The sequence below is a fragment of the Mycolicibacterium holsaticum DSM 44478 = JCM 12374 genome, from assembly GCF_019645835.1.
GTDB classification, from domain to species: Bacteria; Actinomycetota; Actinomycetes; order Mycobacteriales; family Mycobacteriaceae; genus Mycobacterium; species Mycobacterium holsaticum.
In genome coordinates this window covers 5,421,829-5,537,171 of sequence record NZ_CP080998.1, presented here as the reverse complement: position 1 = coordinate 5,537,171, position 115,343 = coordinate 5,421,829, and the positions used below count along the sequence as shown (strand labels likewise).

Here is a 115,343-nt window from a genome sequence, read left to right as displayed (position 1 = left end):
GTGACGCTGGCCTGCGGTTCGTGTGCGTCCGTGCGCGAAGGACAGTCCGCCCAGTACTGCGCCATCATGCCCGACAGCATCGGCCTGTATGTCAACAACCCGGTCAGCCAGATGGGCTACGAGATCGGCAGGGTATCTGCGATCACCTCGTCGCCAACCTCGGTCCGCGTCGACTTCACGGTCGATGCACAGCGGTCCCTACCGGAAGACGTTCAAGCGGTCATCAGATCGACCTCAATCCTGGCTGACAGGTCATTGGAACTCGTCGGCAACTATGAGGCAGGACCGAAATTGGCTGTCGGCGAGTGTATTCCGCTCGGCCGCTCGATGACGCCAAAAAGCCTCTCGGAGGTGATTGGCGCATCGACCGACTTTGTCAACTCGATCAGCCCGGCGGATTCGACGAACGTCGCCGGTGTCCTGCAGGGCTTCGACGAGGCGCTGCGCGGCCAAGGACCCAACGCCAACATGCTGCTGACCACCACGGCATCGGTGCTGGATTCGCCCGACCAGGCAATCGGTGATCTGGGTTCCATCACCACGAATCTCGGTGTATTGACGTCCAGCCTGGTCGATCTGGAACCGACATTGAAGGGTGTGTTCTCCGATGCCGATTTCATCGCACCGGAACTCGTGACCGTCAGCTGGCACACCACGGAGGCGTACGAGGGCATCATTCCCGTCCTCACGATGGCCGCAGACCTCGAGTCCCAGCTCGGCCCGCAGATCCAGCAGACACTCGACGCGGTGTCGGTCCAGATCAGGAAGATGACGCCACGCGCCCCCTTCTACGCGAGCGTTCTGAATATCGCGCCCCGCCTGCTCAACGGCGTGGTGAACCAGGTCAACAGCCACCAGCCCGAGATCCTTCGGTATCGCCCGCCGCTGTACCGTGTCCGCACTCCGGACGGTGTGCTGCAGTGCAACATCATGAATGCGTCGGTGCCGGGCAGTTGCGCCAACGTGCAGGGCACCCCGTATGCGGTGGATGTCGCATTGCTTCAGTACGTTCTGACGGAGGCGAACCGATGAGGCGGCAATTCGCGCGGGTCGCGTTCGTAACCGCTTGCACTGTGGCGATTTCGTCATGTGCATCCGTCAATTTCAACGCAATCCCCAGCCCGGGTGCGTCTTTCGCTGACGGTTACGACATCGGCATGGAGTTCGAGAGCGTCCTGAACCTACCCGAAGGCACCAAAGTAATGCTTGACGGTGTGACCGTCGGCGTTGTCTCCGATATGACATTGGATCCGGACTTCGTGAAGGTCACCGCGCGGTTGGGCCGCGACGTCGCCGTCCCATCGAACATCCAGGCGGTGCTCGAGCAGACGACGGTCCTCGGCGACATCTATGTCGCGCTGGAACGTCCCCCGGTCGGAACTCCATCCGCGCCCAAACTGTCGCCGGGCGCGTCGATCCCCCTCGCCCAGACGACGTCTCCGCCACAGTTGGAGGACACGATCGCCAGCCTCGCGAACTTCATGTCGAGTGGGTCCATCCAACGGGCACAGAACACCGTCGTCAGGCTCAATCGCGTGACTCCGTCGAGTGAAGAGGTACGTCGTCTGACGGGGCAGGTGGACGAAAGCCTCGAGGCGCTCTCAGCGAACATCGATCAGGTGGACGAACTGCTCGACGGGGCGTCGCGAACCGCCGCCACCCTGAACGCGCACATACCGGAGTTCGACTTCTTGCTCGCACCCGCTGGTCAGCTCAACATGGAGCGCTTCATCACCCTCAGCAACTTCGTTGCTACCCTGCTACCCGGTGTCGGCAGCATTGGCTCCGGTGGCTACTGGCTGGTGCCGTTCCTGAACTCGATGGCCGACACCATGGATGCGGTTCAGCACTCGAAGGTGGCGGTCGAAGACGAGATACCCAAGTGGCGCAGGCTTTTCACCGATTCATTCCTCCCGCAGGACAAATATCCGGCGATCAACATCACGTCGATCGTGGGGCCGGACGGCCGGGAGTTGTCGGGCAACGTGCAAGACGTGCTGCGGATGCTGGGAGCGATGCCATGAGAAACGCCGTGAGGCTGCGCGACGTGATCTCCTTCCTGGCGTTCGGTGCGATCGTCGTGTTCGTTCTCGCCTACTTTGCCGCACTCGGACTGCGTGTCGCTCCGCCCGACGATCGAACCACCTTGTCCATGGAGGTTCCGGACATCAACGGGCTGGTGGTCGGGTCTAATGTGCTGCTGCGCGGTGTGCCCGTCGGCAAGGTGACCAGCACCGCGACGTCGCTTCAGGCCGCGACCGTGGATTTCTACGTCACCGGCAACCAGCAGATCCCAGTCGACACCGAGTTGCGATTGGAGAATCTGTCGGCGTTGGGCGAGTCCTACATCCTGCTGATGCCGCGCAGTGCGGGTGGACCGATGTTGCAGAGCGGTCAGCGGTTCTCCACCGAGGAAATTGTGCAGCCGCCGTCGGTCTCGGAGTTGGCGACGAGCGTGACGCGCGTGCTCAGTCAGATGGAACCCGGCGCCCTCAAACGCGTGATCGGTGAAGCCGACGCCGCCCTGCCGGACCCGAATACAGCCTTACCGAATATCTCGCGCGCGAGTGTTCTGCTCAACAACACCGTCGAGGAGATGGACGGTCGCGGGCGGCTGCTGCTCGGCAATTTCGAGACGCTGCTCAAGAATGCCGAATGGGTCAGTCCGATTCTGATCAGCCTCACACCACGCCTTCGGGAGTTCAGCAGGGGATATCAGGACTTCATGAAGCACGTGCCGATCCTCGATCACCGCGGTGAACCCCACAACGTTTCCAACCTGAACAAACTCATGGCGCGTATACAGGGGCTCCTCGACGATCGGGGCGGTGATCTCAAGGTGCTGGGTGAGGCATTGCAGCCGAAGTTGAACATGATTGCCGCCACATTGATGAATTTCGACACCGGACAGCTCCTGGACAACATACTCAAGACAGTTCCGCCCGACGGGACCATCACGCTGCGTGTCACACCGTGACGCAGGCACTGATGATCACGCGTGCCGCGGAGACGGTTCAACGAAAGGTGTAACCATGGACACCGGGACAGACGCAACGGAAACCGCTGCAGGAGTGCAGAACTCACAGGCTACCGAGGCGGTGTCGGCCGATTCCGCGCCCGAGCCCGCAGTTACCCCCGGGGCAGAGGAAGAACCTTCCCACCCGAAGTCGGCGCGCCAGCCGCATTCGGTTTCGGTCAGTATACGCAGCCTGATCGTCGGTGTGGCAATGGCGGTGCTGATCGCGGCGGTTGCGGTCGTCGGCTGGCTGTACATGGACGCGCGCAGCCAGCTTGACGCACAGGCCGCTTCGTCGGCAAACAACTCGCGCGCGGAGAAGATGGCGCTCGATTACGCGGTGAACGCGGCGACGATGGACTACAAAGACCTCCAAGCGTGGAAGGCCAAGCTGGTTGCGGGCACGACCCCGGAGTTGACTAAGAAATTGACCGAGGCGGCCGCCTCGATGGAACAGGTCCTCGTGCCCTTGGAATGGAGTTCGAGCGCGCGACCGCTGGTCGCCAAGGTCAGGTCCAGCAACGACGGCGTCTACGTCGTAGACAGCTTCGTCAGTGTGCAAACGAAGACGATTCAGTCGCCGGAGGCGCTGCAGTCCACGGCGACCTACAGCACCACGATCGACAGCAACAACAGTTGGCAGATCGCAGATGTCGGAGGAATCGGCTCGGCGCTGGAGCCGAACTGACACCCGGAATGTGGAAGAACTGAGGTCGTCGTGATGACGCTGAATGGTCGTTTTTCAACGCGCCCGGGCGCGCGTCGGCGGCGCGCCGTCCTGGGCGTGGTGGCCTTGGCGATGACGGCCCTCGTCACCGGAGCGACCGCCGGTGCCAGCCCCGGTGAACCGCCGCCCCCACCGTCGGACAGTGATCTGATCCGCCCGCTGCCGGTCGTCACGCCAGTCGCGTCGGGGTGGCAGCCGAAGTTCCCCTTTCCGTACGACCAGACGAGGAACAGGGTCACCGATGCCGACATCACGGCGATGGGTGAGATGTGTCAGTGGTTCAATCTCCAGTACGCCACCCTGCGTGCGCAGATCGACCGTCTCCAGTTCAACCGGATCGCCCCCGACGGCAATGATTACGACTACACCCGTGGCAACATCGGGCAGCAGGTGGACATCGTCACCGGCAACATCGCCAAGGCGGTCGACTTCCTGACCCCTCGCGCCCGGGCGCTCACCCAGGCCCAGAATCCATTCGGCGACAACTACTTCCCGATCTATCAAGGAGAGGCCTTCTTCAAGTTGTGGGAACAGTTGTCCAACGTCAACAACGGAATCCTGGCCCATCAGCCGAACTGGTTCACCGGTCCGTCGGTGCACAAGGCGAAGCGGTGGGGCAGCGACATCCACCGCTCACACGTGTGTGAATAGGAGCAAGTGATGACGCGAAGACTAATTCGCCACCCAGGGTTGGCGGTGACGATGCTGGCCGTCGCGATCGCCGGAACGGCGCTGGCGCCGCCGGCGCAGGCCGACCCGGTAGACAGGCTGAAGGCGGCGGTTGATGCAGCTCGCGCAGCATCTTGCGGATCGTTACAGGTTGACCCGATCGTTGAGCAGGCCGCCAAGGAGATCAACGAGTCCAACGACGTTTGGCTCGACCAGGGGTCGCGCGCCGTGCCGGTCCCCGATGCGATGCCACTGCTGAAGGATCTGGGTTATCCAGGCAGTAAATCGACAATTTTGTACGGAGCGGGAAAGACCGAAGCCAATTCGATCAAAGCCCTGTTGCTGCAGGGCTACCGCGACATTCCGGACTGCTCCTACAGCGATATGGGGTTGAGCGTGCTGCAGGGGAATTCAGCCGGCTGGATCATGAGCACCGTGGTGCTGGCTGGGTAAACCTGCGGCCGCGAGAAGCGGCCGCGCATTCACCCAATTGCGTTTGGAAAGGAGCCGCATGAAGCGGATCGCAGTGATGGCGTTCTCGGTATTCGGGGGTCTTGCGAGCGTGATGCAAGCGCCGGCCGCGCATGCGCAGGACATGGTTACGTACGAGATCTTCTCGGATTCAGTCGGCGGGTTGGCCAGCCTCGAGTATCGCGACGTCGCGGGTAAGCATATGCTCCAGCATGTTCCGTTGCCGTGGCGGCTGACGGTCCCCGTCGTGAATGCGACGAGCCCGACGGCCGACGGCGCCGAGTTACGTGCGGATTGGCGGCCGAACTTCCGTACGGCAGCGACCGTTGGGCGGGTCCTGCTCGGGAAGTTCGTGACGGTGCGCATCTATCGAGGCGGAGAGCTGCTCTGCGAAAGCATCCTCGATGTCGGGAACGTGACGTGCTACGGCAGTGTGCCACACCGATCGGTGAACCAATCGTCGCCGGGAAACCTGCCGTGACACGCAGACGGGAGCGATTCAGGCTGATCCGGCACCTATTCGTTGCGGGGGTCCTCACGGCGAACCTGTCGGTGATGGTGTCGCCCGCGGCACATTCGGAACCGACCGCCGATCCGTATCCGGACAGCGATCTGATTCTGAGGTCCTACCACCTGGTGAAATACGACGATTACTTCACCGCGAGTGCGGGCGGCGTGTGGTTCTCAACGCCGCTAGGACTCAACTGCGGGATCTGGGACCGCGGGAGCTTCGGCTGCGCGGGTGACATCCGAGGCGCACCACCCGGTACCCACAACGTCGGCTGGGTCAACGGAAACATCGTCACCCGGTACGACTGGTTGCTCGGAATACAGTTCCCCCCGGGGCGCGCCGAGCGTGAGTTACCGGCTCGCAGCTACATCGAGTACAACGGCACGCGGTGCGCGACGATGGCCGACTCCAGCACCTACTGTTCGCGCGGTCCGTTCAAGTTCTTCGTCACGCCGACCGGGACGTGGCTCAGCCCGCCGTGACGATTTCAGAGTCCGAGCACGCGTTGGAGGTGCTGAAGTGGTGGTAGCCGCTAGGGAAATTCGCGCGCGGCGTGCACAATTGGCCGGGCTAGGATTGGTTGGTGCTGGGGTCGCGCACTTCATCGCCCCGCAATTGTTCGATTCGATGGTTGCGTCGGTTTTCGGGAGGGACACCCGAAAGCACGTCTTCATCAACGGCTGTATCGAAACCGCGCTGGGCGCAGGCATCGCAGTCGGCCGCACGCGACCGATTGCGATCGTCGCAATGGTCGGTTATGTGTGCTACCTAGCGGGAAGCTTCCTGCGCAACCGGTGATGCCCCTATGAGAGCCGCCGACGCGCGGCGTGGCCTCGGCGCCACTTCATGCAAACTCTACTAACCGGGTCAGACAACGGATTTGGCGCGGGACAGCCCATGCTGGTCGCGGAGTTCTAAAGGGACTCACCCCGCCATGGTCGATTGCCCCAGCGGTCGATGTGCGTAACCTCACCCACCGGAAGGCGGGTGTTTGGTCCATACTTTCCGCGCGGCCAGCCGAGTGGAATCACGCCCACCGGTGTGACGCTGCGAGGCAACCCGAGAATGCGGCGCAGCTTTCCGAGCCGCCAGAGAGGCAGTGAGATGAAGCCTGCGCCGAGGCCTACGGCGCGCGCCGCGAGCAACAGATTCTGCGTTGCCGGATAAACCGAGGCGTAAGGCGCGGAGTTCAGCAGGATCGGCCGACGCGGAATACGACCTGACCAACACACGACGATTACCACGGGTATTTCGTGGAAATGGTCGCGTTGCCACTCGATTGCCTTCCACGTGCGAGCCCACGCTGTGTCGGTGCGCACTCGCCGACGGTAGTACAACGACATGAAAGGAAAGCCGCCGCGGTTCAATCGCGCTAGCTCCGCTCGTACAGCCGGGTCTTTGACGATGACGAAGGCGGACTTCTGCTCGTTACCCCCGTTGGGCGCTTTTATCGCGAGTTCGATAACACGCTGGAGTACAGCATCTTCCACCGCGTCGGGATACAAGCGCCGGATCGCCCGCTGCGTCTCGATCACCTCCTGGAGGGGCATCGTCAGCCCGCGCAGCGCAGCATCGACCGTCGGGATGACTCCGGGAGGCACTGGGTTTTCTGTCACCACGAGCACCCTTTCAGTAACTCGACGCGGACCATTCAGGCCAGTCCGGCGTCGACTCGAGCGCGTCCACCCCGTGACGGCACCGATGCCATGGGCCGCTTCCAGTACCGCTGAATCGGCTTCGGTGCAACGGAGTTCGGGATGAGCGGCTGAAGTTTCATAATCGCACTTCTTCTACTCTCCACGAAGCCGGCGGCCGAAGGCCTATATATTAACCTGGTTATATAATACTGTACGCTGCACTCGTCGCGACGGCCGCAGCTCACCTCGGGCCGACGCCGGCCACCTCGAAGAGGCCTCAAGCCCGGTATCGGCCAGCTGTGAAACGCAAGGTGACTACGCGGATATGCGTTCGGCCGCCGTGCTGAGCCTGGATAGCGTCGCGGCCATACCGTGTGCCAGCTTGCGGGGCCGCCGCAGTACACGGTCCGCGATCAGTACCGCCCTCGGCGTACCCACGGTCTGGAATCGTTCAGTGAGCAGCGTTCCGGTTCCATCAGGGCTCAGCTCGTAGCTCCACCGCGTCAGCGCGCCAGTAGAGTGGCTTGCGCCGTATACGAACTGATGTGGCCGATCGGCTATTTCGATCTCACAGGTCGTTGCCCAGGTCAGCGGACCCCACCGATTCGACCCGCGAAACCGTGCGCCCACGACTGCGCGATCGGCTCCGTCGAGCCATTGTCCGCCGGTGCACTCCGGGCTCCATTCGCCCATCCGGGTGATGTCGGTGAGCAGCTCCCAGATGACTTCGGGTGGCGCTGCGCTTCGCCGACTGGCGCTACCGGAAATCGGCTTCATGACGCGGCCTGTGATGCGGACGTGGCGTTCGGCGGCTCTTCCGTGAGCAGCAAAGCACCTGGCGGCGCCAACTCGACGATCGGGTCCATGGTTTTCCGTTTCCGTTCCGTCGACGGTACACAATGCTATAACCTAGTTGGTATATTCGCACAAGAGACCAATCCGCACCAGTAGTCCGACAGGAAGGGTGGGGCTGACCGTTTCCACAGACTTGCTGGTCGAGGACCTCGTTGCGAGACAGGCCCGTCACCGTCCGGACCACATCGCCATCCAACATGGCGACGGTGCCCTCACCTACCGGGACTCGGACCGTCTAGCGGATCGGTTGGCGGCCGGATTCGCGCATTTCGCTCAGTTGCGTCTTTGGCGATGACGAAGACGGACTTCTGTTCGTTGCCGCACCCTCCAGCGATTCGAAGTGGGCCGTTCGCGGCCGCTACCTCCGCCAATCAAACGTATCAAACACTAACCTGGTTATAGGATAATAACGTCGGCTCAGTCGTCAGGAGCGCTGCACTCGCGCGAGGAGGGAAGTCGCATGACTGCCCAGGAGAAGATCACGTTCTGCCGGCTGTGTGAGCAGATGTGTGGTCTGCGGGTCACCGTCGACAACGGGGTCGTGACCCGCATCAGGGCGGACCGCGAGCATCCCCTGACGCGTGGGTTTGCCTGCCCGAAGGGGCTGGCGGCCAACGAAATTCAGTACGATCCCGCGCGGGTCACCACGCCGCTGCGGCGCACCGCTTCAGGTGGATTCGAACCGGTCACCTGGAGCGCCGCGCTGCACGAGATCGGAACCCGCCTCCGCGGCGTCATCGATCGATACGGCCCGGAATCGATCGGCATGTATCAGGGCAACCCCGCGGCATACAGCATCGGCCACTATTTTTTTGCCAAGGGCATGATGGACGCGCTGGGTAGTCCGCACTTCTACAGTCCCGCATCCCAAGACACCAGCAGCCGTTTCGCGGCCTCGTACTTCCTGTACGGGTCACCGGTCAGCGTTCCCATCCCGGACTTGCCGCGGACCGACTTCCTGCTGATGGTCGGCGCCAACCCGTTTGTCTCACATGGCTCCCTGATGCAGGGGGGTCTGGTTCGAGTCGACATGCAGGAGATCGTGGAGCGTGGCGGCCGGGTGGTCATCGTCGATCCACGCCGCACCGAGACAGCCGAACGCTTCGAGCATGTCGCCGTCCTGCCCGACGGTGACGCGTGGCTGTTGCTGGCGCTGCTGAACGTCATCTTCGCCGACGGGCTCCAGCACCCGAGGGCCGCGGCGATCGCGACGGGTCTGCCGCAGCTGCGGCAGGCCGTGCAGTCCTTCACACCCGCGGCGACCGAGAAGCATTCGGGTGTGCCCGCGGCCGTTGCCCGGGACCTGGCCCGCAGTCTCGCGGCGGCCCCGCGCGCGGCGGTGTACGGCCGGGTCGGCGCCTGCGTGGGCAGCTACGGAACGCTGGTGAACTTTCTGCTCGACGCGCTGAACGTGGTAACCGGAAATCTGGACCGCCCCGGCGGCGCCGTGTTCACCACACCGCCGATCGACTTCTGGGGGATCGCTCGAAACGGCGGGTTCGACACCTACGGGGCCAGGCATACCCGGATCGGTGGCTACCCGGACGTGGTCGGCATGATGCCCGCCGGGATCCTGGCCGATGAGATCACCACACCGGGCCCGGGCCAGATCCGCGCCATGTTCGTCAGCGCGGGGAACCCGGTGCTGTCGGTCCCCAACGGCCCGGCCCTCAAAGCTGCGCTCGAGACCGTCGACCTCATGGTGAGTATCGACTTGTACATCAACGAAACCAACAGCACCGCCGACTACATCCTGCCGAGCACGACCTTCCTCGAACGAGAGGACGTCAATGGTCTGGTGCTGCCCTACCAATACCGCACTTTCGTGCAGTGGACCCCGGCAGTGGTGCCGCCACTGGGTCAGGCTCGCGAGGAGTGGACGATCATCCGGGACATCAGCGCCCAGCTCGGCCTCGTTGCGTCCAGTTCGCCACTGATCAGACGGCTGGGCCGGTTCGCCCGTCGGTTGACGCCCGCGCTGATGCTGGACATGATGCTGCGCTTCGGTTCCGCCGGCGACCGTCTCGGTCTTCGCCGCGGCGGGCTGAGTCGGCGTCGCCTGCTGTCTCGTCCGCGGGGCGTGTTGGTGGCTGAGGAGGTGAAAACCGGTGTGCTGGAACGGGTGATCACCCGGCCCGACGGCCGGGTGAACCTTGCGCCGCCGGAGATCATCACCGTGGCGCAGGGTTTGTTCGACGAGGTGCGCGACGCCGCCGTGGGGCCGTATCCGCTGCGGCTCTTCGGCCGCCGTGAACTGCGCTCGCTCAATTCGTTCACGCACAACTCTCGTCGACTCAACCCGCGGGCGGTCGCGCCTGCGCTGCTCATGCACCCCGACGATGTGCAGCGATTCGGATTGCAGGACGGCGCCACGGTCCTCATCGAATCCGCCACCGGTGCGGTGCGGGCACAACTGTCGAGCACCGACACGGTCATCGTCGGAGCCGTCTGCCTCCCGCACGGCTGGGGGCACAACGGCGACGGCAACTGGCAGCACGCCAATGCCACCGGGGGTGCCAACTTCAACGCCCTGACCGCCAGCGGGGCGGGCGCCCTGGAACCGCTGGCGGCGATGTCGATTCTCAACGGCGTGCGCGTGAAGGTCAGCGCACTGGACTGACCCGAGGCGGACGGGATGGAAGGACCGAGTTGGCGAAGACGGGCAACACCATTTGCCAGATCTGTCTGACGAACTGCGGCATCGAGATCACGGTGGACGAAGCGAGCAACGCCTACTCATGGGTGACTTCTGTCGGAAGGGCAAGACGGCCAACGGGGTCGTCCAGCATCCGCCGGCCGTCCCCGGTCAAGCTGGCCGCGGTCGATGGCCTGCTGGCCGCCGCGCAAGTGTGAGGCATTGGCGGACAAGCGAAACCCAAGCCGCCTGCATCGTCACCTCCGTGCAATCTCGCATCTTCCGCGGATCGGATAAATCATATAACCTGGTTGTCGTAATCCAAATGAACCGATCTGCGCTGATCGTTCGACCGGAAGGGTGGGCCGACGATTTCCACAGAATTGCTGGTCGCCGACCTCGTTGCCAGACAAGCCCGTCGCTGTCCCGACCACATCGCCATCCAACATGCCGACGGTGCCGTCACCTACCGGGAGTTGAACCGTCTGGCGGACGGGTTGGCGGCGGGGTTCGCGGCTTCCGGCGTTGCGTCGGGTGATCGGATTACGCTCCTTGCGTCCAACTCTGCGCAGTATCTGCAAGTCCTGCTCGCATGTTCGAGCATTGGAGCGACGTTGGTGCCGATCAACGTCCGCTTGATCGCCGAGGAGGTCCGCTTCCAAGCTGAAGACGCCAACTCGCGATTCGCGGTGATCGACCCGGCATTGGTTTCGGTGGCCACGGACGCTGGGTTGTTCGAACGCACCGTCTGGCAGACCGGCCCTGAATTGAGCGAACTGGCCGATCGCCATGTGGGCGGGGCCGGGTTGCCTCGGCCCGACGCCGGTTCCACGCTCACCCAGCTCTATACCTCGGGCACCACTGGTCGCCCCAAGGGGTGCCTGCTATCTCAATCAGCTTGGCTTGCGGCTGTTTCGAACCAGATAATGGGGTTCGGCTTCCGCGGCAGCGACGTGACCACGATTGCCAGCCCGCTGTTTCACGTCTCGGGCTTAGGCCAGGCCTTGACCACTTTCGCCGTGGGCGGCACCGTCGTCCTGCCGACGTCACCATCGGCAGAGGATATCTGGGCGAGCTGCCGTGAATATAAGGTGACGGTGGCCGCGTTTCCCGCCGGCTTGGCAACCGCTCTGCAGCACCCAGCAGCCGCCGAGTCCGGCACGGGCCTGCGCCTGGTTCTCGGTGGGGCGGGTATGGAAAAGCTCGACACGCTCAACCTCTTGGCCGAGAAACTACCTTCGGTCGAATTCGCGGGTATCTACGGCAGCACGGAAGCGGGCGGCTACACGACCCGCAGCACCCTTGACGACGAGATCAGTCACCCCGGCACCATTGGCCGTCTCCTGCCGCTGACCGACGCAATCCTGTTGGACGACACTGGTACACAGGTCGAAGTCGGCGTAGTGGGGGAGTTGGCATTACGGGGTGCCAGCATGATGACCGGCTATTGGAACCTGCCCGCCGAGACCGCCGAGGCGACGGTCGATAACTGGCTTCGCACAGGCGATCTCATGCGGGCCGACGAACAGGGCTACCTCTACTTCGTCGGTCGGTCGAAGGAGATGGTCAAGCCCGGTGGTGAGAACGTCTACACGATCGAAGTCGAGCAGGCGTTGCTGAAACATCCTCGAGTGAGCGAGGTGGCCGTCATCGGCGTCCCCGACGAACGTTGGGGCGAGGCGGTGAAGGCAGTCGTCGTGGCGAACGGCCCGGTCGAACCCCGAGAACTCGACGCTTGGTGTCTCGGACGGCTGGCCCCGTACAAGCGACCACGATGGTACGAGTTCCGCCAGAGCACGCTGCCCCGCACGGCGATGGGGAAGGTACCGAAAGCCGAGCTTCGGGCCGGTCATGATCCGAAGACGTCGATCCGCCTGGATGAGCGAGACCGCGCAGCCACGGAAATGAGGGACTGATGCAGGCAGATTCAGTGAAGATCGGCATCGATATCGGCGGAACCTTCACCGACGGCATCGCGCTTACCCCGGACGGCCGAGTCGCACAGGCAAAGACCCTGTCCACGCACGACACCAACCCGGCAGACGGAGTGATGCGAGCCGTGGCATTGCTGGCCGCGAGTCTCGGACACGACGTCGAGACGCTGCTGCAGACAACAGACCGGTTCAGCCATGGCACGACGATCGGCACCAACCTGGTCGTCGAGCGCAAGGGCACCCGCGTCGGCCTGATCACGACCCGCGGTCACGGCGACAACCTTCGAATCATGCGGGGCGCAGGCAGAGTGGCTGGCCTGCCGATCGATCGCGTTTTCGACGTGCAAAAGACCAAGAAGCCCGCGGCGCTCGTAGCACCCGCCTGCGTTCTCGAGGTCGATGAACGCGTCGACCGCCACGGGGAGGTGCTGGTCGCTCCTGATCTGCCACGTATCCGCGCGCAGCTCGAAGAGTTCCTGAAATCACAGCCGATCGACGCATTGGCGATCAGCCTGCTGTGGTCGTTCAAGAATCCCGTCCACGAGGAACAGATCGCGGCGCTGGCCCGCGACATCCGGCCGGATCTGTTCCTGAGCCTGTCCTCGCAGGTTTCGCCGCGCCTCGGCGAGTTCGAGCGCACCGTGGCAACCGTGCTGAACGGTTACATCGGTCCAGCCAGCCGCAAATACATGACCGAGACGGCACACCGGCTGCGCAGTCGGGGACTGAGCAACGAACTCCTGATCATGCAATCCCATGGCGGCGTGGTTCCGGTGACCACCGCCGTCGATGTTCCGCTGGCCACACTTGATTCCGGTCCGACCGGTGGATTGGCCGCCGCAGCCGGCCTCGCGACAACGCTGGAGCAGCTCAACGTCGTAGCAACCGACATGGGAGGCACCAGCTTTGATGTCGGGCTGGTGGTGGGTGGTGAGCCGGTGCTCGCAGAAGCGCGGGTGATCGACCAGTACACCTACCGCGCACCGGCGCTCGATGTGCGCTCGATCGCGTGTGGCGGGGGCTCTGTGGCGTGGATCGACCCCTACTCAGGATCGCTGCGAGTCGGCCCGTCCTCAGCGGGCAGCAACCCCGGCCCGGTCTGCTATGCACGGGGTGGCACTGAGCCGACAGTGACCGATGCCGATCTCGTGCTTGGCCTGCTGGATCCGGGCGGATTTCTGGGCGGCACCATGTCGTTGGACATCGACGCCGCTCGGGCTGCGTTGGCCGAATTGGGCGCGGGGTTGGGACTTTCGGCCGAGGAGACGGCGGCTGGAATACTGCGAATCAACAACAACAACGCCGCGACGTTGATCCGGCAACGCACGGTTGAACAGGGCCTGGATCCCCGTGAGTTCATGATCTACGCCTTCGGCGGCGCCGGCCCAGTGCATGCGTGGGGTTTTGCTGCCGACCTTGGGGCTGCCGGCGTGCTGATCCCATTGGGTAACGGCGCATCGGCATTGTCCGCGTACGGAATTGCTTCCACTGACGTGTTCCGGTATTTCGACACCGAGTGTCTGCTGCCCGCGCCGTTCGACCACGAAGAGTTCGATCGTCTGTTGTACCAACTGGAAACGACGGCGTCCAAGGCGCTGACGGAGGTCGGCTTCGACCCCGACCAGATATTGCTCGACCGCTTCGCCCTACTGCGTTACGCCGAGCAGTACGCGTACAGCATCCGGCTCCCCCTGGCCGACGGCGACGCCGAGAAATGGACGGCGGACCTGTCGGCCCGTTTCACTGACGCCTACTCGCGGCTCTATGGGTCCGGAGCGGTGTCGTTGTTCCACGGAATCGAGGCCTTTGCACTTCGGGTTCGTGCGCGGATCGCTTCCGGGGCACGTCCCCAGCCGCAATCAGACGGATCGACCCGTTGTCACCACGCAACGAAGGACGTGTTCTGGCCCGACGCGATGCGCTGGGTGACCACTTTGATCTGGGACGGCAGCGATCTCGCTGCCGACAGCCCCGTTGCCGGCCCCGCGATCGTGCAACTGCCGCACACCTCGGTTTCAGTGCCGGCCGGACACCGGTTGACCCGTGACCTGTGGGGCAATCTCCTGCTACAGCCCGTGGAGGCGACGTGACGTCGGACGGCCAGACAATTCAAGCGGCCCCACAAGCCCGCTACTGGGACGGGGTGCAACGCCCCTACATACCCGGGGCCCGGTTGGACATTGCGCCGAATCTATCGCTTCATACCGACGTGGCCGAAGATCTTGATCCGGTCACCTACGAAGTCATCCGGTATTCGCTGCTTCAACTGAACTTCGAGCATGCATCGCTGCTATGCCGCCTGGCGATTTCACCCGCGGTGATGATCGCCCGCGACATGCAAACGACCTTGCTGACCGAAGACGGCGATGTGCCGTTCATGGGTCCCGGACTGCAGTATTTCGCCACCGCGAGTTCGCTGATCGCCAAATGGGCGCTCGAGCACCGCGCCGCCAATCCTGGCATCCGCGCGGGCGATATGTTCATTTCCAACGACCCGTACGTCGGCTCACCTCATCAGCCCGACACGTGTATCGCCGCGCCGGTATTCGTCGACGGCGGCCTGTTCGGCTGGGTCACCAACACGATGCACCACCTCGACATCGGTGGTATCAAGTTGGGCAGCACCGACGAGGCGGCCGAAGACATCTTCCAGGAGGGCATTTGTCTTCCGCCGACCACGGTCATGTCCGGCGGCCAGATCCGCAACGACGTCGTCGACCTGTTCGCCCGGTCGAGCCGGTTATCCCCCATGGTGGGAATGGATTTGCGCGCCAGCATCGCGGCCTGCGGCCGGGCGCGCGACCAGCTCAGCGCGCTGGTCGCCAAGTACGGTGCCGGAGCGGTCAAAGCGGTGATGCGAGGCACCATGGTCGCGGCCCGGCAGATCTTCGAGGAGCGGTTGGCTCAGATTCCCGACGGGCGCTGGGTGCATCGGGTGTACGCCGAAACCTGTCGCCCCGGCGACGATGGGGTATACCGAATTCAGGTCGGCGTCACCAAAGAGGGCGGGCGCCTGGTGATCGACAATCGAGGTACCGATCCGCAAGCCGGTTCGCTGAACTGCGGATTCGGAGCGTTCTCGGGTGCGGTGCTGGCGGCCGTTACCGCGAATCTGGTCTCCGATCTGTCGGGTTGCTACGGGGGCGTGTACGCCAATGTCGATTTCGAGCTCGAACCCGGACTACTCAATTGCGCCGAGTTTCCCGCCGCCGTGGGACCGGTCGGCTCGCGCAATGCGATGTTGAACATCAACGCCGCGGCGGTTGCGGTCGCAAAGATGATGTCGTGCGGCACGCCTGCCGTCCGCGCCCGGGCGCTCGGGCCCAACACGACCAACTTCTACGGGGCGATCTGCGCGGGGTCAACGCCGACGAACGGCCCATTCCAGATGTTCGACGCCGACGGCATGATCGGAGCGCTGAGCGCACGTGCCGACGAAGACGGCGTAGACGCCGGCGGGCACTTCTGGATCCCCGAAGGCATCGGCGCCAACGTCGAACACAACGAGCAAAGCAATCCGGTCATCGCGCTGTATCGCCGTCTCGTGTCCGGTGGCGCCGCCGGCGCCGGCCGGTTCCGCGGCGGTCGCGGTGTCGAGGTGGGCTACATGATGCACGGAGCCGACGCTGCCATCCTCTCGCTCTACAAGAATGAAACGATTCCGAAGACACAGGGCCTGTGGGGCGCGAACGCGGGATCGCTTGGCGGGATGCGGGTCAAGACCGAGGCGCACGCGGACACTGTCCTCGCGCAAGGCGCTATACCGCAGGATTTTTCAGAGCTCGATGGTATAGAGACGCCGCTGCCCTTCAGTGGGGGCAGCCACCCTCCGATGACGGAAGGCGACGTGTGGTCGATGACCAATCCCGTCGCACCCGGGCATGGCGACCCGCTGTTACGCGACCCGGACCGGGTAGCCGAAGACCTCGCCGAGGGGGCGTGCTCGGTGGAAACCGCGGCGTCGACCTACGGTGTCGTCTTCGATTCAGCAGGGACTCTGGACGCGGCCGCGACGGCGAAGCAGCGGGCGATCATCCGGCAGCGCCGTCTCGGGTATGCGCCCCGACTCGACTTTCCAGTCGAGAACGCCACGGACGCCGACCGAGTGGGTGATGCGTTGCGCCACACCGACGGGTCATGGTCCTGCCTGTGCGGTGCGGACCTCGGACGCGCGGCCTCTTACAAGGAACTACTTGTCCGGCGAGAGACCCCAGGCGACAAGCTGGGCGCTAGCTATGTCTCGCCGGACCCGCAGATGGCGGCTCGAATGAGCCTGCGCGAGTTCTTTTGTCCGGAGTGCGGTGTGCGGGTCGAGGCGGAGTTGGCCCGAGCCGATGACAGCGACTTGTGCGACATCGAGTTCGCCACGTGACGGTTCCTCCGTCCGCGCCGCACCAGAAACGACAACGACTCTCCAAACACACGAGGAGTAGACACACATGGCAGCCAAGCTCATCCTGTTTGTTCGTCGGCGCGCCGATCTGACGCCCGAGCAGTTCAAGGATCGTTACGAAACGGGGCATGTGCCGCTCGCGCATAGTGTTTCGCCGCTATTACGCAAGTACGTCCGCAACTACCTGAGCCAGTTTCCTGGCGGTCCAGAACCTGAATACGACGCGGTCTCGGAGTTCTGGTTCGACAACATGGCCGACCTCGAGGCGACGGTGGGTTGGGCAGCGAGCGAAGAGGGCCAGGTGCTCGCGCGGGATGAAGCCGAATTCATCGACCGCGACTCGATGCGTCTCTTCATAGCCGATGAGTGCAATCTTGCGGATGACTCGCACGGCTGATCCACCTGTTGCGTGCGCGGAGGTGTTCTTCGTGGGGCTAAAGGTATGCCTTGAGGTTCTGCAGGGCTGCGTCTGCAAAAGGTCCGTGCGCACGTAAGGCCGAATCCGCTAGGGGCATCCGCCGGACCCCGACGCGAGCGAATTCAGCCGCCGTCCCATCGATCCGGTCGGGTGCGTCCGGCCGGCCGAAACGCCACACGGCTCCCTTGGGCGAAGTGACCTCTACGACGAGATCGTCGATCGTTTCTGGCCGCGAGACGCCGCATTCCATCAGCGCATGGGGTATCGCGCGATAGGTGATGTGACAGACGTGGCGGAGCCTGTCGGTATCGACGGGTTCGACACCCAGAGCTGTAAAGCAGTCAAGCCCGTGTGCCCAGGTCTCCATCAGGCGAGCAGTGCATAAGCTGACCGCGGACATCAGGTTGGGCCCCCACGGCACCCGGGCCGCGTCGTCTATTCGCCGGAATGCCGCTAACTGATCATGCCGAGCCTGTCGCCATGACGCCAGCGCTTCGTGACCTGGAGTATTTCCTGCCGGGCTGTCGATGAACGCCGTGTCACCGGAGGCCACCGCGGCGATGATCTTGGCGAAGCGCGCCTCGCCGCCGCCGGTCAGCGACGTTGTCGCCACCTCATCAAACATGGCCAGATGTGCGATCTGATCGCGAACACGCCAGCCCGCGGCAGGTGTGGGAGTGGCCCACTGTGCTTCGTCGAGGCCGGCCACCAGGTCGTCGAGAACCTGCTGTTCGGCAATCAGGTCGTCGAGTACCGATGAATCCATCGAGGCAATGTCCTTCAACCGCACCGTTCGGAAGTTATTCTATTAACTAGGTTATATCTTTAGGAGAACGCTGGGGCGCGTTCTGCCCCACACGTGCGATGTCGCGGTAGTCGGGGCATTACCGGAGATCCTCCCGGCAACGTGAGACGCACCGGTAGAGGCCGGTACCCCGCGGCCTCTGGTGGGCAGTGGCGACTCGAGTCGAGTCGAGCAATTAGGCGCACATTCGCGGCAAAAGACATATCCTGGTTATATATATTGGGGTCCGCACGGCCTGAGGACGGCCTGAGCTTGGTGGGCAAAAGCACGGATAGGAGGTCGGTGATTCTGAGGACGGGCACGCGCCTAGCCGGGCCGGTGTGCGGGGCGCAGATGATCGGCGGGACAGCCGAGGATCTCGACGGCGTCGGGGCGGGCGGAGACACCGTGTTGCTGTGGGGGCGCGAACGCGTGGGGACAGCTTTCAACCCGCGACATCGGCGCGGCCCTTGCGAGCGTTCGGACCGTGTCCTTGTCCCCTCATAACGAATGGGTGTCGTTGCAGATACCCGCATCAGCACGCCTCGGGCATCTCCCGGGCATGGGTTCCCAAGGCTTCGTCTAGGAAGGGCTTGAAGACTGTGCAAACCGGTATCGATGGGCAGACGCCGATCATCGTCGGAGTCGGCCAGATCGCCGACCGTGTCGATGACCCCGGATATCGGGCGTTGTCGCCCATCGACCTCGCTGTGGAGGCGGCCCGTGCGGCAGTGGCCGACACCGGCGCGGATGCTGACGCGCTCATCGCTGCGATTGACGTGGTCGCCGCTACCCGGCAATTCGAGGACTCGACACCGGGAGCGCCTGCACCGCTGGGCAAGTCGTCAGCGTTCACGCTGTCCGTGGCGAATCGCCTCGGCGCAAAGCCCCGACGCGCCGTTCTCGACATCGCCGGCGGGCAGTCACCGCAGCACCTTGTCATCGAGTTCAGCCGCGAGATCGCCGGTGGTAGAGCCGAGGTGGTCGTGGTGACCGGAGCCGAGGCCATATCGACCATCGGGCATCTCGCGAAGTCGGATGACAAACCGGACTTCTCCGACGATCCCGACGACCCAGACGGCATCTTCGAAGATCGCGGCTTCGGACTGAAGGGTCTTGTCACCTTGGAGCAGATCGGGCACGGTCTGATCAACGCACCGGTGCAGTATGGGCTGCTCGAGAATGCGCGACGCTCGGCCCAGGGAAAGTCACGTGTCGAATATGCCGAGGCGATGGGTGAACTGTTTGCTCCGTTCACCGAGATCGCAGCGGCCAACAACCTGGCGGCGGCACGGGATGTGCGAACGGCACGAGAACTCGTCACGGTGACTGAACGCAACCGCGTCATCGCCGAGCCCTACACCCGCTTCCTCGTCGCTCGCGATCTGGTCAATCTGGCCGCCGCGGTGGTGTTGATGTCCGTGGCCACCGCACGCCGGCTCGGTATCGCCGAGGACAACTGGGTGTATCTGCACGGCCAGGCCGAATTGCGAGAGCGGAACCTGCTCGAGCGCAAGGCCCTTGGCGAAGCGCCCTCAGCGGCGACGGCGGTGCGCCACGCCCTCGAGGTGGCAGAGATCGGTATCGACGACATCGACTTCTTCGACTTCTACTCGTGTTTTCCGATCGCCGTCGCCAACATCACCGAAGCCCTCGGCCTTTCCCCGCACGATCCGCGGGGATTGACCCTCACCGGCGGCCTGCCCTACTTCGGAGGTCCGGGCAACAACTACTCGATGCACGCCATCGCTGAGGCGGTCGAGCGCGTACGGGCCAGGCCTGGCAGCCGTGCGATGGTGTCCGCCAACGGTGGTGTGCTGTCGAAGACGTCGGTCGGCATCTACAGCACGACACCGAGCCCGCTGCGCGAAGATGCCAGCGCGTCATTGCAGCGAGAGATCGATGCGCTCGACGCCCCCCGCCACGAACGCCGTCCCAACGGGTGGGCCACCATCGAGACCTTCACCGTCGAACACACGCGAAAAGGCAAGAACGGCGTCGTCATCGGTCGGCTCACCGCGACCGGCGACAGGTTCCTCGCGCTCGTCGCACCGGATGACGACGAGTTGATGGACGTGTTGCAGAGCTCCGATGACCCGATCGGTCAGCCCGTGTATGTCACGGCACTGGGCCCCGGCAACCGCGTCACGGTATCGGAGGCCAAGGCCGCCGAACTCTTCCCGAAACGGGCGCCCGGGCTGCGCGATGCCTACGAGTTCATCACCGTGCGCCGGGACGGCCGGATCTTGGAGATCACGATTGACCGCCCCGACGTGCGCAACTGCCTGCACCCACCCGCACATGAGGAACTCGACGACGCGTTCGACGCGTACTTCGCCGACGACGACTTGTGGGTAGCCATCATCACCGGGGCAGGCGACAAGGCCTTCTGCGCCGGTAACGACCTGATCTACAGTGCGAGCGGCAAGCCGATGTACGTTCCGCTCAACGGATTCGCCGGGCTGACCAGCCGCCGCATGCACAAGCCGGTGATCGCGGCGGTGAACGGGTACGCCATGGGCGGCGGTTTCGAGATCGCGATGGCGTGCCATCTGGTCGTGGCGTCTGATTCGGCCACGTTCGCGCTCAGCGAGGTCAGAGTCGGCCTTATCGCCGGGGCCGGTGGCCTGGTCCGATTGCCCCGCACGGTGCCACCCAAGGTGGCCAACGAACTGATCCTGACCGGTGCCCGCATCGACGCGGCGCGGGCGCACGAACTCGGTGTGGTCAACCGGATCGCACCGGGGGGTCAGGTCATCGAGGCCGCCCGCGAACTGGCTGCCGAGATCATCGCGGGATCGCCTACATCCGTGCGGCTCTCGCTTGAACTGATGGCACAGACCGAAGCCATCGCCGACACCGTGGAGGCGGTGCGCGCTCCTTCTGACGTTGTCGACGAGTTGATGACCAGTGCTGACGCCATCGAAGGGATGACCGCGTTCGCCCTCAAGCGAGCGCCGAATTGGAAGAACCATTGAGCGGCGTGCGCCGCATGACAGCTAGGCGAAAGGTAGGCAACGATGCCTGACAGCACGCTCCCGCTCACCGGGGTCCGCGTGATCGACCTGACCGACGGAATCGCTGGCGCAACAGGGCGATTCCTCGCCGACCTCGGCGCCGACGTCGTACTCGTCGAACCGCCCCAGGGGGTGTCGACGCGACGTAGCGCGCCGCTCCATGAGGGACACGGCCTGCGGTTCGCCACCGCGCACGCCAACAAGCGCGGAATCGTGCTCGACCTGGCCGACGAGTCGGGGCGTGAGGCCCTGAAGGTACTCTGCGACTCCGCGGACGTGGTGCTGGAATCCTATGCGCCCGGACATCTCGCCGGGTTGGGGCTCGGCCATCGGGAGTTGCGAGCACGCAACCCGCGCCTCGTCGTCGCTTCGATCACCAACTTCGGCCAGGACGGACCCTGGCGCGATTGGCAGGCCTCAGAAGCTGTACTGACGGCGATGTCGGCCGCGCTCACCCGATCAGGAGCGCCCGGACGTGAACCGCTGCTTCCACCTGGTGAACTCGGCGGTGAAACGGCCGCCATCGAAGCCGCGTTCGCGGTTCTGCTGGCCTACTACCAGGCGACGGTGAGCGGTATCGGCGAGTATGTCGACTGCGCGCTGCTCGACCTGGTGGTCCGGGGCCTGGACCCCGGGTTCGGGGTCGGCGGGTCAGCGACGATGGGTCAACCACAGATCAACGCGCCGCTCGAGCGCCCCGACCGGCGGATGCTCTATCCCATCCTCCCGTGTCGCGACGGCCACGTCCGGATGTTCATCGCTTCGGCGAAGCAATGGCGCGCGTTGTTCGACTGGCTGGGACGGCCGGAACATCTCGCCGACCCGGGACTGGAACAGATGTTCACCCGGCTCATGCACTGGGACGCGATACGCGCCGCGTTGATCGACCTGTTCGCCGACCAGGCACGTAACGAGATCGTCTCCCGCGGCCGCGAACTCGGCATCGCCGTCGCCGCGTTGCACACCGCCCAGGAGGTGCTGCGCTCCGAACACATCCGGGTGCGTAAGTCGTTTGTCCGCGCAGAGATCGCCCCCGGGTTGACTGCCGACATCGCCAACGGGTTCCTCGAGGTCGACGGACACCGGGCGGGTTTCCGGCACCGGGCGCCCAGCCTCGGTGAACACAATGTCGAGGTGCTGGGCCGAACGGGCGAAACCCATGAACCGGCCGGTGCGCCCCCAGCGCCAAACTCCGTGCGACCGCTCGAGGGCCTGCGCGTACTCGATCTCGGCGTGATCGTCGTCGGCGCGGAGACGAGTCGGCTTCTCGCCGATCAGGGCGCCGACGTCATCAAGGTGGAGAACCGCGAGTTCATCGACGGGCTGCGCCAGTTCGACCAACCCGAGACGTGCAGCTACACCGCCGCGTTGGGTAGCCGCGGAAAGCGCAGCATCGGATTGAACCTGCGCAGTACGGCAGGTAAGGAGATTTTCAACAAGCTCGTCGCGGACTCTGACGTGGTGCTGAGCAACTTCAAGCCCGGCACGATGGAGTCGCTCGGCCTGGATTACGAAAGCCTCCGGGCCATCAACCCGCGCGTCGTCTACCTGGAGAGCAGTGCGCTCGGCAATAGCGGTCCGTGGAGTAAGCAGATGGGGTATGGACCGTTGGTCCGGGCTACCGTCGGGCTCACCGAGGTGTGGCGACATCCCGACTCGGCGGAGGCGTTTGGTGATGACCTCACGGTCTACCCGGATCACTCCGCGTCGCGGGTCGGAGTGGCGGCGGTCATGGCGGGGCTGATCGCCAGGCAGCGCACCGGTGCGGGATGCCGAATCAGCGTGGCGCAGATGGAGACGGTGTTCGGCCAGCTGGCCACCGAATACCTGCGTGAAGCACTGCAGCCGGGGTCCATGATCGCCCGCGGCAATGTCGGCGAGTTCGACGCTCCCTCAGGGGTTTACGCGTGCACAGGCGAAGATGCCTATTGCGCCGTCGACGTGAACGGAAACGCGCAGTGGATCGCGCTGGCGCACGCGATCGGCAGGCCCGACCTGGCCGCAAACCCGGACTACGCCACCGCGGAAGCGCGGGTTGCCCGGCGGGCCGACCTGGACGCCGCGGTCACGGCCTGGATTTCGGCAAAGACGCCGACCGAGGCGCAGGACTGTCTACAGGCGGCCGGTGTGCCCGCCGGTGCCGCCGCGCACGTCGGCGACCTGCTGGCCAATCCCCAGTTGGCGGTGCGCAGGCAACTGGGGGTCCTCAAGCAGCCGGGTTTCGCCGAGCCGATCGACGTCGACATGGCGCCAGCGCTGTTCGAGCACATCGCCGAACCGCAACTGCGGCCGGCGCCGCTGATGGGTGCCGACACCCACGACATCTGCACCAGCGTACTGAAGATGCCGCAGGACGAGATCGACGGGCTCATCGCCGAGGGTGTCCTCGAAACACCGACCGTCTGAACCACAGGAGTAGTAGAGAACCCATGGCCATCCGGACACCGTTCACCGAACTCGTTGGGATTCAGCATCCTCTGGTCGGATTCAACCGTTCACCCGCGGTGGTAGCCGAAGTCACCAAAGCGGGCGGACTCGGTGTGCTTGCCGCTACGGCGTACACACCGGAAGAACTGGACGCACAACTGACGTGGATCGAAAACCAGGTGGGCGGCCTGCCCTACGGTGTCGATCTGCTGGTGCCTGAGAAACTGGCGATCGGGGACCCGAACGACTTGATGGCCAGTCTGCGGGCACAGATCCCCGACGAGCACAGGCAGTTCATCGCCGACCTGCTCATCAAGTATGAAATCCCCGAGTTGCCTCCCGACGCCGACCCGTTGATCAACGACGAGATCGCCGCGGCGATCAACCCCGACGGTGTCGAAGCGCTGCTCGACGTCGTGTTCGAGCATCCGATTGCCTTGGTAGCCAACGCTCTCGGGACGCCTCCGGCTAACCTGGTGCAGCGCGCCAAGGCCAACAACGTCGTCGTCGCCGCGTTGGTGGGCCAGGCCAAACACGCCCGTCGTCAGGTGGCCGCAGGGGTCGATGTGCTGATCGCCCAGGGCACTGAGGCCGGCGGACACACCGGCACCATCGCCACGACGGTGCTGACTCCGGAGGTGGTGTCGGTTGCCGAGGGCCGCCCGGTACTGGCCGCAGGCGGAATCGCGACCGGTGCGCAGATGGCAGCGGGCCTGTCGTTGGGAGCCGCGGGTGTGTGGTGTGGATCGGTGTGGCTCAACAGTTTCGAGGACATCACCCCGCTGGCTATCAAGCAGAAGTTTCTCGCCGCGGGTAGCAATGACACCATTCGTTCGCCGCTGCGCACCGGCAAGCCCGCCCGCCAACTCCGCAGTACCTATCACAGCGAATGGGAGAAGCCCGGTAGCCCGCAGCCGCTGCCCCTGCCGTTGCAACCCATGTTGGTCAACGAAGCGTTCAGCCGGATCGACGCGGCCGCCGGGGACGGACACGCCGGTGCCCTCGAGTTGGAGACGTTCTTCATCGGGCAGGTGGTCGGATCGTTCACGGAGCTACGCCCGGCGAAAGAGATCGCGCTGGGCATAGTCGCGGACTGTGAGCAGCGGTTGCGCACGCTGGCCGCCGAGATCGTCTAGGCCCGGCCGGAACGGAGCAGACAATTGGACGAGCTGGCCGCCTTCGTTGACTCCGCTCCCGCGCTACTCGAAAGAACCTGGGGCGACGCCACCGCCGCGGAGACCGGCGACATCGGAAAGCTGTGGGGCACGGCGGCCGAGCACGGCTGGTTCGAACTCGCCGACGCCGGTGCGCTGGATTTCGCGATCGCCGCCCAACGGGTGCTCGGGCGTGTCGCGTGTCCGCTGCCCGTCCTGGACATGTACGCCGCCGCAGAACTCCTCGACGACGAAGGTTTGCGCAGCGGAACACTGCGCGCGGTGCTCACATCCGACCCGACCGCACCAGTCGACGCCGGCGGCGCCGCCACCCATGTGTTCGTCGTCCCGGCCGCAGGGGGACGCGGGCAACTTCGGCCGATCCTCGAACAGGTGCCACTGGCGGGGTTGGCCATCCCCGCATGGACGCGGGTGCGGTTGGGCGCGCCGGTGACCGAAGTCGGCGTCGACAGGCATCGTGCCGAACGGGCGTTGATCCTGGTGCGGCTCGGCAAGGCCGCGCGTGCGCTGGCGGCAGCCGAGTACGCGCACGAGATGGCGATCGAACACGCGAAGACGCGGGTCCAGTTCGGCAAGGTGATCGGCAGCTTCGGCGCAGTCCAGCAGCGCACCGCACAGTGTCAGATAGACATCAGGTCCGCCAATCTGCTGGTGGCCGATGCGATCTCGGCACTGCAACATGATCGCGCCGACGCGGTGCTGATGGCAGAGCTTGCCACCGCGCACATCGCCACCGTCGCACCCAGGGTGCAGTTCGGTGCGCATCACACGTTGGCGGCCACCGGCTACTTCACCGAACACCAAGCGCCGTGGCTGTTCCGGCGAGTCCACGCCGATGTCACCATGCTGTCCACGATCGAAACCGGCACGGGCACCGTCGCGGACATACTCGTCGAGACCGTTGCCAAACTGCCTGCGGCCGACCTCGGGGATGTGGGTGAGGCGTTCCGCGCCGACTACGTCCGCTTTCTCACCGAGAACGGCGCGCGAGACAGGGCCCCGACGCCGATCGACATGAACCCGCAGTTCATCAGCGCGATGGCCGAACAGGGCTGGTTGGGCTTCGGCTGGCCCACCGAATACGGCGGCCGGAACGCGTCGTTGTCCGAGCAGGTGGCGCTCAACGAGGAGACGACCTACCACCGGGTCGGCGCCACCAAGGCGCTGGGATCGGTCACCCTGATCGGATCGTCCATCCTGCGCCATGGCACCGAGGAGCAGAAGGCGAAGTTCCTGCCGATCATTCGGTCGGGTGAGTTGAATTTCTGCCTCGGCTACTCCGAACCCGAGGCGGGATCGGACCTGGCGTCGCTGCGAACCCGCGCTGTCCGCGACGGTGAGAACTGGGTGATCAACGGCCAAAAGCTCTGGACGACAAATGCGCACGCCTCGGAGTGGGTCTGGCTGGCCGCGCGTACGGATCCCGACGCCAAACCACGACATGCCGGCATCACGGTGTTCCTTTTCCCGTTGGACACCCCGGGAATCACCATCCAACAGCACACCGCCCTGTCCGGTGAGGTGTCGTGCACGGTCTTCTACGACGATGTCCGCGTACCGGATTCGGCCCGGGTCGGCGAGGTCGGCGGCGGCTGGGCGGTGATCGTCGACGCCCTTTCAGAGGAACGGATCCTGATGGGCAACATCGCGGCGGCGCTGCACCGTCAGCTCGACGATCTGCTGGACTTCGTCGCCGATGACCCCGTGCGCCTGGTGGGCGAGCGCGGTTCGGCCAAGCGGGCCACCATCACCGACCTCGCGGTCCGTGTGCAAGCCACCAGAGCGTTGGTCACCGCGGCGGTCCGGGCCAGCGCAACCGATATCGGCGCGATGTTCGACGCGGCGATGGCCGGCGTGATGGGCGGAGAGCTCGCCGAGGACTTCGGCCAGGCGACGTTACAGATCTTCGGACCCGCTGCCGCACTGAGCGGCGACGGGACGGACACCTCGATTCCCGGCGGCGGTGCGTTCGAATACGGGCTGCGTCAGTCGATCATGTACGTGGTCGGGGGAGGCACCAACGACGTGCAGCGCGGACTCATCGCCCGCGGGCTGGGACTACCCCGGTAGCACACCGGCCGCGGGTGTCACGCAGGATCGGGGTCGCGGCGGCGCCGTGACGTCCGGCGCGCGGCGGTGCGGCGTTCCCAACCGATGTAGGCCCGCAGCACACGCGGAAGCAGGGGGCCGTAGGGCGGGGTGATCAGCTCGGCGAAACTCACCGGTAGCTTGCTCCGTGTCACCGTGCGGTGATGGGTGAAGGTGTCGAACCCCGTCCTGCCGTGATAGGCGCCCGACCCGCTGCGACCGACCCCGCCGAACGGTGCCTCCATGACAGCGCAGTGCAGCGCGAAGTCGTTGACCGCGACGCCCCCGCTTTGCGTTCGGGCACAGAACGTCTCGAAGTCGGAATCGGTCTTGCCGTACCAGTAGGCAGCCAGCGGCGCGGGGCGTGCTGCCACGTATGCGCAGACCTCGTCGAGGTGGTCATACGGCAGGACCGACAACACCGGGCCGAACACCTCCTCCCGGCTGATGTGCATCTCATCGGTGACCCCCAGCACCACGGTGGGCGGGATCCGCCGGCTGGTGCGGTCAAGTGGGGTGCCGGCGTCGCGCACCGTGGCTCCGCGCGCCCTGGCGTCCTCGATCAACGACGTGACCCGGTCGAAGTTCTTCGCGTCGACGATGCTGACCAGCCCCGCATCCCCGTCTTCCGAGGCGGCCAGGCGCCCGCGTGCGAGCGCCGCGGTGACAAAGGAATCCACCTTGGCGCGCGGTACGAAAACGTAGTCGGGACACAGACAGATCTGCCCGCCGTTGGCCACCCGGGCAGCCATCACACGGTGCGCCATCGCCGGCACATCGGCGCCGGGCGCGATGACGGCGGGGTTCTTTCCGCCGAGTTCGAGCGTGACGGGCACCAGGTTCTGTGCAGCGGCGGCGGCGACCTTGGCCCCCACACCCGGTGAGCCGGTGAAGAACAGGTGGTCGAACGGCAGCGCGCTGAACGCCGCGCCGACGTCGGCGCCCCCGGTGATCACCGTCATCTCGACCGGATCGAAGTACTCGGGCACCTTCGCGGCGAAGAGTTCGGCGGTGCGCGCGGTGACTTCCGAGAACTTGACCATCACCCGGTTGCCCGCGGCGAAGGCGGACGCCGCCGGTTGAACCACCAGGCTGATGGGGAAGTTCCACGGACCGATGACACCGACGACGCCGAGCGGCTTTTTCTCCACCACGGTGGGCATGCCCATCAGCAGCCCGGATGTGATCCGCTTCGGGCGCATCCACGCTTCGAGGTGGCGCCTGGTGGCCTTCATATCGGGCAGGATGCCCACCACGTCGGACAACAGGTTCACCGCGTGCGGACGGTTACCGAAATCGGCGTGCAGCGCCGCGGAGAACTCGTCGGTGTGCTCGGTGAGCAGCAGGATCAGCCGGTCGATCCGGTCGCGTCGCAGCGCCGCCGACGGAGGGCCTGCGCTCAGGAAATCTGAGCGCTGGGCGTCCAGCAGATCCCGCAGGGCCGCCGAGGATCCGTCGGCGTCGGTACACACCAGATGTTCGATGTCACGCGACATTGCGCTCCGTTCGGGAGTCTCGGTCCGGTTGGTTTGACTGCAGGCGGCGGGCCAGCGGGAGGGTCACCGCCGCGCAGGTGAGGAGCATGACGAGGCCGCCCAGACGCTGATCGGTGACACCCGACAGCCCGAACACGGTGTCGTGGGCCATGATCGAAGCGGGCAGGATGACGGCCGCCAAGCCTAAAATAGCCGCGACCTCTTGGCCGATGATGAGCGCGCGGACTCGCGCGGTGATGGCGACGCGACCGCCAGTGCGTAGGATGGCCGCCCAGTACACGATCCCGACGCCCACGGTCAGCATAACGAGCCACAGCGGGACACCCTGCAAACCAGTGGCATTGGTGTGCACACCGGGAAGATGTAGTCCGATCAACAGCGCCGCATATCCCGCGACCGCCGCGACGACCAACAGCGTCCATGACGATGAACGGGCGGCAACGGTGGCCGGGCTACCCCGCCGCGCCGAGATCAGCAGCAGCGGTGCGGCCACCAGCAGAATTTCCAGCACGACCATGCCGACGAGGTGCGAGCGCAGTGCGATCACGCGGACCGGCTCGGAAGCTGCCAGGCAGATCAGTCCGACCGCGCTCAGCGCGGCGGAAATCCGGTTGCGGCTCAGCAGCCACCAGAGAAACACGACGGCCGTCGCCGCGGCAGCGGCCGTGATCGCCGGGCTCCAATGTGCCGGGGTGACGTGCGTGTGCATGCCGGAATGGGGATCACCCGACGAGGTGGTCTTGGTGGACCCGAACAGGACGACGCCCACCACCACCGCGACACCGATCTCGACGCCGGCCGCCAGCCACAACCGCGGCCAGGACCGTTGCGCGTCGGACGGCGCGCTGACCTCGACTGCCGGCGCGGCCATCACGGGTTCTTGATCAGTGCCGGCAAGCGCTTCTGCGATACCAGGCGTGCGGCGAGGGCGGCGAACGTCGACCCTTTCCCGACGCGCGCCTGTACCCTTCCCGCGGCCAACGCGTCGTATCCGCTGCGGGCCACCTCGACCGGGGAGCCGGCCTTGTTCTTTTCGAACATGTTGTGCAGCAACGATTTTCCTGCGAAACTGTCGATGCCTCCAGCCTGGGCGAACTTCGTCTGCGTGGCGCCCGGGGTCAGACAGGTGACCGTGACGCCGTAGGGCTTCAGCTCGGCGGCGAGGGCAAACGTGAACGTGTTGACGTAGGACTTGCTGGCGCCGTACGCGGCCATCCGCGTCGACGGCACCATACCCGCGGTGGAGCCGACGTTGAGAATCTTGCCGTGGCCGCGTTGCTTCATGGCGCGTCCGAACAGCATCGACGTCATCGTCAACGTGACCACGTTGAGCTCGAGCATGTCCGCCACCCGCTCCGTCGACAGGTCGACGGCCTCACCGAAGCAGGCGAACCCCGCATTGTTGATCAGCACGTCGGGAAGCCAGTCGTTGACGTTGCACCACTGCAGCAACGCGCCGGCCGCGTCCGGTTTGGCGAGGTCCATCTGAAGGGTCTGCAACCTCGAGGCGCCGAACCGGAAATCCTGCGGGAGCTGATCGAGCTCATCTTGAAGCAGGCTGACCGCGAGGACCTCTGAGCCGTCCCGCAGGAACAACTGGGTGAACTCCTTGCCGATCCCCGACCCGGCGCCGGTGATGAGGACTCTCTGCATGGGTGAAACGCCCTTCTTGTAGCGCGCGCCTAGGGCGCGGGAGCCAGCGTGACTTCGGTGCGTCCGGTCAGATCGACCGAAACCGTTGCGCGACCGCGGCTGTCGGCGACCACCAGGTCGTCCACCGCACCCTGGACGCGGTACTGCGTGCCAGGAACCAGCCGTTGGATCTCGAGATGCGTGCGTGCGGGTTCGGCGCCCGGCCGCAACACCAACCGCAGGTCGGTGCCGTCGGTGCGTGCCGCCGCGACCAACACGTCGGGGTATGCCGCCTCGGCCAGAACCGGTCCGTTCAGCGTGGCCGCGCCGGGGCCGTCGGTGATCAGCGCGCGGAACCCGCCGGGGGCGCTGAACCGCGCCACCGCCAGCATCGCGTTCATGTTGGTCGACAACCCGTCGTACCAACGGGTGCCGTTGACCGCGGTGGGCGGGGTTTGCCGGTCCAGCGACGCCGCGAGGAGGTCGTAGAGTTCGGTGTCCCCCATCTCGGCGGCGCCCCACATCACCGGGATGAACGAAGCCACCGAACTCTTCTTGTAGTTGCCGGTGTCGATGGCGTCCCATCCCCGCAGCGCGATCGTGGGTTCGACGCCGGAGGTGTCGACGAACTCGCGTCGGACGATGGTCCAGCACCGTTGCGCCAGTTCGGAGTCGAAGGCGTGCAGCATGGTGGCCAGCCCGCTGTCGGCGATCGTCGACGTCAGCATGGGGATGGTGACCCCGAGACGGGCGGACCGGATGGCGGTCACCCGGCCGTCGGGCGTGATGAACTCCTCGTGCAGTGCACGCCGGAACTTCTCACCGATGGAGTCGACGAAGTGGGTGTCGTGCAGTCGGTCCGAGAGCATCAACGTGTTGATGCCGGTCATGTTGCACGCGCTGTAGACCCAGTTCGGCTCGCACGGGAACAGCGTCATTTGCGAGCGCGCCATGTTGTCATGCACTGCGGCGCTGACCATGTCGTGGGTGTAGGGCCACGTGCGCTTGCCCAGCCGGAAGGGCAGCGCACCGCGGCGGCGGTACCGGTCGTCGCCGGTGTTGGACTCGTAGGCGCCCAACATCATGCCCAGATAGCCGGAGAGCATGACGTTGTCGCGCTTCATCGGGTCCCAGTCGAGGCTGAGGTTGCCCCAGGTCTGCTCGTAGGCCCAGTAACGCCACACCGGCGGCAGCGTCAACTTGTCGATCAGGTTGCGCTGCGCTGCCGAGAGATAGCCGTGAAACGAAGGGGTGAAATGTAATTGGGACATCGCCAGCGCATACTGCAGAAAGTTGAGCTGGTAGCGCGTGGCTGCGGGCTGGAACTGGTCGACCTTGGTGAACCCGTCGAACCTGTCCAACGGCTGCAGGGCCCGATCGAACAGTGAACGCATCGTGGCCAGGTCATCGACGGAAAGCTCGGCGCGGACGGCGTCTTTGGGGCGCGGATCGATGCGCGGCACGGTGGCGAGGTAGCTCGCGCGCGCGCGTCCACGTTCCTGGGCGGCGCGAAAGGCGCGCCGGCGGGCCACGGTTCCGGCCGCTGCGGCGGTCACCAGTGCGGCGGGAACGGCCAGGCGGGCGCCGTCCCATGTGCGGTGTCCGCGGTCGGCCTGCCTGCGCGCGTCGTGCGCGGCGGCGAGCCACACCAACAATGGCGCCAGGATATTGCCGCTGCCGAACCACGCCACCAACGACGCGGCGAATCCGGAAAGGGTGGCCAGGAATCGGAACGGGCTGCAGGTGTAGAGATAACCTCCGCCGGGAACCAGCGTGCCGAGTGCCGCTGCGCGGTGTCCGGGGCGCCTGCTGAACCTGGCGATCACGCTGGCAGCGGTGCCGATGAGCGCCGCGCCGATCATGCTGCGCCGCAGCAGCCGTCGGACCGCGGGACCGTTTGGTTGGCTGGGGACGATCAAGGGGTACCCGACATCGGTGGTGTCGTGTTCGGGTTCGACCGCGGACAGTGTCATCGTGACGTGCTCCTCGATGTCGTCGTGGAGTTGAGGGGTTCGGGCGACCACCGGGCGACGGGCACGGCGTTACCGCGGCCTCCGTTGCGGCGGAACCGGCGAGCGACCGCACCGAACAGCGCGGCGGCCAACGCGCAGCACGCCATCAGTCGCGCCAACCGGAGAAGAGCAACATGGGGTCCCTTCCGCGCCCGCTGGGCGGGCATGATTTCCGCCGAAGTCTAATACCGACGCGACCCGTCGGCAATAGGGTGGGGGGTGCGGTGTCTAGACTCCGAGCGACGAAAGGACACGGAACGCGATGAGTGCGGGCCAGGCCGACGCGGCCGGTGGGCGTGCGGAACAACCCCGCACGCGACCACGCAAGCCGGGGGCGGGTCGCAGGCGCGACCCGACGATCGACGACCGCGTGCGGCAGGCGGCCCGCACGCTGTATGCGCGTGAAGGCTGGGCGGGCTTTCACTTCGAAGGCGTGGCACGGGCAGCCGGGGTCAGCAAGGATGCGGTGTACCGCCGATATTCGGACGCCGAGGCGCTGCTTCTGGACGCGCTTTCGGCGCAGCCCCTTCCGCTGCTCGCCGACGATCGTCCGGTCGAGGAGGCGCTGGTGGCCTTCGGCCGCGACGTGTTCGCCTATTTCGCGAGCGGCAACGGCTACGCCAACCTGCGTGTGCACATCGACGGCCCCCGCTACCCCAATGTGCTTGAGCAGTACCGCGATCGAGTGGTGGAGCCGCAGATAGCGCAAGCAGTCTCGGTGCTCGAAAAGGCCAAGGATGCCGGCGCCATCGACCCCGACACATCGACCGGCGCGGTGGTGGAGGCGCTGGGCGGCGCGGTGATCGTCCTGGCGCTGGCGGTGGGTGCGCGGCTGGACGACGACGGCAGGCCCGACGCGACCGTCGTACGGCAACTGACCGAGGTGGTCCAGCAGATCCTCCATGGCCGGCTCACCGATGCGCCCAGCTCGACCACGAAGCGAAGAAGCTGACGTCATTGCTGATACCGCTGCGGGGCGACGACTGGCGGCGTTCCTGGCGCCTTGGCCGAGTTCACGCTCGCGCGGAGGAACTCGAGAACGCATCCCGCGGCCACGCGCCATTGCGGATCGAGCATCATGTCGTGACAGGGGCCGTCGAGCAGCACCGGGGACACCCCGTAGGCCCGGGCGGTGGTGCGCTGGCTCTTCTCGCCGAACAGGGCGTCGTCGCGGCTTCCGATCACCAGCATCGGTGGAAGCTCGGATGGGACGTGCTCGAAGCGCTGCAGAAGGTTCCGGATGGCGCGCCGCGATTCCGGGCCCAGATGGGGCCGATAGGCTTCTGCTTCCTGAAGGCTCAGCCTGTTGCTGAAGAACGGGGTGTCGTTCACGCTGGAGCGGCCCGGCCGCCCTACCGCAATCCGAATGGCGTTGACCAACGTCCGTGGCCGGTTACCCCGCAACGTGTCGGCGAACTTGCTGCGGCCCAAGCCTCCCGCGGTCGCCGAGGCGAACAGCACGGCGGCGGACACCGTGTCGGAATACCGCGCCAGATACCGCTGCAGAACCGCCCCACCCATGGAGTGGCCGATCAGCACCGGCTCGCCGCCCAGCCTTTCGACCACGTGCACCACATCGTCCACGTAGTCGTCGAGCCGCAACTCGTGCAAATGTGTCCGGCCCGAACTTGCGCCGTGCCCGCGCAGGCTGACCGCCACCGTCTCGAAGCCACGGTCGGCGAAGAATCGAACGAAATGGTGCCAGCACCAGGCGCCGTGGCAGACCCCGTGGATGAGCACCACCGGCGGGGCTGACGTCCTCGGTCCGGCCCGCAGGACTTCGAGGTGACGGTCCGGGAACGTCCACATCTCGTTGCTCAACGGCGGTTCTTCGGTATCCATGCGGCGGCTTTCGGGTCGTCACTCAAGGAGGCTGGCGGCGATCCGACGGCGGTGCAGGCTGGGCGAACCGTAGGTGTGTTGAAGCGCCTTGGTACGTCGCAGGTACAGGTGCAGGTCGCACTCCCAGGTCACCCCGATCCCGCCGTGCAACTGCACGGCGTCGCCGACCACCGAGACCGCATGATCGGTCGCCACGGCTTGTGCTAAGGCCACCGCCCGATCGGCATCGGCGTTCTCGGCCAGCGCCCAGGCCGCGCCGTAGACCGCCGAACGGGAATTCTCCACACCGACCAGCATGTCGGCGAGCCGATGCTTGACCGCCTGGAACGTGCCGATCGGAAGGCCGAACTGGTGTCGTTCGACGGTATAGCGCGAGGTCATGTCCAACGCTTCGGCCGCGGCGCCGGCCGCTTCGGCAGCCGCCAACGCCAGCAGCAACTGGCCCGGACGCGGATTCGGGCCGTCGGCCGAAAGCAATTCGGCGTCGGCGCCGTTCAGCTCGGCGGCGGCCGCGGGCCGGGTGCGGTCCACGGTCGGCAACGCCACGACATCGGCGGCGTCGGTGACGAACCAGCGCATCTGATCGTCGACCAGGGCGGGCAGCACCAACAAGGTCACGGCAGAACCGTTGGGAATCAGCGGTATTCGACCGTCGAGCCGCCACCGCGCACCGTCTCGGCGGGGGTGAACGGCCGCCAGGTGGTGATCGGCGCCGACGACGATGCCCGCGACCGTCTCGCCACGGGCCAACGGGCCGAGGATCCGCTCGCGTTGCTCAGCGGAGCCGAGAAGCGCGATCGTCTCGGCCGCCGCGGTGTGCTCGCTGAACGGGACCGCGCCCACCGCGCGCCCCAATTCCTCGGCGACGAGGACTTGTTCGACCGGCCCCGCGCCGCCGCCCCCGTCGGCTTCGGCCAGCCCGACGCCCAGCAGACCGGCGGCCGACAGCGCACTCCACAACCCTTGGTCGAGACGCGAATCGGTGTCGTAGAGCGCTCGCGGCCGGCCCCGGTCGCGACACAGCTCGGCGACCAGGGTGCGCAGCGCGTCATGTTCGGCGGTGAATTCGAACTTCATGCATCAGCCCAGGGGTCTCGAGGTTGTCCGAGGACGCGTTCGGCAAGCACGTTGCGTTGGATCTCGGAGGTGCCCCCGCCGATGGTCGACGCGCGGGTGCGCAGCCAACCCAACGCCCATTTGCCCTTGTTGGGGGCGTCCTCGGCGCCCCGGTCGAGGACGCCGAACTCACCGCCGAGGTCCAGGGCGAGTTCGTGCAGGTTCTGTTCGACGTGTTGGCCGAACAGCTTCGACATCGACCCTTCCGGGCCCGGCTCCTGTCCGGCCAGCACCTTGGCCAGATTGCGCATCCCGTTGAGCCGCACCAGTTCCACGTCGATCCAGGCCCGTGCGATGCGGTCGCGCCAGTGCGGATCATCAGAAGCGCGGATGCCGTGCGGATCGGGGGTGTTGGCCAAGGCGATGGCCTTGCGCAGCGTGGTGGTCAGGGCCATCTGCTGACCCATGAACAGGATCGCCCGTTCGTTGGCCAGCGTCGTGCGGGTGACGTTCCAACCGTCGTTGAGCGTGCCGATCACGTTGGTCAGCGGTACCCGGACCTCGTCGATGAACACCTCGTTGAAATCCGCGTCGCCCGAGATCTGGCGGATCGGCCGGACGTCGATACCCGGCGCGCTCATCGGCACCAGGACGAAACTGATGCCCTCGCGCTTGGGCGCCGCCGGGTCGGTGCGCACCAGCGCGAACATCCAGTCCGCGACGTGCGCGCCGGAGGTCCAGATCTTTTGTCCGGTGATCACCAACTCGTCACCGTCGACCACGCCGCGTGTGCGCAGAGCGGCGAGATCTGAACCGGCGCCGGGTTCTGAAAAGCCTTGACACCACACCTCCCGACCGTCGAGCATCGGGGGTAGGAAGCGTTGTCGCTGTTCGGGAGTGCCGTGTGCGATCAGGGTCGGTCCGCACAGGTTGATGCCGATCCGTCCGGCCAGCGGCGGAACCCGGCGCTCGGCGGAGATCAGGTAATAGAGCAGTTGTTGGCGCGCGGTGGCCGCTCGTCCGCCGAACTCCGCAGGCCAACTGATCGCCGCCCAACCCCCGGCCGCCACCTGCGACTGCCACCTGCGACCCGCGCGGTGTTTGTCCGCAGGGGATTTCGCCGCGAGCAGCTCGTCGTGGATCGCCGGAAGGTGTCCGTCGAGCCAGGCCGACCACTGCGACCCGAAGGCAGCGTCCGCGTCGGACAGATCGATGTCGAGGTCGTCGAGACCGCGCGGCGACGGCGTCGACGTGTCATCCTGCACGATGAATACTATAACCTGGTTGTAGGTTTAAAGGTCTAGGGGTCGGAGTGGTCGTTGTTCGATGAGCGTTGGCCGGAGGAAGCCGAAGAGTTGGCCGCCGCCCTCGAGGCCGTCCTGGTCAGGCACTGCCCACCCGAGTTCCTGAGCACCATCGAGCACGATGCGGCGACGGGTCCGGGCGACCGATCGGCACAGTTGGACTCCGCGGTGGCCGAGTTCGGGCTCTGGGAGCTGCCGAACCAGCCCACCCTGCTCACCCGCGCGGCGGTCACCCTCGGCGCGCACCTCGCGCCGGTACCGTTCGTATCGGCCATGCCCGCCCAGGTCGTGCTCGGCCAGGCCGGGGTGGCCAACGGCGTCGATCGTGCCGTCGTCCCGGCGGGGCTGGCCCGGATCGTCGTCACGGCCGGAAACGACGGCCTGGAAATCGTTGCCGCACCCGATGGTCGCAGGCGCAGCGCCGGCGGCGAACCAGTCGTCGTGCTCGACGGCGCGCGGGGGCAGTCCACTGCGGTCGACGGTGCCGCCGACGCGGTCCGGGCCTGGGGCTTTGTTCTCGAGGCCGCGCGCCTGGTCGGTGCCGCCCAGGCATTGATCCGGTACGGCGTCTCCTACGTGTGCGATCGGCGTCAGTTCGGCGTGCCGGTCGGGAGCTTCCAGGGGGTGTCACACCCGCTGGCCGATGCGGCCACCTCCGTACAATCCGGCGATCTGCTGATCCGCCACGCCGCCTACCTCGGCGACCGCGACGGCGCCGTCCCGCTGTTTGCCGCGGTGATGGCCGCTGCGAAGGCGCGTACCGCATCACGACAGGCCGCCGCCGTCGTGCACCAGGCGCTGGGCGGTTACGGCGTCACCGTCGAAGCCGACTGCCAGTTGTACTCGCGGCGGATCCGGGCGTGGACCGCGGCGATGCCCGATCCGGGCCCCTGGCTGGCCGAGATGGCTCGGACCCTGGCGGATCCGGCGACCCGCGACCAGGTGACCGACTTGTGGCAGTTCGACCGCGGGTTCACGCTGCCACGCTGGGCGCGCGAGAGTGGTTGACACGCAACCGCTGAGCACGTGGAAGAATCCGGCGCGTGGGTGCTGGGCGAGCTGCGGGTTCCGGGGCAGGCCGCGGCCGCCCACGGGATCCGGACATGGATGCCCGGGTGCTCGATGCGGCGCTTCGGGTGTACGCCGAACACGGTAAGGCGGGTTTCACGGTCGACCTGGTGGCACGGACGGCACGCTGCAGTCGGCCGGCGGTGTACGCGCGCTGGCCCACCCGCGAGGAACTGTTGCTCGCGGCCGTCCGGTCGTTTGACGCCAGCCTCGACGTGGCCGATGACGGCAGCGCACGAGATCAGCTGGTGTCGGTGGCGCAGCAGCTGCTTGAAGGCTTCGCCAGCGTGCACGGGATGGCGACGTTTCGCATCGTGCTCGACAGCCGCGACGACGAGGCGCTGCGTGCGGAGTGGGAGAAGATCAACACCGTGCGCTTACAGAGCGCGATGGAGGTTCTCGAACGTGGTGTGGCGCGGGGGGAATGGCGCGAGGACGTCGCGACGACCGAGTTCCTCCGAAGCTTGACCGGCGCGGCGATGATCGAGGGCATCTACACCCAGATGGCCTTTCCGGAGCGATTGTCCAGTGCCAGCGCCGAAGCACAGCGCCTTGTCGACTTCCTGTTGGACGGGCGGGCCTGAGGCTTGTCACGGCGTCCGAGGCCGGGTAGCGTGCGGTAGGCAAATTAACTGCACATAATGCAGTTAATTGTGGAAAGGACGCGGACATGCTGGAAAACCTGCCCCGCAGAGGCGATTTCGGTCATCAGCCGCTGGTCGGGTTCTTCCGTCCGGAGCCCGATCAACATCTGCTGCACAAGGCTTACTTCGGTCTGGTTCTGGAAGGCACATACTTCTACGGCATCATGGCGGCCGATGACGGCGAGTCGTATGCGTTCATCCGTAAGGCCGTCACCTACACCACCCGAGACATCTCGATCATGGCCGCCGACGAAACCGGGCTGCGGGTGCATCCCGCCAGCGCGCAGGGCGCCAAGGGGTGCAAGGTCGAGCGGGGGTACCGCGACGGTCACGAGACGTTCACCGGTGGATCCCCACGCGGCGCGAATTTCGCTGTCCGGCTGGGCGATCGCGGCTTCAGCTGGCAAGAGCAGGGCACCGACGGGTCGCTGCTCGACATCAGCGGAACCCTCGCCGCCCCCGGGTTTCAGGTCTTCGTGCCATGGCGCACCGAGGAGGGCGAAGGCGGCGAACCCGGTGAGCCGGGCGCCTGCTTCTACACGTCCACACCCTATTTCGCCGAAGGCACCATGCTGGGCAAACCGGTCAGCGGCTTCTTCGCGGTCGATCACAGCTATCTGCCCAACGGCGTCGGCTGGAACAATAGCGCGATCTGGATGCGCCTGCAGGGCGGGTGGAACGTCTTTGCCAACGAGTACGACGACGGCTCCGTCGAATGGGGCCACATGAGCATCGGCGCGGACCGGTTCCGGTTCGCCGCCGTGGCATCGGCAGACGCCGTGCTGGTCAACTCGCTGTCGGTGGACGCCAAGATCGACTGGCGCGACGCCGAATTCGTCGACCGGATCACCTTCGATGTCGGGGACGCGCAGCCGTGGGAGTTCGTCACCGACCCCAACGGCAAGATGGTCGACTTCTCGGCAGCCCGACCGGGCTGGTCCGGTCACACCGGCGTCATCCGGCGCGTCGGTGAGACGCGCACGTTGAAGCGGCACTGGGCCTGGCAGGAAGTCTTCCCGGCCCGCGTGTAGCGTCCGGGAATCCTGTCATGCGTGTACTGGTCACCGGAGCCAGCGGAGTCTTCGGCCGGGTCATCTGCCGCGATCTGGTGCGCCGGGGTGCCGACGTGGTGGCGCTGGCCCGCCGGACGGTCGACATCCCGGGCGTGACGTCGGTCAGCGCAGACATCCGGGACGGCGCGGCGGTCCAACGGGCGATGGCAGGATGCGACCGGGTCGTGCATCTGGCGTTCCTGCTCGCACCGTTGCGTTCGTCGACCGGGGTCACCGAGATCAATATCGGCGGCACCCGAAACATCCTGCGGGCCATGGAGTCGACCGGGGCGAACCATCTGGTGTTCACGTCTTCGACGCTGGCCTACGGTCCGTGGCCGGACAACCCGGACGTCATCGGGGAGGAGCAACCGCTGCGGCCCCATCCGGATGTGCTCTACGCGCGCCACAAGGCGGTGTGCGAGGAGTTGATCGCCGAATCGGGGGTGCCCGCGGTGATCACCCGGACGTGTGTCGTCGCCGGGCGCGACATGGACAACTACGAGTTCCGTTTCCTGGCCCATCCGATGTTGGTGGCGCCCCGCGGACAGATGCGGCCATGGCAGTTCCTGCACACCGACGACGTCGGCCGCTTCCACGCGCAGGCCGCGCTGGGTGACCGCACCGGAACCGTCAACGTCGGCCCACTGGACACCGGTCTGACCATCGACGAGATCGCCGAGGTACTGGGAAAGCCGCTCGTGCGACTGCCTTTCGCGCTACTGAGGTCGGGCGCGCGTGTGGCGTGGCGCGCGGATCTGCTGGAGCTCAGCCCGGCCGACCTGGACGGGTTTCGCTACATGCCCACTCTCGACACGACCCGGCTCGTCACCGAGTGGGGCTACACGCCGGTGTACGGCTCGCGGGCGGCGCTGGCCGACGCGCGGGCCGGCGTGAAGGCGGTGACGTATCTGGGCACGGCGAAAGTGCCGACCCCGTGGCGCACCCCGGCGCCGGACCACCGATGGGCGCGAAATCACCTGCCGCCAAGCGATCATCGCGTCGATCCGGCGCCGCCGGGGCTCAGGGGCGAGTTCGACGACTATGTCGACGCCCGCTATCCGACCCTGACCACCGCCAACGTCGGGGAGGCGTTCGGCGGAACGCTGACCCCGATGTCCTTGATGGTGGGCCGGGACGCGCTGCGCCTGGCCGGCGCCATTCAGGTCGAAGTGCTCGGGATGCGCGACGAGGACGTCATCGCCGCCCAACGGACCTGCAGCATCGCGTCGGTCGGGCACCGCCTGTACACGAACCTGTCGGTGGTGCACGCCATGGCCGCCGCGATGCCGGGCACCAACGCCCGTGAGGTCGATGAACACATCCTCGGAATTCCGCACGTCGGCGACGATTTCACGGACCGCCAGCCGATGTCGACCGCGATCCGGTCGGCGTTGGGGGTGCCGGGCGCTGCGCTGCGGATGGCCGGGGCCGGCCGTCGGATCGCCGACCTCGATGAGCGGGTGCGGAGAATGTCGCTGCCTGCCGGTGCCCTGCGCGAACTCGACGGCAACGCGTTGCTGACGGTTATCGACACGTCTCGCGAACTCGTCCTGGACGCGTGGGCCTACAGCACCACCACCAACCTGGTCGCGTCGGCGGCACAGGCGCTGGTTCGACGGCTCGCTCCGGAACTGGACCTGGCGGCGATGCGCGGCGGTACCGCCGGATTAACCAGCGCCACACTGCTTTCCGGTGTGCGGCGGCTGGTCGAGTTGACCCGAGCCCGACCCGGCGTCGAAAAACTGCTTCGCGAGGAGCGGGGCGAGGACCTGCTGGACCGGATCGACGCCGTGGACCCGGGTTTCGCGAGAGCGTTTCGGCACCTGATCGCCGATGCCGGGCACCGTGGACCCGGGGAAACCGAATTGGCGAACCCGATGTACAGCGATCGACCGGAGCAACTCCTCGACGCCGTCCGCAAGGCGCTCGACGTTGCGCCGCGGCCGACGGCCGAAGCCCCGGACACCTCGGGTGTGGCGCGCCGGGCGATCGGGGTGTTGAACGCCGCGGTGCGCCGCCGCGAACGCTCCAAGGACGTCGCCGTTCGCAGTACCCACGCGCTGCGGTTGGCGTTGCGTGAGGTCGGTCGCCGGCAGGTGGACGCCGACGTCTTCGCTGACGCCGGTGACGTCTTCTACCTGGTGCCTGAGGAGGTCGCTGCGCCCGCCCGGTTCGTCGAGAAGATCCCCGCCCGCCGGACGGAGCGCGCCCGGCTGGCGGCGCTGCAGTTGCCGTCGATGTTCACGCTGCGATGGGAACCGTTGAGCTCCAACGCAAGTACCGCTGGGCCAGTCGACGTGTTGCGCGGGATCGGGGTATCCCCGGGCATCGTTCGGGGGCCGGTGCGGGTCGTGCATTCCTGCGACGAGGTCGACGACATCGAGCCCGGTGCGGTTCTGGTGGTCCGCGTCACCGACGTCGGGTGGACACCGCTGTTCGGGTGCGTCGCCGCGGTGGTCACCGATGTGGGCGGGTTACATTCGCATGCCGCCATCGTCGCGCGTGAGTTCGGTATCCCCTGCGTCGTGGGAACCCAACACGCCACGCTGTCCCTCGCCGACGGTGTTGTGGTCGAGGTCGACGGTACGAACGGAACTGTGATACCGGTGTAGCTGCTGTGCGGCCGACAGCGCCTGGGCCCAGACAGATTTGATGCTGCGGCCCGTTGCCTCGGCCACCGCGGCACAGTCCCGGTGCTCCGGTTTGACGTTCACGATCTCGTGGTCGAGCATCCCGAACTTCACCCCGATCCGATGACCGTCGACGCGAACGGACCCGAAGTCGCGCGCCAGGGACCACCGGTGCTCGACCCGCCGGACCCGCACGCCAAGGGTGGTGGTCCGCCGAAGGATGATGTGTGGGTCGAGAACTCGGATCAACCGGCAACGTCGAACACCGCCCAAATTAGCTAACCAGGTTGTACTGTTGTGCACAGGGCCGTTAGCCGATGAAAGGGGCGATGTTGGTCGACGTGCACACCACGTGCCGGATCTGTCAGCAGAAGTGCGGGATCACCGTCACCGTGGAACAGGATCGCGTCCAACGCATCGGACCTGACAAACAACACCCGTTGAGTTGGCGTGACTTCTGCGCGAAGGGCCGAACAGCGGGCGAACTGGTCCATCATCCGAGACGGATCACGACGCCCATGCGCCGGGTGGGCGATCGGTACGTGCCCGCCTCCTACGAGGAAGCGCGTGACGACATCACCACGCGGCTGTCGCGGATCCTCGCCGACGGCGGGCCGGACGCGGTCGGTTGCTTCTACGGAAATCCCGCCGGATTTCATCCCTCCGCGTTAGGCGGACTGCTGCGCTTTGTGATGACGATCGGCTCCGAGAACATCTTCAACTGGGGATCCGTCGACACCAACGCCAAGACCATGGTGTGCGGCGAGATGTACGGCGTCACCCTGATGCCGCTGATACCTGACGTCGACGCCTGTGACTGCTTTCTGCTGGTCGGCGCCAATCCCGCAGAGAGCAAGATGAATTGGGCGTCGGCAGTGTCTGACGGGTGGCGACGGATCCTCAACCGGGTAAAGCAGGGCGCGGACTTGATGGTCCTGGATCCCTATCGCACGCCCACCGCGGCCAAGGCCACCAGGCACTTCCAGGTGCGGCCCGGTGAGGACTGGGCTTTCTTGCTGGGGATGCTGAAATCGATCTTCGAGAACAACCTCGAAGACCGGTCGGCATGCGAAGCCGAACTCGGCGCAGCCGAACTGCGTGCGCTGGCCGCCGAGGCGGACTGGGGCGTGTTGACGGAGCGCTCCGGTGTGGCCCGCACCGACATCGACGCTGCGGCACGACGCTTCGCCACCGCCAAGGCGGCCGTGTCGCTCGCCCGTACGGGGCCGTCCCAAACGACACGTGGGACGCTGGCGCTTTGGCTGTCCGAAGTGCTCACCATCGTGACCGGCAACTGGGACCAACCGGGCGGCCGGTACTTCCAACGCGGCTTCGCGCCCGCAGACCTGATCCCTTACGACTTGACGACGGCTCACCGATCCCGGGTGGCCGGGCGCCCGGCGCTGGCTGGCGCTCACGCGCTGGCAGAACTCCCCGACGAGATACTCACGCCCGGGCGGGGCCAGATCCGAGCGCTGTTCATCGAGCACGGCAACCCGGTCGTCACGGGGCCGGACGGAGACCGCCTCGATGCTGCCCTGGCTGACCTGGACCTACTGGTGTGCGTCGATATGGTGCAGCGCGAAAGCCATCGTCACGCCGACTGGCTGATACCCGGCACGCACTGGCTCGAGCGTGACGAACTGGTCGATCCGATTTTCGGCACCCTCACTGAACTGCCGTTCGTACAGTTCACGCCGAAGGCACTGTCACCACCGTCCACGGTGCGCGAGGAGTGGACGTTCTACGAGGACCTCGGCGCCGCGATGGGCTTGGCGGGTTTCGGCACGCCCGATGCCGCCGCGTTCGAGACGCGCTGGCGTGAAGTGGTCGATGCGGGTGGGCGGACCACGTGGGCTGAGGTCAAGGCGAATCCCCACGGAATTCTGCTGGGGGACCGCGAGTTCGGCAATGCGCGAGCGATGGTCAACACTCCCGGTCACCAGATCCGCCTGGCGCCAACTCGGTTCCTCGACGAGGCGCGGCGGCAGCTGTCGGATGGGGCGGATACCGCGGTCGACCGACGATTCCCGTACTACCTCGGGAACCGTCGGCGGCCGGGGTCGATGAACTCCCACCTCAACGACCTGCCGAGTATCCGCCGTCTGCTTGACAGCAACTGCGTCGAAGTGCACGAGGACGACGCCGCCGCATTAGGCCTTCGGTCAGGCGACCGTGCCCGCATCAGCTCGCCGACGGCGAGCATAGAACTCGGTGTGGTCGTATCCACCAATCCCAGGCCCGGTACGGTGGTGATCGAACATGGTTGGGGCTCACGGGTTTTCGATCCGGTCAGCGGCGACGCACCTGACGTGCTCGGTGTCAACCGCAATGTGCTCACACCCGCGAAACACGAGGACCCGCTGTCGTTCATGTCGGGGTTCAACGACACCCGGGTCGCGGTGGAGCGCGTCGGCTACAGGTATTCGGACCCGCCGTCGACGTTGAGCAGCACACCGTTGACATAGCCGGCGCGCGCTGAGGCCAGGAACGTGATCGCGTCGGCGATGTCGTCGGGCCGGCCGAGCCTGGTGCCCCACGTCGCCTGACCCCAGCGACTGTTGGCGTCGGCGAAGTAGTCATCCTCGGTGCCACCGGTTTCCGCCATCCACCGCCGCCGCTTCTCGGCGATCTGTTCGTTGACGATCATCCCGGGCAGCACGGCGTTCGCCCGGATACCGCGCGGACCGTACTCGCGGGCGAGGTTCTTGGTGAAATGCGCCAGCGCAGCCTTCTGCGCCGAGTAGTGCGCCAGCCGCGGGATGAAGTGCCGCATCGACATCGCCGAGGTGGTGACGACGGCGCCCCCGCCCGATTCCAGCATCAGCGGGATCCCGGCACGGCACGCCCGCACCGAGGACATCAGCACCGACTGATACGCCCGGTCCCACCAGTCGTCGGGTTCGGTGACCGATTCCCCGACCTCACACAGCCCGATGGTGTTGACCAGGATGTCCAGCCGGCCGTACCGCGCATCGACGGCGGCGATGGCGTGTTCGGCCTGGTCGGGCTCGGTCAGGTCGGCCGCGACGGTCAGCGCCGACGCCGCGCCGGCCGCCAGCGCGTCGGCCGCCACCGCCTCCAACTCGGGCTTGGCCGTGTACCGGTACTGCTCGTCACCCTGGGAGTGGCCCCGCGAGCAGACCACCAGATGGGCTCCTTCGGCGGCGAGGCGCATCGCGGTGGCCCGACCCATCCCCTGGGTGGCGCCGAGCACCAGCGTCACCTTTTCCTGCAGACCTAGATCCATGGTGTGGATACCTCTCTCAACCTCGCGGCAGCCCGAGCCAGCGTTGCGCGATGATGTTGCGCTGAATCTCGCTGGTACCACCGATGATCGACAGGACCGTCGATGCCCGCAGAAAGTGCTCGGCGTCCTCGGCCAGCGGGTCGCCGCTGTCGCGGGTGTAGGCGTTCGGACCCAGCGCGTCGACCAGCCACTGCGCAACTCGCTGCGCGACCGCGGGGCCGTGCAACTTGCTCATCGACGCCTCGCCGCTGGCGGCCTCGCCGCGGGCACCGAGCGCGACCACCTGCTGGCCGAGCAGACGCTCGGCCTGCAGGTCCACCAGAAACTCGCCGATCTGGCGGTAGGCGGCCTCGTCGAGGTCGGCACCTTGGGCGCCGACCCGGTCGAGGTAGCGGGCCAGCAGCAGCCGGGCTTCACGCCCGCCGAAGCTCATCGAGCGTTCCATGTCCAGTGCCTGCGACATCATCGTCCAGGCCTTGCCTTCGTCGCCGATCAGGTTGCGCGCCGGAACCGACACCGTGTCGAAAAAGCAGGCGTTGACCCGCCATCCGCCCATCACTCGCACCGGTTGGATGGTCACTCCGGGGGCATGGGCGTCGATCATCAACAGCGACAGGCCGCGATGGCGGGTGCTGTCGGGATCGGTGCGCACCAGGGTGAAGATCCAGTCCGCCAGGTGTGCGCCGGACGTCCACATCTTCTGCCCGTCGACGACGAAGTCACCGGCGGGCGTCCGAAAGGCCTTGGTGCGCAGCGCAAGCATGTCGCTGCCCGCCTCGGGCTCACTGTAGCCGCCAGCGTAGCTCCACGATGCATCGAGAATACGGGGAAGATGTTCTGCGGCAAGGTCTTGCGGCCCGAATGTCGCCAACATCCAGCCGACCGCTTCGGCCTGCTCCAGGCCGTATGTCGGCAGCCCGGCCGAATCCAGTTCCTCGTGCGCGACAAACCGCTCGGTCTGCGACGCCGGACGCCCCGACGGTTCGGGCCAGCCCAACCCGATGACGTTCTGACGCACCAACCACGGGTTGAACAAGGTGGGAGCCTGCCGGTCACTTTCCAACTCGGCCATTTCCGCGCGCATCGCGGCCATATCGTCGGCGCTGAACTCGTCGATCGCGCCGCGCAGCCGGTCGCGCAGCTCGCGTTCACCTGCGGTGAGCCGAAATTGCATCGTGCACAGTCCCTTCCGGATAGAGCGGGGTCAGGCCAGCAGGCTGTAGCCACCGTCGACGGGGATGGTGAGCCCGGTGACGAACCGGAAGTCGCTGGACAACAGCGAGACGATGACCGAGGCGAGTTCGTCGGGGTGCCCCAGCCGGCGCAGCGGGGTTTTCTGCGCGACGGCCGCCTGCATGTCGGCGACGCCGGCGATGATGTCCTCGCCGCCGTGGCCGGGGTTGTCCACCAGGGACGGAGAGATACCGTTGACCCGCACCCCGCGCGGCCCCAACTCGGCGCCGAAGTAGCGGACGAGGTTCTCCATTGCCGCCTTCGCCGGGCCGATGGCGCCGTAGTAGCGGGCATAGTGGTTGGCGCCGAGGCTGCTGACCGCCACCACTGCCCCGCCGACCTTCTCGAGTTCGGGTAGCGCGGTGCGGATCGCCTCCCACAGCCCCCATACCTGGACGTCGAATACCCGGTCGTATTCTTCGCGGGTCACCTTCAGGGTGCGCCCGGCGACGATGGGCACCGCGGTGGTCACCAGTCCCCCCAGACCGCCCAACGCTTCGACGGCCGCGTCCACCAGCCCGGCCGGGTCCGTGCCGAGGTCACCGCGCACGAGCACGGGCCGCGGGCCGCCGGTGTCGGCGGCCAGATTCTGTGTTTCCTCTGCCGCCGCATCGTTTTCGACGTAGCCGATCGCGCAGGCGATCCCCGCTGCGGCCAGTTGGACCACGGCGCTGCGACCGATCCCGCGGCTGCCGCCGATGACGAGAACCTTGTCGGGCAGCGTGCGTGCGTACGTCTGCGCCGTCACTGCGCCGACCCCGTCCCGTAGTGCTCGTCGCGCTTGCGGAACGCCTCGCTGGTTCCGCTCTTGGCGCGTTCCTTGACGAAGTTGAACTCGTCGGGTTCGAACCGGAGGTTCGTGCCGTAACTGTGGAACAGGTACGCGGTGGTCTCCTCCAGTCCGAGCGCCGAACTCGCCTCCACCAGACGGTAGGCCTCCTTGGCGATCGCGAGGCCGTCCGCGGGCATTTTGGCGACCAGCGCAGCCAGCGCCTCCGTCTCCGCGGCGACGTCCTGCTCGTCGACGAACCGGGTGAACAGCTTGGCGGACTCGAACTCCGCGCCGGTGGCCGTGCGGCCGGTCAACATGAGGTCGCGCGCGACGACGGGACCCAACCGGTGCATGAACAACGCCACGTTGCCGAGCACCGGTCCGAGGAACCGCGCGGCAGGCATGCCGATCTTGGCCTGGCGCGATACCACGGCAAGGTCCGCGGCCAGTGCGAGTTCCAGGCCCAGACCCAGCGCGTAGGACTCGACCTGCACGATGGTGGCCTTGGGGAACCCGATGAAATCGTGAAACATCCGCTGGCCCTTGCGGTCCACGGCCAGCCGGCGCCGTTGGCTGGGCCGGCGGTCGTCCCCGGGGGTGTCGTACCAGCCGTACGCCCGGTTGAGGTCGACGCCGGTGGTGAAGACGCCGCCCTCGCCCCTGACGAGCACCACCTTGATCGCGTCGTCCTCGGCGATGTCGTCGAGGTAGCGGCCCATCAGCTCGCAGTCCTCGGGCGCCATCGCGTTCTTCTTCTGCGGGTTGCAGATCGTGATCCGCGCGATGTGGCTGTGGTGGTCCTTGTCCAACCGCACCCGATCGGTGCTTTGTTGCGCAGCGGATGTGGATTCCGTTGTGGTCATGGTCGGCCTGCTTTCTGTGATTTCTCGTGGTCGTCGAAGAACTGCTTGCTGATCAGATCGCGGGCCAGTACCCGCAGCATCACCTCGTCGGCGCCACCGCCGATGGACAGCAACCGGGAGTCCCGGAAAAACCGCGACGTCCAGGTCTCGGCCATGTAACCCATGCCTCCGTGATACTGCAGGCAGGTGTCGGCCACCCGGCGAATCAACTTTCCGGCCAGCAGTTTCGCGCTGCTGGTGCGGCGGGTGACGTCGGCGCCCGCGACGATGAGCTCGGCGCAGGAGTGCGCGTACCGTTTGAGCGCGTCGACCTCACAGGCCAGCTCGGCCAGGGTGTACTGCAGGTACTGGTTGTCGATGAGCCTGGCGCCGAACGCGGGTCGCTGCTGGAGGTAGTCGACGGTGAGCTCGATCGCGGTTTCCATCTGGCCGACAGCTTGATACACGGCGCTGATGCGTTCGGTCTGGAATTGTTCCATCTGCTGCTGAAATCCCCGCCCGATCTCGCCGATGGTGTTGGCTACCGGAACCCGGACCCGGTCGAAGGTCAACTCGGCGGTGTCAGAGCACCAGTTGCCGAGTTTGGCCAGTGATCGGCTGACGGTCAGGCCCGGGCTCTTGGTGGGAACGATCACCTGGCTCATCCCGCGGTAACCGCCCTCGTCGGAGGTGCGCACCAACAGGCACAGCCAGTCGCCCTGGACACCGTTGGTGATGTAGGTCTTGGCGCCGGTGATCAGCCAGTCGGCGCCGTCGCGGACGGCCCTGGTGCGAATGCCCGCGACGTCGGAACCGGCGTCCGGTTCGGTCACCGCGATCGAACAGATCTGTTCGCCGGAAATCGCGGGTACCAGGTACTCCCGCTTGAGTTCGTCGCTGCCGTGCTTGTGCAGCGAAGGGGTGGCCATGTTCGCCTGTACGTTGTAGGCCATCGGAATTCCGTTGCCCGGCAGCCGGCCGAACTCCTCGCATGCGATGACGGTGAACCAATGGTCGGCACCCTCCCCGCCGTACGCCGGGTCGTACTGCAGACCGAGCAGGCCCAGCTTGGCGAACTCCGGGAAAAGTTCGTGGGCGGGAAAGCGTCCCGCGTTCTCCCATTCCTCGTAGCGCGGCGCGACGGTCCTGGCCAGCATCTCGCGCACGCTGGTGCGGAAGAGGTCATGGTCCTGGCTGAACTGCATGTCAGGCCTCCGTCGAGATGAGTTGTGGCACCAGGGTGCTGGGCACCCGGGCCCGGACCGCGCGGAATCGCTCGCCCAGGCTCTTGGCTTGCGGGTCTTCGCGCAGCGATGCCGCGACGCCGTTGCCGAGCAGCCCGACGATGACGACGTTGAACGCCAGCAGGTTGGGCAGCGCGTAGACGCGGATCTCGTGGGGCGCGAGTTCGGGCAGCAGTGTGGTGAGCCGGTCCGGGTCGGTCAGGTATTCGAGCAACGGCATGTCCCGTTCGTCCCGTACCCACAGGCCGAGGTTGGCGTTGCCGCCCTTGTCGCCCGAACGCGCACCGACGTAGGTGCCGATCCGAACCGTCGTAAGCTCTGTGCCGGGCAAGTCGTTGCCCGCCAACGCTGTCCGGGCCTCATCGGCAGCCACCGGCTGGGTTCGGGTGGGGACGGAAACGTCGACGTCCCGGTCGTCGACGCGGACCCGCGCCCGCAGGTGCGATGCGTCGATCAGGGTGGGCCAGCCCATCATGAACTCCGTCGCCGACCCAGGTGGTGTCGTCAGGTACAGGCCGGGAAAGCTGCCGAGCGCGGTGGCCACCACCGCCGACGAGAACTCGCGGCCCGTGGTCGCGGCGTCCGCGTCGGCTACCGAGATGCGCAGATAGCTCTGGTCGTCTGGAGCATCCGAGTTCAGTTTCGCACCAATGACTTCGACCACCGATTCGGCGAACCGTTCGCGCCCGCCCCGGACCTGCGCCCACACGGCGCGTTCGGCCAACTCCGCCTTGGCGCGGCGGTTGGCGCCGGTGATGGCCACCGTCATCGCGTTACGGAAGCCGCCCGGGTAGGTCAGCAGGGCTTTCGCCGTCGCGGGGGCGGGCTCCCCGTGCGTCGCGGAGATCTGAACCCGGTCGGGCCCCAACTGGCGCAACCGCACAGTGTCGAAACGTGCCACCACGTCGGGCACGGGATAGCGGGGGCCTGCGATCTCGTACAGCAGCTGAGCGGTGACCGTGTCCACCGTCACCGCACCGCCCGTGCCCGGCTGTTTGGTGATGACGCTGCTTCCGTCAGAGGCGATCTCGGCGATCGGGAAACCGGGCTCGGTGAGGTCGGCAACGTCGCCGAAGAACGCGAGGTTGCCGCCGCTGGCCTGGGTGCCGCACTCGATGGTGTGGCCTGCGACGGTGGCGCCGGCCAGCGCGTCGAAGTCATCGGCGCTCCAGCCGTGCCACCATGCGGCGACCCCCGATACCACCGCGGCGTCCGCGACACGTCCGGTGATCACCACGTCGGCGCCCGCGTGCAACCCGGCGGTGATCGCGTGCCCGCCCAGGTAGGCGTTCGCGGCGACCACGTCGGCGCTGTTTCTCGACCAGGCCTCCCCGGTGTCGAGATGCCGCAATGTCTCACCCGCCGAGCGCAATTCGTCGATCCGGCCGGTCAAGTCATCGCCGGTGACGACGGCGACGCACACCGCGATACCGAGCCGGTCGGCGATCTCGCGCACCTTGTCGGCGCAGCCCTGCGGGTCGATACCGCCGGCGTTGGACACCACCTTGACGCCGCGCTCACGGCACCGGCCGAGCACCTGTTCGAGCTGGGTGATGAACGTGGTGGCGTAGCCGGCCCGGCCGCGGCCGCGGCTCTTGGCCAGAATCGACATGGTCAACTCGGCGAGCCAGTCGCCGGTGAGCACGTCGATCGGGTCGGGCCCGTCCAGCAGCTGCGCGGCCGCGCTGATCCGGTCGCCGAAGAAACCCGAGCAGTTCGCGATTCGGACCGGGCGGCTCACGAACGGTCCTCGAGTTCGACCAGAAGGTGACCGCCCGCCACGGCCTGGCCGGCCTCGACGAGCACCTTGGCCACCACGGCGTCGGCCGACGCGTGGATGACGTGCTCCATCTTCATGGCCTCCACCACGACCAACCGGTCACCGGCCGAAACGTGCTGGCCGGCCGAGACGTGCACGGACTGGACGGTGCCCGGCATCGGCGATGTGGGTCCGCCGACGATGCTGTCGATGCTCGAGACGGTGAAGCGCGGCGCGACCCTCATCGCAACCTGACCGGCGTCGCCGTTGACCCAGACCCGCGTCCCGCCATCCGAGGCAAGCGCACCGTCGGCGCTCACCTGCAACACCCGGGCGACACCGTCGACCTCGACGCGCCAACGGTTTCCGTCCCGGCCCAGGCAACGAACCGTGAACTCGGCGTCGTCCACCACAAACAGGTCGAACAGCAGACCGGTCGCGGCGGGCGGCCGGTATGACACCGCGTACTCCGTGCCGTGCTCATCGACCAGCGTGCACTGCGCCGGTGGGCGCGGCGCGTTCGACCACGCCGGCGAGAGCGGCCACACGGTTTCCGCGCTGTCGACCCCGGCAGCGACGACCGCGGCCACCGCGTGCACCGGAAGTGGCGTCGCCGCAACCAGATCGGCGCGCCGTTCCAGCCAGTTCACCGTCACCGCACCGCGCTCGTACTCCTCGTCGGTGAGGATCCGTTGCAGGACCGCGATATTGGTGGCCGGACCGTGCAGTTGCAGGCTTCCCAACGCGTCGCCGAGCGTCCGGATGGCCCGATTCCGGGAGGTCCCGCGCGCGATGACCTTGGTGATCATCGAGTCGTAGTGCGGGCTGATGGACACGCCCGAACAGATCCCGTCCTCGTAACGGACGCCGTCGTCGTGCGGATGCCAGTACCGGCGCACATGCCCCGAACTGGGCAGCCACCCGGCGTACGGGTCTTCGGCGCACACCCGCGCCTGCACGGCGTGTCCGGTGAAGGTGATCTCGGACTGGGTGACGGGCAGCCGGGCGCCTGAGGCGATTTCGAGTTGCATCGCCACCAGGTCGATGCCGGTGACCTCCTCGGTGACCGTGTGTTCGACCTGAAGCCGGGTGTTCATCTCCAGGAAGAAGAACTCGTCGCCCTGTACCAGGAATTCGCAGGTGCCCGCACCGACATAATTGATCTCCTCGGCAAGGCGGACGGCCGCCACCGCCATGGCGGAGCGCAACTCGGTGTCGACCAGGATCGCCGGACATTCCTCGATGAGCTTCTGATGCCTGCGCTGCACCGAGCATTCCCGGTCACCGAGATGGACGACGTTGCCGTGGGTGTCGCCGAAGATCTGAACCTCGATGTGTCGGGGTCCTGCGAGAAAGCGTTCCAGGAACACGGTTTCGTCACCGAACGACGCCTTCGCCTCACGCTGGGCCGAGGCCACCGCGGTGGACAGGTCGGCTGCTTTCTCGACGAGCCGGATTCCGCGCCCGCCACCACCCGCACTGGCCTTGACCAGCAGGGGATAGCCGACACGGTCGGCCGACTCCAGCAGATCGGGGTCCTGGCCGCCGATCACCGCGTCGGGAAGCACCGGCACCGACGCCTTGCGCGCCAGATCTTTGGCCCGCACCTTGGAACCCATCGCCGCGACACACTCGGCAGGCGGCCCGACGAACACCAGGCCCGCCGCCGCGACGGCCGCGGCGAACTCTGCGCTTTCGGCGAGAAACCCGTAACCGGGGTGTACCGCATCGCATTTCGTGCGGTGCGCGGCGGCCAGCACCGCCGCGATGTTCAGGTAGGTGTCGGCGGCGGACTGGCCGGGCAGCCGAACCGCCTCGTCGACATCGTCGAGGTAGGGCAGCCCGGCGTCGACGTCGCTGTACACCGCCACGGTGCGGACCCCGAGGGTGCGTGCCGCGCGTGCCACTCGGCTCGCCACTTCGCCGCGGTTGGCGATCAACAAACGATGCACGGGATTCCTCACTAGAACCGGAAGACGCCGAAGCCGCCCACCGGGCGGGCACCCGCGGGTTCGGCGCGGCGGGACATGGCGAACGCGACGGTCAGCGCCGCGCGGCTGTGGCGGGGGTCGATGATGCCGTCGTCCCAGACCCGGCCGGTGGCGTACAGCGCGGTGGACTCGGATTCGATGCGTTCCTCGTCTTTGACGCGCTGCGTGGTGTCGGCCGCGTCGTCGAAGTCGAGGTTGCGCGAGGTCGCCGAGCGCCGGCGCACGATCGACATCACCCCGGCCAGTTGTCTGCCGCCCATCACCGCGATGCGGTGGGTGGGCCAGGTCAGCACCAGACGTGGCCGGTAGGCGCGGCCGGCCATCGCATAGTTGCCCGCGCCGTAGCTGACACCGACCATCAGGGTGACGTGGGGGACCCGCGAGTTGGCCACCGTGTTGATCAGCTTCGCCCCGTCCTTGATGATGCCGCCCTGTTCGGCTGCGGTGCCGACCATGAAGCCGGTGATGTTCTGGATGAACAGGATCGGGGTGGCCAGCTGGTTGCACAGCTCGATGAACTGGGCGCCCTTTTGGGATTCGGGGGAAAACAGGATGCCGTTGTTGGCCAGGATGCCGATCGGCATGCCGTTCAACTCGGCCCAACCGGTCACCAGGTTGGGTCCGTAGAGCGGTTTGAACTCGTCGAACATCGAGCCGTCGACGATGCGCCCGATGACCTCACGGATGTCGAAGGGCGTCTTGGGATCGTCGGGCACGATGCCGAGCAGTTCGTCGGGATCGTGGACGGGCGCCGGTCCGCCGGGAACCGATTGGGCGGGGGCGAACCGGGAGATCAACGAGCGGGCCTGCCGGATCGCATCGGCCTCGTCGGCGGCCAGGTAATCGGCCAGCCCCGAGACCCTGGCATGCATGTCGGCGCCGCCGAGTTCCTGGTCGGTGACGTCCTCGTCGATTGCCATCTTCACCAGCGGCGGGCCGCCGAGAAACGCATAGCCGCGGTCCTTGACGAAGATGGTGTAGTCGCTCATCCCCGGCAGGTACGCGCCGCCGGCTGTCGATGAGCCGAAAACGATTGACACCGTGGGGATTCCGGACGCCGATAACTCGGTGAGCCGACGGAACTGTTCCCCGCCGGGAACGAAGATGTCGGCCTGCTTGTCCAGGTCGGCACCACCGGACTCCACCAGCGTGACGACGGGAAGGCGGTTGGTCTCCGCGATGTCCATCGCGCGCAACGTCTTGGTGATCGAGGTCGGCGAAAGCGATCCGCCGCGCACGGTGGGGTCGTTTCCGATGACCATGACCGGGCGGCCGCAGATTTCGGCGACGGCGGTGACCAGGCCCCCGCCGAGTGGATCGGTGGTGCCCCAACCGGCCAGCGGAGACAGTTCGAGGATGAAGCCGTGCCGGTCCACCAGAAGCGCCATACGTTCGCGCACGGGCAGTTTGCCCCGGTCGCGGTGCCGCTGAACGGATGCGTCGAAGCCCTGTGCGACCTGGTTCTGCAGGTCGGTGACCTCGGCGAGCAACGTCTGCATCCGCGTCCGCGCCCGGCGGTAGGGCGCGCTCGAGGCAACGACGTCGGTGGCGAGAACCGGCAAGACTCCTCCAAATTGTTAACCTGGTTATATAAAAGATGTCATCCGGAGGCAAGTCCACAGGTTCACGCGCGTAGCGCGAACGCCTCCACCGCGTTGTCGTGCCGGAAGAGGCGTTCGACCTCGGGTTTGAGCGCCAGCTCCGGCAGGCCCTCCATCGCCGCCTCGAAGGTGAGGATCGGCCAGTCGCTGGCCCAGATGCACTTGCGCCGGCCGTAGGTGCGCAGGAAGTGGGTGAACGCTTCGGGGTAGTACTTGGGCAGGTGCGCGCTGGTGTCGATGTAGACGTTGGGATGCTTGGCGGCCACCGCGATCATCTCCTCGGTCCACGGCCAGCCGATGTGCCCGGCGACGATGCGCAGTTCGGGAAAGTCGATCGCGATCCGATCGATGTGGCCCGGCCTACCGGTTTCGGAGGTGTAGGTCGACGGGCCGGTTCCGCCGACTTGGATCTGCAACGTGATGTCGAGTTCGACGCAGGCGGCGTACAGCGGATACCACTGGGCCTCGGTGGGCAGCTTGTCGAGGATGAACGGCTCGAGTTTCAGCCCCTTGAAGCCGTGTTCGGACACCAGCCGGCGCAATTCGTGCACGGCGGGCATCACCCCGTCCACCGACCACGGGTTGACGCTGGCGACGCCGACCAGCCGGTCGGGATACCGGGTGACCGCCTGCACGACATCGTCATTCGGTATCAGCGGGCCCGCCGAGCACAACGCCCGGCTGACGCCGTTGGCGTCCATCTCCTCGATGAGCGTCTCCAGCGGCATGCCGGCCCGCAGGCGGGCACCGTGGGCCATGCGGTCGGCCAAGGTGAAGTTGCGCGACGGCATCTTGGCGACGGTCTCCGGCAGCCACGGCTGCACCCAGGCGTCGATGATCGGCGGGCGCTCGTCGGGCATGGCTTAGCTCCTCGGCAGGCCGAGCACCCGCTCGGCGATCATCGTTTTGACTATCTCGTCGGTGCCGCCTGCGATGTGAAACGCGGGTGCGGAGAGCACCACCAACCGCCAGTCGTCGAGCCCGGCGCCGGGCTTGGACAGCGCATTGCCCAACCCGGCGGCGACCGCATCGGCGAGTTCGGACACCACGGTGCCGGTGGCGAGTTTGGCCAGCGCGGCTTGCGGGCCCGGCGTTTCTCCGGCGAGCAGACGTCGATGGATGCCGGCCTCGAACGCGGCCAGGGCGCGCTGATCGATCACGGCGTCGAGAAACTGCTCGCGAGCGGTGGCGTCGGGCCAGCCGAGGTCGGCGGCCTGACGCACCAACCGGCCCAGCGACCGCCCGAAGCTGGAGAACCGTTCGAAACCCAGCGTCGTCATCGCCACCGACCAACCGCCGCCGACCTCGCCGAGCACCGCGTCGGCGGGCAGGTCGACATCGTCGAAGAAGACCTCCGAGAAGGAGGCGCCCCCCGTCATCTGTTTGAGCGGGCGGACCTCGATGCCGGGTGTCGACATGTCCACCACGAACGCGGTCAGGCCCCGGTGCCGCGCCTGCGCCGGGTCGGTGCGCGCCAGCAGATAGCCGTATTGGGCGTGTCGGGCTTCCGAGGTCCACACCTTCTGCCCGTTGATCCGCCAGCCCGCCTCGGTGCGCACGGCACTGGTCGCGACGCCGGCCAGGTCGCTGCCCGCGCCCGGTTCGCTGAACAGCTGGCACCAGACCTCTTCGCCGCGCAGGATCGCTGCGCAGTGGGTGCGCTGTTTCGGCGTGCCCACCGCCAGCAGGGTGGGACCGACCATCTCGAGCGTCACGCCGAACAGGCCGCGTGGCACGTCGTACTCGGCGTCCAGGTCGGCCCACGCGAGGGCATACGCGGAGGGCAGCGCACGGCCACCGACGTCACGCGGCCAGGTCAGGCCCGCGAAACCGTGGTCGTAGAGCAGCCGCTGCCACGCCACACACCGGTCGCGGAACGCCTCGGGCGCCGCGATCTCGCGGAACTGGGCGAACATCGCATCGGGGAAGCCGTCGGGGCGGTGCTCGGCGTGCGCGTCGAGGAATGCCCGGGCTGCTTGGACGAAGGCCTCGACCGAAGGCGGTTGTGGTTCCATCGCACTCTCTACTGTGGGGTGATCACCGGTTGGCAGCTTAATCGCTAACCTGGTTATATGATACCGATCATCATGGTGTCCCGAGGAGTATCTGTGAGTTCTGCATCCTCTGCGCTGGAGGGTTCGGTCGCCGACGAGCAGTCGGCGGACCCGTTGGCGGAGGGGCAACTCGTCGTCCGTCTCGACGGCAGCCGGGTCTACTCCCGGATGCTGGTCGGGGGCAAGGCGCACGGGCTGTCCAAGATCTGCGCTGCCGGGCTCCCGACGCCTCCGGCGTTCACGGTGACCGTCGATGCGTGCAAACAGTACTTCGAGGCGCCCGACGAGCTGATGGCCCGGTTGTGGCCACAGGTCGAGGCGGGGATCGCCTGGCTGGAAGCCGCATCGGAGCACACGTTCGGGCGCGGACCGGTGCCGCTGTTGGTGTCGGTGCGCAGCGGCGCGCCGGCCAGCATGCCGGGGATGATGGACACGGTGCTGAACCTCGGCATCAACGACGACGTCGAACGCATCCTGGCCCGCAGGTGCGGCGCCCGGTTCGCCGAAGACACCCACCGGCGGTTCCGTGAACTGTTCGGCCAGGTGGTCGGCGCGTCCGACGAGCACGTCCCTACCGACCCGTTCGCGCAGTTGCGCGCCGCGGTGACCGCGGTGTTCGACTCGTGGAACTCCGCACGCGCGGTGTCGTACCGGCGCCACCACGGGCTGGACGGAAAGATGGCAGGCACCTCGGTGACGGTGCAGGCGATGGTGTTCGGCAACCTCGACGGCCGCTCCGGCACCGGGGTGCTGTTCAGCCGCAATCCGCTGACCGGTGCGAACCAGCCCTACGGCGAATGGCTGCCGGGCGGTCAGGGTGAGGACGTGGTGAGCGGCAAGCTCGATCCGCTGCCGCTGACGGCGCTCGCGCAGACGCATCCCGCGATCCATTCCCAGCTCCTCGACGCAGCGGCCTGGCTGGAGAGCGACGGTGCCGATGTGCAGGACATCGAGTTCACCGTCGAGGCAGGCAAGCTCTACCTGCTGCAGACCCGAGCGGCCAAAAGGTCCGCCCGCGCGGCCGTGTCGATCGCGGTGGCGTTGCAGCAGGAGGGGCTGATCGACGTCGACGAGGCGCTGGCCCGCATCACGCCCGCACAGCTGGACACCCTGCTCACGCCGGTCATCGAGGCATCGGCCCTGGCCGGGGCGACGACGGTGGCCACCGGGCTTCCGGCCTGCCCTGGCGTCGGGGCGGGGCGCGTGGTCGTCGACTGTGAGTCGGCCGAGGATGCGTTCGACGACGGTGAGGACGTGGTGCTGGCGCGCGAAACCACCAGCCCCGACGACGTCGGGGGAATGATCGCCGCGCGCGCGGTGATCACCGAGCTGGGCGGGGCGACCTCGCACGCCGCCGTCGTGAGCCGCGAGCTGCACACCCCGTGCGTCGTCGGTTGCGGTAAGGGCACGCTGCTGCACCTGGCAGGCACCGACGTCACGGTGGACGGGGTGACCGGGCGCGTGTACGCGGGCCGGCTGCCGCTCATCTCACCGTCCGAAGACGGCGACCCCGCGATGGCCAAGCTGCTGCAGTGGGCGCGCGAGCGAAGTCCGGTTCCGGTGTACAAAGTCGGTACGCCGCAGGCTGCGGGGCTGCCGGCGGTGGACCACCGCGACCCGTCGACGTTGTCGGCCGCGCTGGCGTCGGGGGCGGCGGCGCTGGCGGCCGAACACCCGTTGCCTGCGTTGCTGGTGCTGCTGCGGCAGGCGTAGAACGCACTCGGCGGTATGCACTAACCAGGATTGCTCTTTAAATGAGAGAATGGGGCGGTGTACTCCGACAGCGACGCCATAACGCATCCCACCGCGGGCCAGCTGGTAGCCGACAACATCCGCCGCAAGATCATCCTCGGCGAGTTCCGCGACGGTGACTTCCTGCCCAACGAAGCCCAGCTGCTCGCCCAGTACGGGGTGTCGCGTCCGGTGCTGCGCGAGGCCATCCGGATCTTGCAGTCGGAATCGTTGTTGACGATTCGGCGCGGCAGCAAGGGCGGTGCGCGGGTCAACGCGCCGCGGCCCGAGCCGGTCGCACGCCAAGCCGGCGGTCTGCTGCAGTACGGGCACACGACCGTGTTCGACGTGTTCCGTGCGCGTGCCATCATCGAGCCACCCGCGGTCCGACTGTTGACCGAAAACGCGACGCCGACAACGATTCAGCGTCTTCGAGACGCGCTGGAACTCGAGTCGAACACGATCAACGATCCGCGGCGATGGGGCAAGGCGCACGCCGACTTCCACACGTTGGTGGTGGAACTCTCGGGCAGCAACACGCTCGCGCTGTTCGCCCACATCATGTCCGACATCACCACCGCGCATACCCAGGCCGTCTGGCAGCACGCTGCCGACGAGGCGCAGAAGCGCACGGACGCCGAGCTGGCGCACCGGGTGCATCGCAAGCTGGTGCGCCTCGTGGAGGACGGCAAGGCCGCCGACGCCGAACAGCTATGGCGCCGTCACCTCGAGGAGACCACCGAGAAGATGCTCGAGAACCAGGGCCAGCGGGAGCTGCTCGACCTCATCGAATAGTCCCTGCGTGAGACTATGTCATAACCTGGTTATACTTTTCCTGGCCGCGGCTGGAGGGAAGTGACGTGAGTTCGGACCTGCTCGAGGACCTCAGAAGGACGACCAGGAAGGCGTTGACCGCCGGTGGCGGTGACGTCGTCGACCAGCTGGACCTGTCGGGCCTTCTGCTGCCCGGCGACGCCGGCGGGCTCGGCATGGGCGAGCAGGAGATGGTGCTCGTCGGCGAGGAGATCGGCAGGCACGCGGCGTCGTCGGCCTTCCTGCCGAGCGCGGTCCTGGCCGCCACACTGCTGGCCGGCACGTCCGACGGCATCGAGCTTGCCAAGGCGTTGGCGCACTGCCGGTATGCGGTCGCCCTGGCCGGTCTGGACACCGCCGAGGCCGACTTGTCGCGCGTCGTCGCGGCCGCGGGCGCCGACGGCGGGTGGCGGCTCGACGGCACCTGCTGGGGCCTCACGCCGTCGGGCGCTGCCGACGGCGTCCTTGCCGTTGCGACCACCGACTCCGGTTCTGGGCTCTTCGTCGTCGATGGGGCAGCGGTCACGCAGCGCGCTGCCGACGAATTCGACCCCGGCCGCGGGCTGATCGAGATGACGTTCGACCAGGCGCAGGCGCGGTCGCTGGCGTCGGGGGCCGAGGCTGCCGGCGCGATCCGCGTGGCCTATCGGCGGGCGCTGCTCGCCGTGGCGGCCGAACAGCTGGGTGTGGCGCGGGCATGCCTCGCGATGACCGTCGAATACGCCAAGACCCGCACCCAGTTCGGGGCCGCCATCGGCTCATTCCAGGCCATCAAGCACCGGTGCGCCGAGGTGCTGCTCGACACCGAGTTCGCCGACGCGGCGATACAGCAGGCCATCGAAACCGGCGGGCCCGACGACCTCGCGCTGGCCTTCATCGTCGCGACCAGGGCGGCGGTCTCTGCCGCCGAGTCATGCATCCATGTGCACGGCGGTATCGGCTTCACCTGGGAGCACCGCGCGCACTGGTATCTGCGACGGGCCCGGGTCAACGCCACGCTGCTGGGTCCACCGGGCTTGCACCGCAACGTAATCGCCGAATCGGTCGGGCTGGCCGAGGCGGGAAGGAAATGACGATGATCGACGAACTGACCATCCTGCGCCTCGTCGCGATCAAGGGGCGCGTCACACCTGAGGCCGTCGCCGCCAGCCTCGGCGCCGATCCCGCCGATGTCGGCGCGCAGCTCGACGAGTACGCGTCCCGTGAGCTGTTCAAGTCGACGCCGATGGGTTACCGGATCACTCCGTCGGGACGACAGCGGTGCACCGAACTTGTTGTGGCAGAACAGCGTGGCGCCGACGCCGATGCGGTGCAACAGATCTACGCGGCCTTCACCGAGCACAACTTCGAGCTCAAGGCGCTCATCACCGACTGGCAGACGCGCGGTCCCGAGCAGCCCAACGACCACACCGACCCGGAGTACGACGGTCAGGTGCTCGACCGCCTCCAAGCCCTGCACCAGCGGGTGCTGCCGGTGCTCGACCGAATCACCGCGGTGGCACCACGGCTGGGGCACTACCGGACCCGGCTGGTGAAGGCCGCCGACGCCGTGGCCGCGGGCGACCACAGCTACGTGTCCAAGCCGATCACCGACAGCTACCACACGGTGTGGTTCGAACTCCACGAAGACCTCATGGGGCTGGCCGGGTTGACCCGGGCTGAGGAAGCCGAGGCCGGCCGCGGCGCGTGAGCGTTCGGGCGACTACCGCACCGTTGCGAAGAACGCGCGCACGTCATCGACCAACAGCCCGGGCTGTTCGAGCGCGGCGAAGTGACCCCCGTGCGGCATCGTCGTCCAGTGGGTGATGTGATAGCCGGGCTCACACCAATTGCGCGGTGCCTGCATGATCTCCTTGGGAAACTGGGCGACCCCGGTCGGCAGTTCGACCCGGCCGAGATTCTGGACGAATTCCAGCCCCTCCCAGTACAACCGGGCCGATGAGGCGCCCGACGCCGTTGCCCAGTAGAGCATCACATTGTCGAGCAGCTCGTCTTTGGTCAGCACATTCTCCGGGTGGCCGCCACAGTCCATCCAGGACCAGAACTTCTCCACGATCCAGGCCAGCTGCCCGATCGGGGAATCGACCAGGCCGTAACCCACCGTCTGTGGCCGGGTGGATTGCTGCGTGGCGTAACCCGAATCGTGCTGGTGGTAATGCGCAAGAACCTGCAACGCCGCCGCCTCCTCGGGCGTGGGGTTCTCCAGAGCGGCGGGCGGGAATGCGATGGGCATGTTCAGATGTATTGCCACGCAGTGGTTATCGTTGGCCTGCTGGCCGATCGCGGTGCTGACCATGGCACCCCAGTCGCCGCCTTGGGCGCCGTAGCGGTCGTAGCCGAGCCGTTGCATCAGCATCTCCCAGGCCCGCGCGATCCTGGCGACTCCCCAACCGGTGCTCGTCGGCTTACCTGAGAACCCGTAGCCCGGAAGGGAGGGGCACACGATGTGGAACGCATCTTCGGCCCGCCCGCCGTGTGCGGTGGGGTTGGTCAACGGCTCGATGACCTTTTGGAATTCCACGATCGATCCGGGCCAGCCGTGGGTGGCGATCAGTGGAAAGGCGTCATCGTGGGGCGAGCGCTGGTGGATGAAATGAATATCGAGCCCATCGATCTCTGTGGTGAACTGGCTGAACCGGTTGAGCGCTTTTTCCCTTGCCCGCCAATCGTATTCGTCGGCCCAGTAGCTGCCGAGCTCGCGGGTGTAGTCCAGCGGAATGCCCTGACTCCAGTCCTCGACGCATTCACGGTCGGGCCAGCGGGTGCGGGCCAACCGCTGGCGCAGGTCTGTCAGTACGTCGTCGGAAACCGCAATACGGAAAGGTTTGATCGCAGACACGGCGGTGCTCAGCCGGCACGCAGGAGTCGGCCCGGCCGCGCCCCGGTGTCGGCGCCGTCGCGAGCGACGACCTGGCCGCTGACCACCGTGGCCAGATAGCCGGTCGCCCGCTGCATGAGCCGGCGGGCACCGCCGGGAAGGTCGTACACCATTTCGGGGCGGGCCAGCGCGAGCCGGTCGTAGTCGATGACGTTGAGGTCGGCCCGCGCGCCGACGGCCAGCGTTCCGCAGTCCGTCAAACCGAACGCCTTCGCCGTGGAACTGGTTTGCAGCCGGACCGCCTCGGGCAGGGAAAGCCGCGGCCCTGACCGATCGCGGGTCCAATGCGTCAGGATCGAGGTCGGCATGCTCGGTCGCAGATGATCGAGCAGTGGGCGCCGGCGTCGCTGCCACCGAGCACCGCGGCCGGATGGATCATCATCTCGTACACGTCGTCGAGGTTGCCGTATGAGTAGTTGAGACCCGGCTTCATGATCAACTCGCGGCCGTCATCGGCGAGCATCGTGTCGTAGAGGAACTCCCATGGCTCCCGGCCCGCATTGGCGGCCAGCGCGGCGATGCTGCGTTCTGTGGTCGGCTCGTACTGGGCTGGATCGCCGAGCGGGTAGATCTGCTCCAGAGACCAGTCGACCAGGCCGTGGAACCGGTTGTCCGGGTCGTCGGACTCGGCCAGGATGCGCTCGCGGACCGCTGGATCGCGTAGCAGGCAGACCCGTTGATCCAGCGGTAATTCGGCGATCGCCTGATAGCTGGGCCGGGCCGCGAACGGATGCATCCAGCCCTGATGACCGACGAGCAGCATGATCGGACGAGGAGCAACCTGTGGGATCAGCCGTGCCCCGGTTCTGTTGGCGTGCTCCACCAGCCGCAGCGTTTCCCGCCACTGGTCGGGCGCATGGTTGTTCTGCTGCAGCAGGAACGTGATGGGCTGCCCGGTTTGCCGTGACACCCGCTCCATCCACCCGACCTCCTGGTCCGGCGCCAGCAGGTCCTCGCCGACGATTCCGGCGGGGGCGAGTTCCACGACACCGCCGCCGCCGTCGACCAGCCCCTCGGCCAGGGCCATCAACTCCGACTCGGCCGCGAAGGTGCCCGGCACCGGTTCGCCGTCCACCGCGCGGTGCACAACGGTGCGCGAGGTCGACACCCCGAATGCTCCGGCGCGCACAGCCTCGGCGACCAACGCCTTCATTTTCGCGATGTCTTGGGCGGTGGCAGGTTCATTGCGCGCACCGCGGTCGCCCATGACGTACGCGCGCAGCGCGCCGTGCGGGATCTGGGTGGCGACGTGGATCGTGCGCTGCTGGGCCTCGAGGGTGTCCAGGTACTCCGGGAACGTCTCCCAACCCCACTGCAGCCCTTCGGCTAAGGCCGAGCCGGGGATGTCCTCCACACCTTCCATCAGCCCGATCAACCACTCTTCGCTGCCCTGCCGGACCGGCGCGAAGCCGACGCCGCAGTTGCCCATCATCACCGTCGTGACACCGTGATGGATCGATGGGGCCAGCACGGGATCCCAGGTCGCCTGGCCGTCGTAGTGCGTGTGGATATCCACGAACCCGGGGGTCACGACGGCACCGTCGGCGTCGATCTCCTCGGCCCCGCGGTCCGGGACGCGGCCGACGGCACTGATCCGGCCGTCGTCGACCGCGATGTCCGCGTCGAACAATTCGGCACCGGTTCCGTCTGCGATCGTGCCCCGGCGAATCACCAGCTCGTGCATGACATCTCCCACTGCCTGGCTGCTCGACCGGGCGCTTCGGAGATGAAGCGGACGTCAGGGTGCGAAAGACGAATCCTATAACCAGGTGAGGTGATTATAGGGGGCGTATCCGACCTGTCAACGAGATCGTCAGATCTTGAGCAGGGCCCCACCGTCGACAGGTAGCTGCAGGCCGGTGACATACCGGGACTCGTCGGAGGCCAGGTAGATGACGGCGTGCGCGATGTCGTCGGGCTCGACGTAGGGGATCGGCATCGCCTGCATGTGCGGGAACGCCTCCTCGGCGTCCGCCCGCGTCGGCTCGGCCAGATCCTTGCGGAACGCTTTGTACATCGGCGGGCTGTGCAGCATATCGGTGTTGCAGTTGGTCGGATGCACCGCGTTGACCCGGATCCGTTGTGCGGCAAGTTGCCTCGCCAGTACCACGACGTAGTCGGCGATGAACTGCTTGGCCAGACCGTACCCCGCCCCGCCAGGGCCGTTGCCCGGGTTGTTCACCGCGTCGGGCAGCATGGCGGCCACCGACCCGGTCGCGATGATCGACCCGCCCGCCGAGACGAACGGCAGGGCGGCGTGGATGGTATTGACGACCCCGACGAGGTCCACGTCGACCGCGACGGCGAAGGCCGTCACCGGAAAATCCGGACCTATCGGGCAGATCCCCGCGTTGGCCACCACGATGTCCAGCCCGCCCAGGGTCTCGGCCGCCGCCGAGATCGCCTGCCCCAGCGCGGCCCGGTCCCGGACGTCGACGACGGCCGCGACGGCCTGACGGTCGAACTTCTCGACCAGCCGGACCGTCTCGTCGAGGTCTTCGGCGGTGGCCATCGGGTAGCCGACGCCGGGGATATCGGCGCAGATGTCGAGGAGGACGACGTCGGCGCCTTCCTCGGCCAGCCGCACCGCGTGATGGCGGCCCTGGCCCCGCGCCGCGCCGGTGACCAATGCCCTTTTGCCCTCGACCCGTCCCATTGCCACCTCTCACCATTGGCACACCCTGATCCGCGAATCATATTACTTGGTTAGTCTATTATTTGGGCCAGCTGGTCAAAGCCACCGAAGGATTGGGGAGAGCCGCTATGCCTGGGGTGTTGGACGGCGTACGCGTCGTCGAGTTGGCGACGTGGGGATTCATCCCGTCAGCCGGCGTCGCACTTGCCGACTGGGGCGCCGAGGTGATCAAGGTCGAGCATCCCGCCCACGGCGATCCGATGCGCGGCCTGGTCAGCGCGGCACTCACGGCGCAAGGTGAGCAGCCGGTCAGCTTCATGTTCCAGACCTTCAGCCGCAACAAAGCCAGCGTCGGCATCGACCTGCGCACCGACGGCGGCCGCGACGCGCTCTACCGCCTGGTCGGCACCGCAGACGTCTTCCTCACCAACTATCTGGCGCCGGTGCGCCGCAAGCTGCGGGTCGACGTCGACGATCTGACCGCCGTGAACCCGCGGCTGATCTACGCACGCGGAACCGGTTTGGGGCCCAAGGGTGAGGAAGCCGACACCGGCGGGTTCGACCTCGCGTCGTACTGGTCACGCGGCGGGGTGGCCTACGTGAGCACACCCGAGGGCGCGGACTATCCGCCGCCGATGCCCGGTGCGGCGTTCGGTGATCTGCAGTCGGGCCTCTACGCCGCGGGCGGGGTGGCCGCGGCGTTGTTCGCCCGCGAACGCACCGGCGAGCCGCAGGTGGTCGACGTCAGCCTGCTCGGGTCCGCGGTGTGGGGGACCGCACCGCACATCGCCGCCTCGTCACTGTTCGACATCGATGCGATGCCACGCGGGAATCATCAGGCCGCGCACAACCCGCTGAGCAATACCTACCGAACCTCAGACGGCCGCTTCGTCGCGCTGGTGATGCTCGAGTCCGACCGCTTCTGGGCGCCGCTGGTCGAGTTGATCGGACGGCCGGACCTGGCCAGCGACGAGCGCTACGTGAACGCCGCCGCGCGCCGCGCCAACAGCAAGGCGTGCATCGCCGAGCTCGACGCGATCTTCGCGGCGCGCACGGCCGCCGAGTGGCGCGAAGTGCTCAGCCGCCAACGTGGCGTGTGGGCCATCGTCCAAACGCCGGACGAAACCCGCCGCGACGGCCAGGTGGTCGCGAACGAATACGTGACCCGCATGGAGCTCGACGACGGCGCGGCGGTGACGGTGGCCCGACCCCCGGTGCAGTTCAACGGTGCTCAGGCCGACGCTCACCCGGCACCAGAACTAGGTGCCGACACCGATCATGTGCTCCTCGAGCTGGGCTACACCTGGGACGACGTCGTTCGGTTGAAGGTCGACGGCGCGATCACGTGACCCGCGATCAGGTGTTGGCCCGAGACTGCGGCATCGCGGAACCGAGTTTCCGGATGACCGGACGGCTGTTAATATAACCTGGTTATATAAATCTGCCCGTTGCTTGGGCGGGGAGCCAAGTAACGAGGGTGGCTGGATGGATCTGATCGAGCTGATGCGGCAGCGGATGCATGCTGACGAGCACGAGCCCATGCTGTGCTACGGCGAGTCCTGGTGCAGCAAAGCCGATTTCGCAGCGGCCGCGCGAGCCATCGATGCGCTGCTGACCGAACGCGGGGTGGGCCCCGGCGCGCCGGTGGGCATGTTCATGCGCAACCGACCCGGCCTCGTCGCAGCGCTGGCGGTGGTGCTGGCGACCCGGCGTCCACTGGTCGTGCTCAACCCGATGATTCCGGATGCCACCGTCGGCGCCGATGTGGTGGGGTTGCGCCCGGCTGCGGTCCTGGCCGACGCCGAGGACTGGGCACGTCCGGCGGTGAAAACCGCGGTCGAGACCAGCGGTGCGCTCGGCGTGCAGGTCGAGGTGCCCGCGAGCGATGCCCCCGCCGCCGTCGTCACCGTCGCGGGATCCGATGCGCACCAGCCCACTCCGGTCGACGACGGGGTGGCCATCCTCATGCCGACCAGCGGGACGACCGGGCCGCCGAAGCGAATACCACTGCGCCACAGCGAAATCGAACAAGCGCTCAGCGGTGCTCAGGAGCACTACATGGCCGGCAGCGCGCGGGCGGGCAGCGTGCGCGGCGGCGGAGTGCAGATCATCTCGTTGCCGTCGACGAACATCAGCGGGCTGTGGGCGATCATCACCGCCCTCAGCGGTGGCGGCCGGACGCTGCTGCAGGACAAGTTCGAGCCGGTGGCGTGGTCGGAGGCCGTCGCGCAGTATCAGCCGCGCTCGGTGTCGTTGCCGCCGGCCGCCCTGCGCATGGTGCTCGACGCGGGTATCGAACCGGAGCGCCTGGCCAGCCTCAAGGCGGTGTGGGCCGGTGCGGCGCCGACCGGAACCGACCTCGCCAGGCAGTTCGAGCAGACCTACGGCTGTCCCGTGCTGCTCAGTTACGGCGCAACCGAATTCACCGGCGGCGTGACCGGATGGTCGCTCAAGGACTGGCGGGATTGGAAGGACACCAAGCGCGGCAGCGTCGGACGCGCCCACCCGGGAGTGGAGATCTCGGTGATCGACCCGCGCACCGGTGAGCCGCTGGCCCCCGGCGAACCAGGCATCTTGCAGGTGCGCTCGGCGCAGGCCTCGGGTGGTGAGGGCCGGTGGGTGCGCACCAACGACCTCGGCACCGTCGACGAGGACGGCTTCGTCTGGATCCAAGGCCGCGCCGACGACGTCATCAACCGTGGCGGCTTCAAGATTTTCCCGGCCGAACTCGAGGACTGCCTCGAATCGCACCCGCAGGTTCGGGAGGCCGTGGTGTTCGGGGTGGCCGATGAGCGACTGGGCGAAGTGCCGGTGGCCGTCGTGGTGACGGCCGGAAACGTCACGCCCGAAGAGCTGATCGCGTGGACGCGCACGCGTGTACCCGGCTACCAGGTGCCGGTGCGGATCCGCATCACCGATGCCATCCCGCGCAACTCGGCGATGAAGATTCTGCGCAAACAGGTGCGCGATGAATTCGAAACAGCAGAAGGAGTCGGCAGTGCAATCGGACGTGGCTGACCGCGTCGCCGTCATCACCGGCGCAGGAAACGGGCTCGGCCGTGCGCACGCACTGGCCTTCGCGGCGACGGGCTACGCCGTCGTGGTGAACGACCTCGGCGGATCACGCGACGGCAGTGGAGATTCCACCGGCCCGGCGTCTGACGTCGTCGATGAGATCACCGCTGCCGGCGGACGTGCGGTGGCCAACACCGACGACATCAGCACATGGAACGGGGCCAAGTCGCTGATCGACCAGGCCGTCGAATCCTTCGGCGGGCTCGACGTTTTGGTGAACAACGCCGGCATCCTGCGCGACCGCATGCTCACCTCGATGTCGGAAGCCGAGTGGGACGCGGTCATCGCGGTGCATCTCAAGGGCACGTTCGGGCCCACCCGGCATGCGGCCGAATTCTGGCGCAACCGCGCCAAGAGCGGCGCGACCAACGACGCCAGGGTGATCAACACGACCTCGCCGTCGGGCCTGTTCGGCGCCCCGGGACAGACCAACTACGGCGCGGCGAAGGCAGGCATCGCCGGCTTCACCGTGATCGCCGCGATGGAACTACAGCGCTACGGCGTCACGGTGAACGCCGTGGCTCCCACCGCGTTGACCAGGCTCACCGAAGATCTGCCCGCGGCCAGGGAGATGGCCGAGAGCGTCGACCTCGCTCCGGAGGGCGTGTCCCCGGTCGTGCTGTGGTTGGCCGGGCCGGCGGGCCGCGATGTCACCGGACGGGTGCTGGCGGTCATCGGCGGAACGATCGCGGTGGTCGAGGGCTGGGCGTACGGCCCCGAGATCCACAGCGACGAGCGGTGGACCACCCAGCGCCTCGACGAGGTGCTCCCCGACCTGCTCGCCAAGGCGGCGCCGGGCGCCGACATGACCGGACACCGCCCGGTTCGATGAGCACCTCGACCGCCCATCCGGCCGGGCAGCTGATCGGCAAGGTGCTGTTCGGCTACGAGATGCCTGTCGAACGCGGCAAGATCCGCGAGTTCGCGGCGGCCACCGGGGCTACCGACCCGATCTATCAGGGGCCCAATCCGCCTGTGCCACCGACGTTTCTGGCCACCAGCATGCACTGGGAGCCGCAGGACCCACCGCTGGCCACCCGGCTCGGCCTGAACCTGGGCAAGGTGCTGCAGGGCGGCCAGGAATACACGTTTCTCGGGGCACTGCCCCGCGCCGGGGACGTCCTGTACGCCCAGACCTCGGTGGAATCGGTGACCGAGAAGCACAGCAGCCGAGGCGGGGCGATGACGGTGATCGTCGTGCTCACGCGCTTCGCCGGCTCCGACGGCCGGGCCATCGCCGAGGGCCGCGCGACCGTCATCGAGCGAGGCCCGTCATGACGGCCCGGGCGCCCAGCGGCGACCTGACTGTCGGTGCGGCCCTGCCCGAACGACGCTTCGGGCCACAGACCCGCACCGACATCGTCCGGTACCAGGGCGCCTCCGGTGACTTCAATCCCATCCACCACGACGACGAGTTCGCCCGGTCGGCGGGCATGCCGGGGGTGTTCAGCGTCGGCATGCTGCAGGCCGGATATCTGGGCACCTACTGCGTGGACTTGTTCGGGGCGCACAGCGTGCGCCGGTTGTCGGTGCGGTTCGCCGAACAGGTCTGGCCCGGTGACGAACTCGTGTGCCGCGGCGTGGTCACCGAACTGGGCCGCACCGCCGAACTCGACCTGACCATCACGCGCGCTGACGGCGGCGTGGCGGTGTCGGCCTCGGCCACCGTCGTGCTCGACACCCCCGCCGATGACGAAGGGACCACCCCATGACCGCAAGCGCGACAACGGGTGCCATCCCCGTCGCGGCGTACCTGGTGCTCGGCGAGCGTCCCCAGATCTGCGGATTCCGCTGCGCCGCATGCGATGCGGTCTACCTGCTGCGGCGCACAGCCTGCAGCCGGTGCGGCCACGACGAATTCACAGACCGCACACAGCTCGGCGACGCCGGCGTGGTGACCGCCGCCACCGTGGTGCACCGAGCGCCACCCGGCGTGGACACCCCGTTTGTCAGCGGTGTGGTGGCACTGGACGGCGGCGGCTTCGTGCGCACCAACCTGACCGGTGACGTGGCCGACCCGGTCGCCGCGGTCGGACGCAGGGCGGTCATGCGGACCCGCCCGGTCGCCACCGACAGCAGCGGCGTGCAGGCCATCGGCTACGAGTTCGAGGTGCAGAAACTGTCATGACGGAAAACGTGTGGATCATCGGCGCAGCGATGACCAAGTTCGGCCGCTTCCCCGAATTGGACGTCGTCGACCTGGGCGCGACGGCCGCGCGCGCCGCGCTGGCCGACTGCGGCGCCACCGTCGACCAGATGCAGACAGTGGCCGTCGGCAACGTGTTCGAGGGCATCACCGGGGTGGGGCAGCGCATCATGCACCAGATCGGGCAGACCGGCGCACCGGTCTACAACGTCTCGAACGCCTGCGCCACCGGAGCGACCGCACTGCGCACCGCGCTGCTGGCGCTGCGGGCCGGAGAGGCCGACCTGGCGTTGGCGATCGGTTGCGAGCAACTCGGCAAACGCGGCCTGCTGGCCGCCGACGAGGAGCCGCGCGGTGCGCAGTTCAGCCCCCGCGGCCGCGACGGGTCGGTGGTCGAGCCCGAAGGGATCCTGGGCAGCTCGATGATGCCGTCGGTGTTCGCCGAGGCCGGCGTGGCCTACCTGGCCCGCACCGAGGGCGCCACGGTCGAGCACTTCTTCAAGGTGGCGCAGAAAAACCACGCGAACTCCACGCTGAACCCGCTTGCGCAGTACCGCAAGGAGTTCAGCCTCGAGCAGATCGCAGGCGGGGACATGATCGCCTACCCGAACACGGCGTTGATGTGCTCGCCGACGGGTGACGGGGCGGCCGCGGTGGTGCTCGCCGGGGATGCCGCGTTGGGCAGGCTCGATCCCGGTGTGCGGGCGCGCGCGGTGAAGGTCAGCGCGTCGGTGCTGGTCAGTGACCCGTGGGTGGAACAGGCCGAGGCGTCCTGGGACGTCGACACGATCACCGCGAACGCCGCCCGACAGGCCTACGAGGCGGCGGGGCTGGGCCCGGCCGACCTCGACATGGTGGAGCTGCACGATTGCTTCGCCACCGCCGAGCTGGTGCACTACGAGAACCTGGGCCTGTGTCAACCGGGCGGGGCGCCGGACTTCCTCGATTCCGGCGCACCGTGGCGGGGCGGCGCGACGCCGGTGAACATCTCCGGCGGGCTGCTGTCCAAGGGGCATCCCCTGGGTGCGACCGGGATCGCGGGGGTGTACGAAGTCGTCACGCACCTGCGCGGGGAGGCCGGCGACCGCCAGATCGACGGCGCCCGGGTCGGCTTGACCCACGTGCTGGGGCTGGGCAGCGCGTGTGCGGTGCACGTGCTCGAGAAGCGGGCGGCCTGAGCAGTCAGGAGTGGCCGCCGGTAAGGACTTTCGACCCTTCCCCGAGCGGGAAGACCACGTACGCTAATAACTAACCAGGTTATAACAAGGGAGTGAGCGATGCCGCTGCAGGATTCCATGCAGTTGATCTCTGTCGATGACCATCTCATCGAGCATCCCCGGGTGTGGGCCGACCGGTTGCCGGCCAAGTACCAGGACCTGGGTCCCCGCATCGTCGAGGTGCCCAGGGCCAAGGGTGGTCCGCCCAGCCAGGTCTGGCAGTACCAGGGCAAGACCTATCCGCAGATCGGGCTCAACGCCGTGGCCGGCAAGAAACCCGAGGAGTACGGCATCGACCCGTCGCGCTTCGACGAGATGCTGCCCGGCTGCTACGACCCGGTGCAGCGGTTGGCCGACATGGATCTCGACGGGGTGGAGGCCGCACTGTGTTTCCCGTCCTTCCCCCGGTTCGCGGGCACCGTCTTTCTCGAAGGCGACGACCGCGACGTCGCGCTGGCCAGCGTGACGGCGTTCAACGACTTCATTCTCGACGAGTGGTGCGCCGCCGCGCCGCACCGCTACATCCCACTGGTCATCCTGCCGCTGTGGGATGTCGAGTTGTGCGTGGCCGAAGTGCACCGCACCTTCGCCAAGGGCGCCAGGACGCTCGCCTTCCCGGAGAACCCGTCGCCGTTGGGTCTGCCGTCGATCCACACCGACCACTGGGATCCGCTGTTCAGCGTCGCCGAGGAGTACGACCTGCCGCTCTCGCTGCACTTCGGCACCTCGGGGCAGTCGCCCAAGCCGTCGCCGGACGGGCCGATGGCGGTCAGCATCACGCTGTTCGGCTGCAACTCCATGTACGCCCTGGGTGATCTGCTGTTCTCGCCGGTGTTTCACCGCCACCCCAAGCTCAAGGTGGCGCTGTCGGAGGGCGGCATCGGATGGGTGCCCTACATGCTGGAGCGGGCCGACTACGTGTGGGAGCGGCACCGCTTCTACCAGAACGTCAACCAGGACCGGCGGCCCTCGGAGCTGTACTTCGAACACATCTACTCGTGCTTCATCGAAGACCGCCACGGCCTGCGCAACCGCGACGAGGTCGGCATCGACAACATCCTCTGGGAGTGCGACTATCCGCACTCCGACTCGAACTGGCCCAACAGCCGCAAGGTCGCCGACGAGGTGTTCGCCGAGATCCCCGACGAGGACGTCCACAAGATCGTCGAACTCAACGCACGCGCGCTGTTCAACTTCCCCCGCATCGAGAAATGACCCCGGGCCCGGTGTCGCCCGTTCCGCCCGAAGGGATGCTCGGGGCATCGGACTGGGACGACGAGGATCTGCTCACCGTCATCGAGGCGTCGCAACGGCTCGCCGACGAGATCAAGGCGTGCCGTGCGCGCATTCGGCAGGCCGAGCAGGCGCTGGCCGAGGGAACGTCTCCCGCGTCGGTCGACGAAGGCGCCCTGGATCGGGAACGTCGGCGCCTACAGGAACTGATGGGCGCGGTGGAACGCATCAGGGCCGCGCATGCGAACGCCCCGCGGTGACATGGCCGTCGTCGCCGTGGTCTTCGACATGGGGGGCGTGCTCACCGTCGACCCGTTCGACGCGTGCCGCGGCTACGCGCGCAAACTGGGCTTGCCGACAGACGCGTTCGTCGAGCAACTGCGCGGCCCGGCCTTCGCCGAGGTGGAGACCGGGGTGCGCACCGTGCGCGATTTCCTGAAGTTCGCCTGCCGCGACGTGGCCGAGCGGTTCGACGCGGAGGTGGACATCCGGCGGCTGGCGGACTGTCTGGCCGCGGGGCAGCGGGTGCGTCCCGAGATGGTCTCGCTGATCGTCGACCTGACCGACTGCGGCGTACCGGTCGGTCTGCTGACCAACAACGCCAAGGAAGCCAGGTCGTGGTGGAACAGCGGGGTACTGCCGATCGACCGGTTCACCGCCGTCGTGGACTCCTCGGACGTCGGGTTGCGCAAACCCGATCCGCGGATCTACACCCTGACCGCCGAGCGGATGGGGCATCGTCCCGATGAGCTGCTGTACTTCGACGACATGGCGGAAAACGTCGCGGGAGCCCAAACGGCCGGGCTGACCGGCGAGGTGTTCACCGGTCCCGACGAGTGCCGCCTGCTGTGCGCGTCGCACGGCTTGCTCGCCGGGCGGGACGCCTAACCGATCGAACCGGCCGGACGGGACCGAAGGGAACGTTAGGCTAATCCAGACGTTCCCCGTCGGTTTTTAGAAGCCGTGGGAGGCGGTGATCTGCGTTGGCGATCACTTTGTCCACGTTTGTGTTCCGACCGTACGCCAGAATCCTATAACCAGGTTATAGTTAAGCTTCCCTCGACGATCGTGAAGGTGAGATGGCAGGACGGGTTCTAGTCACCGGCGGCACCGGGGCGGCGGGCGCGGCCACCGTGAAATGGCTCAAGCGGATGGGGGCCGACGTCGTCGTGCTGGCGCGGCGCCTCCCGGCGGTGCCGATTGCGGATGTCACGTACGTCGCCGCCGACATCCAGGATGCCGACGGGGTGTCGCGGGCGGTGGCGGGCTGCGACGGGATCGCCCACTTCGCGTGGACGATGTCGGCCATGCAGAGCGCCGAGGTCGCCGAGGGCATCGACATCGGGGGTACCACCAACCTGCTGCGCGCCATGGCCGAGCACGACTGCCGCCGAATGGTGTTCGCCTCCTCGATCACTGTCTACGGCGGGCACGCCGATCACCCCCAGCCCTACACCGAAGACGAGACGCCCCGGCCCGCGCCGTCGTTCCACTACGAACGCAACAAGGTCCGCGCCGAGAAGATGATCGCCGAATCCGGCGTGGAAGCGGTCAACGTCCGTCCCACCGTCATCGTCGGGCGATCCGCGTGGAGCGCGCCGGCCAACATCTTCCGCCAGCCGGTCGTGGTAACCCCGGGGAGCGACGCCCGGATGCAGTTGGTGCACGTCGACGACGTCGGACGGTTTTGCGCCAAGGCTGCGCTGGGTGGACCCACCGGCACCGTCAACCTCAACGCCGATGACGCGCTGACGTTCACCGAGATGGCCCACGTCATCGGTCGGCCGGTGCTGAACTCCGGCGAGCGGTTCGCCCGCATGATGGCCGGTCTGATCGGCAACGCCGATCGATTCGAATCGGTGCCCGACCTGATCGAACTTTTCCTCAACTATCCACTCGGTGACACCCGAAGGCTGCGTGAGGAGTTCGGGTTCCGCTGCGCGTACAGCTCGGCCGACGCGGTGGCCGACATGACCGACTGGTCGTCGAGCATGTGGACCGTGGGGACGCGGTCCATCCGAAAGCCAGTCCGCCTCGCCGCACCGGCCGTCTTTCCGCGCGAAACCTGCGGTCCGGACGGCCGCGCGACGCGGATCGTGCCGCCGGAGTACACCGGTGAATTCGACAGCGTGACTTGCGATCCCGATCTTCCGGAGTGGAGCGCAGCGAACCTGTCTGAAGCCTTCCCGGGTCCCATGACGCCGTTCTCGCTCGGGCTGGCCAACCGCATCATGTTCAGCGGTGCCGGCATGCTCGATCACCTGTTCCCGCTGGAGCCAGAACTCTTCGCGACGGTGCGCAGCAAGCAGGTGGGCACCATCGGACACCGGCTCTACAACAACATGACGGCGATGAAAAAGCTGGCCAACGCCATCCCCGGTCAGACACCCGAAGGTTTCGAACACCAGATGAACGGGACGCCGCTGCCGGAGGGCTACCGACCCCCGCCCTTCTCACGGGCCGATCTGGTCGCCGGTGCCAAAGCGGCGCTCAAGGGCGGGCCCCAGATCGCCGGGCTCGGACACGAACTGGCCGCAATGGAACGGCGATCCCGACGGTTGACCGACAGCCGGCCCGACCTGTGTGGCATCAGCGACGAACAGCTGCTGAGCCGGATCGAGTTGGTCTGCGACCTGGTGGTGCGCGCATGGGACATCAACAACATGAACACCTTCATGGTGAGCCTGCCGATGAACCTGATCTCACAGCGCTACGGGGATCGAGCCGCGATGAACGTGCGGGCGGGAACGCAGAACCTGCGCAGCGCGGCGCTGTTGCGCGGAGTGCGCGAACTCGCCGACGTCCTCGCGGGCGACGACGGGCTCCGCCGGTTGATCCAGGACAGCCCGCGCGAGGTGGTGCTGGACAAACTGCGCAGCGACGCGCCCACGTTCGCCGCGAAGTTCGACCGGATGGTCGCCGAATGCGGGCACCGCGGCCCCGGGGAAACCGAACTCAGTAACCCCGTTTACGCCGATGCTCCCGAGCTTCTGCTGCGCTCGGTGCTGGGCAGCGGACGCGCCGAACCGCCCGCCCCGGCCGCGTCGGCGAGGTCGCCCCTGGCCCGTGCCCTGACCAAGGTCGCGGTGAGCGCGATCGAGCGACGTGAGCGTGGCCGCGACCTGTGCATGCGGATCACCTACGAACTGCGCCTGGCGCTGCGGGAGTGGGGCAGGCGGTTGGCCGAGCGTAAAACGCTGGCCTCCGCTGACGATGTGCACTACCTGTCGGTCGACGAGATCTACTGTCCGCCAGCCGATACCCGAGAGCTCGTCACACGCAGGCGCGCCGAGCGGACCCGGTTGGCGGCGCTGGATTTCCCGGTCCACTTCACCCAACCGTGGACCCCGGATGACGTCACCGCGGTAAGCCGGGACGAGGTGCTGACCGGGCAGGCGGTATCGCCGGGCACCGCCCGTGGGCTCGTACGGATCCTGGGTCATCCCGACGACGACTTCGAACCCGGTGAGGTGCTGGTCGCCAACGTCACCGACACCGGTTGGACCCCGTTCTTCGGCTGCGCGGCGGCGATCGTGACGAACGTCGGCGGTCCGATGTCGCACGCGGCGATCGTCGCCAGGGAGTTCGGCATCCCGGCGGTGGTGAACACCAAGACGGCCACCCAGCAGCTCAAGAACGGTGAGCTCGTCGAAGTCGACGGCACCGCAGGCACCGTACGCATCATCGGCGCGGAACCCCGCACGGAATGAGAGGTCAGAACACCATGGCAGTCAAGGGCGACTACCAGCATCAGACATTGGTCGGTACCTACGAGCCGACGGCGGCCGACGGCGCTCCGACCCGCACGTACTTCGGATTGTCGCTGTCGAGCACCTGGTTCTACCTCAACTTCCGTGACGAAGACGGTAAGTTGCACTTCGCCTACCGGTCCACCCTTGGTCTCGAGGGGTCACTGCACTTCACCTGCAACGAGTCTCGCGGCGGCGCCCTGCGTAAGGTCGACATGCCCGAGGGCCGGGAGTTCTTCCGGGGCCCGGTCGTCACGACCGTTACCGAGGACACCTACCGGGTGGCCAGCAAGCCGGCCGAGTCGGGGTACGCCACCGGCCAGCCGTTCGAATTCACCCGTACCGGCACCGGGGTGCGCTACCACGAAGGCGATGAACTCCGATTCGACGGTCGGCGCATCGGCCCTGGCATGCAGGTGTATGTCCCCAGCGGTGAGACGCCGCTGCTCTACACCTCGCTTCAGCATCGGGTGTCCGGTTCGGCGTTCGGCAAGCCCGCCGAGGGCTTCCTGTGGCTGGACCAGTGCTACCTGCCGCCGGGGGTCACCTGGCGCAACAGCGACTTCTTCAAGGGCATCGAGCTCGCCTGGACGCCGTTCGGCACCGAGTACGCCGACGGGTCCGTCGAGATGGGTCACATCTGTTATGGCGCAGAGGGATTCAACTTCGCCATGATCGCAACGGGCGACGGTGAGGTGCTGCACTGCACATCGAATGTGGGCGCCCGCGACATCAAGTACAAGCCCGACACCTTCCCAGAGCGGATGTACTACGAAGTCGACGGTGTGGACTGGGAGTGGTCGGCCGTCGACGACGGCGCGCTGCCCGATCAGGCCTCCGGCCTCGACTTCTATCGCTCCTCGGAGGGCTATCTGCGGCGGGCGGGCGAGACCCGCACCCCCGTGGTGTACCACTCGTACAACGAGTTCTTCCCGCACGCGATCAAGACCTGGGAGTCGACGGGACGGATCGCCGGGCAGTGACCGAAGCCAACAATCCGCCGGCGGCCGCCGGGACACGGCTGCGGCCCGCCCCCACCCCCGACGAGACGGAGTTCTGGCAATCCGGAGCCGACGGTCAACTGCGCCTGCAGCGCTGTAACGCCTGCACGCGCTGGCAGCATCCACCGAACCCCGTTTGTCACCAATGTCTTTCGCGCGACCTGAGCTTTGCTCCTGTCAGCGGCAACGGCACGGTGTACTCCGCCACGGTCAACCACCAACCGTGGTTGCCGCATCTGAGCGAGCCCTACGCCGTGATCGTCGTCGAACTCGACGAACAACACGGGCTACGGTTTTTGAGTCGGATGGTGGACACCGCCGACGCCGCGATCGGGATGCGGGTGCGGGTCGTCTTCGAACCGCTGGGCGACGGCCTGTTCGCGCCGCTGTTCACCGCGGCGAAGGGCCAACCATGACCGGCCGTCCCGAACGGCAGGCGGTGATCCGGGGCTTCGGATCCTCGCAGGTGGGCCGGCGGTTACCCGCCAGCGAAATGGCACTGACTGTCGACGCGTGCCTGGCCGCCTTGGCCGACGCGGGCGTGGACCGCAGTGAGATCGACGGCCTGGCAACATTTCCCGGCGGCGGATTCGACACGCCCGGCCTCGCCGGGCCCGGCGCCGACGATGTGCACGCCGCGCTGGGACTTCGCACCAACTGGAAATACGGTGGCCCCGAAGGAGGTCAGCTCGGCGGCTTCTTCTCGGCGTGTCTGGCCGTGGCGACCGGGTTGGCACGCCATGTCCTGGTGTACCGCACCGTCGGCGAGTCCTCGGCTCAGGGCGCGGCCGGCCGCGCCGCGACGCTGTCGGCCGGCGCCGACACCGCGGTGTCGGGCTTTCGTCGCTGGCTCGCGCCGTTCGACGCGCATTCACCGGCGAACTGGATCGCGCTGTTCGCGCAGCGGCACATGCACGAGTTCGGCACCACCCGTGAGCACCTGGGCACGATCGCGGTCAACAACCGGCGCAATGCCGGCCGCAATCCCGACGCGGTGTATCGCGACCCGCTCACCTTCGACGACTACTTCGCGGCCAGGATGATCACCACACCGTTCGGGTTGTACGACTGCGACGTGCCCTGTGACGGGTCGGTGGCGTTCGTGGTCTCGCACGTGGACACCGCCGGTGACGGGCCGCATCCGGCGATCGGCATCGAAGCGTTCGGCTGGGCGATGCGCCACCGCCCGCTGTGGGACCAGTGGGACGACATGACCGAGATGGCGGCCTGGGACGCGGCCGCGCATCTGTGGGAACGCAGCGACCTGACCCCCGGCGACGTCGACCAGGTCCAGCTGTACGACGGGTTCTCGTTTCTGCCGCTGGTCTGGTTGGAGGCGTTGGGATTCTGCGGCAAGGGCGAGTCGGGTCCGTTCCTGGACGCCGGTGCGCAGATCGCGCTCGACGGCCCCCTGCCGCTCAACAGCGGCGGTGGGCAACTGTCGGCCGGTCGACTGCACGGCAGCGGGTTGTTGTACGAGGCGTGTGTTCAGCTGGCCGGCCGGGGCGGGGACCGTCAGGCGGGACGCCCCAACACGGTGGCCGTCGGGGTCGGTGGCGGACCGACGGCCGGCGCGGTCCTGTTGGTGCGCCGATGAGCGCCCATGTGGAGGTGGCGTTGATACGTCACGGATTACCCAACCGGGTCGAGGGGGTGGCCAAGCCCGACCCCGGTCTCACCGCGGACGGGCTCGACCAGGCGGCGGCCGTTGCCGACGCGTTGACGCTGCTGCCGGTCCGCACCGTCGCCAGCAGCGGGCTGCGCCGCGCCCTTCAGACGGCCGCGCCCACCGCCGAAAACCTCGGGCTCACCGTGGATATCGACGACGACCTCGCCGAGTTCACCATGGGTGAGGATTACTACATCCCGATCGAGGACATGATCGTCGAGCAGGATCCTCGACTGGACCGCTGGCGGGCGGCTGCGGCCGATCCCGGCATGGCGGAGGCCTTCACGGAATTCCGGCAGCGGGTCACCGCGGCGGTCGACCGGGTTGCCGACGCGACCCGCACCGGCAGCGCCGCGGTGTTCTGTCACGGCGGCGTGATCGCGGCCTGTATCGAAAAGGCGCTCTCCGGGGTGCGTCTGCCCACCACCGAACCCGAGTACGGATCGATCACCCGCGTGACGATTTCGGCGACCGGTGACTGGAACCTCCGTTCACTGAACGAAATCCACCACATCGAGCGGTTCAGCGCACGGCGAAGGGAACGCAATGAGCTTTCGCGATGACGGCAAGGTGTACCTCGAAGTCGGCGTCAACGAGGTGGTCAGCAAGGACGACAACCCCAACGTGCCCTACGGCGCGCAGGAAACCGCCCGTGACGTCGTCGAGTGCATTCAGCACGGCGCGACCGTGGTGCATTTCCACGCCCGCTACGACGACGGCACCCAGGCCTGGGTGGACGACGAGGTCTCGCGCACCGTGCTGTCGACCGCGGCGGGTGCGGTCGACCCGCTGGCCTATCCCAGCTACCACGGCAGCCTCGAACACATCTGGGCGCTGGCGAAGCAACCACCGCAAGGCACCAGGCTGCTGCTCACCCCGTTCGACCCGGTCCAGCACATCAAGCGGGTGCTGTGGCTGGAGGAGGAGAACCGGTTCGGCGTCATCAGTTTCGGGCCCGACGATCCCAACAACGCCAACCCGCCGTATCCGCCCGAACTGGACCGGTTCGCCGACCTCGGGCTGGTGCCCAACATCGCGGTGTTCAACGCCGCCGATATGCGCTGGGTGACGCTGGCCGCGCGCATCGGCGTTCTGCGCCAGCCGCTGAACATCAAGCTGTTCTTCTCCGACCGGTGGGTGTCCAACAACGATCCGGACCCCGACGTCATCGACTTTCTGCTGTCGCGCATTCCCGCAGGCATCGACCACGAGACCGTCGTGGTGCCCTACGCCATGAGCTCGGCGCAGCGCTGCGAACAGCTGTGGGAACGCGCACTGGACCGCGGCCTGGGCATCCGCGTCGGCGTCGGCGACTGTCCGTGGGCGTTTCCCGCCGCTACCAACGCCGAAATGGTGGACCGTGCCGTCGATCTGATCACCCGCAAGGGTCTGGAACCCGCCACGCAAGCCGATCTTCGAAAGCGGGTCGGCGCCCCCGCGGCGACCGGGGTCAGCTCGTGAAGGTCACCGTCGACCCGGAGCGCTGCATGGGCCACGGGCAGTGCTACGCGCACGCCCCCGAGATCTATGAGCCCGACGCGGACGGCTATTGCGTTGTCATCAAACCCGATGTCGACGGCGACGACCTGACCCAAGCCCGCATAGGCGCGCAGGCCTGCCCGGAATCGGCCATCACCGTCAGTGAGGAACAGGATGTCTGAGCAGAACCCAGGATCCCCAGTGCAATTCGATCCGTTCACCCCGGTGCCCGATCCGTACACCCCGCTGCGCGAGGCCGCCGCGCGCTGCCCGGTCATTCCCGCGCCCGGCGGTGCGGTCGTCGTCACCGGCAACGCCAACGTCGCCGCGGTGTTCAAGGATTCGCAGGCGTTCCGCAACGAACTGCGTCCGCGCGAACCCGGCACCCAGCCGAGCCTGGTGCACCTTGACGGTGACGAGCACACCCGCATGCGCAAACTCGTGGTCAAGGCGTTCACGCCAAAGGCCGTGAAAAAGTTGGAGGCCCCGACCTACGCCATCGGGCACGAGTTGGTCGACCGGTTCATCACCCGGGCGACCGCCGACATGTGCACCGAGTTCGCGTTCCTGTTGCCCGCCATGGTGATCGCCGAACTGGTCGGGATACCAGAAGGGGATCGTTCCCAGTTCGTGGAGTGGGCCGACGACGCGATCACCGCGGCGGCACCGGGTTCCAGCGGCTATGCCGACTCCGACCCTCAACTGCGTAGGTACGTGCTGAGCATCATCGACGAGCGCAGGCGAGCCCCGGGTGAGGACCTGCTCAGCCACCTCATCGACGTGCACGACGGCGAAGACCGGCTCAGCACGGACGAACTGGTCGCCCTCGTACGCATGCTGATCCTCGCCGGCACCGACACCACCGCCAACCTGATCGGATCGATGCTGCATCAGCTGCTTTCGGTGCCGGCACGCTGGCGGCGGGTGCGAGCCGACCGCACGCTGATCGCCAACGTCGTCGAGGAGACGCTGCGTTTCGACCCGCCGCTGTACTGGGTGCCGCGCAAGGCCGCCACCGACGTCGAGGTGGCCGGGGTGACCATCCCGGCAGGCGCGTTGGTGTGCAACGCGGTGGCACACGCCAACCGCGATCTCGACGGGCTCGACCGGCCCTACGACTGGGACATGGACCGCCCCGCCGCCCGCAACCGCACCCATCAGACGTTCGGGTTCGGCGAGCACTTCTGCATCGGATCGTCGCTGGCGCGGCTGGAAGCCACCGTTGCGCTGGAGGTGCTGCTGGACCGGCTGCCCGACCTGGCGCTCGCCGACGACTACAGCTACGAGCCGCACGGGCCGCTGATGATGCGCGGTGTGAAGAGCATGCCCGTCATGTTTTCGCCGGGAACACCGCGATGACGGCGCTGGACACCGTCGGCACCAGGCTGCTCGTCGACGGCGCGCTGATCACCGACGCCGCGCAGATGTGCGACGTCGTCGACCCGTCCACCGGGCAGGTGGTGCGCACCGTCCCGCAGGGCGGCCCGGCCGAACTCGACGCGGCGCTGTCGGGTGCGCGACGGGCCTTCGACGACGGCCAGTGGGCCGAGCAGCCCGCCGATCACCGCGCCAAAGTTCTGCTGCGGCTGGCCGATCTGATCGATGAGCACAGTGCCGACTTCACCCGCTTCGTGGAAACCGAGGTGGGCACCTGCCGCAGGGTGGCCGGTCCGGGGCAGGTACGCCGTCCGATGGATCACTACCGGGACATGGTGGCGAGGGCGACGTCCGAACTCGGGCGCCCCCTCCCGCACCTGCCCGGCCCGCCCGCCACCGGTCAGCGGATCCTTCGCGAACCGTGGGGCGTCGTCGCCGCGATCACCCCCTGGAACGCGCCGCATCTGCTCAACCTGTGGAAGGTGGCGCCGGCACTGGCCACCGGAAACACCATGGTGCTCAAGCCCGCACCGGAAGCACCGAGCTGCGCGCTGCTGCTGGGCGAGCTCGCCGCCGAAGCCGGTGTGCCCCCTGGCGTGCTCAACGTGGTGACCGGCGGTGCCGACGTCGGTGAGGCGATGGTCGCCGACCCCCGGGTCGACATGGTGGCGTTCACCGGCTCGTCGGCCGTCGGCCGCGCGATCGCCCAGTCCGCCGGTGCGACGCTCAAACACGTGCTGCTCGAGCTCGGCGGCAAGTCGGCGCTGCTGGCCCTGCCCGACGCCGACGTCGCATCGCTGGTGACCGCGGTGCTGCGGTTTGTCACCCTCGCCGGTCAGGGTTGCGGGCTGTTGACGCGCGTGCTGGTGCCCGACGCTCTGCAGGACAGCGTCGTCGACGCACTCGTCGGAGCGCTGCGGCACGTTCGGGTCGGACCCGCCAACGACCCGGAAACCTCGATGGGACCGGTCATCTCGGCCTCAGCCCGAGATCGGATCGAGGCGACCGTGTCCGAAGCCGTCGCGGCCGGAGCCCGGATCGCTTGCGGCGGGGGACGCCCGAGCGGCGTTCCCGAGGGCGGATTCTATTTGGAGCCAACGGTTCTGACCGGCGTGACCAACGACATGGCGGTGGCCCGCGAGGAAATCTTCGGCCCTGTCGTGGTGGTGATCCGCTATAGCGGGGATCCCGACGAGGGTGTCCGGATCGCCAACGACAGCCCGTACGGACTGGTCGGCGCGGTATGGACGGCCGACACCGCGCTCGGGCTGCGCCTTGCGCGCCGCATCCGGGCGGGCCAGGTCCGCGTCAACGCCACCACCTCGGGCAACGAGGCACCGTTCGGCGGCTACAAGCAGTCCGGTGTCGGCCGCGAAGTCGGCCAGGAGGGTCTGCTCGAATACACCACCGTCAAGTACGTCGCCTGGCAACTACCTTCTGCCGAAACCTAACTCAACAGGAGCGCAGCATGACAGCAGCACCCCCGGTCGGAGATCTCGACTTCGCCACCTCCGTCAGGTGTTATGAGCCCAACCTGGCCATGCACCTGCCCACCGCGCGGCCCCTCGGGCTCACCGAGGAGTCGACCTACCTGTACGGCGGGTGGCGCGACGAGTCGGGGGCGTTGCACATCGTCGAGCGGAAGTTCTGCGGGCCGATGACGGCCGGGCTGTGGATGATGACCAACCGGTCGGGCAAGGTCCAGCTGGCTCCGGAATCGTTGCAGACGGTTCGCGGTGAGGTGAAGCGCGAGTACACCGACACCGAACACCTTTTGCACGGTTCGCTTCTCGGCAAGGCCGGCGGCGCACCCGAGGAAGGGCTGGAGTACCGGCTCACCCCGGGCGCGATGCACTGGCGGGAGGGCACGATCCTGCAGCTGGACGGGGCACTGGTCGGCCCGGGCATTCAAATCGCCTCGCTGGACCACGACGAGCCGTTCTTCTACACCAGCGAGCTCTACAAGGTCACCGGGGACGTGCTCGGCGAAAAGGTGCAGGGTTTCGTGTTTCTCGACCACGGCTACTGGCCGCACGGCCAGGACTGGAAGGAATACCGCATCTTCAACGGCACCCAGCTGTCCTGGTCGGCGTTCGCGACCGAGTTCGCCGACGGCCACGTCGAGTGGGGTCAGGTCGCCATCGGCCGGCAGAAGTTCAACTTCGTCGCCGTGGCCGACGAGACCGGCCCGATCGTCATGGATGTGGACACCGCGGGCGGTGTGGATCCCGACCCCGACGACTGGGCGCAACGGATCGGCTACCGCGCCCACGACGGCCGCACCTGGGTGTTCGAACTGGAACCCGGCGGGCAGATGTCTCAGTTCTCGGCGGCCCGCTGGGGCGGCTACCGCGCCCAGGCGGGACGGATCTCGCTTCACGGTGACGACCGCGACGTCAAGGTCGCCTTCTCCTGGGGAGAGTCGTTCATGGACCGGTTCCGCGACGAGCGCATCGAATCGGTCGACCAGCTGCTGGCGCGCGCACCGGCCGACGGACACGCTCATGGGTGACTGCCGGATTGAGCCCTGACGACACCGTCAGCGGCTCATGCCGAACCGGTTGATCGTCGCCGCCAACGCCCGTGGCGCCCATCGGCGCGCTCGCCACGCGACTGCACTTGACGCGTCGGGAAACACCATCACGCCGGCACGGCGCCTCTGCAGAGACTGTTCGAGCGCGTCGACCACCCGTTCCGGCCTGATGAACGGCACCAATCTCTGCATGCTGTCGTGCCGGCCCTCACCCACGATGTTGTTGAGCATGGGTGTCCTGACCGCCATCGGGCAAACACAGCGCACGGTGATACCGGATCCGCGGAGTTCCATCGCCAATGTCTCGGCGAAACCCACCACGGCGAACTTCGTCGCGGTGTAGGCACCCATCTCAGGCATCGGCATCCAGCCGGCCAACGAGGCGATCAACGCGAGATCGCCCCGGCCGGCATCGCGCATGCCGGGCAGTAGCGCCTGCACCCAGTGCACAGTGCCCAGATAGTTGACGGCCATGGTCTCTGCGAACGTCGTGGCCGGCAGCTCATCGATGCGTCCTGCGACGGCGATCCCGGCAGCATTGACCAACCGGTGAACATCACCGAGTTGGTGGCGCACCTTCTCGGCAGTGGTTTGTACCAGCCGGATGTCTGTGACATCACACGGGAAGCCCACGGCCCCAGTCGTTTCAGCGACGCTGTCGAGTGCATCACCGGGCAGGTCCACTGCGGCAACCGTCCACCCGGTGGCGGCTAACCTGGCAGCCGCGACACGGCCGATACCGCTGGCCGCGCCGGTGACGAGGGCGACCCGCGCGGTCATCGCGGCTGTCCGGCTTCGCGAGAGATGTGCACGGTCCTGCCTTCCGCCGACGAATTCCATAAAACTATAACCTGGTTAGTACATTCGGCCGGTATTCGGCGTCTCCCGGGGCTAGGGTGCGTTGTCGAGCGCCAGCGCGACGAAGTTGCGCAGGGCCGCGTCGAGGCGGCCGGGGCTCATCGGAGACGCGCCGTCCAGCGCACCGGCGTGCTGGCTGTACAGCGCGTGGATGAGCACGCCGCCGCCGATCGACTCGAGAACGGCCACCGGGTCGGCTGTCTCACGAAGGTCCCCCCTGCGGGCCGCTTCGTCGAGGGCGGCGATGTTGACGACGAAGTTGGGGTCCACCACCCGGCTACGGAAGGCCGCGTAGAGTTCGGGAAACTGTTTGGCCTCCAAATGGATTCGCAGGCTCGCGATCCCGTCGGCGGAGGTGAAGTACGTGTAGATGTCACGGGCGTAGGTCATGAGCTGATCGCGGATCGGACCGTCGCCCGTGACGGTCGGCAATACGGCGTCGGCCAACGCGTCGATGAGCAGTGCCTCGCGATCAGAAAAGCGCCGGTAGAGCACATCTCGGCTGACCCGGGCGGCCTTGGCGACGCGGTCGAAATGAAATCCCACCCAACCGAATTCGGCGTAGACATTGCGCGCGGCCAACAGCACGCGGGCGTCGATCTCGGGGTCACGAGGGCGGCCGCCCCCCGGCCGGCGCTTACGCGGCGCCGACGGCGGGCTGTCGCCGTCGGCGGCGGAGCGGCGCCGCCTGCGGGTACCTGGCGCGTCGGTCACGACCCTCCTGTCGAAACGGTCCGATGGTGCGGCGATCCGGAGAAATACTAGCCCCGCCACTATTGCCAACACATTGTGTCGGTAATAAGGTTACGTGGTCTGCATCACTACGCACCGCGTGGACCGCCGTGTTGCAGACGCGAATTTCGTTATGCGACAAGCTGTTGCGCCACGAGGAGCAAACACATGGCATCAGACATCGGATCGTTCCGTCATCGGGCGCTGACCGCGCCCTATACCCCCGACATCAGCGTGCACCACCCCTTCAACACCCCGTTCGGGTTGACCGAGCAGGTGGTGTACTTCTACGGAGGCTGGCGCGAAGCCGACGGCACCCTGCACGTCTTCGAGCGGAAGTTCATCGGCCCGATGACGGCGGGGCTGTGGTTGATGAACGCCCGTGGCGGGTCGGTGAGCATCGAACCGGACTCGGCGAAGACGGTTCGCGGCGAGGTCAAGCGCGAGTACGGCGACGACCGGGTCCTATTGCACGGCGCGATGATGGAGAAGGTCGGGGACTCCGGTGGCGCGTTCCGCTTCGAGGCCACCCCCGGAGCCTTCGAGTGGCGTGAGGGCGATCTGCTGTCCCTGGACGGCTCCCTGGTGGGACCCGGCGTGCAGATCTACGCGCCGGATGAGGACGAGCCGATCCTCTACATCAGCGAGCTCTACAAGGTCCGGGGCACCGTGCTCGGCGACGGTGTCGAGGGTTTCGTGTTCTGGGACCACGCCTACTGGCCGTCCGGCTACGACTGGAAGGAGTTCCGGGTGTTCAAGGATCTCCAACTGGGCTGGGAGGCGTTCGCCAACGAATACGACGACGGCACCATCGAGTGGGGCCACCTGTGCATCGGCCGGGACGGCTTCAACTTCACCGGTGTGAACGACCAGAACGGTCCGCTGGTGATGGACAGCGGCGTCACCGGCGGCATCGACCTCGGCGATGACGATTGGGCACAGCGCGCACTGTGGAAGGCATCCTCGGGCGAGGAGTGGACCTTCGAACTCGAAGACGGGGGCAAGCTCTCGGAGTTCACGGCGGCCCGGTGGGGTGGATATCGGGCGCAGGCCGGCCACACCCGGCGCGCGGGTGAGGATCGCGAGGTCAAACTCGGCTTCAGCTGGCTGGAGACCTTCGGCGACCGGATCAGGGAGAGCAAGATCCCGGACGTCGACGACGCCGCGAACCGCTGAGCGGAAGTTCTGCACGTGACATCGGGCGGCGCGGTGCTGGTCACCGGAGGAACCGGGGCATTCGGGGTGGCCACCACCAAGTGGCTCGTCCGCGCCGGACACGACGTCGTGCTGTTCGCCCGCCACGAGCCGCGCGCCCTCCCCAAGGGTGCGCGGTTCGTGCAGGGCGACATCGGCGACGTGGAATCGGTTCGTCGCGCGATGGACGGCTGCGCCACCGTGGTGCATCTGGCCTGGGCGTTGAGCGGATCGGTCACCCACGAACAGGCCGAGCCGATCAACCTCGGCGGCACCCGCAACGTACTGACCGCGATGGACCAGACCGGTTGCGCCCGAATGGTGTTCGCATCATCGGTAACCGCGTACGGTGCACACCCCGATCACCCGCAGCCGTGGCAGGAACACGAAGAACTCAACCCGGCCCACGGTCTGGTGTACGAATGGCACAAGGCTCAGGCCGAGCGGATGATCGTCGAATCCGGGGTGCAGGCACTGCGGGTGCGTCCGACGGTGGTGGTGGGCCGCGCCGCCCACAACGCGCCGGCGAACGTGTACCGGCAACCGGCGGTCCCCGGCCTCGGCGGGCGCGCGAAGATCCAGATGGTGCACCAGGACGACGTGGGCCGCTTCTTCGCCCACGCCTGTGACAGCCCGGTGGTGGGCGCGGTGAACCTCGCGGCCGACGACCAACTGAGCTGGCCACAGGTGGCGCGCCTGGCGCGGCGTCCGTGTGCGCCGACACCGCCGCGGCTGCTGGTGCCGACGGTTCGGGCGTTGAGCCGGGCGGTTCCCGCGGCTCGTTCGGCCCCCGAACTGTTCGACCTGTTCCTGCACTGGCCGATTGCCGACACCACACGGTTGAAGCAGGACTTCGGGTTCGAGCTCGCCTACACCTCGGCCGAGGCGATCGCAGACCAAGGCAGGCACGCCACCAGCCACCTGGTGCTCGGGATGAAGGAACTTCGCAGGCCGACCAAGCTGGACCGGGCCCGACCGCACCCGGCCGCACAGGCCGGCGTCGACGGCAGCTCACTTCAGGTGCTTTCCGGGGCGGCCTCCGGCGAATTCGACACGCCCCGTGCCGATCCCACCTATCCGGAGTGGACCTGCGCCAATCTCGAGGAGGCGTTTCCCGGGCCGATGACCCCGCTGTCGCTGGAGCTGACCCGTGACGCGCTGTTCACCGGCGCCGACCAGGTCGCGCTGCTGCTTCCGCTCGACGAGCGGATCCGCGACAACGTGCGGCGCAGGCAGCTCGCGATCTTCGGGCACCGGTTCTATCAGAACGTCAGTGTGCTCAGGGAAATGGCTTCCGGGACACCGGGGCAGACGCCCGAGGACTTCGAGCACCAGATCAACGGTCGACCGTATCCGCCGGACTTCGTGCGGCCGCGACCGGCACTGCGAGATCTGCCCCGCTTCGGGAGGTTCGCCGCGGTGGCGGGTCCACGGCTGGCCGGAATCCGCGCGGCGGCGGCCGCCGTCGAACAGCGCGCCGAGGAGGTGTCCCACACTGCGGCAGCCGATCTCACCGATGCCCGGTTACGCGCGCGTATCGAGTCACTGTGGGAGGACTGCGTCGAGGGCTGGAAGGTCGGGTTGCTCTGCACTTTCCTGGTCAGCGTGCCCAGTTCCGTGCTCGAGCGGCGTTACGGAACGGCTGCTCTGCAACCGTCTGCCGGCGACCACGAGGTGCTGGCCAGCTCGCGGCTGCTGCGCGGCGTGCGGGAACTGGCCGCGCTCGCCTACCGACGACCCGAGGCCGCCGCCGTGCTTGCCGCCCGTATCGACGAAAACAGTTGGGCCGAACTACAGCGCAGGGACCCTGATTTCGCGCGACGGGTGAGTGCGCTACTCACCGCTGCGGGGCACCGCGGCCCTGGCGAGACCGAACTGGCCAACTGTGTCTACGCGGACGCACCGCACCTGTTGTTGCGGGCAGTGTCCGGTGCGATCGGGGTGACCGCGGAGCCGCCCGAGAGCCAGCGGCTGGATTTCGTCGGCAGGCAGCTCGAAAAGGCGAGCCGGTCGATGATTTCGCGGCGCGAACGTTGCCGCGACGCGGTGATGCGGCTGACCCATCAGTTGCGGTTGGCGCTACGTGAATGGGGTGCCCGGCTCGCCGGGTCCGGACGCCTGTCGGAGGTTGGTGACGTCTTCTACCTCAGGCGCGACGAACTGTTCGTCTCCAGCGGCCTGGAGTTGGCGCCGATCATCGCGCGGCGACGCGCCGAACGTGAGCGTCTGGCGAACATCGAAGTGCCCCTGCGGTTCTCCCAGCCCATGACCGCCGCCGAGGTGGTCGGCCGCGAGCCGGTCGAGCAGACGATCGTCGGCGTACCCGCGGTCGCCGGGGTGGTGCGCGGTCGGGTGCGCGTGTTGCGGTCTCCCGACGATGACATGGCGCCCGGCGACGTTCTGGTGGCCAGGGCGACCGACACGGGCTGGACGCCGTTTTTCGCCAGCGCCGCCGCGGTGGTCACCGACATCGGCGGCATGATGTCCCACGCGGCGATCGTGGCAAGGGAATTCGGTATCCCGGCCGTGGTGGGAACCGAATACGCCTCCCGTGTGCTCGACGACGGAGCGCTGGTGGAGGTAGACGGCGACGCGGGCACCGTCACCGTGCTCGAGCCGTCAGCGCAGAGCGCTGCGCAACCTGTCGACCTGGTCGGTGGTGATACCGATGGCTTCCAGGTAGCTGGACACTGACCCGTACCGCTCGTCGATCGTCTTCAGCGCGGCGTGCAGGTAGACGTCACGGACCCCGAGTACCTCTTCGGCGAGTCGCGCCTCAGCGAACGTCTCGATCTCCCGCGTGTTTTCGTCGCCGCGTTTGCGCAGTGACTCCAGGATGCGCTCGCGCAGCTGCGGCACAGCCTGATTGCTGCGCAGATAGTCGGCCATCACCGCGTCACGGTCCACCCCGATGGCCTCCAGCGTCACCGCGACGGTGAACCCGGTGCGGTCCTTGCCGGCAAAGCAGTGCGCGAGCACGGGTCGGCCGTCGGCGAGCAACGAGATCACCCGCCGCACCGCGGATTGCGCCCCTGTCAACGCGGGATACTTCGCGTACTCGTCGGTCATGTAGCGGGCAGCCACGACCGCGACGTCCTCGTCCCCGGCGCCCTTGCTCAGGGCCTGTTCGAAGGCCTGCTCGTGGGGCGCCTGCTCGCCGAGTTCACGAAACGGCAACCGGTGAACCGCTACGGCGTCGGGCACCCGACCGGCGCCGAGCCGTTCGACCTCGCGGTCTGAGCGCAGATCAGCCACATCGGAGATACCCAACGCGACCAGCCGACGTCGTCCGTCTTCGGACAGACTGCTCAACTCGCTGGACCGGAACAGCCGGCCCGGCCGCACCTCGGTGATCGCCGCGACGTCACGAAAGTTCCACGCCCCGCCCAGCTCTCCGACCTCGACGGCCACTAGGACGTCACCGCCGCAGCGAAAGGACTCTTCTCGCGACCGATTTCGGCCCTGGCGATGGTGCGCATGTGCACCTCGTCGGGGCCGTCGAACAGCCGCATCGCCCGGTGCCAGCCGTACATCCGGGCGAGCGGAACGTCGTCGCTGACCCCGGCCCCGCCGTGCACCTGAATGGCGCGGTCGATGACGTCGCACGCGACCTGCGGAGCCACCGCCTTGATCTGGGCCACCTGCACCTGGGCGTCCTTGCTCTTGTTGCCGTGTTGGTCGATGGTCCATGCCGCCTTTTCGCACATCAGCCGGGCTTGGTCGATCTGGTTGCGCGACTTGGCGATCGCCTCGCGCACCACGCCCTGTTCGGCGAGCGGTTTGCCGAACGCCACGCGGGTCTTGACCCGGTCGACCATCAGCGCCAACGCCCGCTCGGCCGCACCGAGCGCTCGCATGCAGTGGTGGATGCGGCCCGGGCCGAGCCGGGCCTGGGCGATCGCAAACCCGCTGCCCTCCTCGTGAAGCAGGTTCTCGACGGGCACCCGGACGTTGTCGAACACGATCTCGCAGTGTCCGTGCTGGTCTTGCCAGCCGAACACCGGCAGCGAGCGCTGGATGTCGACGCCTGGGGTATCAGTGGGCACCAGGATCATCGACTGCTGCTGATGGCTGGCCGCATCGGGATTGGTGCGGCCCATCACGATCATGATCTTGCAGCGCGGATCGGCGGCCCCGGTGATCCACCACTTGCGTCCGTTGATGACGTAGTCGGAACCGTCGCGCAGCATGGTCGTCTCGATATTGCGGGCGTCGCTGGATGCCACCGCCGGCTCCGTCATCGCGAACGCGCTGCGGATCTCACCGGCCAGCAGGGGTTCGAGCCACTGCTGGCGCTGCTTTTCGTTGGCGAACAGGTGCAGCGTCTCCATGTTGCCGGTGTCGGGCGCGGCGCAGTTCACCACCTCGGGGGCGATCTCGACGCTCCACCCCGTCAGCTCGGCCAGCGGCGCGTACTCGAGGTTGGTGAGCCCGGACACCGAAGGCAGAAACAGGTTCCACAGCGCCTGCTTCTTGGCCAGCGCCTTGAGCTCCTCGACGACGGGCGGAACGGTGTGGTCCTTGGGACCGGCCTCTTCGCGATAGCGGTGGTAGGCCTCCTCGGCGGGAAAGACGTGTTCGGTCATGAAAGCGGTCAGGCGCTGGTGGTAATCCTGCGCCTTGGCCGACATCGCGAAGTCCATACCGCCACGATATGACACCTCTTAAATGGGCTTATGTCGCGTCGGGCTTTGTTCGGACTCCCATTTCGCCTCGAGCGAACGGGTGACCCGTGCGTCGGCGCCGTATTCGACCTGAAACGTCGCGCCGTCGTCGGTCTGGTACGCCACCACGACGACGTCCTCGCGATCGTCCTTGTGGACCACCTGGTGCGGCGCCGGCTCGTCGCCGCCCCGCGCGACCAGCACGATGTCACCGGGCGAGACGTCGGAAATGCGGTCGTTCTCTGAGATATTGGCCATCTTTCCGACGTTAGCAACTCGTCGACTCGCCCGCCGCCGGCAAGAGCCGCGCCGAAATCGACTGAACCGGAACTAATTTCACCGGGCGGGTGTGGCCACAATCACGTTCGTAAGGCTTGTCTTTAGTCGACCGAACGAACAGAATCGGATAGGTAATCTGGACTTATTCCAAACTAGACAAGGATGGTGTGCAAGCCCATGGCATTGCTGACGATCGGTGACCAGTTCCCCCGCTACGACATGGCGGCGGTTATCGGCGGCGATCTCTCGGAGGTCGATGCCAAGAAGCCCGACGACTACTTCACCCGTGTGACCAGTGACGATCATGAAGGCAAGTGGCGGATCGTCTTCTTCTGGCCCAAGGACTTCACCTTCGTGTGCCCGACGGAAATCGCGGCGTTCGGCAAGCTCAACGAGGACTTCGAGGACCGCGACGCGAAGGTGATCGGGGTCTCGGTCGACAACGAGTTCGTGCACTTCCAGTGGCGAGCCCAGCACGAGGACCTCAAGACGCTGCCGTTCCCGATGGCCTCCGACCTCAAGCGCGAGCTTTCGCTGGCCACCGGCGTGCTCAACGCCGACGGCGTCGCGGACCGGGCGACCTTCATCGTCGACCCCAACAACGAGGTCCAGTTCGTGTCGGTGACCGCCGGCTCGGTGGGCCGCAACGTCGACGAGGTGCTGCGGGTGCTCGACGCCCTGCAGTCCGACGAGCTGTGCGCCTGCAACTGGAAGAAGGGTGACCCGACCATCAAGCCCGAAGAGCTTCTCGCCGAGGCGGTGTAACCGTGAGCATCGACAACATCAAGGAAGCGCTTCCGGAGTACGCCAAGGACCTCAAGCTCAACCTCGGCAGCATCGTCAAGACCACCGAGCTGTCCGAACAGCAGCTCTGGGGTGCACTGGTGGCGACCGCGGCGGCGACCAAGTCCGAGCGGCTGCTGCGCGAGGTCGCCGAGGACGCACTGGGCATCCTCAGCGAGCAGGCCTACAACGCCGCCCTCGGCGCGGCCGCCATCATGGGGATGAACAACGTGTTCTACCGCACCAAGAGCCAGCTCGGCGGCGCCTACGACGACCTGCGGGCCGGCCTGCGGATGAACATCATCGGCAACCCCGGCGTCGGCAAGGAGGATTTCGAGCTGTGGTCGTTGGCGGTCTCGGCCATCAACGGCTGCGGGCACTGCCTGGCCGCGCATGAGAAGACGCTGCGCGACGGGGACGTGTCGCGCACGGCGATCTTCGAGGCGATCCGGCTGGCGTCGATCGTCTCCGGCGTCGCACAGGCGCTGCAGACCGCCGACGTGCTGGCCGCCGTCTAGCCCGAAACCGAACCGAACGAGAAAGCGGGGCACCCTGGTGGGTGCCCCGCTTTTCGGTTCTGAGCTCAGGGGGTGTAGCCGGGCTGGACGTGCATCAGGTGGTCGATGCGGTGGCCGTAGGTCCCGGTGGCCGAAGGGGCCGTGTGGTTCGGCGTCGCGACGATGCCCGGCCGCGGGGTGTGATCCTGCGAGTAGGTGCCGGCGTTGGCGGCGCCGGCGAAGCCCAGGACGCCGGCCAGGAGCCCGGCAGAGACGACCGGAAGTGCGACGAAGCGGGCTACCCGGCGAGTGGTGTTGGTGGTCATTTCGAATCTCCTGTGTTCGTTGGCTTTTGGTCTGGCTGCCGGCTGTTCCGGCGATGACTCAAGGGTGCTCTGCGGGCAACGCGTTGTATGTCGGGCGACCGGAGGATGCGCCGGATGAACCCGCTGTCCCCCAATCGGGGGAACAGCGCCGGCCGATATGCCAAGCTTCGTGCATGGCTTCGGGGGTGCCTGGCGAGAAGGTGCAGGTGATCGTGGGTGACGACCACCCGATGTTCCGTGAGGGTGTGGTCCGCGCGCTGCTGTCGAGTGGGTCGATCGACGTGGTCGCCGAGGCGGACGACGGCGTGACAGCGCTGGAGGCCATCCGCACCCACCAGCCCCAGGTCGCCCTGCTGGACTACCGCATGCCGGGTATGGACGGCGCCGAGGTCGCGGCCGCGGTGCAGCGCGACGCGTTGCCCACGCGGGTGCTGCTGGTGTCGGCCCACGACGAATCGGCGATCGTCTACCAGGCGCTGCAGAACGGTGCGGCGGGGTTCCTGTCCAAGGAGTCGACCCGCTCCGAGCTGGTCAACGCCGTATTGGACTGCGCAAAGGGCCGCGACGTGGTGACACCCGCGCTGGCGGCCGGATTGGCCGGCGAGATCCGCAAGCGCGGTGAACACGACGCGCCGGTGCTCAGCCCCCGCGAGCGTGAGGTGCTCAACCTCATCGCGGCGGGACGGAGCATTCCCACGATGGCCAAGGAGTTGTTCTTGGCGCCGTCGACGGTCAAGACCCATGTGCAACGCCTCTACGAGAAGCTCGACGTGAACGACCGGGCCGCCGCCGTCGCCGAGGCGATGCGGCGCAAGTTGCTGGACTGACGTGCCAGGACTGCTCGACCGCGGCGCGGACTTCTTCACGGCCGAACCGGTGCGCGTCACCGCCGTGCTGCGGCTACCCCTGATCGGGCTGATCGCGCTGCTGGTGTGGCTGTGGGACGTCGACCACTGGCTGCCCGGCGTGTACTCGGTGGTGCTCGGGGGATACGCGGCCGCCGCGCTGGTATGGCTGGCCGTGGTGCTGCGGGGCCCGATGCCGCGCTGGGCGGGTTGGTCGTCGACCGCGGTGGATGTGTTGGTGGTCGTGGTGTTGTGCCTGGTGTCCGGCGGCGCGACGGCCGCGCTGTTGCCGGTGTTCTTCGTGCTGCCGATCGTCGTGGCGTTCCAGGACCGGCCGATGCTGACCGCGGTTCTGGGCGCCAGCACCGCGCTGGGTTATCTGGGGGTGTGGATCGTCTACTCCAAGCGCGACGACACCGTCGGGCTGCCCGACATCGTCTACATCCACGTCGGATTCCTGTTCTGGTCCGCGGTCGCCGCCGCCGGGCTGTGCCTGGTGCTGGTGCACCGCCAGGCTCGGGTGACGAAGCTGCAAGAGACGCGCCGCCAACTGATTTCGGAAGCGATGCACGCCGACGAGCGGCACAGCCGGGAGGTCGCCGAGCATCTGCACGACGGGCCGCTGCAGACGCTGCTGGCCGCCCGGCTGGATCTCGACGAGGTGCGCGAACGCAGCGCCGACCCCGCGCTGGAGTCCGTACACGCTGCGCTGCAGCAGACCGCGACGGCGTTGCGCTTCACCGTGACTCAGCTGCATCCGCAGGTGCTGGCCCAGCTGGGCCTGACGCCAGCGGTGCGAGAGTTGCTGCGGCAGTTCGAAACTCGCGGCGACTATGTCGTGCACGCCGACCTCGACGAGGTGGGCCGCCCGGAGTCTGAGCAGTTGTTGTACCGGGCCGCCCGCGAACTGCTGGCCAACGTCCACAAGCATGCCGGTGCGACGACGGTGCGGGTCGGCTTGTCGCGGCACGCGGACCGGATCGTGCTGACCGTCGCCGACGACGGTAAGGGGTTCGACCCGGCGGTCGTCGAGCAGTTCGTCGCCGACGGGCACATCGGCCTGGGCTCGCTGCTGGCCCGGTTCGTCGCGATGGGCGGGTCGATGCAGATCGACTCGGCGCCGGGCTACGGAACACAGGTGACGGCCATCTCGCCGCCCGAGCCCGTTGCGCGCTAAGAGGTGAGCCCGCGCGCGATGACCAGGCGCTGAATCTGGTTGGTGCCCTCGAAGATCTGGGTGATCTTGGCTTCACGCATGTAGCGCTCGACGCGATAGTCGCGGGTGTAGCCGACACCGCCGAACACCTGTACCGCGTCGGTGGTGACCTTCATGGCCGCATCCGTGGCGACCAGTTTGGCGACGCTGGCCTGCTGGGAGTACGGGCGACCGGCGTCGCGTCGGCGCGCGGCATCCAGGTAGGTGGCGCGCGCACCGGCCACCGCGGCGGCCATGTCGGCCAGCAGGAAACCCAGGCCCTGATGGTCGATGATCTTGCGGCCGAACGTGGTTCGTTCGTTGGCGTATCGCACCGCCTCGTCCAGCGCGGCCTGCGCCAAGCCCGTCGCCACGGCCGCGATGCCGAGCCGGCCGGAATCCAGTGCGGAGAACGCGATTTGCAGGCCCTGGCCTTCGGCGCCGATGAGGCGATCGGCGCCGAGGTGGGCGTTGTCGTAGAACGCCGATGTGGTCGGCACCGCGTGCAGCCCCATCTTCTCCTCGGGCTTGCCGAAGCTCAGGCCGGGCAGGTCACCGGGGACCAGGAAACAGCTGATGCCCCTTGACCCCTCGCCGGTGCGGGCGAACAGCGTGTAGAAGTCGGCCCGCCCGCCGTGGGTGATCCACGATTTGGCGCCGTTGATGACGTAGCCGTCGTCGGCCCTGACCGCTTTGCACTGCAGCGCCGCGGCGTCCGAACCGGCCTGCGGTTCCGAAAGGCTGTAGGCGCCGATCTGCTCACCCGACAACATCTGCGGCAACCAGCGCTGCTTCTGCTCCTCGCTGCCGAACGCCAACAGCGGATGCGACGAGAGGCTGTGCACGCTGACCGCGACCGCCACCGCCGCCCACCGGGCCGCGATCTCCTCGAGCACCTGCAGGTAGACCTCGTAGGGTTGGCCGCCACCGCCCCACTCCTCGGGCTGCGGCAGGCTCAACAGGCCGGCCGCGCCCAACTGCGCGAACACTCTCTCGGGGTAGGTCTCGGCCTTCTCATGTGCGTCGACGATCGGGTCGAGCACCTTGTCGGCGACCTCGCGGGTGAGCGCGATCAGGTCGTGCGCTTCCTCGGTCGGTAACAACCTGTCGACAGCCATGGGTACCGACCCTAGTGACCGGCGGCGACCGCTTCGGACAGCGCGGCGTTGATCGCATCCACCCGGTCCTTGGCGTCGCCGAACAACATCTGCGTGTTCTCGCGGAAGAACAGCGGGTTCTGCACACCGGCGTAACCCGAGGCCATGGACCGTTTGAAGACGATGACGTGGTTGGCGTTCCACACCGTCAGCACCGGCATCCCGGCGATCGGGCTGCCCGGGTCCTCCGAGGCGGCCGGGTTGACGGTGTCGTTGGCGCCGATGACCAGCACCACGTCGGTGTCGCCGAAGTCGTCGTTGATCTCGTCCATCTCGAGCACGATGTCGTAGGGCACCTTGGCCTCGGCCAGCAGCACGTTCATGTGGCCCGGCAGGCGACCCGCGACCGGATGGATGCCGAACCGGACGTTGACGCCGCGTTCACGCAGCTTGCGGGTCAGGTCGGCGACGCCGTATTGGGCCTGCGCGACGGCCATGCCGTAGCCCGGCGTGATGATCACCGAGCTGGCGTTGGCGAGCAGTTCGGCGGCGCCGTCGGCGGTGATCTCGCGGTGCTCGCCGTAGTCCTTGTCGGACCCGCCGCTGGAACTCTCCATCCCGAAGCCGCCGGCGATCACGGAGATGAACGAGCGGTTCATCGCCTTGCACATGATGTAGGACAGGTAGGCACCCGAGGACCCGACCAGCGCGCCGGTCACGATCAGCAGGTCGTTGCCGAGCAGGAAGCCGGCTGCGGCCGCGGCCCACCCCGAATAGCTGTTGAGCATCGACACCACCACCGGCATGTCGCCGCCGCCGATCGAGGCGACCAGGTGCCAGCCCAGCAGCAGCGCGAGCACGGTGACCATGACGAGCACCCACAGCTGCGGGTCGATCACGAACCACACGGTCAACGCGGCGAACACCACCAACGCGCCGACGTTGAGGATGTTCTTGCCGGGCAGCATCAGCGGCGCCGACTTCATCCGGGCCGACAACTTGAGGTTGGCCACGATCGAACCGGTGAACGTCACCGCGCCGATGAACACGCCGATGACCACCTCGCCGGAGTGGATGCCGAGCATCCCCTCCCGGGCCATCTGGACGGCTTCGGCACCGGCCGGGTCGGCCTCCACATGCAGGTAGCCGTTCCAGCCGACCAACACCGCGGCCAGGCCGACGAACGAGTGCAGCAACGCGATCAACTCGGGCATCGCGGTCATCTCGACGATCCGCGCGCGCCACAACCCGATCGCCGCACCGATGACCATGGCCACCACCAACAGGCCCAGCCCCAGCGGCTCGATCTGGTGGTTGACGGCCAGCGCGATCGTCGCGATCAGCGCGATCGCCATGCCGCCGATGCCGAAACTGATACCGGCGCGGGAGGTTTCGTGCTTAGACAGCCCGGCCAGCGAGAGCACGAAGAGCAGCGCCGCGACGACGTACGCCGCGGTGGCGGTGGTCTCGAGACTGAACATGGGTTAGCTCCTCGTGAACATGGACAGCATGCGGCGGGTCACCGCGAAACCGCCGAAGATGTTGATGCTGGCGAGCAGGATCGCGGCGAAGGACACCGCGGTGACGATGACGTCGCCGTGGCCGATCTGCAGCAGCGCGCCGACGATGATGATCCCGGAGATGGCGTTGGTCACCGACATCAGCGGGGTGTGCAGGGCGTGGTGCACGTTGCCGATCACGTAGTAGCCGATCACGATCGCCAGCGCGAAGACCGTCAGGTGCACCTGCAGCGCCGCCGGTGACAGGGCGATCAGCGCGAACAATGCCGCGGCCGCCGCGAACGTCAGGCCGAGTCGGCGACCGTTCGACATCGGCTCCTTGGCGGGTTTGGCCTCGGCCGCGGCGGCGGGGGCTGCCGCGGGTGCCGCCGACACCTGCACCGGTGGCGGTGGCCAGGTGATCTCGCCGTCGCGGACGACGGTCACCGAGCGCTGCACGACGTCGTCCCAGTCGAGGCTGAGCTGGCCGTCCTTCTCCGGAGTGAGCAGTTTGAGCAGGTTGACCAGGTTGGTGCCGTACAGCTGGGAGGCGGTGGCGGGCAGCCGGCCGGCCAGGTCCGTGTAGCCGATGATCGTCACGTTGTTGTCGGTGACGACGACCTCGTCTTTGACGGTGCCCTCGACGTTGCCGCCGTTGGCCGCGGCCATGTCGACGATCACGCTGCCCGGCTTCATCGAGGCCACCATCTCGGCGGTGATGATGCGGGGCGCGGGCTTACCAGGGATCAGCGCCGTGGTGATGATGATGTCGACGTCCTTGCACTGCTCGGCGTACAACGCCGCCTCGCGGGCCTTGTAGTCCTCGCCCATCTCCTTGGCGTAGCCGGTGGCGGACACCTCGGCGGCGGCCGGGTCGACGGACAGGTACTCCCCGCCCAGCGAGCGCACCTGATCGGCGACCTCGGGCCGCGGGTCGGTGGCCTTGACGACCGCGCCTTGGCTGCCTGCCGCGCCGATCGCGGCCAGACCGGCCACCCCCGCGCCGACCACAAGGACCTTGGCCGGCGGCACCTTGCCCGCCGCGGTGACCTGTCCGGTGAAGAACCGTCCGAACCGGTGCGCGGCCTCGACGACCGCGCGGTACCCCGCGATGTTGGCCATCGACGACAGCACGTCCAGCGATTGCGCCCGGGAAATGCGGGGGACGGCGTCCATCGCCAGCACCGTGATGGGGCGGGCGGACAGCTTCTCCAGCAGTTCGGGGTTCAGCGCCGGGGAGATCAGGCTGACCAGGGTCGCGCCGTCGCGGACGGCCGCGATCTCGGCGTCGGTGGGCGCGTTGACCCCGAGAACGATGTCCGCGCGCAGTACCTCCTCGCGGGCCTCGACACTGGCACCGGCCTCGACGTAGGCGGCATCGGCGAAGGCGGATGCCGCGCCCGCACCGGACTCCACGACGACGGAGTAACCCAGCTTGAGCAGCTGTCCGACGGTCTGCGGCGTGGCGGCGACGCGCGTCTCACCCTGGTGGGATTCGCGCGGTATCCCAATGATCATCCGGGAGAGTCTGCCATCTGTCTTTCGGCGACCAGCGTGGCCCTCCCGCCGTCTGCGGTAGGAGGGGACGGAACGATGTGAGCGTTACCGCGGGCTCACACCGGGGGGTAGGCCGGCGGCGGGTAGACGCCGCGCAGAATCCATGCGAACCAGTTGGCTCCGTACTCCAGCTCGTCACTCGCGTCATAGTCCGGGTTCGGATCCACGTCATCACCTCTCGAGTACGGCTGGTTCTGGCGCAAGTCTAGACCCGCAACGGTGTGGGCGATAGCCCCAGCACATAAACTAGCCAACCAGTTGATTGATGCCCCGGACACGTTCCGGGCCTGCATATAGTGAGTCGCAATGTCCGCTTCGTCTCCCGAAAGCACCAACGGGATGTCCCGTCGCGAAGAGCTGTTGGCCGTGGCCACCAAGCTGTTCGCCGCACGCGGATACCACGGCACCCGGATGGACGACGTCGCCGACGCGGTCGGGTTGAACAAGGCGACGGTGTACCACTACTACGCCAGCAAGTCGCTGATCCTCTACGACATCTACAAGGGCGCCGCGGACTTCACCGTCGACGCCGTGCATGACGATCCGGCGGCGTCGGCGCGCGAGACGATCTACCACTTCACCCGCAGGCTGCTGGTCGGTATCGCCAGCGACATCGAACGCGCCGCGGTGTACTTCCAGGAGGGGCCCTACATCACCGAGTGGTTCACCGAAGAGCAGGTGGCCTACATCCGCCAGGCCGAGGCGCAGGTCTACGAGCACATCCGCGATGTGATCGACCGCGGCATCGCAAGCGGCGAGTTCTACGAATGCGACTCGCACGTGCTGGCCCTCGGCTACATCGGGATGACGCTCGGCGCGTACCGCTGGCTGCGGCCGCAGGGCCGTCGCACCGCCGCCGAGATCGCCGTCGAGTTCAGCACCGCGCTGCTACGCGGCCTGATCCGCGACGAGGCCGTGCGCGCGCAGTCCCCGCTGGGCATCGACGTACCCAATACCGAGACCGCTGGCCAGGCCTGACATGAAATCTCAGCTGCTGTCCCGACGCGACCTCGATTTCCTGCTGTTCGAATGGCTGCGGGTCGAGGAGCTGACCACCCGCCCCAGGTTCGCCGAGCACTCCCGCGACACCTTCGCAGGTGCGCTGGACCTGTGTGAGCAGGTGGCCGCCCGCTACTTCGCGAACCACAACAAGAAAAGCGACGCCAACGAGCCCAGCTTCGACGGCGAGAAGGTCACCGTCATCGACGAGGTCAAACAGGCCTGGGACGCGTTCGCCGGAGCCGACCTGCTGGCCATGTCGATGGACAACGAACGCGGCGGTGCCCAGCTGCCGGTCGCGGTGGCCGAAGCGGGCTTCGCCTGGTTCGCCGCCGCCAACATCGCCAGCTCCGGCTACCTGATGCTCACGATCGCCAACGCCAACCTGTTGAGCCGGTTCGCCACCGCCGAGCAGATCGAGGACTTCTTCAAACCGATGCTGGCCGGGCGGTTCTCGGGCACGATGGCACTCTCGGAAACCCAGGCCGGCTCGTCGCTGGCCGACATCATCACCCGGGCAGAACCGCAGGAGGACGGCACCTACCGGCTGTTCGGATCCAAGATGTGGATCTCGGGCGGCGATCATGAGTTCACCGAGAACATCGTCCACCTGGTGCTGGCCAAGGTCCCCGGAGGTCCGCCCGGCACCAAGGGCATCTCGCTGTTCATCGTGCCGAAGTTCCTGCTCGGTGCCGACGGCTCGGTGGGGGAGCGCAACGACGTGGCGCTGGCCGGGCTGAACCACAAGATGGGCCAGCGCGGCATCACCAACGCGTTGCTGAACTTCGGCGAGGGGAAGTTCAGCCCCGGCGGAAAGCCCGGCGCGGTCGGCTATCTGGTCGGCGAAGAACACCGCGGCATCGTCTACATGTTCACGATGATGAACGAGGCCAGGCTGCTCGTCGGGATGAGCGCGGTGGCGCTGGGTTACACCGGGTACCTCAAGTCGCTGCAGTACGCCCGCGAGCGCCCGCAGGGTCGTGCGGTGACGGCCAACGATCCGGCGGCCCCGCAGATCCCCATCGTCGAGCACGCCGACGTCAAACGAATGCTGTTGGCGCAGAAGTCATATGTCGAAGGCGGGATGGCGCTGCAGCTGTACTGCGCCAAGCTGATGGACCTGATGCACAGCGCCGAGTCCGACGAAGAGCGCGACGCCAACTCCGTGCTGCTCGACCTGCTGACCCCGGTCGGCAAGAGCTGGCCCTCGCAATGGTGCGTGGAAGCCAACAACCTCGCGATCCAGGTGCACGGCGGTTATGGCTACACCCGCGAGTACGACGTCGAGCAGCACTACCGCGACAACCGGCTCAACCCGATCCACGAGGGCACCCACGGGATTCAGAGCCTGGACCTGTTGGGCCGTAAGGTCCCTGCCCGCGGGGGCGCCGCGCTCGCGGCGTTGGGCACCGTCCTCGGCCGGTCGGTGGCCACCGCCGGTGAACTCGGCGGGGAGCTCGCCGAGCAGGCGAGCGCGCTGGACGTCGCCTGGCAGCGGCTCGTCGCGGTCACGACGGCGATGTTCGGCTCCGGGGACATCGAGGCCGCGATGGCCAACAGCGTGATCTACCTTGAGGCGTTCGGGCACATCGTGGTGGCGTGGATGTGGCTGGAGCAGCTGATCGCCGCGCACGGCCGCGACGGCGACTTCTACGACGGCAAGCGCGCCGCGGGCCGCTACTTCTTCCGCTACGAGCTGCCCAAGACCGCGCCGCAGCTCGATCTGCTGGAAAGCCTGGACCGCACCACGCTGGACATGCGCGACGCCTGGTTCTAGTCGAAGGAGACGATCTGCCGCACGGCACGGCCGTCGGCCAGTTCGTCCATCCCGGTGTTGACGTCGGCCAGCGCGATGGTCGAGGAGACCAGCGATTCCACCGGCAGCCGCCCCTCGCGCCACAGCCCGACGAAGCGCGGCACCTCGCGCGACGGCACCGCCGAGCCCAGATAGCTGCCGATCAGCGAGCGGCCCTCGGCGACGAAACCCAACGGCGACAGCGACATCCGCGCGGCGGGGGAGGGCAGGCCGACCGTGACGGTGCGCCCGCCCGGCGCCGTCAACCCGACCGCGGTCTCCACCGCCGCGGCATGCCCGACGGCCTCGATCACCACCGCGGCCTTCACCCCCTCGTCGAGCGCCTCCTGCGGTGTGTACGCGTCGTGCACGCCGAGGGCCCGGGCCCGGGCCAGCTTGTCGGGCAGCCGGTCGATGCCGACGACGCGTACGTCGTCGTGCGCCAGCGCGGTGAGCACCGCGGCCATCCCGACCCCGCCCAGACCCACCACGGCCACCGTCTCACCCGCGCGCGGGCGGCCGGCGTTGACGACCGCGCCGCCGCCGGTCAGCACCGCGCAACCCAGGAGCGACGCGACGACCGGCGGCACGTCGGCCATTACCGGCACCACCGAACGGCGGTCGACGACCGCATGCGTGGCGAACCCCGACACGCCGAGGTGATGATGCACCGGTTGGCCGTCGCGGCTCAGCCGTCGGGCACCGGTCATCAGGGTGCCCGCGTTGTTGGCGAGGCTGCCGGGTTCACACGGCGTCAACCCGTCGGTGGCGCAGGCCCGGCACTGCCCGCAGCGCGGCAGAAACGTCATCACGACGCGGGTGCCCACGTCGACGTCGGACACCCCCGGCCCGACCTCCTCGACGATGCCGGCGGCCTCATGGCCCAGCAGCATCGGCACCGGGCGCACCCGGTTGCCGTCAACGACCGACAAATCCGAGTGGCACAGCCCGGCCGCCTCGATGCGCACGAGCAGTTCGCCCTCGCCCGGCGGCGCCAACTCCAACTCACCGACCGCCAGCGGCCGCGACGCGGCATAGGGCCGGGGCCGACCGATCTCCTCGAGCACTGCACCGCGGATCCTCATGGCCACCAGCCTGCCGCGGCTGCCACACTGCTGCCATGAGCAGTGGTGAGGCACCGCCGAGCCCAGCAGATTTCGGTGTGCACTGGCCGGTGACGACGCGGTGGATGGACAACGACATGTTCGGACACCTCAACAACGCGGTGTACTACGGGCTGTTCGACACCGCGATCAACGGCTGGATCAACACGACCTGCGGGATCGACCCGCTGACGGCGCCGTGGCTGGGGGTGGTGGCCGAGTCGGGCTGCCGGTACTTCTCGGAGCTGAAGTTCCCCGATCCGTTGACGGTCGGGCTCACGGTGACGCGGCTGGGCAACAGCAGCGTCACCTACCGGTTGGGGCTGTGGCGCCCCGACGGACCGGTCGCCGCGGTCGGGCACTGGGCGCACGTCTACGTCGACCGCAGCACCCGCAGGCCGGTGCCGATTCCGCAAAACCTGCGCGCGCTGCTGGAAACGGCGCGCGTCCAGTAGTCGATATGCTCGACGAATGCCGCTCGTGAGCAAGACCGTGGAGGTCGACGCGCCCGCTGAGGCGATCATGGGGATCGTCGCCGACTTCGAGGCCTACCCGCAATGGAACTCCGAGATCAAGGGCTGCTGGGTGCTGGCGCGATACGACGACGGCAGGCCCAGCCAGCTGCGCCTGGACGTCGTCGTGCAGGGTCAGGCTGGCACCTTCATCACCGCGGTGTACTACCCGGGTGACAATCAGATCTACACGGTGCTGCAGCAGGGCGACCACTTCCAGAAGCAGGAGCAGAAGTTCTCGGTGGTGCCGATCGGGGCGACCTCGCTGCTGACCGTCGACCTCGATGTCGAGACCAAGCTGCCGATCCCCAACCCGATGGTCAAGAAGGCGATCGGCGACACCCTGGACTATCTGGCCGACAACCTCAAGGCGCGCGCCGAGCACCTCGCCGCCACGTAGCCGTTCAGTGGCCGTTCAGTAGCCGTTCAGTCCCACAACCCGGACTCGTCGAGGCGGGCGATCAGCCGCTGCGCGGCGTCGGCGAACTCGCCGCCGGTCAGCCGGACCACGGTGGCCGCGTCGCGCCTGCGCAGCGCGGCGATGAGCTCGCGGTGGCCGGTCAGTGCGGCCGCCCCCCATTTCGGATCGCCGGCATAGATGCGGCCCGGCAGATACCGCGCCACGTGCAGCAGAAACCACGCCAGCTTGATCCGGCCGGTGGACAGGTTGAACGCCCGGTGAAACGCGAACTCGGCGTGGGAGATCTCCCTGGGGTCGGCGCGCTCGATCGCCGCGGCCAGCGCCTCGTTGAGCTCCTCGAGCTCGTCGATCTCGGCCTCGGTGATGCGCTCGGCGGCGGTGGCGGCCAACTCCTTGGCGATGGTGCCCTGCAGCCAGAAGATGTCCTCGACGTCGGTGCGGGTCAACGGGACGACCACATGTCCGCGGTGCGGTTCCAGCTGCACCATGCCCTCACCGCGCAGGGTGCGCAGCGCCTCACGCACCGGGGTGATGCTGATTCCGAGCTGGGCGGCGGTCTCGTCGAGGCGGATATAGGTGCCCGGCCGCAGCGTCCCGGTCATGATGTCGACGCGCAGCCGGCCGGCGACCTCGTCGGAGAGCTGTTCACGGCGCACCCCGCGTCGTGGCCTGCGGAACGGGGTGGCGGGTGCGTTCACTGTCGTTCTCCGGTCCTGTGGCCAGGGCTTGTCCCTGAGCCGCCGAGGCCATAGTGTGACCGGGGCAATACCAATGTTTGATCAAATATCAACGCTGCGCAACCCGCAGATGGAGTAGACCGCCGTTGACGTCGTCTTCGATGCAGGACCCGACCGAACAGCCGTACCTCGCGCGCCGGCAGAACTGGACCAACCAGCTGGCCCGCCACGCATTGATGCAGCCCGACGCCGTCGCGCTGCGCTTCCTCGGCCACACCACCACCTGGCGTGAACTCGACGAGCGCGTCGCACGGCTCGCAGGTGCGCTGAGCCGGCGCGGGGTGGGGTTCGGCGACCGGGTGCTGATCCTCATGCTCAATCGCACCGAGTTCATCGAATCGTTCCTCGCGGTCAACAAGCTGGGCGCGATCGCCGTCCCGGTCAACTTCCGCATGACCCCGCCGGAGATCGCGTTCCTGGTCAGCGACTGCCAGGCCCAGGTGGTCATCACCGAGGTCGTGCTGGCGAACGTGGCGACCGCGGTGCGCGACATCCCCGATGTTTCGGCGACGCTGAGCACCGTGATCGTCGCCGGCGGCGCGACGGACCAGAACGTGATCGGCTACGACGACCTGATCGGCGAAGCCGGCGACATCCCCGCCACGGTCGACATCCCCAACGACTCGCCGGCGCTGATCATGTACACCTCCGGGACCACCGGCAGGCCGAAGGGCGCGGTGCTCACCCACACCAACCTCGCCGGGCAGGCGCTGACGTTCCTGTTCACCAACGGCGCCGACATCAACAACGACGTCGGCTTCATCGGCGTCCCGCTGTTCCACATCGCCGGTATCGGCAACATGATCCCCGGCCTGCTGCTGGGCCGCCCGACGGTGCTCTACCCGCTCGGCGCGTTCGACCCCGGCGCGCTGCTCGACGTGCTGGCGGCCGAGAAGGTCACGGGCATCTTCCTGGTGCCCGCCCAGTGGCAGGCGGTGTGCGCCGAGCAGAGCGCCCGCCCGCGCCAACTGCAGCTGCGGGTGCTGTCGTGGGGTGCGGCGCCCGCCTCAGATACGTTGCTGCGCACCATGTCTGAAACGTTTCCGGGAACACAGATCCTGGCCGCGTTCGGCCAGACCGAGATGTCGCCGGTGACCTGCATGCTGTTGGGTGACGACGCGATCCGCAAGCTGGGCTCGGTCGGCAAGGTCATCCCGACGGTCGCCGCGCGCGTCGTCGACGACGACATGAACGACGTTCCGATCGGCGAGGTCGGCGAGATCGTCTACCGCGCGCCCACCCTGATGGCCGGCTACTGGAACAACCCGAAGGCCACCGCCGAGGCGTTCGCGGGCGGTTGGTTCCACTCCGGTGACCTGGTTCGCCAGGACGAGGAGGGCTACGTCTGGGTCGTCGACCGCAAGAAGGACATGATCATTTCCGGCGGCGAGAACATCTACTGCGCGGAGGTGGAGAACGCGTTGGCCGCCCATCCAGCCATCGCCGAGGTGGCGGTCATCGGCCGCGCGGACGAGAAGTGGGGCGAGGTGCCGCTCGCGGTGGTAGCGCTCGGTGCGGACGCCCCGACCGATCTTGACCTGCGCGATCTTGATCGATTCCTGTCCGAACGACTCGCCCGCTACAAGCACCCCAAGGCACTCGAGGTGGTCGACGCGCTGCCGCGAAACCCCGCAGGCAAGGTGCTGAAAACCGAACTGCGGACCAGGTTTGCCGCGGGCAAATCTACTGACGTCGGCGAAAGTGTCACTCCGCCAACGGTTTCTGTCAGAGCGCAAGAAGACTGAAAGATGAATAGACGGTTGACGACGGTTGCGACGCGAATCCTGCAGATGCGTTACGCGTCGACGATCCGATCGGGTACAGTCCGGTGGTCTGCCTTACTACTGACGAGTAAGGAGACGTTGGTCACAGACGCCAGGCTCGAACAAGGAGGGCGCGTGCGACAGGCGCAGGTGTTGCGCCACGACACTCGCGATTTCGTCGTGGGAGTGCACTGGTGACGGCGACGACCGGCATGACCGGTTACGTCCGTGAGCAGGTCAGGCCAGGTCTTGAAGCGGTCGGCGGTTTTGTCCGCATGTGCGTGCTGACCGGCAAGGCACTGTTCAAGCCGCCGTTCCAGTGGCGCGAGTTCATCCTGCAGAGCTGGTTCCTGATGCGGGTGGCGTTCTTGCCCACGCTGGCTGTCTCGATACCGCTGACCGTGCTGCTGATCTTCACGCTGAACATCCTGCTCGCGGAGTTCGGCGCCGCCGACGTGTCGGGAGCCGGTGCCGCGATCGGCGCCGTCACCCAGCTGGGGCCGCTGGTTACCGTGCTCGTCGTTGCCGGCGCCGGTTCCACCGCTATCTGCGCCGACCTCGGCGCCCGCACCATCCGCGAGGAGATCGACGCGTTGGAGGTGCTCGGCATCGACCCGATCCACCGCCTCGTGGTGCCGCGCGTGGTGGCCTCGACGTTCGTGGCGATCTTGCTCAACGGCGCGGTCATCACCGTCGGGTTGGTCGGTGGCTTCATCTTCGGGGTGTACCTGCAGAACGTCTCGGCGGGCGCCTACGTCTCGACGCTGACGCTGATCACCGGGCTGCCCGAGGTGGTCATCTCGATCATCAAGGCCGGCACCTTCGGCCTGATCGCCGGGTTGGTGGGTTGCTACCGCGGCCTGACCGTCGCGGGCGGCGCCAAGGGCGTCGGCACCGCGGTCAACGAGACGCTCGTGCTCTGTGTCATCGCGCTGTTCGCGGTGAACGTCGTTCTCACCACGATCGGCGTCCGGTTCGGAACGGGGAGCTGACGTGTCGACGACAACTGTTCTGCGTTCCCGGTTCCCGCGCGGGTTCTCGCGCGCTCAGAACGTGGCCAGCGCACCGGCCCGCTTCCTGGACAGCGTCGGTCACGTCGCCTGGTTCATCGTCACCGCGATCGGCTCGATCGGCCATGCGCTGCGCTACTACCGACGCGAGACCCTTCGCCTGATCGCCGAGATCGGCATGGGCACCGGCGCGATGGCGGTCATCGGCGGCACGGTGGCGATCGTCGGCTTCGTGACGCTGTCGGGGTCGTCGCTCGTTGCGATCCAGGGCTTCGCCTCCCTGGGCAACATCGGCGTCGAGGCGTTCACCGGCTTCTTCGCCGCGCTGATCAACGTGCGCATCGCCGCGCCCGTCGTCGCCGGTCAGGCGCTGGCCGCCACGGTCGGCGCCGGCGCAACGGCAGAACTGGGCGCCATGCGGATCAGCGAGGAGATCGACGCGCTGGAGGTGATGGGCATCAAGTCCATCTCCTATCTGGTGTCGACGCGGATCATGGCCGGCTTCATCGTGATCATCCCGCTGTACGCGATGGCGATCATCATGAGCTTCCTGTCCGCGCAGGTGACCACGACGTTCTTCTACGGTCAGTCGATCGGCACCTACGAGCACTACTTCCGCACGTTCCTGCGGCCCGACGACGTGTTCTGGTCGTTCATCCAGGCGGTGATCATCTCGGTCATCGTGATGCTCAACCACTGCTATTACGGATACTTCGCCAGCGGCGGTCCGGTGGGCGTCGGCGAGGCCGTCGGCCGGTCGATGCGCGCCTCGCTGGTCGCAATCGTGTGTGTGGTCCTATTCGCCTCGTTGGCGCTCTACGGCGTCGACCCGAACTTCAACCTGACGGTGTAGCGCGATGACGGCACCTCTGAACTCACCTCGTACCCCGCCGTACAAGCTGGCCGGCATCGTGCTGTCGCTGCTGACGATCGTCGCGCTGGTTTTGGTGTACTTCCAGTTCCGCGGCGACTTCCTGCCCCGCACCCAGCTGACCCTGATCTCCGCACGGGCGGGTCTCTCGATGGATCCCGGTGCCAAGGTCACCTTCAACGGCGTGGAGATCGGCCGGGTGTCCGCGGTCGACGAGGTCACCGTCGGCAACGAGCCGAGGGCGAAGATCACCCTCGACGTCGACCCCAAATACCTCGACCTGATCCCCCGCAATGTCGACGCCAGCATCGACGCCACCACCGTGTTCGGCAACAAGTACATCAACTTCTCCACGCCGGAGAACCCCACCAGGGAACGGATCACGTCCTCGGACGTCATCGACGTGACGTCGGTGACCACCGAGTTCAACACGCTGTTCGAAACCGTGGTGTCGATCTCCCAGCAGGTGGACCCGATCAAGCTGAACCAGACGCTGTCGGCCACCGCCGAGGCCCTCGACGGGCTCGGTGACCGGTTCGGGCAGTCGATCATCCACGGCAACGAGATCCTGTCCGACATCAACCCGAAGATGCCGCAGATCGCCGAGGACAACCGGCTGCTCGCCGACCTCGGCGAGGTCTATGCCGACGCGGCCCCCGACCTGTTCGACGGCCTGGAGAACGCGGTCACCACCGCGCGCACGCTCAACGAGCAGCAGGGCAACATCGACCAGGCGTTGATGGCCGCCATCGGCTTCGGCAACACCGGCGGCGACATCTTCGAGCGCGGCGGCCCGTACCTGGTTCGGGGCGCCGAAGACCTCCTGGTGAGCTCGCAGATCCTCGACGAGTACAGCCCGGCGCTGTACTGCACGATCCGCAACTACCACGACGTGGAACCCAAGGTGGCCGCATCGCTGGGCGGCAACGGCTACTCGCTCAGAACGCTGTCGGAGCTCATGGGCGCCGCCAACCCGTACGTGTACCCCGACAACCTACCGCGCGTGAACGCCAGCGGCGGTCCCGAGGGGCGGCCCGGCTGCTGGCAGCCGATCACCCGTGACCTTTGGCCGGCGCCGTACCTGGTGATGGACACCGGGGCATCGATCGCGCCGTACAACCACTTCGAGTTGGGCCAGCCGATCCTGATCGAGTACGTCTGGGGACGCCAGATTGGGGAGAACACGATCAACCCATGAAAATCACCGGTACCGCCGTCAAACTCGGCATCTTCTCGTTGGTGCTGTTGCTGTTCACCGCGATCATCGTCGTGGTGTTCGGTCAGATGCGGTTCGACCGCACCACCGGATATTCGGCGATCTTCTCCAACGCCAGCGGTTTGCGCGCCGGACAGTTCGTCCGCGCATCGGGCGTCGAGGTCGGCAAGGTCTCAAGCGTCAAGCTGATCAACGGCGGTTCGCAGGTGAAGGTCGACTTCAACGTGGACCGCTCGCTGCCGCTGTTCGAGGGCACCACGGCGTCGGTCCGCTACCTGAACCTGATCGGCGACCGCTTCATGGAACTCAAGCGCGGCGACAGCGACCAGCGGCTGCCCAGCGGCGGCACCATCCCGCTCGAGCGCACCGAGCCCGCGCTGGATCTGGACGCGCTGATCGGCGGGTTCCGCCCGGTGTTCCGCGCGCTGGACCCGGACAAGGTCAACAACATCGCCCAGTCGATCATCACGGTGTTCCAGGGCCAGGGCGGCACCATCAACGACATCCTCGACCAGACCGCGTCGCTCACGTCCGCGCTGGCCGACCGTGACCAGGCCATCGGCGAGGTGATCCGCAACCTCAACACGGTGCTCGACACGACGGTCAAACATCAGCAGCAGTTCGACGAGACCGTGCAGGACTTCGAGAAGCTGATCACCGGTCTGAAGAACCGGGCCGATCCGATCGCCACATCCGTTGCGGGCATCAGCGATGCGGCAGGCACGGTCGCCGATCTGCTCGCCGACAACCGCCCGCTGCTGCAGAGCACCATCGGACACCTCGAGGGCGTTCAGCAGCCCCTGGTCGACCAGCGCGACGAACTCAACGACCTGCTGACCCGGCTGCCCACCGCGTTCAAGATCATCGGCCGGGCGGGCGGCATCTACGGCGACTTCTTCAACTTCTACGCCTGTGACATCTCAATCCGGATGAACGGGCTGCAGCCCGGCGGGCCGGTGCGGACCGTCAAACTCTTCAGCCAGCCGTCGGGTAGGTGCACGCCACAATGAGAACTCTGGAGGGGTCCAACCGGGTCCGCAACGGGGTGATGGGCATCATCATCCTGGTGCTGGTCATCGGCGTCGGGCAAAGCTTCGCCAGCGTGCCGATGCTGTTCGCGACGCCGCACTACTACGCCTACTTCTCCGACACCGGCGGCATCAACGAGGGTGACAAGGTGCGCATCGCCGGCGTCGACGTCGGGCTGGTGCAGAGCATGGAGATCGAGGGCGACAAGGTCAAGATCGGCTACACGCTCGGCGGCACCCAGATCGGCACGGACAGCCGCGCGTCCATCCGCACCGACACCATCCTGGGCCGGCGCAACATCGAGATCGAACCGCGCGGAACCGAGGCGTTGCGCGCCAACGGCGTGCTGCCGCTGGGCCAGACCACCACGCCGTACCAGATCTACGACGCGTTCTTCGACGTCACGAAGGCCGCCTCGGAGTGGGACACCGAGACCATCAAACGCTCGTTGAACGTGCTGTCGGAGACCATCGACCAGACCTACCCGCATCTGAGCGCCGCGCTCGACGGGGTGGCACGGTTCTCCGAGACCATCGGGAAACGCGACGACGACGTCAAGAAGCTACTGGCCAACGCCAACAAGATCGCCGGTGTGCTGGGCAGCCGAAGCGAGCAGGTCAACCAGTTGCTGGTCAACGCGCAGACGCTGCTCGGCGCGATCAACGAGCGCAGCTACGCTGTCGGCGCCCTGCTCGAGCGGGTCAGCTCGTTCTCCGCGCAGCTCAAGGGCTTCATCGACGACAATCCGAACCTCAACCGGGTGCTCGAACAACTCCGCGTGGTCAGCGACGTGCTGCGTGAACGCCAGTACGACCTGATGGACACGCTCACCACCGTCGCCAGCTTCGTCGCGTCGCTGGGTGAGGCGGTGGCCTCCGGTCCGTACTTCAAGGTGATGCTGGTGAACCTGCTACCGGGCCAGATCCTGCAGCCGTTCATCGACTCCGCGTTCAAGAAGCGCGGTATCGACCCGGAGAAGTTCTGGCGTGACGCGGGCCTGCCGGCATGGCGGTTCCCGGATCCGAACGGACAGGGCTTCGACAACGGCGCCCCGCCGCCGGGACCGGCCGTCCTCGAGGGCACGCCAGAGCATCCCGGACCGGGTGTGCTCAAGGGTCATCCCTGCTCGTACACCCCACCCGCTGACGGCCTGCCGCGACCGGGTAACCCGCTGCCGTGTAACGACCTGACCACCGGCCCGTTCGGCGGCCCGGCCTACGGTCCGGTCGACGTGGTCACCTCCCCACCCAACGCGCACGGCCCGCAGCCGTCGCCGGGCGTGCCCGCCGCGGCCATCCCCGGCCAGGTGTCGCCCAACGTGCCGGGTGCCCACCACCCGGTGGCGCCCGCACCGCCGGGGGCGCGCACCGTGCCGGTCGAGCAGGATCCCGCGCAACCCCCGCTGCCACCGGACTTCACGCCGGGCATCGCACCGTTGCCGCCCGCGCTGCCGGCACCGCCGGCGCCGGGACCCGGGCAGCAGTTGGCGCCGGCCGGGCAGCCGCCGCTACCGGGCAATCCGCCGTTCCTCCCACCGGGATCACAGGGATAGGGGGGTAACTGATGTCGACAATCTTCAACGTCCGAAGCCTGCGGCTCCCACACGTGTCACGGGCCGCGGTGACCATCGGCACGCTGGTGGTGGTGCTGGCCGTGGTGGCCGCCCTGGTCGGGTACAACCTGTACCGCAAGCTGACCACCAACACCGTCGTCGCGTACTTCACCGACACGCTGGCGCTGTACCCGGGCGACAAGGTGCAGATCATGGGCGTCAAGGTCGGCTCGATCGACAAGATCGAACCGGCGGGCGACAAGATGAAGGTCACCTTCCACTACGACAACAAGTTCAAGGTGCCCGCCAACGCCACCGCGTCGATCCTGAACCCGAGCCTGGTGGCGTCGCGCACCATCCAGTTGGCCCCGCCCTACACCGGCGGGCCGGTGATGGACGACAACGCCGTCATCCCGCTGGACCGCACCCAGGTGCCGGTCGAGTACGACCAGCTGCGCGACTCGATCAACCGGATCCTGACCGATCTCGGCCCCACTCCCGAACAGCCGTCGGGCCCGTTCGGTGAGATCATCGAATCGGCCGCCGACGGCTTCGCCGGCAAGGGTGAGCAGCTCAACCGCACGCTCAACGGGTTGTCCGAGGCGCTGTTCGCGCTCAACGAAGGCCGCACCGACTTCTTCGGCGTGGTCAAGAGCCTTGCGCTGTTCGTCAACGCGCTGCACCAGAGCGACCAGCAGTTCGTCGCGCTGAACAACGATCTCGCCAAGTTCACCAACGCGTTCACCAACACCGACCGCGAAGTGTCCAACGCGCTGCGCGACCTCAACGAGCTGCTGTCGACCACCCGCCAGTTCCTCGACCAGAACGCCGAGGTGCTCACCCACGACATCGACAACCTGTCGTCGGCCACCACGGCGATCCTGCAGCCCGACTCGCGGGACGGGTTGGAGACCGCCCTGCACGTGTTCCCGACGCTGGGCGCGAACCTGATGAACATCATCTCGCCGGTGACCGGCGGCGTGATGGGCATCCCGGTGATCAACAACTTCGCCAACCCACTGCAGTTCGTGTGCAGCTCGATTCAGGCCGCCAGCAGGCTGGGCTACCAGGAATCCGCCGAGCTGTGCGCGCAGTACCTGGCGCCGATCCTGGACGCGATCAAGTTCAACTTCCCGCCGTTCGGGCTCAACCAGTTCTCGTCGGCGTTGACGTTGCCCAAGCAGGTCGCGTACTCCGAGCCGAGGCTGCAGCCGCCGGCCGGCTACAAGGACACCACCGTGCCCGGTATCTGGTCGCGCGACACGTTGTTCTCGCACGGCAACCACGAGCAGGGCTGGGTTGCCGCGCCGGGCATGCAGGGCATCGACGTGCAACCGTTCACCGCGAACATGATGACCCCGGAATGTCTCGCCGAACTGATGGGTGGACCCGACTGCGTGATTCCGCCCGCGCCGCCCACCTTCGGTGGACCGCATCAGGCCGGCCCGCCGAACGCCTACTCCGAGAACACCCCGCTGCCGCCGCCGTGGTACCCGCAGCCGGGGCCGCCGCCCGCGCCTGCGCCGGGAGTGATCCCGGGTGACCCGGGTGGCTCCCCGCTGGCCGGACCCGTGCCGGGGCCCAGCGGACCGGCGCCCGCGGCACCGGCGGGACCCGCGCTACCAGCAGAGGCAGGTGGGTGATGAGGGCTCTGAGGGCTCGCGTCAGGAACAGAGGACCGATCATGGGCGCTCGCAAGCTGAGCACGATCGCACGGCGTGCGGTGGCGCTGGGTGCGATCGCGCTCGTGGTGAGCTCGTGTGGATCGTGGAAAGGCATCGCGAACGTACCGCTGCCCGGCGGGCCGGGCACCGGATCGGATTCCTGGACGGTCTACGTACAGATGCCAGATACGTTGGCGCTCAACGTCAACAGCCGGGTGCGCGTCGCCGACGTGTACGTGGGCCGGGTGCGCGCGATCGAGCTGAAGAACTGGGTCGCCACGCTGACGTTGGACCTGCAGCCCAACGTGAAGCTGCCGAAGAACACGCTGGCCAAGATCGGCCAGACCAGCCTCCTGGGTTCACAGCACGTGCAACTGGACCTGCCGCCGGATCCGTCGTCGGAGCCGCTGCGCAACGGTGACACGATCCCGCTGCAGAACTCGTCGGCGTACCCCACCACCGAACGGGTGCTGGCCAGCATCGCCACCATCCTGCGTGGCGGCGGAGTGCAGAACCTCGAGGTCATCCAGACCGAGATCTTCAACGTGCTGAACGGCCGGGGTGACCAGATCCGGGAGTTCCTGAACAAGTTGGACACCTTCACCGACGAGCTCAACCAGCAGCGCCAGGACATCACCCGGGCGATCGATTCCACCGACCGGTTGCTGTCGATCGTGGCCCAGCGCAACAACACCCTGGACCGGGTGCTGACCGAGTTCCCGCCGCTGATCAAGCATTTCGCCGAGACGCGTGACCTGTTCGCCGACGCGGTGGAGGCGGTCGGCCGCATCAGCGTGGCGGCTGACAACGCGTTGGGCCCCGCCAGCGACAACCTGCACACCAACCTGGCGAACCTGCAGCGGCCGCTGAAGGAGCTGGGCAAGGCGTCGCCGTACCTGATCGGGGCGCTCAAGCTCATGCTCACCGCGCCGTTCTCGATCGAGAACGTGCCGAAGGTGGTGCGCGGCGACTACCTCAACGTGTCGCTGATGGTCGACCTCACGCTGTCCGCGCTGGACAACGGTGTGCTGACGGGTACCGGCGTGTCGGGCATGCTGCGCGCACTCGAGCAGGCGTGGGGCCGCGATCCGGCCACCATGATCCCGGACGTGCGGTTCACCCCGAACCCGCACAACGCACCGGGTGGGCCCCTCGTGGAAAGGGGTGAGTGAGCGGTGCTGACCAGGTTCATCAAGATCCAGCTGGTGTTGTTCACCATCCTGACGATCATCGCGCTGGTGGTGCTGGGCTGGTACTACCTGCGGATCCCGTCGCTGGTCGGCATCGGCCAGTACAAGCTGCACGCCGAGTTGCCCCGGTCGGGCGGCCTGTATGCCACCGCGAACGTCACCTACCGCGGCACCCAG

101 protein-coding genes and 3 pseudogenes (2 of these 104 only partly in view) are annotated in these 115,343 nt (G+C 67.2%); 68 read left to right on the top strand and 36 right to left on the bottom strand.

All coding sequences use genetic code 11. From position 1 onward, the window contains the following. The 9 genes from K3U96_RS26375 to K3U96_RS26335 form a co-directional block, all read left to right on the top strand. Positions 1-1,032 carry the 3' portion of an MlaD family protein gene (locus K3U96_RS26375; protein ID WP_084223553.1) on the top strand. The gene continues 75 nt to the left of window position 1, outside the view, so 1,032 of the gene's 1,107 nt are visible here — the last part of the coding sequence; the start codon falls outside the window, past its left edge; it ends in the stop codon at positions 1,030-1,032. Beyond that, positions 1,029-2,024, top strand: a complete 996-nt coding sequence (locus K3U96_RS26370) for an MlaD family protein (RefSeq protein ID WP_220691616.1) — start codon at positions 1,029-1,031, stop codon at positions 2,022-2,024. The genes K3U96_RS26375 and K3U96_RS26370 overlap by 4 nt, the downstream gene beginning before the upstream one ends. Further along, positions 2,021-2,977, top strand: a complete 957-nt coding sequence (locus K3U96_RS26365) for an MlaD family protein (RefSeq protein ID WP_230982304.1) — start codon at positions 2,021-2,023, stop codon at positions 2,975-2,977. Before K3U96_RS26370 ends, K3U96_RS26365 begins: the two co-directional genes overlap by 4 nt. 55 nt (positions 2,978-3,032) lie before the next feature. Next, the gene (locus tag K3U96_RS26360) at positions 3,033-3,704 is read left to right on the top strand and encodes a hypothetical protein (RefSeq protein WP_220691615.1); all 672 of its coding nucleotides are present in this window, start codon (positions 3,033-3,035) and stop codon (positions 3,702-3,704) included. Positions 3,705-3,737: 33 nt separating this feature from the next. Beyond that, complete coding sequence (locus tag K3U96_RS26355) at positions 3,738-4,394, top strand: hypothetical protein (RefSeq protein WP_084223862.1); 657 nt, start codon at positions 3,738-3,740, stop codon at positions 4,392-4,394. A 45-nt stretch (positions 4,395-4,439) separates the two neighbouring features. Further along, complete coding sequence (locus K3U96_RS26350; RefSeq protein WP_220691614.1) at positions 4,440-4,865, top strand: hypothetical protein; 426 nt, start codon at positions 4,440-4,442, stop codon at positions 4,863-4,865. Positions 4,866-4,923: 58 nt separating this feature from the next. After that, entirely contained in the window at positions 4,924-5,364 is a 441-nt protein-coding gene (locus K3U96_RS26345; RefSeq protein WP_069405904.1) for a hypothetical protein, read from the top strand. A 74-nt stretch (positions 5,365-5,438) separates the two neighbouring features. Continuing rightward, positions 5,439-5,876 (top strand): hypothetical protein, encoded by a 438-nt coding sequence (locus tag K3U96_RS26340; RefSeq protein WP_069405909.1) that lies wholly within the window; start codon positions 5,439-5,441, stop codon positions 5,874-5,876. Between the two features lie 37 nt (positions 5,877-5,913). Then, on the top strand, positions 5,914-6,192 hold the full coding sequence (locus K3U96_RS26335) for a DoxX-related protein (protein WP_230982303.1): 279 nt from the start codon (positions 5,914-5,916) through the stop codon (positions 6,190-6,192). 116 nt (positions 6,193-6,308) lie between these two features. Here the strand turns inward: K3U96_RS26335 and K3U96_RS26330 are convergent, their stop codons facing one another. Together K3U96_RS26330 and K3U96_RS27190 are read right to left on the bottom strand one after the other, a co-directional pair. Continuing rightward, complete coding sequence (locus tag K3U96_RS26330) at positions 6,309-7,010, bottom strand: nitroreductase family protein (protein WP_230982302.1); 702 nt, start codon at positions 7,008-7,010, stop codon at positions 6,309-6,311. A gap of 336 nt (positions 7,011-7,346) precedes the next feature. Beyond that, complete coding sequence (locus K3U96_RS27190) at positions 7,347-7,808, bottom strand: SRPBCC family protein (RefSeq protein WP_220691613.1); 462 nt, start codon at positions 7,806-7,808, stop codon at positions 7,347-7,349. Positions 7,809-8,346: 538 nt separating this feature from the next. Between K3U96_RS27190 and K3U96_RS26320 the strand changes: the two genes are divergently transcribed. From K3U96_RS26320 to K3U96_RS26295, 6 genes are all read left to right on the top strand, one after another. Beyond that, positions 8,347-10,506 (top strand): molybdopterin-dependent oxidoreductase, encoded by a 2,160-nt coding sequence (locus K3U96_RS26320; protein ID WP_220691612.1) that lies wholly within the window; start codon positions 8,347-8,349, stop codon positions 10,504-10,506. A gap of 29 nt (positions 10,507-10,535) precedes the next feature. Next, the gene (locus tag K3U96_RS26315) at positions 10,536-10,739 is read left to right on the top strand and encodes a hypothetical protein (protein ID WP_069405900.1); all 204 of its coding nucleotides are present in this window, start codon (positions 10,536-10,538) and stop codon (positions 10,737-10,739) included. A gap of 165 nt (positions 10,740-10,904) precedes the next feature. Then, complete coding sequence (locus tag K3U96_RS26310) at positions 10,905-12,437, top strand: class I adenylate-forming enzyme family protein (protein ID WP_220691611.1); 1,533 nt, start codon at positions 10,905-10,907, stop codon at positions 12,435-12,437. Further along, positions 12,437-14,545 (top strand): hydantoinase/oxoprolinase family protein, encoded by a 2,109-nt coding sequence (locus K3U96_RS26305; protein WP_220691610.1) that lies wholly within the window; start codon positions 12,437-12,439, stop codon positions 14,543-14,545. Before K3U96_RS26310 ends, K3U96_RS26305 begins: the two co-directional genes overlap by 1 nt. Positions 14,546-14,664: 119 nt before the next feature. Beyond that, positions 14,665-16,827, top strand: a complete 2,163-nt coding sequence (locus tag K3U96_RS26300; protein ID WP_220691609.1) for a hydantoinase B/oxoprolinase family protein — start codon at positions 14,665-14,667, stop codon at positions 16,825-16,827. A gap of 67 nt (positions 16,828-16,894) precedes the next feature. Beyond that, the gene (locus tag K3U96_RS26295; RefSeq protein WP_220691608.1) at positions 16,895-17,245 is read left to right on the top strand and encodes an EthD domain-containing protein; all 351 of its coding nucleotides are present in this window, start codon (positions 16,895-16,897) and stop codon (positions 17,243-17,245) included. Between the two features lie 37 nt (positions 17,246-17,282). Here K3U96_RS26295 and K3U96_RS26290 read toward each other — a convergent pair whose 3' ends face one another. Then, a complete protein-coding gene (locus tag K3U96_RS26290; protein WP_220691607.1) occupies positions 17,283-18,056 on the bottom strand; it encodes a maleylpyruvate isomerase family mycothiol-dependent enzyme in 774 nt (257 codons plus the stop codon). Between the two features lie 587 nt (positions 18,057-18,643). On the opposite strand from K3U96_RS26290, the gene K3U96_RS26285 reads away from it, so the two are divergent. The 4 genes from K3U96_RS26285 to K3U96_RS26270 are packed head-to-tail and all read left to right on the top strand — an operon-like array spanning position 18,644 to position 26,739. Then, positions 18,644-21,028, top strand: a complete 2,385-nt coding sequence (locus K3U96_RS26285; RefSeq protein ID WP_220691606.1) for an acetyl-CoA acetyltransferase — start codon at positions 18,644-18,646, stop codon at positions 21,026-21,028. Positions 21,029-21,070: 42 nt separating this feature from the next. Next, entirely contained in the window at positions 21,071-23,473 is a 2,403-nt protein-coding gene (locus K3U96_RS26280; RefSeq protein ID WP_220691605.1) for a CaiB/BaiF CoA transferase family protein, read from the top strand. 29 nt (positions 23,474-23,502) lie between these two features. Then, complete coding sequence (locus K3U96_RS26275) at positions 23,503-24,630, top strand: nitronate monooxygenase (protein WP_220693706.1); 1,128 nt, start codon at positions 23,503-23,505, stop codon at positions 24,628-24,630. Between the two features lie 24 nt (positions 24,631-24,654). Next, positions 24,655-26,739, top strand: a complete 2,085-nt coding sequence (locus K3U96_RS26270; RefSeq protein ID WP_220691604.1) for an acyl-CoA dehydrogenase family protein — start codon at positions 24,655-24,657, stop codon at positions 26,737-26,739. Positions 26,740-26,756: 17 nt separating this feature from the next. On the opposite strand, the gene K3U96_RS26265 is transcribed toward K3U96_RS26270, so the two are convergent. From K3U96_RS26265 to K3U96_RS26250, 4 genes are read right to left on the bottom strand one after another with little or no spacing between them, the layout of a single operon-like run. Further along, complete coding sequence (locus tag K3U96_RS26265) at positions 26,757-28,253, bottom strand: aldehyde dehydrogenase family protein (RefSeq protein ID WP_220691603.1); 1,497 nt, start codon at positions 28,251-28,253, stop codon at positions 26,757-26,759. Next, on the bottom strand, positions 28,243-29,124 hold the full coding sequence (locus tag K3U96_RS26260; RefSeq protein WP_220691602.1) for a cytochrome c oxidase assembly protein: 882 nt from the start codon (positions 29,122-29,124) through the stop codon (positions 28,243-28,245). Before K3U96_RS26260 ends, K3U96_RS26265 begins: the two co-directional genes overlap by 11 nt. Beyond that, positions 29,124-29,906, bottom strand: a complete 783-nt coding sequence (locus K3U96_RS26255) for an SDR family NAD(P)-dependent oxidoreductase (RefSeq protein WP_220691601.1) — start codon at positions 29,904-29,906, stop codon at positions 29,124-29,126. Before K3U96_RS26255 ends, K3U96_RS26260 begins: the two co-directional genes overlap by 1 nt. Before the next feature lie 29 nt (positions 29,907-29,935). After that, a complete protein-coding gene (locus tag K3U96_RS26250) occupies positions 29,936-31,858 on the bottom strand; it encodes a linalool dehydratase/isomerase domain-containing protein (protein WP_165614146.1) in 1,923 nt (640 codons plus the stop codon). 301 nt (positions 31,859-32,159) lie between these two features. Between K3U96_RS26250 and K3U96_RS26245 the strand changes: the two genes are divergently transcribed. Further along, entirely contained in the window at positions 32,160-32,849 is a 690-nt protein-coding gene (locus tag K3U96_RS26245) for a TetR/AcrR family transcriptional regulator (protein ID WP_220691600.1), read from the top strand. A 2-nt stretch (positions 32,850-32,851) separates the two neighbouring features. Here K3U96_RS26245 and K3U96_RS26240 read toward each other — a convergent pair whose 3' ends face one another. The 3 genes from K3U96_RS26240 to K3U96_RS26230 are packed head-to-tail and all read right to left on the bottom strand — an operon-like array spanning position 32,852 to position 36,060. Beyond that, positions 32,852-33,739, bottom strand: coding sequence for an alpha/beta hydrolase (locus K3U96_RS26240; protein ID WP_220691599.1), 888 nt, complete (start codon positions 33,737-33,739; stop codon positions 32,852-32,854). A gap of 18 nt (positions 33,740-33,757) precedes the next feature. Continuing rightward, positions 33,758-34,816: an acyl-CoA dehydrogenase family protein gene (locus tag K3U96_RS26235; RefSeq protein ID WP_220691598.1), complete on the bottom strand. Its 1,059-nt coding sequence runs from the start codon at positions 34,814-34,816 to the stop codon at positions 33,758-33,760. After that, entirely contained in the window at positions 34,813-36,060 is a 1,248-nt protein-coding gene (locus K3U96_RS26230) for an acyl-CoA dehydrogenase family protein (protein ID WP_220691597.1), read from the bottom strand. The genes K3U96_RS26235 and K3U96_RS26230 overlap by 4 nt, the downstream gene beginning before the upstream one ends. A gap of 54 nt (positions 36,061-36,114) precedes the next feature. On the opposite strand from K3U96_RS26230, the gene K3U96_RS26225 reads away from it, so the two are divergent. The 4 genes from K3U96_RS26225 (at position 36,115) to K3U96_RS26210 (ending at position 41,478) form a co-directional block, all read left to right on the top strand. Next, on the top strand, positions 36,115-37,107 hold the full coding sequence (locus K3U96_RS26225) for an acyl-CoA dehydrogenase family protein (RefSeq protein ID WP_069406036.1): 993 nt from the start codon (positions 36,115-36,117) through the stop codon (positions 37,105-37,107). A gap of 95 nt (positions 37,108-37,202) precedes the next feature. Continuing rightward, the gene (locus K3U96_RS26220) at positions 37,203-37,751 is read left to right on the top strand and encodes a TetR/AcrR family transcriptional regulator (RefSeq protein ID WP_069406035.1); all 549 of its coding nucleotides are present in this window, start codon (positions 37,203-37,205) and stop codon (positions 37,749-37,751) included. Between the two features lie 86 nt (positions 37,752-37,837). After that, a complete protein-coding gene (locus K3U96_RS26215; RefSeq protein WP_220691596.1) occupies positions 37,838-38,842 on the top strand; it encodes a hypothetical protein in 1,005 nt (334 codons plus the stop codon). A gap of 17 nt (positions 38,843-38,859) precedes the next feature. After that, a complete protein-coding gene (locus K3U96_RS26210) occupies positions 38,860-41,478 on the top strand; it encodes an NAD-dependent epimerase/dehydratase family protein (RefSeq protein ID WP_220691595.1) in 2,619 nt (872 codons plus the stop codon). A gap of 90 nt (positions 41,479-41,568) precedes the next feature. On the opposite strand, the pseudogene K3U96_RS27185 reads toward K3U96_RS26210, so the two are convergent. After that, positions 41,569-41,691 (bottom strand): annotated as a pseudogene (locus K3U96_RS27185) (hypothetical protein); the annotation flags it as partial. Between the two features lie 122 nt (positions 41,692-41,813). Between K3U96_RS27185 and K3U96_RS26200 the strand changes: the two are divergent. Continuing rightward, a complete protein-coding gene (locus K3U96_RS26200; protein WP_230982301.1) occupies positions 41,814-43,964 on the top strand; it encodes a molybdopterin-containing oxidoreductase family protein in 2,151 nt (716 codons plus the stop codon). Here the strand turns inward: K3U96_RS26200 and K3U96_RS26195 are convergent. From K3U96_RS26195 to K3U96_RS26150, 10 genes are all read right to left on the bottom strand, one after another. Next, a complete protein-coding gene (locus tag K3U96_RS26195; protein WP_220691594.1) occupies positions 43,913-44,746 on the bottom strand; it encodes an SDR family NAD(P)-dependent oxidoreductase in 834 nt (277 codons plus the stop codon). The two genes, K3U96_RS26200 and K3U96_RS26195, sit on opposite strands and share 52 nt — an antisense overlap. A gap of 16 nt (positions 44,747-44,762) precedes the next feature. Continuing rightward, positions 44,763-45,920 carry an acyl-CoA dehydrogenase family protein gene (locus K3U96_RS26190; protein ID WP_230982300.1) on the bottom strand — a complete coding sequence of 386 codons (1,158 nt, stop codon included), beginning with the start codon at positions 45,918-45,920 and terminating at the stop codon, positions 44,763-44,765. 30 nt (positions 45,921-45,950) lie between these two features. Continuing rightward, a complete protein-coding gene (locus K3U96_RS26185) occupies positions 45,951-46,727 on the bottom strand; it encodes an SDR family oxidoreductase (protein ID WP_220691593.1) in 777 nt (258 codons plus the stop codon). Continuing rightward, positions 46,724-47,614 carry an enoyl-CoA hydratase/isomerase family protein gene (locus K3U96_RS26180; protein ID WP_220691592.1) on the bottom strand — a complete coding sequence of 297 codons (891 nt, stop codon included), beginning with the start codon at positions 47,612-47,614 and terminating at the stop codon, positions 46,724-46,726. The genes K3U96_RS26185 and K3U96_RS26180 overlap by 4 nt, the downstream gene beginning before the upstream one ends. Continuing rightward, the gene (locus K3U96_RS26175; protein WP_220691591.1) at positions 47,611-48,798 is read right to left on the bottom strand and encodes an acyl-CoA dehydrogenase family protein; all 1,188 of its coding nucleotides are present in this window, start codon (positions 48,796-48,798) and stop codon (positions 47,611-47,613) included. The genes K3U96_RS26180 and K3U96_RS26175 overlap by 4 nt, the downstream gene beginning before the upstream one ends. A 1-nt stretch (position 48,799) precedes the next feature. After that, positions 48,800-50,578 (bottom strand): acyclic terpene utilization AtuA family protein, encoded by a 1,779-nt coding sequence (locus K3U96_RS26170; RefSeq protein ID WP_220691590.1) that lies wholly within the window; start codon positions 50,576-50,578, stop codon positions 48,800-48,802. Next, positions 50,575-52,548, bottom strand: a complete 1,974-nt coding sequence (locus tag K3U96_RS26165; RefSeq protein WP_220691589.1) for an acetyl/propionyl/methylcrotonyl-CoA carboxylase subunit alpha — start codon at positions 52,546-52,548, stop codon at positions 50,575-50,577. The genes K3U96_RS26170 and K3U96_RS26165 overlap by 4 nt, the downstream gene beginning before the upstream one ends. Before the next feature lie 11 nt (positions 52,549-52,559). Continuing rightward, positions 52,560-54,149: an acyl-CoA carboxylase subunit beta gene (locus K3U96_RS26160; RefSeq protein WP_372514988.1), complete on the bottom strand. Its 1,590-nt coding sequence runs from the start codon at positions 54,147-54,149 to the stop codon at positions 52,560-52,562. Positions 54,150-54,211: 62 nt separating this feature from the next. After that, positions 54,212-55,048, bottom strand: coding sequence for an amidohydrolase family protein (locus tag K3U96_RS26155; protein ID WP_069406997.1), 837 nt, complete (start codon positions 55,046-55,048; stop codon positions 54,212-54,214). A 3-nt stretch (positions 55,049-55,051) separates the two neighbouring features. After that, positions 55,052-56,203 (bottom strand): acyl-CoA dehydrogenase family protein, encoded by a 1,152-nt coding sequence (locus K3U96_RS26150; protein ID WP_220691588.1) that lies wholly within the window; start codon positions 56,201-56,203, stop codon positions 55,052-55,054. A 153-nt stretch (positions 56,204-56,356) separates the two neighbouring features. Here K3U96_RS26150 and K3U96_RS26145 point away from each other — a divergent pair, with 153 nt between their 5' ends. The 4 genes from K3U96_RS26145 to K3U96_RS26130 all read left to right on the top strand — a co-directional run bounded on the left by K3U96_RS26145 (position 56,357) and on the right by K3U96_RS26130 (position 60,476). Further along, positions 56,357-57,955, top strand: a complete 1,599-nt coding sequence (locus K3U96_RS26145; RefSeq protein WP_275085769.1) for a pyruvate, phosphate dikinase — start codon at positions 56,357-56,359, stop codon at positions 57,953-57,955. 57 nt (positions 57,956-58,012) lie between these two features. Next, the gene (locus K3U96_RS26140; protein ID WP_069406999.1) at positions 58,013-58,768 is read left to right on the top strand and encodes a FadR/GntR family transcriptional regulator; all 756 of its coding nucleotides are present in this window, start codon (positions 58,013-58,015) and stop codon (positions 58,766-58,768) included. Positions 58,769-58,833: 65 nt separating this feature from the next. After that, positions 58,834-59,859, top strand: coding sequence for an acyl-CoA dehydrogenase family protein (locus tag K3U96_RS26135; RefSeq protein ID WP_220691586.1), 1,026 nt, complete (start codon positions 58,834-58,836; stop codon positions 59,857-59,859). A 2-nt stretch (positions 59,860-59,861) separates the two neighbouring features. Continuing rightward, entirely contained in the window at positions 59,862-60,476 is a 615-nt protein-coding gene (locus tag K3U96_RS26130; RefSeq protein WP_220691585.1) for a hypothetical protein, read from the top strand. Positions 60,477-60,488: 12 nt separating this feature from the next. Here the strand turns inward: K3U96_RS26130 and K3U96_RS26125 are convergent, their stop codons facing one another. The 3 genes and pseudogenes from K3U96_RS26125 to K3U96_RS26115 all read right to left on the bottom strand — a co-directional run bounded on the left by K3U96_RS26125 (position 60,489) and on the right by K3U96_RS26115 (position 64,320). Further along, entirely contained in the window at positions 60,489-61,616 is a 1,128-nt protein-coding gene (locus K3U96_RS26125; protein WP_220693702.1) for an epoxide hydrolase family protein, read from the bottom strand. A gap of 17 nt (positions 61,617-61,633) precedes the next feature. After that, a pseudogene (locus K3U96_RS26120) lies at positions 61,634-63,348 on the bottom strand (N-acyl-D-amino-acid deacylase family protein). A 129-nt stretch (positions 63,349-63,477) separates the two neighbouring features. Beyond that, complete coding sequence (locus K3U96_RS26115; RefSeq protein WP_220691584.1) at positions 63,478-64,320, bottom strand: mycofactocin-coupled SDR family oxidoreductase; 843 nt, start codon at positions 64,318-64,320, stop codon at positions 63,478-63,480. 107 nt (positions 64,321-64,427) lie between these two features. Here K3U96_RS26115 and K3U96_RS26110 point away from each other — a divergent pair, with 107 nt between their 5' ends. The 20 genes from K3U96_RS26110 to K3U96_RS26015 all read left to right on the top strand — a co-directional run bounded on the left by K3U96_RS26110 (position 64,428) and on the right by K3U96_RS26015 (position 83,757). Continuing rightward, positions 64,428-65,648: a CaiB/BaiF CoA transferase family protein gene (locus tag K3U96_RS26110; protein WP_220691583.1), complete on the top strand. Its 1,221-nt coding sequence runs from the start codon at positions 64,428-64,430 to the stop codon at positions 65,646-65,648. Between the two features lie 136 nt (positions 65,649-65,784). Further along, positions 65,785-67,317 (top strand): class I adenylate-forming enzyme family protein, encoded by a 1,533-nt coding sequence (locus tag K3U96_RS26105; protein ID WP_220691582.1) that lies wholly within the window; start codon positions 65,785-65,787, stop codon positions 67,315-67,317. After that, entirely contained in the window at positions 67,298-68,206 is a 909-nt protein-coding gene (locus K3U96_RS26100; RefSeq protein ID WP_230982298.1) for an SDR family oxidoreductase, read from the top strand. The genes K3U96_RS26105 and K3U96_RS26100 overlap by 20 nt, the downstream gene beginning before the upstream one ends. Beyond that, complete coding sequence (locus K3U96_RS26095; RefSeq protein ID WP_220691580.1) at positions 68,203-68,652, top strand: FAS1-like dehydratase domain-containing protein; 450 nt, start codon at positions 68,203-68,205, stop codon at positions 68,650-68,652. Before K3U96_RS26100 ends, K3U96_RS26095 begins: the two co-directional genes overlap by 4 nt. Beyond that, positions 68,649-69,086, top strand: coding sequence for a MaoC/PaaZ C-terminal domain-containing protein (locus tag K3U96_RS26090; protein WP_069405654.1), 438 nt, complete (start codon positions 68,649-68,651; stop codon positions 69,084-69,086). The genes K3U96_RS26095 and K3U96_RS26090 overlap by 4 nt, the downstream gene beginning before the upstream one ends. Beyond that, a complete protein-coding gene (locus tag K3U96_RS26085; RefSeq protein WP_220691579.1) occupies positions 69,083-69,502 on the top strand; it encodes a Zn-ribbon domain-containing OB-fold protein in 420 nt (139 codons plus the stop codon). Before K3U96_RS26090 ends, K3U96_RS26085 begins: the two co-directional genes overlap by 4 nt. After that, positions 69,499-70,698, top strand: a complete 1,200-nt coding sequence (locus K3U96_RS26080) for a thiolase C-terminal domain-containing protein (protein ID WP_220691578.1) — start codon at positions 69,499-69,501, stop codon at positions 70,696-70,698. The genes K3U96_RS26085 and K3U96_RS26080 overlap by 4 nt, the downstream gene beginning before the upstream one ends. Positions 70,699-70,797: 99 nt before the next feature. Beyond that, positions 70,798-71,952: an amidohydrolase family protein gene (locus K3U96_RS26075; protein ID WP_069405657.1), complete on the top strand. Its 1,155-nt coding sequence runs from the start codon at positions 70,798-70,800 to the stop codon at positions 71,950-71,952. Then, positions 71,949-72,230: a hypothetical protein gene (locus K3U96_RS26070; protein ID WP_220691577.1), complete on the top strand. Its 282-nt coding sequence runs from the start codon at positions 71,949-71,951 to the stop codon at positions 72,228-72,230. Before K3U96_RS26075 ends, K3U96_RS26070 begins: the two co-directional genes overlap by 4 nt. Then, on the top strand, positions 72,211-72,858 hold the full coding sequence (locus K3U96_RS26065; RefSeq protein ID WP_220691576.1) for an HAD family hydrolase: 648 nt from the start codon (positions 72,211-72,213) through the stop codon (positions 72,856-72,858). The genes K3U96_RS26070 and K3U96_RS26065 overlap by 20 nt, the downstream gene beginning before the upstream one ends. Positions 72,859-73,049: 191 nt before the next feature. Continuing rightward, complete coding sequence (locus K3U96_RS26060; RefSeq protein WP_220691575.1) at positions 73,050-75,680, top strand: NAD-dependent epimerase/dehydratase family protein; 2,631 nt, start codon at positions 73,050-73,052, stop codon at positions 75,678-75,680. A 14-nt stretch (positions 75,681-75,694) separates the two neighbouring features. Next, complete coding sequence (locus tag K3U96_RS26055; RefSeq protein WP_220691574.1) at positions 75,695-76,702, top strand: hypothetical protein; 1,008 nt, start codon at positions 75,695-75,697, stop codon at positions 76,700-76,702. Then, a complete protein-coding gene (locus tag K3U96_RS26050; protein WP_230982297.1) occupies positions 76,699-77,136 on the top strand; it encodes a Zn-ribbon domain-containing OB-fold protein in 438 nt (145 codons plus the stop codon). Before K3U96_RS26055 ends, K3U96_RS26050 begins: the two co-directional genes overlap by 4 nt. Next, positions 77,133-78,317: a thiolase family protein gene (locus tag K3U96_RS26045; protein ID WP_220691573.1), complete on the top strand. Its 1,185-nt coding sequence runs from the start codon at positions 77,133-77,135 to the stop codon at positions 78,315-78,317. The genes K3U96_RS26050 and K3U96_RS26045 overlap by 4 nt, the downstream gene beginning before the upstream one ends. Beyond that, complete coding sequence (locus K3U96_RS26040) at positions 78,314-78,952, top strand: histidine phosphatase family protein (protein ID WP_084223228.1); 639 nt, start codon at positions 78,314-78,316, stop codon at positions 78,950-78,952. Before K3U96_RS26045 ends, K3U96_RS26040 begins: the two co-directional genes overlap by 4 nt. Beyond that, a complete protein-coding gene (locus K3U96_RS26035) occupies positions 78,936-79,850 on the top strand; it encodes a 3-keto-5-aminohexanoate cleavage protein (RefSeq protein ID WP_069405663.1) in 915 nt (304 codons plus the stop codon). Before K3U96_RS26040 ends, K3U96_RS26035 begins: the two co-directional genes overlap by 17 nt. After that, entirely contained in the window at positions 79,847-80,050 is a 204-nt protein-coding gene (locus K3U96_RS26030; protein WP_230982296.1) for a ferredoxin, read from the top strand. The genes K3U96_RS26035 and K3U96_RS26030 overlap by 4 nt, the downstream gene beginning before the upstream one ends. Before the next feature lie 19 nt (positions 80,051-80,069). After that, the gene (locus K3U96_RS26025; protein WP_220691572.1) at positions 80,070-81,227 is read left to right on the top strand and encodes a cytochrome P450; all 1,158 of its coding nucleotides are present in this window, start codon (positions 80,070-80,072) and stop codon (positions 81,225-81,227) included. After that, positions 81,224-82,696 (top strand): aldehyde dehydrogenase family protein, encoded by a 1,473-nt coding sequence (locus K3U96_RS26020; RefSeq protein WP_220691571.1) that lies wholly within the window; start codon positions 81,224-81,226, stop codon positions 82,694-82,696. The genes K3U96_RS26025 and K3U96_RS26020 overlap by 4 nt, the downstream gene beginning before the upstream one ends. 17 nt (positions 82,697-82,713) lie before the next feature. Then, positions 82,714-83,757 carry a hypothetical protein gene (locus K3U96_RS26015; RefSeq protein ID WP_220691570.1) on the top strand — a complete coding sequence of 348 codons (1,044 nt, stop codon included), beginning with the start codon at positions 82,714-82,716 and terminating at the stop codon, positions 83,755-83,757. Positions 83,758-83,784: 27 nt separating this feature from the next. Here the strand turns inward: K3U96_RS26015 and K3U96_RS26010 are convergent, their stop codons facing one another. Beyond that, entirely contained in the window at positions 83,785-84,558 is a 774-nt protein-coding gene (locus K3U96_RS26010; RefSeq protein ID WP_220691569.1) for an SDR family NAD(P)-dependent oxidoreductase, read from the bottom strand. Between the two features lie 111 nt (positions 84,559-84,669). Next, positions 84,670-85,350, bottom strand: coding sequence for a TetR/AcrR family transcriptional regulator (locus tag K3U96_RS26005; RefSeq protein WP_220691568.1), 681 nt, complete (start codon positions 85,348-85,350; stop codon positions 84,670-84,672). A 186-nt stretch (positions 85,351-85,536) separates the two neighbouring features. Between K3U96_RS26005 and K3U96_RS26000 the strand changes: the two genes are divergently transcribed. Together K3U96_RS26000 and K3U96_RS25995 are read left to right on the top strand one after the other, a co-directional pair. Then, complete coding sequence (locus tag K3U96_RS26000; RefSeq protein ID WP_220691567.1) at positions 85,537-86,544, top strand: hypothetical protein; 1,008 nt, start codon at positions 85,537-85,539, stop codon at positions 86,542-86,544. A 15-nt stretch (positions 86,545-86,559) separates the two neighbouring features. After that, positions 86,560-89,256 (top strand): PEP-utilizing enzyme, encoded by a 2,697-nt coding sequence (locus K3U96_RS25995; RefSeq protein WP_220691566.1) that lies wholly within the window; start codon positions 86,560-86,562, stop codon positions 89,254-89,256. Here the strand turns inward: K3U96_RS25995 and K3U96_RS25990 are convergent. Genes K3U96_RS25990 through K3U96_RS25980 form a run of 3 tightly spaced genes read right to left on the bottom strand, consistent with a single transcriptional unit; the run spans position 89,182 to position 91,484 of the window. Beyond that, on the bottom strand, positions 89,182-89,973 hold the full coding sequence (locus K3U96_RS25990; protein ID WP_220691565.1) for a tyrosine-protein phosphatase: 792 nt from the start codon (positions 89,971-89,973) through the stop codon (positions 89,182-89,184). The genes K3U96_RS25995 and K3U96_RS25990 overlap by 75 nt on opposite strands. After that, a complete protein-coding gene (locus K3U96_RS25985) occupies positions 89,973-91,205 on the bottom strand; it encodes an acyl-CoA dehydrogenase family protein (RefSeq protein ID WP_220691564.1) in 1,233 nt (410 codons plus the stop codon). Before K3U96_RS25985 ends, K3U96_RS25990 begins: the two co-directional genes overlap by 1 nt. A gap of 21 nt (positions 91,206-91,226) precedes the next feature. After that, positions 91,227-91,484 carry a hypothetical protein gene (locus K3U96_RS25980; protein ID WP_220691563.1) on the bottom strand — a complete coding sequence of 86 codons (258 nt, stop codon included), beginning with the start codon at positions 91,482-91,484 and terminating at the stop codon, positions 91,227-91,229. Between the two features lie 198 nt (positions 91,485-91,682). On the opposite strand from K3U96_RS25980, the gene K3U96_RS25975 reads away from it, so the two are divergent. Continuing rightward, positions 91,683-92,270, top strand: a complete 588-nt coding sequence (locus tag K3U96_RS25975; RefSeq protein ID WP_069405677.1) for a peroxiredoxin — start codon at positions 91,683-91,685, stop codon at positions 92,268-92,270. Between the two features lie 2 nt (positions 92,271-92,272). Next, positions 92,273-92,806: an alkyl hydroperoxide reductase AhpD gene (gene ahpD / locus K3U96_RS25970; RefSeq protein WP_220691562.1), complete on the top strand. Its 534-nt coding sequence runs from the start codon at positions 92,273-92,275 to the stop codon at positions 92,804-92,806. Positions 92,807-92,871: 65 nt separating this feature from the next. On the opposite strand, the gene K3U96_RS25965 is transcribed toward ahpD, so the two are convergent. Continuing rightward, on the bottom strand, positions 92,872-93,111 hold the full coding sequence (locus tag K3U96_RS25965) for a hypothetical protein (protein ID WP_069405673.1): 240 nt from the start codon (positions 93,109-93,111) through the stop codon (positions 92,872-92,874). A 173-nt stretch (positions 93,112-93,284) separates the two neighbouring features. Between K3U96_RS25965 and K3U96_RS25960 the strand changes: the two genes are divergently transcribed. After that, positions 93,285-93,938, top strand: coding sequence for a response regulator (locus tag K3U96_RS25960; RefSeq protein ID WP_220691561.1), 654 nt, complete (start codon positions 93,285-93,287; stop codon positions 93,936-93,938). 1 nt (position 93,939) lies between these two features. Then, entirely contained in the window at positions 93,940-95,133 is a 1,194-nt protein-coding gene (locus tag K3U96_RS25955; protein WP_372514993.1) for a sensor histidine kinase, read from the top strand. Here K3U96_RS25955 and K3U96_RS25950 read toward each other — a convergent pair. The 4 genes and pseudogenes from K3U96_RS25950 to K3U96_RS27010 all read right to left on the bottom strand — a co-directional run. Further along, entirely contained in the window at positions 95,130-96,269 is a 1,140-nt protein-coding gene (locus K3U96_RS25950; RefSeq protein ID WP_220691560.1) for an acyl-CoA dehydrogenase family protein, read from the bottom strand. The two genes, K3U96_RS25955 and K3U96_RS25950, sit on opposite strands and share 4 nt — an antisense overlap. A gap of 11 nt (positions 96,270-96,280) precedes the next feature. Then, positions 96,281-97,729: a Re/Si-specific NAD(P)(+) transhydrogenase subunit beta gene (gene pntB / locus K3U96_RS25945; protein ID WP_220691559.1), complete on the bottom strand. Its 1,449-nt coding sequence runs from the start codon at positions 97,727-97,729 to the stop codon at positions 96,281-96,283. A 3-nt stretch (positions 97,730-97,732) separates the two neighbouring features. Continuing rightward, positions 97,733-99,265, bottom strand: a complete 1,533-nt coding sequence (locus tag K3U96_RS25940) for a Re/Si-specific NAD(P)(+) transhydrogenase subunit alpha (protein WP_069403659.1) — start codon at positions 99,263-99,265, stop codon at positions 97,733-97,735. Positions 99,266-99,360: 95 nt separating this feature from the next. Beyond that, positions 99,361-99,468 (bottom strand): annotated as a pseudogene (locus K3U96_RS27010) (CAP domain-containing protein); the annotation flags it as partial. 142 nt (positions 99,469-99,610) lie between these two features. On the opposite strand from K3U96_RS27010, the gene K3U96_RS25935 reads away from it, so the two are divergent. Together K3U96_RS25935 and K3U96_RS25930 are read left to right on the top strand one after the other, a co-directional pair. Further along, the gene (locus K3U96_RS25935) at positions 99,611-100,282 is read left to right on the top strand and encodes a TetR/AcrR family transcriptional regulator (protein WP_069403660.1); all 672 of its coding nucleotides are present in this window, start codon (positions 99,611-99,613) and stop codon (positions 100,280-100,282) included. A 1-nt stretch (position 100,283) separates the two neighbouring features. After that, a complete protein-coding gene (locus K3U96_RS25930) occupies positions 100,284-102,080 on the top strand; it encodes an acyl-CoA dehydrogenase (protein ID WP_220691558.1) in 1,797 nt (598 codons plus the stop codon). Here K3U96_RS25930 and K3U96_RS25925 read toward each other — a convergent pair. Next, complete coding sequence (locus K3U96_RS25925) at positions 102,077-103,183, bottom strand: alcohol dehydrogenase catalytic domain-containing protein (protein ID WP_220691557.1); 1,107 nt, start codon at positions 103,181-103,183, stop codon at positions 102,077-102,079. The genes K3U96_RS25930 and K3U96_RS25925 overlap by 4 nt on opposite strands. A gap of 35 nt (positions 103,184-103,218) precedes the next feature. Here K3U96_RS25925 and K3U96_RS25920 point away from each other — a divergent pair, with 35 nt between their 5' ends. After that, positions 103,219-103,656, top strand: coding sequence for an acyl-CoA thioesterase (locus tag K3U96_RS25920; protein ID WP_069403663.1), 438 nt, complete (start codon positions 103,219-103,221; stop codon positions 103,654-103,656). 16 nt (positions 103,657-103,672) lie between these two features. Then, a complete protein-coding gene (locus K3U96_RS25915) occupies positions 103,673-104,113 on the top strand; it encodes an SRPBCC family protein (RefSeq protein WP_069403664.1) in 441 nt (146 codons plus the stop codon). Positions 104,114-104,139: 26 nt separating this feature from the next. Here the strand turns inward: K3U96_RS25915 and K3U96_RS25910 are convergent, their stop codons facing one another. After that, the gene (locus K3U96_RS25910; RefSeq protein ID WP_220691556.1) at positions 104,140-104,832 is read right to left on the bottom strand and encodes a GntR family transcriptional regulator; all 693 of its coding nucleotides are present in this window, start codon (positions 104,830-104,832) and stop codon (positions 104,140-104,142) included. A 140-nt stretch (positions 104,833-104,972) separates the two neighbouring features. On the opposite strand from K3U96_RS25910, the gene fadD5 reads away from it, so the two are divergent. The 9 genes from fadD5 to K3U96_RS25865 form a co-directional block, all read left to right on the top strand. Beyond that, positions 104,973-106,616: a fatty-acid--CoA ligase FadD5 gene (fadD5, locus tag K3U96_RS25905; RefSeq protein ID WP_220691555.1), complete on the top strand. Its 1,644-nt coding sequence runs from the start codon at positions 104,973-104,975 to the stop codon at positions 106,614-106,616. Positions 106,617-106,828: 212 nt separating this feature from the next. Further along, a complete protein-coding gene (locus K3U96_RS25900) occupies positions 106,829-107,626 on the top strand; it encodes an MlaE family ABC transporter permease (protein ID WP_069403667.1) in 798 nt (265 codons plus the stop codon). Between the two features lies 1 nt (position 107,627). Next, positions 107,628-108,497: an MlaE family ABC transporter permease gene (locus K3U96_RS25895; RefSeq protein WP_069403668.1), complete on the top strand. Its 870-nt coding sequence runs from the start codon at positions 107,628-107,630 to the stop codon at positions 108,495-108,497. 4 nt (positions 108,498-108,501) lie between these two features. Continuing rightward, the gene (locus K3U96_RS25890; protein ID WP_069403669.1) at positions 108,502-109,713 is read left to right on the top strand and encodes an MCE family protein; all 1,212 of its coding nucleotides are present in this window, start codon (positions 108,502-108,504) and stop codon (positions 109,711-109,713) included. Next, a complete protein-coding gene (locus K3U96_RS25885; protein WP_069403670.1) occupies positions 109,710-110,741 on the top strand; it encodes a virulence factor Mce family protein in 1,032 nt (343 codons plus the stop codon). Before K3U96_RS25890 ends, K3U96_RS25885 begins: the two co-directional genes overlap by 4 nt. Further along, entirely contained in the window at positions 110,738-112,312 is a 1,575-nt protein-coding gene (locus tag K3U96_RS25880) for a virulence factor Mce family protein (RefSeq protein ID WP_220691554.1), read from the top strand. Before K3U96_RS25885 ends, K3U96_RS25880 begins: the two co-directional genes overlap by 4 nt. An 11-nt stretch (positions 112,313-112,323) precedes the next feature. Next, a complete protein-coding gene (locus K3U96_RS25875) occupies positions 112,324-113,955 on the top strand; it encodes a virulence factor Mce family protein (RefSeq protein WP_220691553.1) in 1,632 nt (543 codons plus the stop codon). 41 nt (positions 113,956-113,996) lie between these two features. Then, the gene (locus K3U96_RS25870) at positions 113,997-115,148 is read left to right on the top strand and encodes a virulence factor Mce family protein (RefSeq protein WP_220691552.1); all 1,152 of its coding nucleotides are present in this window, start codon (positions 113,997-113,999) and stop codon (positions 115,146-115,148) included. A gap of 3 nt (positions 115,149-115,151) precedes the next feature. Beyond that, positions 115,152-115,343, top strand: the start of a protein-coding gene (locus tag K3U96_RS25865) for an MCE family protein (protein WP_069403674.1). 1,371 nt of this gene lie beyond the right edge of the window; the window shows 192 of its 1,563 coding nt (coding positions 1-192); the start codon lies at positions 115,152-115,154; its stop codon lies off the right edge, out of view.

Coding starts and splice junctions, on each gene's coding strand:
- K3U96_RS26355 (WP_084223862.1), top strand. CDS start 3,738: ATGACGCTGAATGGTCGTTTTTCAACGCGCCCGGGCGCGCGTCGGCGG.
- K3U96_RS26370 (WP_220691616.1), top strand. CDS start 1,029: ATGAGGCGGCAATTCGCGCGGGTCGCGTTCGTAACCGCTTGCACTGTG.
- K3U96_RS25890 (WP_069403669.1), top strand. CDS start 108,502: ATGACGGCACCTCTGAACTCACCTCGTACCCCGCCGTACAAGCTGGCC.
- K3U96_RS26080 (WP_220691578.1), top strand. CDS start 69,499: ATGACGGAAAACGTGTGGATCATCGGCGCAGCGATGACCAAGTTCGGC.
- K3U96_RS26110 (WP_220691583.1), top strand. CDS start 64,428: ATGCCTGGGGTGTTGGACGGCGTACGCGTCGTCGAGTTGGCGACGTGG.
- K3U96_RS25940 (WP_069403659.1), bottom strand. CDS start 99,265: ATGATCATTGGGATACCGCGCGAATCCCACCAGGGTGAGACGCGCGTC.
- K3U96_RS25870 (WP_220691552.1), top strand. CDS start 113,997: ATGGGCGCTCGCAAGCTGAGCACGATCGCACGGCGTGCGGTGGCGCTG.
- K3U96_RS26040 (WP_084223228.1), top strand. CDS start 78,314: ATGAGCGCCCATGTGGAGGTGGCGTTGATACGTCACGGATTACCCAAC.
- K3U96_RS26150 (WP_220691588.1), bottom strand. CDS start 56,203: ATGGAACCACAACCGCCTTCGGTCGAGGCCTTCGTCCAAGCAGCCCGG.
- K3U96_RS26215 (WP_220691596.1), top strand. CDS start 37,838: ATGCTGGAAAACCTGCCCCGCAGAGGCGATTTCGGTCATCAGCCGCTG.
- K3U96_RS26235 (WP_220691598.1), bottom strand. CDS start 34,816: ATGAAGTTCGAATTCACCGCCGAACATGACGCGCTGCGCACCCTGGTC.
- K3U96_RS26095 (WP_220691580.1), top strand. CDS start 68,203: ATGAGCACCTCGACCGCCCATCCGGCCGGGCAGCTGATCGGCAAGGTG.
- K3U96_RS25925 (WP_220691557.1), bottom strand. CDS start 103,183: ATGAGGATCCGCGGTGCAGTGCTCGAGGAGATCGGTCGGCCCCGGCCC.
- K3U96_RS26060 (WP_220691575.1), top strand. CDS start 73,050: ATGGCAGGACGGGTTCTAGTCACCGGCGGCACCGGGGCGGCGGGCGCG.
- K3U96_RS26250 (WP_165614146.1), bottom strand. CDS start 31,858: ATGACACTGTCCGCGGTCGAACCCGAACACGACACCACCGATGTCGGG.
- K3U96_RS26265 (WP_220691603.1), bottom strand. CDS start 28,253: ATGTCGCGTGACATCGAACATCTGGTGTGTACCGACGCCGACGGATCC.
- K3U96_RS26180 (WP_220691592.1), bottom strand. CDS start 47,614: ATGACCACAACGGAATCCACATCCGCTGCGCAACAAAGCACCGATCGG.
- K3U96_RS26155 (WP_069406997.1), bottom strand. CDS start 55,048: ATGCCCGACGAGCGCCCGCCGATCATCGACGCCTGGGTGCAGCCGTGG.
- K3U96_RS25875 (WP_220691553.1), top strand. CDS start 112,324: ATGTCGACAATCTTCAACGTCCGAAGCCTGCGGCTCCCACACGTGTCA.
- K3U96_RS26105 (WP_220691582.1), top strand. CDS start 65,785: ATGGATCTGATCGAGCTGATGCGGCAGCGGATGCATGCTGACGAGCAC.
- K3U96_RS25950 (WP_220691560.1), bottom strand. CDS start 96,269: ATGGCTGTCGACAGGTTGTTACCGACCGAGGAAGCGCACGACCTGATC.
- K3U96_RS26130 (WP_220691585.1), top strand. CDS start 59,862: ATGATCGACGAACTGACCATCCTGCGCCTCGTCGCGATCAAGGGGCGC.
- K3U96_RS26210 (WP_220691595.1), top strand. CDS start 38,860: ATGCGTGTACTGGTCACCGGAGCCAGCGGAGTCTTCGGCCGGGTCATC.
- K3U96_RS26280 (WP_220691605.1), top strand. CDS start 21,071: ATGCCTGACAGCACGCTCCCGCTCACCGGGGTCCGCGTGATCGACCTG.
- K3U96_RS26175 (WP_220691591.1), bottom strand. CDS start 48,798: ATGCAGTTCAGCCAGGACCATGACCTCTTCCGCACCAGCGTGCGCGAG.
- K3U96_RS26065 (WP_220691576.1), top strand. CDS start 72,211: ATGCGAACGCCCCGCGGTGACATGGCCGTCGTCGCCGTGGTCTTCGAC.
- K3U96_RS26255 (WP_220691601.1), bottom strand. CDS start 29,906: ATGCAGAGAGTCCTCATCACCGGCGCCGGGTCGGGGATCGGCAAGGAG.
- K3U96_RS26195 (WP_220691594.1), bottom strand. CDS start 44,746: ATGGATCTAGGTCTGCAGGAAAAGGTGACGCTGGTGCTCGGCGCCACC.
- K3U96_RS25885 (WP_069403670.1), top strand. CDS start 109,710: ATGAAAATCACCGGTACCGCCGTCAAACTCGGCATCTTCTCGTTGGTG.
- K3U96_RS25980 (WP_220691563.1), bottom strand. CDS start 91,484: ATGGCCAATATCTCAGAGAACGACCGCATTTCCGACGTCTCGCCCGGT.
- K3U96_RS26085 (WP_220691579.1), top strand. CDS start 69,083: ATGACCGCAAGCGCGACAACGGGTGCCATCCCCGTCGCGGCGTACCTG.
- K3U96_RS26090 (WP_069405654.1), top strand. CDS start 68,649: ATGACGGCCCGGGCGCCCAGCGGCGACCTGACTGTCGGTGCGGCCCTG.
- K3U96_RS26190 (WP_230982300.1), bottom strand. CDS start 45,920: ATGCAATTTCGGCTCACCGCAGGTGAACGCGAGCTGCGCGACCGGCTG.
- K3U96_RS25960 (WP_220691561.1), top strand. CDS start 93,285: ATGGCTTCGGGGGTGCCTGGCGAGAAGGTGCAGGTGATCGTGGGTGAC.
- K3U96_RS26345 (WP_069405904.1), top strand. CDS start 4,924: ATGAAGCGGATCGCAGTGATGGCGTTCTCGGTATTCGGGGGTCTTGCG.
- K3U96_RS26365 (WP_230982304.1), top strand. CDS start 2,021: ATGAGAAACGCCGTGAGGCTGCGCGACGTGATCTCCTTCCTGGCGTTC.
- K3U96_RS25975 (WP_069405677.1), top strand. CDS start 91,683: ATGGCATTGCTGACGATCGGTGACCAGTTCCCCCGCTACGACATGGCG.
- K3U96_RS26220 (WP_069406035.1), top strand. CDS start 37,203: ATGGATGCCCGGGTGCTCGATGCGGCGCTTCGGGTGTACGCCGAACAC.
- pntB (WP_220691559.1), bottom strand. CDS start 97,729: ATGTTCAGTCTCGAGACCACCGCCACCGCGGCGTACGTCGTCGCGGCG.
- K3U96_RS25920 (WP_069403663.1), top strand. CDS start 103,219: ATGAGCAGTGGTGAGGCACCGCCGAGCCCAGCAGATTTCGGTGTGCAC.
- K3U96_RS26295 (WP_220691608.1), top strand. CDS start 16,895: ATGGCAGCCAAGCTCATCCTGTTTGTTCGTCGGCGCGCCGATCTGACG.
- K3U96_RS26070 (WP_220691577.1), top strand. CDS start 71,949: ATGACCCCGGGCCCGGTGTCGCCCGTTCCGCCCGAAGGGATGCTCGGG.
- K3U96_RS25935 (WP_069403660.1), top strand. CDS start 99,611: ATGTCCGCTTCGTCTCCCGAAAGCACCAACGGGATGTCCCGTCGCGAA.
- K3U96_RS26035 (WP_069405663.1), top strand. CDS start 78,936: ATGAGCTTTCGCGATGACGGCAAGGTGTACCTCGAAGTCGGCGTCAAC.
- K3U96_RS26015 (WP_220691570.1), top strand. CDS start 82,714: ATGACAGCAGCACCCCCGGTCGGAGATCTCGACTTCGCCACCTCCGTC.
- K3U96_RS26045 (WP_220691573.1), top strand. CDS start 77,133: ATGACCGGCCGTCCCGAACGGCAGGCGGTGATCCGGGGCTTCGGATCC.
- K3U96_RS27190 (WP_220691613.1), bottom strand. CDS start 7,808: ATGAAGCCGATTTCCGGTAGCGCCAGTCGGCGAAGCGCAGCGCCACCC.
- K3U96_RS26020 (WP_220691571.1), top strand. CDS start 81,224: ATGACGGCGCTGGACACCGTCGGCACCAGGCTGCTCGTCGACGGCGCG.
- K3U96_RS26260 (WP_220691602.1), bottom strand. CDS start 29,124: ATGGCCGCGCCGGCAGTCGAGGTCAGCGCGCCGTCCGACGCGCAACGG.
- K3U96_RS26075 (WP_069405657.1), top strand. CDS start 70,798: ATGCCGCTGCAGGATTCCATGCAGTTGATCTCTGTCGATGACCATCTC.
- K3U96_RS25915 (WP_069403664.1), top strand. CDS start 103,673: ATGCCGCTCGTGAGCAAGACCGTGGAGGTCGACGCGCCCGCTGAGGCG.
- K3U96_RS26340 (WP_069405909.1), top strand. CDS start 5,439: ATGGTGTCGCCCGCGGCACATTCGGAACCGACCGCCGATCCGTATCCG.
- K3U96_RS26000 (WP_220691567.1), top strand. CDS start 85,537: ATGGCATCAGACATCGGATCGTTCCGTCATCGGGCGCTGACCGCGCCC.
- K3U96_RS26200 (WP_230982301.1), top strand. CDS start 41,814: ATGAAAGGGGCGATGTTGGTCGACGTGCACACCACGTGCCGGATCTGT.
- K3U96_RS26010 (WP_220691569.1), bottom strand. CDS start 84,558: ATGACCGCGCGGGTCGCCCTCGTCACCGGCGCGGCCAGCGGTATCGGC.
- K3U96_RS26305 (WP_220691610.1), top strand. CDS start 12,437: ATGCAGGCAGATTCAGTGAAGATCGGCATCGATATCGGCGGAACCTTC.
- K3U96_RS25965 (WP_069405673.1), bottom strand. CDS start 93,111: ATGACCACCAACACCACTCGCCGGGTAGCCCGCTTCGTCGCACTTCCG.
- K3U96_RS26320 (WP_220691612.1), top strand. CDS start 8,347: ATGACTGCCCAGGAGAAGATCACGTTCTGCCGGCTGTGTGAGCAGATG.
- K3U96_RS25930 (WP_220691558.1), top strand. CDS start 100,284: ATGAAATCTCAGCTGCTGTCCCGACGCGACCTCGATTTCCTGCTGTTC.
- K3U96_RS26055 (WP_220691574.1), top strand. CDS start 75,695: ATGGCAGTCAAGGGCGACTACCAGCATCAGACATTGGTCGGTACCTAC.
- K3U96_RS26240 (WP_220691599.1), bottom strand. CDS start 33,739: ATGGATACCGAAGAACCGCCGTTGAGCAACGAGATGTGGACGTTCCCG.
- K3U96_RS26245 (WP_220691600.1), top strand. CDS start 32,160: ATGAGTGCGGGCCAGGCCGACGCGGCCGGTGGGCGTGCGGAACAACCC.
- K3U96_RS25985 (WP_220691564.1), bottom strand. CDS start 91,205: ATGGACTTCGCGATGTCGGCCAAGGCGCAGGATTACCACCAGCGCCTG.
- K3U96_RS25880 (WP_220691554.1), top strand. CDS start 110,738: ATGAGAACTCTGGAGGGGTCCAACCGGGTCCGCAACGGGGTGATGGGC.
- fadD5 (WP_220691555.1), top strand. CDS start 104,973: ATGCAGGACCCGACCGAACAGCCGTACCTCGCGCGCCGGCAGAACTGG.
- K3U96_RS26360 (WP_220691615.1), top strand. CDS start 3,033: ATGGACACCGGGACAGACGCAACGGAAACCGCTGCAGGAGTGCAGAAC.
- K3U96_RS26115 (WP_220691584.1), bottom strand. CDS start 64,320: ATGGGACGGGTCGAGGGCAAAAGGGCATTGGTCACCGGCGCGGCGCGG.